The sequence below is a fragment of the Variovorax sp. CCNWLW225 genome, assembly GCF_037204045.1.
In the GTDB taxonomy this organism is placed as follows: domain Bacteria; phylum Pseudomonadota; class Gammaproteobacteria; order Burkholderiales; family Burkholderiaceae_C; genus Variovorax.
Genome location: NZ_JBBCBV010000012.1, coordinates 57,356 through 162,180 on the forward strand (window position 1 = coordinate 57,356; position 104,825 = coordinate 162,180).

At 65.3% G+C, this 104,825-nt stretch carries 107 protein-coding genes and 1 tRNA gene (1 of these 108 cut by a window edge); 67 read left to right on the forward strand and 41 right to left on the reverse strand.

What is annotated here, in order from left to right; genetic code table 11:
- From murA to V9L20_RS18950, 10 genes are all read left to right on the forward strand, one after another.
- Positions 1 to 782: the 3' portion of a UDP-N-acetylglucosamine 1-carboxyvinyltransferase gene (gene murA / locus V9L20_RS18905; RefSeq protein ID WP_258504411.1), read on the forward strand. 508 nt of this gene lie to the left of the window's left edge; 782 of the gene's 1,290 nt are visible here — the last part of the coding sequence; its start codon lies off the left edge, out of view; it ends in the stop codon at positions 780 to 782.
- Between the two features lie 60 nt (positions 783 to 842).
- Positions 843 to 1,493: an ATP phosphoribosyltransferase gene (gene hisG, locus V9L20_RS18910; RefSeq protein ID WP_337297735.1), complete on the forward strand. Its 651-nt coding sequence runs from the start codon at positions 843 to 845 to the stop codon at positions 1,491 to 1,493.
- A 20-nt stretch (positions 1,494 to 1,513) separates the two neighbouring features.
- A complete protein-coding gene (gene hisD, locus V9L20_RS18915) occupies positions 1,514 to 2,836 on the forward strand; it encodes a histidinol dehydrogenase (protein ID WP_337297736.1) in 1,323 nt (440 codons plus the stop codon).
- Positions 2,837 to 2,943: 107 nt separating this feature from the next.
- Positions 2,944 to 3,702 (forward strand): hypothetical protein, encoded by a 759-nt coding sequence (locus V9L20_RS18920; protein ID WP_337297737.1) that lies wholly within the window; start codon positions 2,944 to 2,946, stop codon positions 3,700 to 3,702.
- A 4-nt stretch (positions 3,703 to 3,706) separates the two neighbouring features.
- On the forward strand, positions 3,707 to 4,078 hold the full coding sequence (locus V9L20_RS18925) for a hypothetical protein (RefSeq protein WP_337297738.1): 372 nt from the start codon (positions 3,707 to 3,709) through the stop codon (positions 4,076 to 4,078).
- Positions 4,075 to 5,163, forward strand: a complete 1,089-nt coding sequence (gene hisC, locus V9L20_RS18930) for a histidinol-phosphate transaminase (RefSeq protein ID WP_337297739.1) — start codon at positions 4,075 to 4,077, stop codon at positions 5,161 to 5,163. The genes V9L20_RS18925 and hisC overlap by 4 nt, the downstream gene beginning before the upstream one ends.
- Positions 5,160 to 5,783: an imidazoleglycerol-phosphate dehydratase HisB gene (gene hisB, locus V9L20_RS18935; RefSeq protein ID WP_337297740.1), complete on the forward strand. Its 624-nt coding sequence runs from the start codon at positions 5,160 to 5,162 to the stop codon at positions 5,781 to 5,783. The genes hisC and hisB overlap by 4 nt, the downstream gene beginning before the upstream one ends.
- A gap of 19 nt (positions 5,784 to 5,802) precedes the next feature.
- Entirely contained in the window at positions 5,803 to 6,459 is a 657-nt protein-coding gene (hisH, locus tag V9L20_RS18940) for an imidazole glycerol phosphate synthase subunit HisH (RefSeq protein WP_337297741.1), read from the forward strand.
- A 63-nt stretch (positions 6,460 to 6,522) separates the two neighbouring features.
- Positions 6,523 to 7,266 (forward strand): 1-(5-phosphoribosyl)-5-[(5-phosphoribosylamino)methylideneamino]imidazole-4-carboxamide isomerase, encoded by a 744-nt coding sequence (gene hisA, locus V9L20_RS18945; protein WP_126745541.1) that lies wholly within the window; start codon positions 6,523 to 6,525, stop codon positions 7,264 to 7,266.
- Between the two features lie 20 nt (positions 7,267 to 7,286).
- Positions 7,287 to 8,462 (forward strand): AAA family ATPase, encoded by a 1,176-nt coding sequence (locus V9L20_RS18950; protein WP_337297742.1) that lies wholly within the window; start codon positions 7,287 to 7,289, stop codon positions 8,460 to 8,462.
- 12 nt (positions 8,463 to 8,474) lie between these two features.
- Here V9L20_RS18950 and V9L20_RS18955 read toward each other — a convergent pair whose 3' ends face one another.
- Both V9L20_RS18955 and V9L20_RS18960 read right to left on the reverse strand, forming a co-directional pair.
- On the reverse strand, positions 8,475 to 9,392 hold the full coding sequence (locus V9L20_RS18955) for an amino acid ABC transporter substrate-binding protein (RefSeq protein WP_337297743.1): 918 nt from the start codon (positions 9,390 to 9,392) through the stop codon (positions 8,475 to 8,477).
- Between the two features lie 8 nt (positions 9,393 to 9,400).
- Entirely contained in the window at positions 9,401 to 10,708 is a 1,308-nt protein-coding gene (locus V9L20_RS18960) for a dicarboxylate/amino acid:cation symporter (protein WP_258504421.1), read from the reverse strand.
- A 192-nt stretch (positions 10,709 to 10,900) separates the two neighbouring features.
- Between V9L20_RS18960 and V9L20_RS18965 the strand changes: the two genes are divergently transcribed.
- From V9L20_RS18965 to tatC, 9 genes are all read left to right on the forward strand, one after another.
- On the forward strand, positions 10,901 to 11,737 hold the full coding sequence (locus V9L20_RS18965) for a D-hexose-6-phosphate mutarotase (protein WP_337297744.1): 837 nt from the start codon (positions 10,901 to 10,903) through the stop codon (positions 11,735 to 11,737).
- 19 nt (positions 11,738 to 11,756) lie between these two features.
- On the forward strand, positions 11,757 to 12,536 hold the full coding sequence (hisF, locus tag V9L20_RS18970) for an imidazole glycerol phosphate synthase subunit HisF (protein WP_126745545.1): 780 nt from the start codon (positions 11,757 to 11,759) through the stop codon (positions 12,534 to 12,536).
- Between the two features lie 30 nt (positions 12,537 to 12,566).
- Positions 12,567 to 12,965, forward strand: a complete 399-nt coding sequence (hisI, locus tag V9L20_RS18975) for a phosphoribosyl-AMP cyclohydrolase (protein WP_207309958.1) — start codon at positions 12,567 to 12,569, stop codon at positions 12,963 to 12,965.
- Complete coding sequence (locus tag V9L20_RS18980; RefSeq protein ID WP_126745547.1) at positions 12,962 to 13,342, forward strand: phosphoribosyl-ATP diphosphatase; 381 nt, start codon at positions 12,962 to 12,964, stop codon at positions 13,340 to 13,342. The genes hisI and V9L20_RS18980 overlap by 4 nt, the downstream gene beginning before the upstream one ends.
- A gap of 13 nt (positions 13,343 to 13,355) precedes the next feature.
- A complete protein-coding gene (locus tag V9L20_RS18985) occupies positions 13,356 to 13,745 on the forward strand; it encodes a DUF4870 family protein (protein ID WP_157612535.1) in 390 nt (129 codons plus the stop codon).
- Complete coding sequence (locus tag V9L20_RS18990; protein ID WP_157612537.1) at positions 13,735 to 14,094, forward strand: histidine triad nucleotide-binding protein; 360 nt, start codon at positions 13,735 to 13,737, stop codon at positions 14,092 to 14,094. Before V9L20_RS18985 ends, V9L20_RS18990 begins: the two co-directional genes overlap by 11 nt.
- 62 nt (positions 14,095 to 14,156) lie before the next feature.
- Positions 14,157 to 14,405: a Sec-independent protein translocase subunit TatA gene (gene tatA, locus V9L20_RS18995; RefSeq protein ID WP_126745550.1), complete on the forward strand. Its 249-nt coding sequence runs from the start codon at positions 14,157 to 14,159 to the stop codon at positions 14,403 to 14,405.
- Between the two features lie 14 nt (positions 14,406 to 14,419).
- Positions 14,420 to 14,878 carry a Sec-independent protein translocase protein TatB gene (gene tatB, locus V9L20_RS19000; RefSeq protein ID WP_337297745.1) on the forward strand — a complete coding sequence of 153 codons (459 nt, stop codon included), beginning with the start codon at positions 14,420 to 14,422 and terminating at the stop codon, positions 14,876 to 14,878.
- Between the two features lie 76 nt (positions 14,879 to 14,954).
- Complete coding sequence (gene tatC / locus V9L20_RS19005; protein WP_337297746.1) at positions 14,955 to 15,770, forward strand: twin-arginine translocase subunit TatC; 816 nt, start codon at positions 14,955 to 14,957, stop codon at positions 15,768 to 15,770.
- A gap of 40 nt (positions 15,771 to 15,810) precedes the next feature.
- Here tatC and V9L20_RS19010 read toward each other — a convergent pair whose 3' ends face one another.
- Entirely contained in the window at positions 15,811 to 16,971 is a 1,161-nt protein-coding gene (locus V9L20_RS19010) for a S1C family serine protease (protein ID WP_337297747.1), read from the reverse strand.
- Positions 16,972 to 17,255: 284 nt separating this feature from the next.
- On the opposite strand from V9L20_RS19010, the gene V9L20_RS19015 reads away from it, so the two are divergent.
- From V9L20_RS19015 to pdxA, 3 genes are read left to right on the forward strand one after another with little or no spacing between them, the layout of a single operon-like run.
- On the forward strand, positions 17,256 to 18,599 hold the full coding sequence (locus V9L20_RS19015; RefSeq protein ID WP_337297748.1) for an MFS transporter: 1,344 nt from the start codon (positions 17,256 to 17,258) through the stop codon (positions 18,597 to 18,599).
- Positions 18,596 to 19,369, forward strand: a complete 774-nt coding sequence (locus V9L20_RS19020) for a Nif3-like dinuclear metal center hexameric protein (RefSeq protein WP_258504427.1) — start codon at positions 18,596 to 18,598, stop codon at positions 19,367 to 19,369. The genes V9L20_RS19015 and V9L20_RS19020 overlap by 4 nt, the downstream gene beginning before the upstream one ends.
- Positions 19,366 to 20,430: a 4-hydroxythreonine-4-phosphate dehydrogenase PdxA gene (gene pdxA / locus V9L20_RS19025; RefSeq protein ID WP_337297749.1), complete on the forward strand. Its 1,065-nt coding sequence runs from the start codon at positions 19,366 to 19,368 to the stop codon at positions 20,428 to 20,430. Before V9L20_RS19020 ends, pdxA begins: the two co-directional genes overlap by 4 nt.
- Here the strand turns inward: pdxA and mscL are convergent.
- Positions 20,427 to 20,861, reverse strand: coding sequence for a large conductance mechanosensitive channel protein MscL (mscL, locus tag V9L20_RS19030; protein ID WP_258504429.1), 435 nt, complete (start codon positions 20,859 to 20,861; stop codon positions 20,427 to 20,429). The two genes, pdxA and mscL, sit on opposite strands and share 4 nt — an antisense overlap.
- Positions 20,862 to 21,053: 192 nt before the next feature.
- Here mscL and V9L20_RS19035 point away from each other — a divergent pair, with 192 nt between their 5' ends.
- From V9L20_RS19035 to V9L20_RS19075, 9 genes are all read left to right on the forward strand, one after another.
- The gene (locus tag V9L20_RS19035) at positions 21,054 to 21,743 is read left to right on the forward strand and encodes a phosphatase PAP2 family protein (protein ID WP_337297750.1); all 690 of its coding nucleotides are present in this window, start codon (positions 21,054 to 21,056) and stop codon (positions 21,741 to 21,743) included.
- Positions 21,744 to 22,128: 385 nt separating this feature from the next.
- Positions 22,129 to 23,292, forward strand: a complete 1,164-nt coding sequence (locus V9L20_RS19040) for a polysaccharide biosynthesis/export family protein (protein ID WP_337297751.1) — start codon at positions 22,129 to 22,131, stop codon at positions 23,290 to 23,292.
- Complete coding sequence (locus tag V9L20_RS19045; RefSeq protein ID WP_258504432.1) at positions 23,289 to 23,744, forward strand: low molecular weight protein-tyrosine-phosphatase; 456 nt, start codon at positions 23,289 to 23,291, stop codon at positions 23,742 to 23,744. Before V9L20_RS19040 ends, V9L20_RS19045 begins: the two co-directional genes overlap by 4 nt.
- Entirely contained in the window at positions 23,741 to 25,993 is a 2,253-nt protein-coding gene (locus V9L20_RS19050; protein WP_337297752.1) for a polysaccharide biosynthesis tyrosine autokinase, read from the forward strand. The genes V9L20_RS19045 and V9L20_RS19050 overlap by 4 nt, the downstream gene beginning before the upstream one ends.
- 343 nt (positions 25,994 to 26,336) lie before the next feature.
- Complete coding sequence (locus V9L20_RS19055; RefSeq protein ID WP_337297753.1) at positions 26,337 to 27,047, forward strand: sugar transferase; 711 nt, start codon at positions 26,337 to 26,339, stop codon at positions 27,045 to 27,047.
- Between the two features lie 13 nt (positions 27,048 to 27,060).
- Positions 27,061 to 28,209, forward strand: a complete 1,149-nt coding sequence (locus V9L20_RS19060; protein ID WP_258504436.1) for a polysaccharide pyruvyl transferase family protein — start codon at positions 27,061 to 27,063, stop codon at positions 28,207 to 28,209.
- Between the two features lie 68 nt (positions 28,210 to 28,277).
- Entirely contained in the window at positions 28,278 to 29,291 is a 1,014-nt protein-coding gene (locus V9L20_RS19065; protein ID WP_337297808.1) for a glycosyltransferase, read from the forward strand.
- The gene (locus tag V9L20_RS19070; RefSeq protein ID WP_337297754.1) at positions 29,291 to 30,550 is read left to right on the forward strand and encodes a hypothetical protein; all 1,260 of its coding nucleotides are present in this window, start codon (positions 29,291 to 29,293) and stop codon (positions 30,548 to 30,550) included. The genes V9L20_RS19065 and V9L20_RS19070 overlap by 1 nt, the downstream gene beginning before the upstream one ends.
- A 3-nt stretch (positions 30,551 to 30,553) precedes the next feature.
- On the forward strand, positions 30,554 to 31,783 hold the full coding sequence (locus tag V9L20_RS19075) for a lipopolysaccharide biosynthesis protein (RefSeq protein ID WP_337297755.1): 1,230 nt from the start codon (positions 30,554 to 30,556) through the stop codon (positions 31,781 to 31,783).
- A gap of 43 nt (positions 31,784 to 31,826) precedes the next feature.
- Here the strand turns inward: V9L20_RS19075 and V9L20_RS19080 are convergent, their stop codons facing one another.
- The 3 genes from V9L20_RS19080 to V9L20_RS19090 form a co-directional block, all read right to left on the reverse strand.
- Positions 31,827 to 34,913: a YjbH domain-containing protein gene (locus V9L20_RS19080; protein WP_337297756.1), complete on the reverse strand. Its 3,087-nt coding sequence runs from the start codon at positions 34,911 to 34,913 to the stop codon at positions 31,827 to 31,829.
- Positions 34,910 to 35,533 (reverse strand): YjbF family lipoprotein, encoded by a 624-nt coding sequence (locus V9L20_RS19085; protein WP_337297757.1) that lies wholly within the window; start codon positions 35,531 to 35,533, stop codon positions 34,910 to 34,912. Before V9L20_RS19085 ends, V9L20_RS19080 begins: the two co-directional genes overlap by 4 nt.
- Before the next feature lie 134 nt (positions 35,534 to 35,667).
- Complete coding sequence (locus V9L20_RS19090; RefSeq protein WP_258504442.1) at positions 35,668 to 35,964, reverse strand: hypothetical protein; 297 nt, start codon at positions 35,962 to 35,964, stop codon at positions 35,668 to 35,670.
- A gap of 295 nt (positions 35,965 to 36,259) precedes the next feature.
- Between V9L20_RS19090 and petA the strand changes: the two genes are divergently transcribed.
- The 6 genes from petA to V9L20_RS19120 all read left to right on the forward strand — a co-directional run bounded on the left by petA (position 36,260) and on the right by V9L20_RS19120 (position 40,562).
- On the forward strand, positions 36,260 to 36,874 hold the full coding sequence (gene petA / locus V9L20_RS19095; protein WP_126745569.1) for a ubiquinol-cytochrome c reductase iron-sulfur subunit: 615 nt from the start codon (positions 36,260 to 36,262) through the stop codon (positions 36,872 to 36,874).
- Positions 36,875 to 36,888: 14 nt separating this feature from the next.
- Positions 36,889 to 38,325, forward strand: coding sequence for a cytochrome b (locus tag V9L20_RS19100; protein ID WP_337297758.1), 1,437 nt, complete (start codon positions 36,889 to 36,891; stop codon positions 38,323 to 38,325).
- 29 nt (positions 38,326 to 38,354) lie between these two features.
- On the forward strand, positions 38,355 to 39,128 hold the full coding sequence (locus V9L20_RS19105) for a cytochrome c1 (RefSeq protein ID WP_337297759.1): 774 nt from the start codon (positions 38,355 to 38,357) through the stop codon (positions 39,126 to 39,128).
- 95 nt (positions 39,129 to 39,223) lie between these two features.
- Positions 39,224 to 39,835 carry a glutathione S-transferase N-terminal domain-containing protein gene (locus V9L20_RS19110; protein ID WP_062473683.1) on the forward strand — a complete coding sequence of 204 codons (612 nt, stop codon included), beginning with the start codon at positions 39,224 to 39,226 and terminating at the stop codon, positions 39,833 to 39,835.
- 29 nt (positions 39,836 to 39,864) lie between these two features.
- Positions 39,865 to 40,452, forward strand: a complete 588-nt coding sequence (locus tag V9L20_RS19115; protein WP_337297760.1) for a ClpXP protease specificity-enhancing factor — start codon at positions 39,865 to 39,867, stop codon at positions 40,450 to 40,452.
- A gap of 34 nt (positions 40,453 to 40,486) precedes the next feature.
- Positions 40,487 to 40,562: transfer RNA gene (locus tag V9L20_RS19120), tRNA-Thr, on the forward strand.
- 94 nt (positions 40,563 to 40,656) lie between these two features.
- On the opposite strand, the gene V9L20_RS19125 is transcribed toward V9L20_RS19120, so the two are convergent.
- A complete protein-coding gene (locus V9L20_RS19125) occupies positions 40,657 to 41,058 on the reverse strand; it encodes a hypothetical protein (RefSeq protein ID WP_337297761.1) in 402 nt (133 codons plus the stop codon).
- Positions 41,059 to 41,210: 152 nt separating this feature from the next.
- Here V9L20_RS19125 and V9L20_RS19130 point away from each other — a divergent pair, with 152 nt between their 5' ends.
- On the forward strand, positions 41,211 to 41,999 hold the full coding sequence (locus tag V9L20_RS19130; RefSeq protein ID WP_337297762.1) for a YoaK family protein: 789 nt from the start codon (positions 41,211 to 41,213) through the stop codon (positions 41,997 to 41,999).
- Here V9L20_RS19130 and V9L20_RS19135 read toward each other — a convergent pair.
- The 3 genes from V9L20_RS19135 to V9L20_RS19145 form a co-directional block, all read right to left on the reverse strand.
- A complete protein-coding gene (locus V9L20_RS19135) occupies positions 41,974 to 42,996 on the reverse strand; it encodes an SDR family oxidoreductase (RefSeq protein WP_337297763.1) in 1,023 nt (340 codons plus the stop codon). The genes V9L20_RS19130 and V9L20_RS19135 overlap by 26 nt on opposite strands.
- 214 nt (positions 42,997 to 43,210) lie before the next feature.
- Positions 43,211 to 44,932 carry a single-stranded-DNA-specific exonuclease RecJ gene (gene recJ, locus V9L20_RS19140; protein WP_337297764.1) on the reverse strand — a complete coding sequence of 574 codons (1,722 nt, stop codon included), beginning with the start codon at positions 44,930 to 44,932 and terminating at the stop codon, positions 43,211 to 43,213.
- Positions 44,929 to 45,894 (reverse strand): hypothetical protein, encoded by a 966-nt coding sequence (locus tag V9L20_RS19145; RefSeq protein WP_337297765.1) that lies wholly within the window; start codon positions 45,892 to 45,894, stop codon positions 44,929 to 44,931. Before V9L20_RS19145 ends, recJ begins: the two co-directional genes overlap by 4 nt.
- Before the next feature lie 88 nt (positions 45,895 to 45,982).
- Here V9L20_RS19145 and V9L20_RS19150 point away from each other — a divergent pair, with 88 nt between their 5' ends.
- The 3 genes from V9L20_RS19150 (at position 45,983) to V9L20_RS19160 (ending at position 48,626) form a co-directional block, all read left to right on the forward strand.
- Complete coding sequence (locus V9L20_RS19150) at positions 45,983 to 47,239, forward strand: lipoprotein-releasing ABC transporter permease subunit (RefSeq protein ID WP_126745577.1); 1,257 nt, start codon at positions 45,983 to 45,985, stop codon at positions 47,237 to 47,239.
- Positions 47,232 to 47,939 carry a lipoprotein-releasing ABC transporter ATP-binding protein LolD gene (gene lolD / locus V9L20_RS19155; RefSeq protein ID WP_337297766.1) on the forward strand — a complete coding sequence of 236 codons (708 nt, stop codon included), beginning with the start codon at positions 47,232 to 47,234 and terminating at the stop codon, positions 47,937 to 47,939. The genes V9L20_RS19150 and lolD overlap by 8 nt, the downstream gene beginning before the upstream one ends.
- 93 nt (positions 47,940 to 48,032) lie before the next feature.
- A complete protein-coding gene (locus V9L20_RS19160; RefSeq protein WP_258504452.1) occupies positions 48,033 to 48,626 on the forward strand; it encodes an ATP-dependent Clp protease proteolytic subunit in 594 nt (197 codons plus the stop codon).
- 16 nt (positions 48,627 to 48,642) lie between these two features.
- Here the strand turns inward: V9L20_RS19160 and V9L20_RS19165 are convergent, their stop codons facing one another.
- On the reverse strand, positions 48,643 to 49,029 hold the full coding sequence (locus tag V9L20_RS19165; protein WP_337297767.1) for a RidA family protein: 387 nt from the start codon (positions 49,027 to 49,029) through the stop codon (positions 48,643 to 48,645).
- Positions 49,030 to 49,213: 184 nt separating this feature from the next.
- Between V9L20_RS19165 and V9L20_RS19170 the strand changes: the two genes are divergently transcribed.
- The 8 genes from V9L20_RS19170 (at position 49,214) to V9L20_RS19205 (ending at position 58,503) form a co-directional block, all read left to right on the forward strand.
- Positions 49,214 to 50,788: an ABC transporter substrate-binding protein gene (locus V9L20_RS19170; RefSeq protein WP_337297768.1), complete on the forward strand. Its 1,575-nt coding sequence runs from the start codon at positions 49,214 to 49,216 to the stop codon at positions 50,786 to 50,788.
- Between the two features lie 43 nt (positions 50,789 to 50,831).
- Complete coding sequence (locus V9L20_RS19175; RefSeq protein ID WP_126745582.1) at positions 50,832 to 51,773, forward strand: ABC transporter permease; 942 nt, start codon at positions 50,832 to 50,834, stop codon at positions 51,771 to 51,773.
- A gap of 8 nt (positions 51,774 to 51,781) precedes the next feature.
- Positions 51,782 to 52,621 carry an ABC transporter permease gene (locus V9L20_RS19180; RefSeq protein WP_126745583.1) on the forward strand — a complete coding sequence of 280 codons (840 nt, stop codon included), beginning with the start codon at positions 51,782 to 51,784 and terminating at the stop codon, positions 52,619 to 52,621.
- Positions 52,621 to 53,658, forward strand: coding sequence for an ABC transporter ATP-binding protein (locus V9L20_RS19185; RefSeq protein WP_126745584.1), 1,038 nt, complete (start codon positions 52,621 to 52,623; stop codon positions 53,656 to 53,658). The genes V9L20_RS19180 and V9L20_RS19185 overlap by 1 nt, the downstream gene beginning before the upstream one ends.
- 148 nt (positions 53,659 to 53,806) lie before the next feature.
- Positions 53,807 to 54,784 (forward strand): ABC transporter ATP-binding protein, encoded by a 978-nt coding sequence (locus V9L20_RS19190; RefSeq protein WP_337297769.1) that lies wholly within the window; start codon positions 53,807 to 53,809, stop codon positions 54,782 to 54,784.
- Between the two features lie 2 nt (positions 54,785 to 54,786).
- Positions 54,787 to 56,103: an amino acid deaminase gene (locus tag V9L20_RS19195; RefSeq protein ID WP_337297809.1), complete on the forward strand. Its 1,317-nt coding sequence runs from the start codon at positions 54,787 to 54,789 to the stop codon at positions 56,101 to 56,103.
- Between the two features lie 13 nt (positions 56,104 to 56,116).
- Positions 56,117 to 57,028 carry a MurR/RpiR family transcriptional regulator gene (locus V9L20_RS19200; RefSeq protein ID WP_126745587.1) on the forward strand — a complete coding sequence of 304 codons (912 nt, stop codon included), beginning with the start codon at positions 56,117 to 56,119 and terminating at the stop codon, positions 57,026 to 57,028.
- Positions 57,025 to 58,503, forward strand: coding sequence for an N-acyl-D-amino-acid deacylase family protein (locus V9L20_RS19205; protein ID WP_337297770.1), 1,479 nt, complete (start codon positions 57,025 to 57,027; stop codon positions 58,501 to 58,503). Before V9L20_RS19200 ends, V9L20_RS19205 begins: the two co-directional genes overlap by 4 nt.
- A 230-nt stretch (positions 58,504 to 58,733) precedes the next feature.
- On the opposite strand, the gene V9L20_RS19210 is transcribed toward V9L20_RS19205, so the two are convergent.
- On the reverse strand, positions 58,734 to 59,672 hold the full coding sequence (locus V9L20_RS19210; RefSeq protein WP_337297771.1) for a class I SAM-dependent methyltransferase: 939 nt from the start codon (positions 59,670 to 59,672) through the stop codon (positions 58,734 to 58,736).
- Between the two features lie 68 nt (positions 59,673 to 59,740).
- Between V9L20_RS19210 and V9L20_RS19215 the strand changes: the two genes are divergently transcribed.
- A complete protein-coding gene (locus V9L20_RS19215; RefSeq protein WP_337297772.1) occupies positions 59,741 to 60,721 on the forward strand; it encodes a LysR family transcriptional regulator in 981 nt (326 codons plus the stop codon).
- Between the two features lie 61 nt (positions 60,722 to 60,782).
- Positions 60,783 to 61,391: a flavin reductase family protein gene (locus V9L20_RS19220; protein ID WP_337297773.1), complete on the forward strand. Its 609-nt coding sequence runs from the start codon at positions 60,783 to 60,785 to the stop codon at positions 61,389 to 61,391.
- Between the two features lie 24 nt (positions 61,392 to 61,415).
- Here V9L20_RS19220 and V9L20_RS19225 read toward each other — a convergent pair whose 3' ends face one another.
- The 16 genes from V9L20_RS19225 to V9L20_RS19300 form a co-directional block, all read right to left on the reverse strand.
- Positions 61,416 to 62,210, reverse strand: a complete 795-nt coding sequence (locus V9L20_RS19225; RefSeq protein ID WP_337297774.1) for a CPBP family intramembrane glutamic endopeptidase — start codon at positions 62,208 to 62,210, stop codon at positions 61,416 to 61,418.
- Positions 62,207 to 62,767, reverse strand: coding sequence for a methyltransferase family protein (locus tag V9L20_RS19230; protein WP_337297775.1), 561 nt, complete (start codon positions 62,765 to 62,767; stop codon positions 62,207 to 62,209). Before V9L20_RS19230 ends, V9L20_RS19225 begins: the two co-directional genes overlap by 4 nt.
- 30 nt (positions 62,768 to 62,797) lie before the next feature.
- Positions 62,798 to 63,556 (reverse strand): SDR family NAD(P)-dependent oxidoreductase, encoded by a 759-nt coding sequence (locus V9L20_RS19235; protein ID WP_337297776.1) that lies wholly within the window; start codon positions 63,554 to 63,556, stop codon positions 62,798 to 62,800.
- A complete protein-coding gene (gene paaZ, locus V9L20_RS19240) occupies positions 63,556 to 65,607 on the reverse strand; it encodes a phenylacetic acid degradation bifunctional protein PaaZ (protein WP_337297777.1) in 2,052 nt (683 codons plus the stop codon). The genes V9L20_RS19235 and paaZ overlap by 1 nt, the downstream gene beginning before the upstream one ends.
- A gap of 148 nt (positions 65,608 to 65,755) precedes the next feature.
- Complete coding sequence (locus tag V9L20_RS19245) at positions 65,756 to 66,487, reverse strand: ABC transporter ATP-binding protein (protein ID WP_337297778.1); 732 nt, start codon at positions 66,485 to 66,487, stop codon at positions 65,756 to 65,758.
- On the reverse strand, positions 66,484 to 68,394 hold the full coding sequence (locus V9L20_RS19250) for a branched-chain amino acid ABC transporter ATP-binding protein/permease (protein ID WP_337297779.1): 1,911 nt from the start codon (positions 68,392 to 68,394) through the stop codon (positions 66,484 to 66,486). Before V9L20_RS19250 ends, V9L20_RS19245 begins: the two co-directional genes overlap by 4 nt.
- On the reverse strand, positions 68,391 to 69,419 hold the full coding sequence (locus tag V9L20_RS19255; protein WP_337297780.1) for a branched-chain amino acid ABC transporter permease: 1,029 nt from the start codon (positions 69,417 to 69,419) through the stop codon (positions 68,391 to 68,393). Before V9L20_RS19255 ends, V9L20_RS19250 begins: the two co-directional genes overlap by 4 nt.
- Positions 69,420 to 69,621: 202 nt before the next feature.
- The gene (locus V9L20_RS19260; protein ID WP_337297781.1) at positions 69,622 to 70,767 is read right to left on the reverse strand and encodes an ABC transporter substrate-binding protein; all 1,146 of its coding nucleotides are present in this window, start codon (positions 70,765 to 70,767) and stop codon (positions 69,622 to 69,624) included.
- Between the two features lie 39 nt (positions 70,768 to 70,806).
- On the reverse strand, positions 70,807 to 71,901 hold the full coding sequence (gene paaE, locus V9L20_RS19265) for a 1,2-phenylacetyl-CoA epoxidase subunit PaaE (protein WP_337297782.1): 1,095 nt from the start codon (positions 71,899 to 71,901) through the stop codon (positions 70,807 to 70,809).
- 7 nt (positions 71,902 to 71,908) lie between these two features.
- A complete protein-coding gene (paaD, locus tag V9L20_RS19270) occupies positions 71,909 to 72,436 on the reverse strand; it encodes a 1,2-phenylacetyl-CoA epoxidase subunit PaaD (RefSeq protein ID WP_443098605.1) in 528 nt (175 codons plus the stop codon).
- On the reverse strand, positions 72,433 to 73,212 hold the full coding sequence (paaC, locus tag V9L20_RS19275; protein WP_258504487.1) for a 1,2-phenylacetyl-CoA epoxidase subunit PaaC: 780 nt from the start codon (positions 73,210 to 73,212) through the stop codon (positions 72,433 to 72,435). Before paaC ends, paaD begins: the two co-directional genes overlap by 4 nt.
- Before the next feature lie 9 nt (positions 73,213 to 73,221).
- Positions 73,222 to 73,518, reverse strand: coding sequence for a 1,2-phenylacetyl-CoA epoxidase subunit PaaB (gene paaB / locus V9L20_RS19280; RefSeq protein ID WP_126745601.1), 297 nt, complete (start codon positions 73,516 to 73,518; stop codon positions 73,222 to 73,224).
- The gene (gene paaA / locus V9L20_RS19285; protein ID WP_337297784.1) at positions 73,515 to 74,528 is read right to left on the reverse strand and encodes a 1,2-phenylacetyl-CoA epoxidase subunit PaaA; all 1,014 of its coding nucleotides are present in this window, start codon (positions 74,526 to 74,528) and stop codon (positions 73,515 to 73,517) included. The genes paaB and paaA overlap by 4 nt, the downstream gene beginning before the upstream one ends.
- Before the next feature lie 46 nt (positions 74,529 to 74,574).
- Positions 74,575 to 75,891, reverse strand: coding sequence for a phenylacetate--CoA ligase PaaK (gene paaK, locus V9L20_RS19290; RefSeq protein WP_337297785.1), 1,317 nt, complete (start codon positions 75,889 to 75,891; stop codon positions 74,575 to 74,577).
- Between the two features lie 15 nt (positions 75,892 to 75,906).
- A complete protein-coding gene (gene paaI, locus V9L20_RS19295; RefSeq protein ID WP_337297786.1) occupies positions 75,907 to 76,350 on the reverse strand; it encodes a hydroxyphenylacetyl-CoA thioesterase PaaI in 444 nt (147 codons plus the stop codon).
- 1 nt (position 76,351) lies between these two features.
- Positions 76,352 to 77,155, reverse strand: coding sequence for an enoyl-CoA hydratase-related protein (locus tag V9L20_RS19300; RefSeq protein WP_337297787.1), 804 nt, complete (start codon positions 77,153 to 77,155; stop codon positions 76,352 to 76,354).
- A gap of 150 nt (positions 77,156 to 77,305) precedes the next feature.
- On the opposite strand from V9L20_RS19300, the gene V9L20_RS19305 reads away from it, so the two are divergent.
- Both V9L20_RS19305 and V9L20_RS19310 read left to right on the forward strand, forming a co-directional pair.
- Entirely contained in the window at positions 77,306 to 77,908 is a 603-nt protein-coding gene (locus V9L20_RS19305) for a phenylacetic acid degradation protein PaaY (protein ID WP_337297788.1), read from the forward strand.
- Between the two features lie 64 nt (positions 77,909 to 77,972).
- Complete coding sequence (locus V9L20_RS19310) at positions 77,973 to 78,617, forward strand: TetR/AcrR family transcriptional regulator (protein ID WP_126745607.1); 645 nt, start codon at positions 77,973 to 77,975, stop codon at positions 78,615 to 78,617.
- Here V9L20_RS19310 and V9L20_RS19315 read toward each other — a convergent pair.
- Positions 78,599 to 79,402: an SDR family NAD(P)-dependent oxidoreductase gene (locus tag V9L20_RS19315; protein WP_337297789.1), complete on the reverse strand. Its 804-nt coding sequence runs from the start codon at positions 79,400 to 79,402 to the stop codon at positions 78,599 to 78,601. The genes V9L20_RS19310 and V9L20_RS19315 overlap by 19 nt on opposite strands.
- Before the next feature lie 143 nt (positions 79,403 to 79,545).
- Here V9L20_RS19315 and V9L20_RS19320 point away from each other — a divergent pair, with 143 nt between their 5' ends.
- Complete coding sequence (locus tag V9L20_RS19320; RefSeq protein WP_337297790.1) at positions 79,546 to 80,142, forward strand: TetR/AcrR family transcriptional regulator; 597 nt, start codon at positions 79,546 to 79,548, stop codon at positions 80,140 to 80,142.
- Here the strand turns inward: V9L20_RS19320 and V9L20_RS19325 are convergent.
- The 4 genes from V9L20_RS19325 to V9L20_RS19340 are packed head-to-tail and all read right to left on the reverse strand — an operon-like array spanning position 80,126 to position 84,199.
- Positions 80,126 to 81,163, reverse strand: coding sequence for a VWA domain-containing protein (locus tag V9L20_RS19325; protein WP_258504502.1), 1,038 nt, complete (start codon positions 81,161 to 81,163; stop codon positions 80,126 to 80,128). The genes V9L20_RS19320 and V9L20_RS19325 overlap by 17 nt on opposite strands.
- Positions 81,160 to 82,149: a DUF58 domain-containing protein gene (locus V9L20_RS19330; RefSeq protein WP_337297791.1), complete on the reverse strand. Its 990-nt coding sequence runs from the start codon at positions 82,147 to 82,149 to the stop codon at positions 81,160 to 81,162. The genes V9L20_RS19325 and V9L20_RS19330 overlap by 4 nt, the downstream gene beginning before the upstream one ends.
- Positions 82,130 to 83,143: an AAA family ATPase gene (locus V9L20_RS19335; RefSeq protein WP_157612665.1), complete on the reverse strand. Its 1,014-nt coding sequence runs from the start codon at positions 83,141 to 83,143 to the stop codon at positions 82,130 to 82,132. Before V9L20_RS19335 ends, V9L20_RS19330 begins: the two co-directional genes overlap by 20 nt.
- 54 nt (positions 83,144 to 83,197) lie before the next feature.
- A complete protein-coding gene (locus V9L20_RS19340) occupies positions 83,198 to 84,199 on the reverse strand; it encodes a S1C family serine protease (protein WP_258504505.1) in 1,002 nt (333 codons plus the stop codon).
- Between the two features lie 88 nt (positions 84,200 to 84,287).
- Between V9L20_RS19340 and V9L20_RS19345 the strand changes: the two genes are divergently transcribed.
- The 7 genes from V9L20_RS19345 to V9L20_RS19375 all read left to right on the forward strand — a co-directional run bounded on the left by V9L20_RS19345 (position 84,288) and on the right by V9L20_RS19375 (position 91,046).
- Positions 84,288 to 85,148, forward strand: a complete 861-nt coding sequence (locus tag V9L20_RS19345) for a TatD family hydrolase (RefSeq protein WP_337297792.1) — start codon at positions 84,288 to 84,290, stop codon at positions 85,146 to 85,148.
- A gap of 131 nt (positions 85,149 to 85,279) precedes the next feature.
- On the forward strand, positions 85,280 to 85,687 hold the full coding sequence (locus V9L20_RS19350; RefSeq protein ID WP_157612668.1) for a hypothetical protein: 408 nt from the start codon (positions 85,280 to 85,282) through the stop codon (positions 85,685 to 85,687).
- A gap of 87 nt (positions 85,688 to 85,774) precedes the next feature.
- Positions 85,775 to 86,302, forward strand: coding sequence for a DNA-deoxyinosine glycosylase (locus tag V9L20_RS19355; protein WP_258504508.1), 528 nt, complete (start codon positions 85,775 to 85,777; stop codon positions 86,300 to 86,302).
- Complete coding sequence (locus V9L20_RS19360) at positions 86,302 to 87,084, forward strand: spermidine synthase (protein WP_337297793.1); 783 nt, start codon at positions 86,302 to 86,304, stop codon at positions 87,082 to 87,084. The genes V9L20_RS19355 and V9L20_RS19360 overlap by 1 nt, the downstream gene beginning before the upstream one ends.
- Positions 87,081 to 88,877, forward strand: a complete 1,797-nt coding sequence (locus tag V9L20_RS19365) for a GspE/PulE family protein (protein ID WP_337297794.1) — start codon at positions 87,081 to 87,083, stop codon at positions 88,875 to 88,877. Before V9L20_RS19360 ends, V9L20_RS19365 begins: the two co-directional genes overlap by 4 nt.
- 152 nt (positions 88,878 to 89,029) lie before the next feature.
- Positions 89,030 to 89,518, forward strand: coding sequence for a tripartite tricarboxylate transporter TctB family protein (locus V9L20_RS19370; RefSeq protein ID WP_258504512.1), 489 nt, complete (start codon positions 89,030 to 89,032; stop codon positions 89,516 to 89,518).
- A 16-nt stretch (positions 89,519 to 89,534) separates the two neighbouring features.
- Entirely contained in the window at positions 89,535 to 91,046 is a 1,512-nt protein-coding gene (locus V9L20_RS19375) for a tripartite tricarboxylate transporter permease (RefSeq protein ID WP_124957338.1), read from the forward strand.
- A 375-nt stretch (positions 91,047 to 91,421) separates the two neighbouring features.
- Here V9L20_RS19375 and V9L20_RS19380 read toward each other — a convergent pair whose 3' ends face one another.
- Positions 91,422 to 92,348, reverse strand: coding sequence for a LysR family transcriptional regulator (locus V9L20_RS19380; protein ID WP_337297795.1), 927 nt, complete (start codon positions 92,346 to 92,348; stop codon positions 91,422 to 91,424).
- A gap of 97 nt (positions 92,349 to 92,445) precedes the next feature.
- Between V9L20_RS19380 and V9L20_RS19385 the strand changes: the two genes are divergently transcribed.
- Genes V9L20_RS19385 through V9L20_RS19400 form a run of 4 tightly spaced genes read left to right on the forward strand, consistent with a single transcriptional unit; the run spans position 92,446 to position 96,841 of the window.
- A complete protein-coding gene (locus V9L20_RS19385) occupies positions 92,446 to 93,423 on the forward strand; it encodes a Bug family tripartite tricarboxylate transporter substrate binding protein (protein WP_337297796.1) in 978 nt (325 codons plus the stop codon).
- A 14-nt stretch (positions 93,424 to 93,437) separates the two neighbouring features.
- Positions 93,438 to 95,051 carry a gamma-glutamyltransferase family protein gene (locus V9L20_RS19390; RefSeq protein ID WP_337297797.1) on the forward strand — a complete coding sequence of 538 codons (1,614 nt, stop codon included), beginning with the start codon at positions 93,438 to 93,440 and terminating at the stop codon, positions 95,049 to 95,051.
- A 21-nt stretch (positions 95,052 to 95,072) separates the two neighbouring features.
- The gene (locus tag V9L20_RS19395) at positions 95,073 to 96,020 is read left to right on the forward strand and encodes a DMT family transporter (RefSeq protein WP_337297798.1); all 948 of its coding nucleotides are present in this window, start codon (positions 95,073 to 95,075) and stop codon (positions 96,018 to 96,020) included.
- Between the two features lie 26 nt (positions 96,021 to 96,046).
- Positions 96,047 to 96,841, forward strand: coding sequence for an SDR family oxidoreductase (locus V9L20_RS19400; protein ID WP_258504524.1), 795 nt, complete (start codon positions 96,047 to 96,049; stop codon positions 96,839 to 96,841).
- Between the two features lie 15 nt (positions 96,842 to 96,856).
- Here the strand turns inward: V9L20_RS19400 and V9L20_RS19405 are convergent, their stop codons facing one another.
- Positions 96,857 to 97,765 carry a DMT family transporter gene (locus V9L20_RS19405; RefSeq protein ID WP_337297799.1) on the reverse strand — a complete coding sequence of 303 codons (909 nt, stop codon included), beginning with the start codon at positions 97,763 to 97,765 and terminating at the stop codon, positions 96,857 to 96,859.
- A 102-nt stretch (positions 97,766 to 97,867) separates the two neighbouring features.
- Between V9L20_RS19405 and V9L20_RS19410 the strand changes: the two genes are divergently transcribed.
- Both V9L20_RS19410 and V9L20_RS19415 read left to right on the forward strand, forming a co-directional pair.
- A complete protein-coding gene (locus V9L20_RS19410; protein ID WP_337297810.1) occupies positions 97,868 to 98,851 on the forward strand; it encodes a quinone oxidoreductase family protein in 984 nt (327 codons plus the stop codon).
- Positions 98,852 to 98,982: 131 nt separating this feature from the next.
- Complete coding sequence (locus V9L20_RS19415; RefSeq protein WP_258504528.1) at positions 98,983 to 99,393, forward strand: response regulator; 411 nt, start codon at positions 98,983 to 98,985, stop codon at positions 99,391 to 99,393.
- Between the two features lie 47 nt (positions 99,394 to 99,440).
- Here V9L20_RS19415 and V9L20_RS19420 read toward each other — a convergent pair whose 3' ends face one another.
- The 5 genes from V9L20_RS19420 to V9L20_RS19440 form a co-directional block, all read right to left on the reverse strand.
- Entirely contained in the window at positions 99,441 to 101,102 is a 1,662-nt protein-coding gene (locus tag V9L20_RS19420; protein ID WP_337297800.1) for a Na/Pi cotransporter family protein, read from the reverse strand.
- Between the two features lie 66 nt (positions 101,103 to 101,168).
- A complete protein-coding gene (locus V9L20_RS19425; protein ID WP_337297801.1) occupies positions 101,169 to 102,029 on the reverse strand; it encodes a phosphodiesterase in 861 nt (286 codons plus the stop codon).
- Positions 102,026 to 103,087, reverse strand: a complete 1,062-nt coding sequence (locus V9L20_RS19430; RefSeq protein ID WP_337297802.1) for an ABC transporter ATP-binding protein — start codon at positions 103,085 to 103,087, stop codon at positions 102,026 to 102,028. The genes V9L20_RS19425 and V9L20_RS19430 overlap by 4 nt, the downstream gene beginning before the upstream one ends.
- Complete coding sequence (locus V9L20_RS19435) at positions 103,077 to 103,877, reverse strand: ABC transporter permease (RefSeq protein WP_337297803.1); 801 nt, start codon at positions 103,875 to 103,877, stop codon at positions 103,077 to 103,079. The genes V9L20_RS19430 and V9L20_RS19435 overlap by 11 nt, the downstream gene beginning before the upstream one ends.
- A gap of 19 nt (positions 103,878 to 103,896) precedes the next feature.
- Positions 103,897 to 104,718: an ABC transporter permease gene (locus V9L20_RS19440; RefSeq protein ID WP_337297804.1), complete on the reverse strand. Its 822-nt coding sequence runs from the start codon at positions 104,716 to 104,718 to the stop codon at positions 103,897 to 103,899.
- Positions 104,719 to 104,825: the final 107 nt, after the last annotated feature.

Below are 104,825 nucleotides of genomic sequence, written 5' to 3' on the forward strand. Positions count from 1 at the left end.
GCACCGAGAACTTCCTCATGGCCGCCGCTTTGGCCGAGGGCGAGACGCTGCTCGAAAACGCCGCGCAGGAGCCCGAAATCGTCGACCTGGCCGAAATGCTGATCCGCATGGGCGCGAAGATCCAGGGCCACGGCACCAGCCACATCCGCATCCAGGGCGTCGAAAAGCTGCACGGCTGCGAACACGCCGTGGTGGCCGACCGTATCGAAGCCGGCACTTTCCTGTGCGCCGTTGCGGCCACCGGCGGCGACGTGTTTTTGCGCCACGCCCGCGCCGACCATATGGATGCGGTGATCGACAAGCTGCGCGATGCCGGCTGCACGGTGGCCGCGGAAGAGGGCGGCGTGCGCATCAGCTCCAAGGCCCCGGCCAGCGAGCACCTCAAGGCGCAGAGCTTCAGCACCACCGAATACCCGGGCTTTCCGACGGACATGCAGGCCCAGTTCATGGCCCTGAACGTGATTGCGCGCGGCGCCTCGATGGTCACCGAGACCATTTTCGAGAACCGCTTCATGCATGTGAACGAGATGGTGCGCCTGGGCGCGACGATCCACGTGGAGGGCAAGGTCGCCATGGTCGAGGGCGTGCCCCAGCTTTCGGGCGCCACCGTGATGGCCACCGACCTGCGCGCCTCGGCCAGTCTGGTCATTGCCGGCCTGGTGGCCGACGGCGAGACACTGGTCGACCGCATTTATCACCTGGACCGCGGCTACGACCGCATGGAAGCCAAGCTGCGCGGCATCGGGGCCGACATCGAGCGCGTGGCGGGAGCCGCCGCATGATCACGCCCGAACCACAGGAGTCGCAATCGTGATCACTCTCGCATCACTGGAGTCGCAATCGTGATCACGCTTGCTCTGTCCAAAGGCCGCATCTTCGAAGAGACGATGCCCCTGCTGGCCGCCGCCGGCATCGAGGTTACCGAAGACCCGGAAAAATCGCGCAAGCTGATTCTTGCCACCACGCGGTCCGATGTGCGCGTGGTGCTGGTGCGTGCCTCCGACGTGCCGACCTACGTGCAGTACGGCGGCGCCGACCTGGGCGTGACCGGCTCCGACGTGCTGCTCGAGCACGGCAACCAGGGCCTGTACCAGCCGCTCGACCTGCGCATTGCGGCCTGCCGCCTCAGCGTGGCCGTGCGCGCCGACTACGACTACGCCTCCGCCGTGAAGCAGGGCTCGCGCCTGCGCGTGGCCACCAAGTACGTGGGCCTGGCGCGCGACTTCTTCGCCAGCAAGGGCGTGCACGTCGATCTGATCAAGCTCTACGGCAGCATGGAACTTGCGCCGCTCACGGGCCTGGCCGACGCCATCGTCGACCTGGTCTCGACCGGCAACACGCTGCGGGCCAATCACCTGGTCGAGGTCGAGCGCATCATGGACATCAGCGCGCGCCTCGTGGTCAACCAGGCCGCGCTAAAGCTCAAGCGCGAGCCGATCCGCCGCATCATCGACGCCTTTGCTTCCGCCATTCCGGCGGCAGCCACGCCCTGACAAGTTTCATACCCAGCCTCATGACACTGAAAGCAGCCCCCGCCAGTCTCTCCACGACTTCAGCCAGCTTCGACGCTGAATTCAAGGCGCGGCTGCATTGGTCCGCCGACGCGGACGCGGCCATCGAGAAGGTGGTGGCCGACATCCTGGCCGACGTGCAGAAGCGGGGCGACGATGCGGTGCTGGAGTACACCAACCGCTTCGACAAGCTCGGTGCCAAGACACTGCCCGAACTGGAGTTGACGCAAGCTGAGCTGAAGGCCGCCTTCGAATCGCTGCCCGCCGCGCAGCGGAACGCGCTTGAAGCCGCCGCGCGCCGTGTGCGCAGCTACCACGAGGCCCAGAAGAAGGCGAGCGGCGAAAGCTGGAGCTACCGCGACGCGGACGGCACGCTGCTCGGCCAGAAGGTCACGCCGCTCGATCGCGTCGGCATCTATGTGCCGGGCGGCAAGGCAGCCTATCCGTCGAGCGTGCTGATGAACGCGATTCCGGCGCACGTGGCCGGCGTGGCCGAAATCATCATGGTGGTTCCGACGCCGCGTGGCGAGAAGAACCCGCTCGTGCTTGCCGCCGCCTACGTGGCCGGCGTGACGCGCGGCTTCACCATCGGCGGTGCGCAAGCCGTGGCTGCGCTGGCCTACGGCACTGCCACCATTCCCGCGGTCGACAAGATCACCGGCCCCGGCAATGCCTACGTCGCGGCCGCCAAGCGTCGCGTGTTCGGCACCGTGGGCATCGACATGATCGCCGGCCCGAGCGAAATTCTCGTCTTGGCCGACGGCACCACGCCGCCCGAATGGGTGGCCATGGACCTGTTCAGCCAGGCCGAGCACGACGAACTCGCACAGAGCATCTTGCTGTGCCCCGATGCGGCATATATCGACCGCGTGCAGGCCGAAATCGATCGCCTGCTGCCCGCCATGCCGCGCGCCGAAATCATTGCCGCCTCGCTCAATGGCCGCGGGGCGCTCATCCATACGAAGAGCATGGAAGAGGCCTGCGAGATCAGCAACCGCATCGCCCCCGAACACCTGGAAGTCAGCAGCAGCGAGCCGAACCGCTGGGAGCCGCTGCTGCGCCATGCCGGCGCGATCTTCCTTGGCGCCTTCACCAGCGAAAGCCTCGGCGACTACTGCGCCGGCCCGAACCACGTGCTGCCGACCAGCGGCACGGCGCGCTTTTCGAGCCCGCTCGGCGTCTACGATTTCCAGAAGCGTTCGAGCCTCATCGAAGTGAGCGAAGCCGGCGCCCAGGTGCTCGGCCCTATTGCGGTGACGCTGGCCGAGGGCGAGGGTCTGCAGGCGCACGCCGAAGCTGCGCGGATGCGCCTGCGCAAGATTTGAAGGTTTCATAAATAGAAAACCGCTCGGGAGGAGCAAGCCAGATGATTCATCGTCTTCATAGGTCGCGTTTTTTCAGATTTACCGCAGGCCTAGTGGCAGGCGCGGCTTTGCTCGTCGCCTGCAGCCAGATCCCGCAGGCGCCGCGAAACGAGTCGGCCGCCCTGTCCGCAACGCCCAGCGCCGCCGCCGCTGCCGCACCCGCACAGCTTGGCACCCAGTGGGGCGAGGGCATCGAATCGAAGACGCGCACGGTCAATGCGAAGCGGCTGTCGGCACAGCCTGACGAAGTGGCCTTGCTGGGCTACAACGAGGCCTCCACCGTGCGGCGCGAGGCCGGCAACAACCCCGAGCGCCGGCTCAACTTGCAATTGGCCCAGGGCGATGTCGAATGGTCGGTGCTGGATGAGAACGGCCGGCCCTTGCCGATGCAGCGCGCACGCCGCAGCAGCGACACGTTCCGACTCGCGGGCATCGAAGGTGCGCGCTATACGCTGCGCTTTCGCAACCTCAGCGACCGAAGCTACGAAGTGATCGCCACTGTCGACGGCCTCGATGTGCTGAACGGCAAGCCCGGCAGCCTGCGCAACGGCGGCTATGTGCTGGGCCCGCAGCAGGTGCTCGACATCGAGGGCTTCCGCAAGAGCCAGAGCGAGGTCGCCGCCTTCCGTTTTGCCGCTCCGGGCCGCGCCTATGCGGCGAACACCGAAGCAGGCGACGTGCGCAACATCGGCGTGATCGGTGCTGCGCTGTTCGAGCTCGAACTGCCCGAGGCACAACGCCGTCCGCGTCGCAATGCCACGCCAGTTCAGCCTAGCGCCTTCCCGGCCGACGAGGCGTTTGCGCCGCCGCCGCGCTACCGCAAGTAACGACATGAGCCGTGCCGCCGTCCTGCTGCTGCCGCGCCTTTCGGTGCTGTTGCTCGCACTGGCGGCCGGTGCCGGCGCGCAGGCCATGAGCATTCGCGAGCTGCGCACGCTGGAAGCCAACGAGAAGGACGGCAAGGCCTACGCGAGTTACTACCTCGTCGGCGTGCTCGAAGGCCTGCGCGAAGGCGTGGAGGCATCGCAGCGCAACGGGCAAAAGCCCATCTTCTGCGTTGAAGGCCGCCGCCTCGAGCCGTCGATGGCGCGCTCTCTCTATCAAACCGAGCTGACCCGCAACGCCGACAGCTATGAAGCCGACATGCCCGTGCAACTGGTCATGTCCGGCGCCCTTAGAAACAGCTACCGCTGCACCCGATGACCACTTCTCCTACCGCCCGCCCGATCGACCGCATCCGCTCCGACGTGCAGTCCATGCATGCCTACGCGGTCCAGGACGCGCGCGGCTTCGTCAAGCTCGACGCCATGGAGAACCCGTTCGGCCTGCCGCCGGCATTGCAGGCCGAGCTCGGCGCACGGCTGGGCGCGCTGGCGCTCAACCGCTACCCGGGCGAGCGGGGAGGCGACCTGCAGCGCGCGCTGGCCGCGCATGCGCACATGCCCGAAGGTTTTGCGCTGATGCTGGGCAACGGCTCCGACGAACTGATTTCGCTCCTGGCCATCGCCTGCGATGTGCCGGGCGCCACGTTGCTCGCGCCCGTGCCCGGCTTCGTGATGTACGCCATGAGCGCCCAGTTGCAGGGCCTGCGCTTCGCCGGCGTTCCGCTCACGGCCGATTTCGAACTCGACGAGGCGGCAATGCTCGCTGCCATTGCGCGCGAGAAGCCGGCCATCGTGTACCTGGCCTATCCGAACAACCCCACCGCCAACCTCTGGGACGACGCCGTCATCGAGAAGATCGTCGAGGCCCAGGGCGCGCAGGGCGGCCTGGTGGTGATGGACGAGGCCTACCAGCCCTTTGCCGCCAGGAGCTACATCGACCGCATCGCGCGGCACGGCCATGTGCTGCTGATGCGCACGCTCAGCAAGTTCGGCCTGGCCGGCATCCGCCTCGGCTATCTCATGGGGCCGGCCGAACTGATCGCGCAGATCGACAAGGTGCGCCCGCCCTACAACATCAGCGTGCTCAACTGCGAATGCGCGCTGTTCGCGCTCGAGCATGCCGAAGTGTTCGAGGCGCAGGCCCGGCAAATCCGCGAGGAGCGCCACCGCCTCATGATGGGGCTGGGCCGGCTTGCGGGCGTGAAGACGTGGCCGAGCGACGCCAACATGATCCTCGTGCGGGTGCCCGATGCCGCCAAGACCTTCGAGGGCATGAAGGCACACGGGATTCTGGTGAAGAACGTTTCTAAAATGCACGAACTGCTCGCAAATTGCCTGCGCCTCACCGTCGGAACGTCCGACGAGAATGCGCGGATGCTCGCGGCACTCGAAGCCTCACTATGACCACCCCCCAAACAGCCGACACGGGCACCGCCGCGCGCACCGCATCGGTCACCCGCAACACCGCCGAAACCAAGATCACCGTCAGCGTCAACCTGGACGGCACGGGCAAGGCCAAGCTCTCCACCGGCATCGGCTTTTTCGACCACATGCTCGACCAGATCGCCCGCCACGGCCTGATCGACCTCGACATCGACTGCCTGGGCGACCTGCACATCGACGGCCATCACACGGTGGAAGACGTCGGCATTACCCTCGGCCAGGCGGTTGCCAAGGCCGTGGGCGACAAGAAAGGTATCCGCCGCTACGGGCATGCCTATGTGCCGCTCGACGAGGCGCTGAGCCGCGTCGTCATCGACTTCTCGGGCCGACCGGGCTTGGTGATGCACGTGCCCTTCACGAGCGGCATGATCGGCACTTTCGACAGCCAGTTGACGTACGAGTTCTTCCAGGGCTTCGTCAATCATGCGTTCGTCACGCTGCACATCGACAACCTGAAGGGCGTGAACGCGCACCACCAGTGCGAAACGGTGTTCAAGGCCTTTGCACGCGCAATGCGCGGCGCGCTGGAGCTCGATCCGCGCTCCGTGGGCGTCATTCCCTCGACCAAGGGTTCGCTCTGAAAATCTCCAGCGAACAGCTATGAAATCTGTAGCAAATACCGTCGCGGTCGTCGACTACGGCATGGGCAACCTGCATTCGGTGTCCCAGGCCGTGCGGCATGCGGCCGACCAGGTGGGTGTCGAGGTTTTCGTCACCTCCGACCCTGAGGTGGTGCGCAAGGCCACCCGCGTGGTGCTGCCGGGCCAAGGCGCCATGCCCGACTGCATGCGCGAGCTGCGCGATTCCGGCCTGCAGGAATCGGTGCTCGAAGCCGCGGCAAACAAGCCGCTTTTCGGCGTGTGCGTGGGCATGCAAATGCTGCTGTCGCGCAGCGACGAGGGGCCGACCGAGGGCTTGGGCCTGATTCCCGGCGAGGTCGTCAAGTTCGACCTGGCCGGCCGGCTACAGCCCGACGGCAGCCGTTTCAAGGTGCCCCAGATGGGCTGGAACCAGGTGCGCCAAGCCCAGCCGCATGCCGTGTGGGCGGGCATTCCCGACCAGAGCTACTTCTACTTCGTGCACAGCTTCTACGCACGGCCGGCGGACGCGCGGCACAGCGTTGGCGAGGCGGATTACGGGGCATGCTTTACCGCGGCCATCGCACGCGATAACATTTTTGCCACCCAGTTCCACCCGGAGAAGAGTGCGGACCACGGGTTGCAGCTCTACCGAAATTTCCTCCACTGGAATCCCTGACCTTATATTTCCGACCGGGCCGAACCTTCCTCAGCCCGGATTCCGCACACTCGCGTCACTTCCATGCTCCTCATTCCCGCCATTGATCTCAAAGACGGCCACTGCGTTCGCCTCAAACAGGGCGACATGGACCAGTCCACCATCTTCAGTGAAGACCCCGCCGCCATGGCGCGCAAGTGGGTCGAGGCCGGCGCGCGGCGGCTGCACCTGGTCGATCTGAATGGCGCCTTCGCCGGAAAGCCGCAGAACCACGCGGCCATCAAGGCGATCCTGCGCGAAGTGGGCGACGACATTCCAGTGCAGCTGGGCGGCGGCATCCGCGACCTGGACACCATTGAGCGCTACATCGACGACGGCCTGCGCTACGTGATCATCGGCACCGCCGCGGTCAAGAACCCCGGCTTCCTGAAGGACGCCTGCGTGGCCTTCGGCGGCCACATCATCGTGGGGCTCGACGCCAAGGACGGCAAGGTGGCCACCGACGGCTGGAGCAAGCTCACGGGCCACGAGGTGGCCGACCTGGGCAAGAAGTTCGAGGACTATGGCGTCGAATCGATCATCTACACCGACATCGGCCGCGACGGCATGCTGTCGGGCATCAACATCGATGCGACCGTGAAGCTCGCGCAGGCGCTGACCATTCCGGTGATCGCCTCGGGCGGCCTGTCGAACATGGCCGACATCGACCAGCTTTGCGCGGTCGAGTCCGAAGGCGTCGAAGGCGTGATCTGCGGCCGCGCCATCTATTCGGGCGACCTCGACTTCGCCGCCGCGCAAGCCCGCGCGGACGAACTCGCCGGCGTCTGACGCCTCTTGTGTAGCGCGGCGTGCTCTCCGCGCTTGCCATTGCCAACTACCGGTCGCTGCGCCAGCTGACGGTGCCGCTCGGCCGGCTCACGGTGGTGACAGGGCCCAACGGCAGCGGCAAATCCAGCGTGTACCGCGCGATGCGGCTCCTGGCCGACATCGCCAATGGCGGCGTGATCCGCTCGCTGGTGCGCGAAGGCGGGCTTGCTTCCACCCTCTGGGCCGGCCCCGAGCGCTTTTCAGCCGCCATGCTGCGCGGCGATACCCCGGTGCAGGGCACCGTGCGCACCGAGCCCGTGAACCTGCGGCTTGGGTTCTCCGGCGTCGAGACGACTGACTTTGGCTACGCCATCGACATCGGCCTGCCGGTGCCGCGCGAAACAGCCTTCGGCGGAGATCCCGAAATCAAGCGCGAAGCCATCTGGAGCGGCCCGGTGCTGCGGCCCGCCACGCAACTGGTAGACCGCAAGGGCGCATCGCTGCGGCTGCGCGGCGAGCGCAGCGGAAGCTGGGAGCCCGTGGGCCGGCCCATCGCCCAGTTCGCCAGCATGATGACCGAGTACGCCGATCCGCAGGCCGCGCCCGAGATGCTCACGCTGCGCGAGCAAATGCGCTCCTGGCGCTTCTACGACCACTTCCGCTCCGACGCCGATGCGCCCGCACGCCAGCCGCAGCTCGGCACCTACACGCCGGTGCTCGCCAACGATGGCGCCGATTTGGCCGCCGCGCTGCAGACCATTCGCGAGATTGGCGACAGCAGTGCGCTCGACCGCGCCGTGGACGATGCGTTTCCCGGTGCTCGCATCCAGGTGCGGGTGAACGAAGACCGCTTCGAAACGCTGATGCACCAGCACGGCCTGCTGCGGCCGTTGACGGCGGCGGAGCTTTCGGACGGCACCCTGCGCTACCTGCTCTGGATTGCCGCGCTGCTCACGCCCCGGCCGCCGGCGCTGCTGGTGCTCAACGAGCCCGAGACCAGCCTGCACCCCGACCTGTTGCCCGCGCTCGGGCGGTTGATCGCGCAGGCCGCGCGCGGGTCGCAGATCATCGTCGTGTCGCATGCCCCGCGGCTGATTGCCGCGCTCGAGGACAGCGACGACCTGCAATCGGTGGTGCTCGAGAAGCGCTTCGGCGAAACCCGCATCGCCAACCTCGACATGAGCGAGATACCGCACTGGGCCTGGCCGGCGCGCTAACCGCCGGCCCGCCTATTCGGCCTTGACCGCCATCGTCTGGATGATCGCCTGCAGCTGCGCGCTCATCGGCAGGTCGATGCTTTCTCCGGTGGGCAGCTTGCGCAGGAACCAGCGCTTGTACTGGCGCTCGATCTCGCCGTCCTGCGCCAGCACCTGGAAGGCGTCGTTGATCACCTTGGCCAATTGCGCATCGCCCTTGCGGTACATGATGCCGTAGGGGTCGTAGGAGAGATAGTCGCCGACCACCTCGTACTGGGCCTTGGCGGCTTCGCGCGCGATCAGGCCATGGAGCAGCACGTCGTCGGTGGCAAAGGCATCGGCCTGGCCGCTTTTCACGAGCCCGAACGAATCGGCGTGGTCGCGTGCCACCAGCAGGTCGATGCCGAGCCTGAACTTCTGCGAGAGCTCGCGCAGCGTCTTCTCGTTGGTGGTGCCCGCGGTAACGGCCACCCGCTTGCCGGCCAGGTCGCGGAACGACTTGATCGGCGACCCCTTCTTCACCAGCACCTTGGTGCCCGAGACGAAGATCGTGGGCGAGAAGCTCACGCGCTTCTGCCGCTCGAGGTTGCTGGTGGTCGAACCGCATTCGAGATCGACCGTACCGCGTTCGACCGCATCCATGCGCGAATCGGAGGTCACCGGCACCCACTTGATTACGAGGCTCTTGTTCACTGCCTCCTCGATGGCCGTGACCAGTTCGCGGCAGAGCTCGATCGAATAGCCGATGGGTTCGTTGCGTGCATTGAGAAAGGAAAACGGCACCGACGATTCGCGGTAGCCGATGGAGACGGCGCCGCTCTCTCGCACCTTGGCCAGCGTGCCGGTGAGCGCAGGGGGCGCTTCCTGCGCCTGTGCGGAGGCTCCCATGGCAAGGGTGGCCGCCGCCAGCAGGCCGGCAAGGAAAACCGGCAGCGTGGGCCTGGGCTTCATGGCGAGCCTCACGCGTGGGCCGGATGGGCGAGGGTGGCGGCGGCCTCCTCGTCCAGCGCCTTGGCGTTCACCTCTGCGTCGCTCTCGGAGAGCAACTGGCCCTCCCACTTGGCAACCACCGCGGTGGCAATGGAATTGCCCACCGCATTGGTGGCGGAGCGCCCCATGTCCAGGAAGGTGTCGACGCCCAGGATCAGCAGCAGGCCGGCTTCCGGAATGTCGAAGTGGTTGAGCGTGGCGGCAATCACCACCAGCGAGGCGCGCGGCACGCCGGCCATGCCCTTGGAGGTGAGCATCAGGATGAGCAGCATGGTGATCTGCGTGCTCAGCGGCATGTGGATGTTGTAGGCCTGCGCGATGAAGAGCACGGCAAAGGTGCAGTACATCATCGAGCCATCGAGGTTGAACGAGTAGCCCATCGGCATCACGAAGCTCGAGATCTTGCGCTTCACGCCAAAACGGTCGAGCGCCTGCAGGATCTTCGGGTAGGCCGCTTCCGAACTGGCCGTGGCGAACGACAGCAGAAAGGCTTCCTTGATGAGCGCCATCAGCTTGAACACCCGGCGTCCCAGGAACGACACGCCCGCAAGAATCAGCACGCCCCACAGCACAAAGAGGCCCAGGTAGAAGTCGCCCATGAAAACGGCGAACTTCAGCAGGATACCCAGCCCGTTCGTCGCCACGGTGGCGGCCATGGCGGCGAGCACCGCAAGGGGCGCCAGCTTCATCACGTAGCCGGTGATCTTGAGCATCGCGTGGGAGAGCTCGTCGATGGCGGCCACCAGCGTCTTGGCCTTGTCGCCGAGCGAAGCGAGCGCCACGCCGAAGAACATCGAGAACACCACGATCTGCAGGATCTCGTTATTGGCCATGGCCTCTGCAAAAGACTTGGGCACCAGGTGGCTCACGAAATCCTTGAGGGTGAACTTCGCGGTGGCCAGGTTGGCCGAGGCGCCGATGTCCGGCAGCGGCAGCCCCAGGTTCTCGCCCGGCTTCAGAAGGTTGGCCATCACCAGGCCGATGAGCAGCGAAATGAGCGAGGCGGTAAAGAACCAGCCGAGCGACTTGCCGAACACGCGGCCCACCGACTTGGCGTCGCCCATGTGCGCAATGCCCACCACGAGCGTGGAGAACACGAGCGGGCCGATCAGCATCTTGATGAGGCGCAGAAATACGTCCGACACGATCGACACGTACCCTGCAATCTGCGCAGCCGCCTTCTTGTCCGGAAAGCTCGTGAAGATCATGTAGCCGACAAAAATGCCGAGCACCATGGCAATGAGGATCCAGATGGCGGCCGGCAGTTTTTTCTTCATGCGTTTCTCTTCGATGTGTAGGTATGGTTTTAGGTTGCGCGCGGACCTGCCGGCGGCTCTTCTTTGTGCGGCGGCAAAAGGGTATCCAAGAAGGCCCCCTGCGTGCAACCAGCAGCACCACGGCTTCGATGAAGTCTTAAGTGTCCATTGCCGCTTTCGGCTGCGGGAATTTCCGCTGCCTACAATTCCCGCATGGACATCAATCCGATCGAGTTTCGCGGCCAGCCGGCGCTTCGCGCCGTCGGTGCCGACGGCAGCGCTTTCACCGTGTCTCTACACGGGGCGCAGCTGCTTTCCTGGACCACGGCGGATGGCGTCGAACGGCTCTACCTGAGCCCGCGCGCCGTGTTCGACGGAGCGGCCGCAATCCGCGGCGGGGTACCCATTTGCTGCCCCCAGTTCAACCAGCGCGGCATGTTGCCCAAGCATGGTTTCATGCGCAATCTGCCTTGGGAAAACCGTGGCATCGACGCCGCATCCGGCGAGCTGACCTTGCGGCTGCGCGACAGCGAGGCCACGCGCAAGCTCTGGCCGCACGCTTTCGAGGCACGCCTGCAGATCGGCATGGGCTCGGGCCGGCTGCGCGCCGCGTTGACGCTGCTCAATGTAGACCATGCGCCGTTCAGCTTTGCGGCGGCGCTGCACACCTACCTGCGCGTCGACGACATTGCCGATGTGCGGCTGGAGGGGCTGGAAGGCGCCAACCGCTGGGATTCGCTGCGCGACGACCGCCATGTGGAAACCGCGCCCGCGCTGCGTTTCGATGCGGAGTTCGACAGCGTCTATGCCGCGCCCGCCAAGCCGCTGCGCCTGGTGCAGCCCAGCGGCACGCTCGAAATCACGCAAAGCGCGAGTTGCAGCGAAACCGTGGTGTGGAACCCGGGCGCGGTGCTTGGTGCGAAACTCGCCGACATGCCTGAAGACGGCTACCGGCACATGCTGTGCGTGGAAGCCGCGCGCATCGACGAGCAGGTGCTGCTCTTGCCCGGTGCCCAGTGGCAGGGCTGGCAGCAGCTTCGCGTTCTCTGACTTTTCCTCTCGACCCACCATGCTCGCAAAACGCATCATTCCCTGTCTCGACGTTACCGGCGGCCGCGTGGTCAAGGGCGTCAACTTTCTCGAACTGCGCGATGCGGGCGATCCGGTCGAGATTGCCGCGCGCTACAACGCGCAGGGCGCCGACGAACTCACTTTTCTCGACATCACCGCCACCAGCGACGGCCGCGACCTGATCCTGCCGATCATCGAGGCGGTCGCCTCGCAGGTCTTCATTCCGCTGACGGTGGGCGGCGGAGTGCGCACCGTGGCCGACGTGCGCCGGCTGCTCAACGCCGGTGCCGACAAGACCAGCTTCAACTCGGCGGCCATTGCCGATCCGCAGGTGATCAACGACGCCTCGCAGAAATACGGTTCGCAGTGCATCGTGGTGGCCATCGACGCCAAGCGCCGCAGCCCCGAGGAAGCCGCCACCCGCGGCGCAGGCTGGGACGTGTACAGCCATGGCGGCCGCAAGAACACCGGCCTCGACGCTGTGGAATGGGCGACCGAGATGGTGCGCCGGGGCGCCGGCGAAATCCTGCTCACGAGCATGGACCGCGACGGCACCAAGAGCGGCTTTGACCTTGAACTCACCCGCGCGGTGAGCGACGCCGTGAACGTGCCGGTCATTGCATCGGGCGGCGTGGGCAACCTCGACGACCTGGCCGACGGCATCCAGACGGGCGGCGCCGACGCGGTGCTGGCCGCCAGCATCTTTCACTACGGCGAGCACACCGTGGGCGAGGCGAAAGCCCGCATGGCCGCGCGGGGCATTCCCGTACGCACGTGATCCGCTTCGCAGCCGCGCGGCGATGGGACAATACCCTTCATGAATTGGCTTGACGAAGTGAAGTGGGACGCGAACGGCCTGGTGCCCGTGATCGCGCAGGAACAGGGCAGCAACGACGTGCTGATGTTCGCCTGGATGAACCGCGAGGCGCTCGAAAAGACCGCCGAGCTGGGCCGCGCCGTGTATTTCAGCCGCTCGCGCAACAAGCTGTGGTTCAAGGGCGAGGAATCGGGCCATGTGCAGACGGTGCATGAAATCCGCCTCGACTGCGACAACGACGTGGTGCTGCTCAAGGTCACCCAGCTCGGCCACGAGCCCGGCATTGCCTGCCATACCGGGCGCCACAGCTGCTTCTTCAGCAAATACGAGAACGGCCAATGGACCGCGGTCGAACCGGTCTTGAAAGACCCGGAGTCGATCTACAAATGACAGCCACAGTGAACACTTCCGACGCCCTTGCGCGCCTTGCCGCCGTCATCGAAAGCCGCCTGCCCGCGCACGGCGGCGACCCGGAGAAGAGCTACGTGGCGCGCCTGCTGCACAAGGGCCCCGACGCGTTTCTCAAGAAGATCGGCGAGGAAGCCACCGAGGTCGTCATGGCGGCCAAGGACGCCGACCATGGCGGCGACCGCACGAAAATAGTGAACGAAGTGGCCGATTTGTGGTTCCACACCATGGTGGCGCTGGCGCACTACGGTTTCTCGCCCGGCGAGGTCATTGCGGAGCTCGAGCGCCGCGAGGGCACCAGCGGCATCGAGGAAAAAGCCCTGCGCAAGGCGCAGGCCCGCGAGGCATCCAACGATTGAAAGGACATCTCCAATGGCCAACGACATCGTGAACGTGGAACCCGACGACTCCCTCAAGACCTGGGGCTGGGTCAGCTACATCCTGCACCTGATCGTGGCCATCTGCGCTGTATTGCCCGGCGCCCAGGCTTCGGTGGTGCTCCTGCTGGTGGCCCTGGTGATCGACTTCGTCAAGCGCGACAACGCGGCGGGCACCTGGCAGGCGTCGCATTTCAGCTGGCGCATCCGGTCGGTGGTGTGGGCCGGCCTGCTGTACGTGGTCACGTCGTGGCTCTGGCTGCTGTTTCTGGTGCCGGGCTGGATTGCCTGGAGCCTGATCTCGCTGTGGTTCCTCTACCGGATCGTGAAAGGCATGATCCGCATGAACGACAACCGTCCCATGGAACCCAAAGATGTCATCTGATCCGAACTGCGTCTTCTGCAAAATCATCGAAGGCAAGATCCCCTCGCGCAAGGTCTACGAAGACGACGAACTGTTCGGTTTTCACGACATCGCGCCCTGGGCGCCGGTGCATTTCATGCTGGTGCCCAAGAAGCACATCGCCTCGATGGCGCAACTCACGCCCGACGACGCCGCGCTCATGGGCAAGATCATGACGCTGGCCCCCAAGCTGGCGGTGGAGCAGGGCTGCAGGCCCTATCCGGAGGGCGGCTGGCGCGTCGTCATCAATACGGGCGCCGAGGGCGGGCAGGAGGTGCACCATCTCCATGTCCATGTCATGGGCGGTCCCCGCCCATGGCTTCGCGGCTGAACATTAGGCCAAACTGTCACATTTCGCCCGATTAAAATCGGACACATTCTTAGGAGTCTTCCATGGGTTCATTTTCAATCTGGCACTGGCTGATCGTGCTGCTCGTCGTGGTCATGATCTTCGGCACCAAGAAGCTGCGGAACATGGGTTCCGACCTGGGCGGCGCCGTCAAGGGTTTCAAGGACGGCATGAAAGACGGCGGCACCACTGCCGACGCACCCGCTTCGTCGGCCCCTGCCGCCCAAGTGACCGGCCAGCCGGCCAACAGCGACAAGTCGGCGATCGACGTCGAAGCGCGTCAGAAGTCCTGAGCGCGGGTTTTTAAGTGCTCGACCTCGGTATTGAGAAGCTGGCGCTGATCGGCGTCGTGGCGCTGATCGTCATCGGGCCCGAAAAGCTGCCCAAGGTGGCGCGCACGGTCGGCACCCTGCTGGGCAAGGCGCAGCGCTATGTGAACGACGTCAAGGCCGAGGTCAATCGCTCGATGGAACTCGAAGAGCTGCGCAAGATGAAAACCACCGTGGAGGATGCTGCGCGCGACGTCGAGCACAGCATCCAGACGGGCGCGACCGATCTTGAAAAGCAGTTCTCCGGCTCGGGCGAAACCCTTTCGGCGCTGGCCGAACCGGAGCCTTCGGTGCCCGAGTACAGGCATCCGCGCAAGAACTGGCGCCTGAAGCAGGGCGCCACGCCGCAGTGGTACAAGGCCCGCAACGGCGTGCGCACCAAGGCGCTCTCGGGTGCCGCCCGCGTTGCCCGTTTCCGTCCCCACAAGATCAACTAGCGGCTTTTACAACCGCGTTCCTCGTGCGCCGCACGCCGGCCGAAGCCACGCTTTCTCCTGCTCTTTTCTCCTTCCAATGGCCGATTTCGACAACAAGAACAAAGACGCAGAAGACGAATTGGCGGGCACCGAACAGCCGTTCGTGCAGCACCTGGTCGAACTCCGCGACCGCCTGCTCTATTGCGTCTACGGCCTGGTGGTCGCGGGCGTGCTGCTGGCCATCTGGCCCGGGCCGGCCGGGCTGATCGACCTTATTGCCATGCCGATCCAGGCCCACATGCCGCCGGGCGCCAAGCTCATCGCGGTGGGCGTGTTCTCGCCTTTCTTCGTGCCGCTCAAGGTGCTGATGATGACGGCCGTGCTGCTGGCGCTGCCTTGGCTCATGTACCAGGCCTGGATGTTCGTGGCGCCGGGGCTCTATAGCCATGAAAAGAAATTCGCGCTGCCGCTGATCTTGTTCGGCAGCCTGCTGGCCTATGTCGGCATCGCCTTTGTGCAGTTCTTCGTGCTGGACAAGATGTTCGGCTTCATTCAGCAATTCACGCCGCCGAGCGTGAATGCCACGCCTGACATCTCGTCATACGTGGAGGCCATCTTGTCGCTCTACATCGCGTTCGGCGTCGCGTTCCAGGTGCCGATCGTCGTGATGCTGCTGGTGAAGTTCGAGATGGTGACCATCGAAAAGCTGCGCTCGTTCCGCGGCTACTTCATCGTGGTGGCCTTCGTCATCGCCGCGGTGCTCACACCGCCCGACGTGGTGTCGCAGCTCGCGCTGGCGGTGCCGATGTGCCTGCTGTACGAGGTCGGCATCATCGGTGCGCGCTACTTCGCAATGGGCACCAAGAAGCCGTCCGAAGAGGAAGAAAGCGCCGATTCCTCGGCCTCTTCCTGATCGATCGCTATTCGGTTCCGGCGCCTCAGCGCCTCGGCGGCTACTCGGGCTGGTTGGGCATTTGCCGAACGGGGCTCTTGGGCCGCAGGCCCGGCGTCACGTCCAGTTCCATCTTGTCAGTGCCGCGCTGCAGCGCAAAGCGTGCGGTGCTGCCCGGCTTCAGGCCGGCCACGGCGGTCAGCAGGGCCTGCACGTTGTCGGTCTTCTTTTCCCCGACCGAAGTGATCACGTCGCCGGGGCGGATGCCGGCCTTGGCCGCGGGCCCGTTCTGGAGCACGCCGGTGATGATGACGCCGGTATCGGCCTTCACGCCGAAGGTCTCGGCCAGTTCGGGCGAAAGCTCGTTCGGCTCGACGCCGATCCAGCCGCGGCGCACCTGGCCTTCCTTCACGATGCCTTCGAGCACGATCTTCGCCATGGCCACCGGAATGGCGAAGCCGATGCCCATGCTGCCGCCCGAGCGCGAATAGATGGCGGTGTTGACGCCCTGCAGGTTGCCGTTGACGTCGATCAGCGCACCGCCCGAATTGCCGGGGTTGATGGCCGCGTCGGTCTGGATGAAGTTCTCGAAGTTGTTGATGCCGAGCTGGTTGCGCCCCAGCGCCGAGACGATGCCGCTGGTGACCGTCTGGCCCACGCCGAAGGGATTGCCGATGGCCAGCACCTGGTCGCCCACCTGCAGGTCGTCCGAGTTGCCCAGCACGATGGCGGGCAGCTTGTCCATTTCGATCTTGAGCACGGCAAGGTCGGTGTCGGGGTCGGTGCCGATCACCTTGGCGCGTGTGTGGCGGCTGTCGTTGAGCGTGATCTCGATCTCGTCCGCGCCCTCGACCACGTGGTTGTTGGTGAGGATGTAGCCCTCGGAGCTCACGATGACGCCGCTGCCCAGCCCCACCTGGGGCTGGTCGCCCTGGTCACCGAAGAAAAACCGGAACCACGGGTCGTTGCTGCGCGGATGGCGTTGCGCCGCCTTGCTGGTGTTGATGCTCACCACCGCCGGAGAAGCCTTCTTGGCCGCCGCGCTCAGGCTGCCCGCCGGCGCCACCGCCGGCGCACCGGCCGGTGCCTCGACGATCGAGACCACGCCGCCGAGCGAGGTGGAGCGCCGGTTGATCCACTCGGGCTTGAGGGTCGCAACAACAAAATAGGCCGCCAGGAGGACGGTCACGGCTTGGGCAAAGAGCAGCCAGGTGCGTTTCATGAAATTTGTTAGCGGGTAAGCACGCCGTCCGGTGCGGCGCTACAGCTCGATTGTCCCTCAACCCCCGGCCGCCGGAAAACCGCGCCGGCCGGTCGAGATTGGCGCAGGCCTCAGGCGCCAATACGGGATAACCCTTAGCATCGCGAAGCGAGCCCACACGGCTCCGGATTCCGGCCTTCCGCAACGCCCACCCAGCGCACGCGGCCAGGTGTTTCGCCGGCGCGCTGCCTTTCCGCTTTCAATCCCTGGCGGTCCTGCGTGCGGCAACGACTTCCCTGCCAGCCATGACCTCTCAAGCCCTTTCTCCGGACGGCACCCGGCCGGTTCCGGCCCGCACGCTCGACTCCCGCGACTACAAGACCCTTGCCCTGTCCGCTCTTGGCGGAACGCTGGAGTTCTACGACTTCGTCATCTACGTTTTCTTTGCCACCGTGCTGGGGGCGCTTTTCTTTCCGGCCGACATGCCCGACTGGCTGCGGCAGCTGCAAACCTTCGGCATCTTTGCCGCCGGCTACCTGGCCCGGCCAGTGGGCGGCATCGTCATTGCGCACTTCGGCGACCTGCTCGGCCGCAAGCGCATGTTCACGCTGTCGATCTTCCTGATGGCGGCGCCCACGCTGGTCATCGGCCTGTTGCCCACCTATGCCAGCATCGGCATTGCCGCACCCTTGCTGCTGCTGGCCATGCGTGTCCTGCAGGGCGCGGCCATCGGCGGCGAAATGCCCGGCGCATGGGTGTTCGTCGGCGAGCACGTGCCGGCGCAGCGCTATGGCTTCGGCATCGGCACGCTGACCTCGGGCATCACCGGCGGCATCCTGCTCGGCTCGCTCGTTGCGGTGGGCATCAACCGCTACTACCTGCCCGCGGAGGTGAGCGACTTTGCGTGGCGCATTCCCTTTGTGCTGGGCGGCGTGTTCGGGCTCGTCTCGGTGTACCTGCGCCGTTTCCTGCACGAGACACCGGTCTTCAAGGAACTGGCGGACCGCAAGACCGTTGCGCGCGAGTTGCCGCTGCGCACGGTGCTGCGCGAGCACCGCGCGGCAAGCATCTATGTGGGCCTGCTGACCTGGGTGCTGTCGGCCGCCATCGTCGTGGTGGTGCTGTACACGCCCACCTACCTGCAGAAGGTGCATCACATTCCGGCCGCGCTGGCACTCGAAGCCAACGCGCTGGCCACGCTGACCCTGACCATCGGCTGCGTGCTGGTCGGCTGGGCCTGCGACCGCATCGGCACGCGCGCGGTCATGCTCGTCGGCTGGGGCGGATTGTTCGCGACCGCGTACCTGTTCTACACGGGGCTGCCGGGTACGCCGGCCACGCTCTTCTGGCACTACGGCCTGGTGGGCCTGTTCGTGGGCACCATTGCCACGGTGCCGATTGCCGGCGTGCGCGCGTTTCCGGCGCAGGTGCGCTTCACCGGCCTTTCGTTTGCCTACAACATGTCGTATGCCGTGTTCGGCGGTCTGACGCCGGTGATCCTGACCGTCTGGCTCCAGCACGACGCCATGGCCCCGGCGCACTATGTTGCAGTGCTCGCCGGGCTGGGTTTCCTGCTGGCGCTGTGGCCCCTGGCGGCACGCGGCCATGCCATGCGCGATGGAGGCGGGAGCGCGACAATGTCGCGATGAGCACCACCCGCCACGAACTGCTGCACGCCTTCGACCTGCTTCTTGCGCCTTCGCGCTTCAAGGACTACGGACCGAACGGCCTGCAGGTCGAAGGCCGCACCGTGGTGCGGAAAATCGTCTCCGGCGTCACGGCGAGCCGCGCGCTGATCGAAGCCGCCATTCATGCCGAGGCCGATGCCATCTTCGTTCACCACGGCCTGTTCTGGCGCGGCCAGGACAGCTGCGTGACCGGCTGGATGAAGCAGCGCCTCGGCCTCTTGCTCGGCGATGACGTCAACCTCTTTGCGTACCACCTCCCGCTCGACGCGCACCCCGAGCTCGGCAACAACGCCCAGCTCGGCCTGCAGCTCGGCCTGCTTGCGCATGCCGGCTCCACCGGGCGCTTTGGCGAGCAGGAACTCGGTTTTCTTGGCGCGCGCGAAAACGGCGAGAGCTTTGCCAGCGCCAAGGAACTCGCGGCGCACGCAGAAAAGGTTCTGAAGCGGCCGGTCACGCTGGTGGACACCGCCCACAAAGCCATCAAGAACATCGCGTGGTGCACGGGCGGCGCGCAAGGCTACTTCGAGGCCGCCATTGCCGCGGGGGCCGATGCTTTCATCACCGGCGAGATCTCCGAACCCCAGGCCCACTATGCACGCGAGATGGGCGTCGCCTTCCTGGCTTGCGGGCACCATGCCACCGAGCGCTACGGTGCGCAGGCCGTGGCGGCCCATGTGGCGGCCCAGCTCGGGCTGAAGCACGAGTTCATCGACATCGACAACCCCGCATGAACGGCAAGGCTCCTGCTGCTGCCGGCGCACCCTTGGCGGTCACGCTCGGCGACCCCGCGGGCATTGGCCCGGAAATCATCGTCAAGGCATTCCGCCAGGCGCCCGACGCCGCGCGCGGCGCCTTCGTGGCCGGCGACGTGGGGACCATGCGCCGTGCGTCCCAGGCCCTGGCGCTGCCGGGACAGTCGGCATGGCCGGTGGCGGAAATCGAGCACCCGGCCGAGGCGGCCGCCGTGCCACCGGGCTGCATTCCCGTGCTGCAGGTGGTAGCGCAGCCCGCGCACATCGTGCCTGGGCAAATCAGCGCCGAAGCCGGGCGCGTGGCGGGCGAGTGCGTGGTCTGGGCCGCGCGCGCGGCATTGCGGGGCGACATCGCGGCCATGGTGACAGCACCGCTGCACAAGGAAGCGCTGGCCGCGGCCGGCTTTCCTTACCCGGGCCATACCGAGCTGCTGCAGGCCGAGGCCGCCGCGTATGCGGGCGTTGCCGTGGACGGCATGCCGGTGCGCATGATGCTGGCCAACGACGACCTTCGCACCGTGCTCGTCAGCATTCACATGTCGCTGCGCGACGCCATCACTGCGGTGAGCTTCGGCAATGTGCTGGAAACGCTGCGCATCACCCACGGTGCCTTGCACCGCATGCTCGGGCGGGTGCCGCGCATCGGCGTGGCCGGCCTCAATCCGCATGCGGGTGAGGGCGGCCTCTTCGGCAGCGAAGAGCGCGACATCATTGCGCCCGCCATTGCGGCCGCGCGTGCCGAGGGCATCGACGCCGGCGGTCCGCATGCGCCCGACACCGTCTTCATGCGTGCGCGAGCCAAGGCCGGCGTGTCCGGGAGCGGCGAGTTCGATGTGGTGGTGGCGATGTACCACGACCAGGGGCTGATTCCGGTCAAGTACCTGGGCGTGGAAAAGGGCGTGAACGTGACGCTGGGCCTGCCGCTGGTGCGCACCAGTCCGGACCATGGCACCGCGTTCGACATTGCGGGCAAGGGCCTGGCCGACGCCTCGAGCCTCGTCGAGGCGTTGCGCATGGCCAGGACGCTGACGGGCGTCTAGGGGCGATTCTTCAGACTGTCGCGAATCTCGCGCAGCAGGGCAATGTCTTCCGGCGGCGCCACCGGGGCCGCGGGCGCCTCGGCATGGTGCTTGCGCAGCTTGTTGATCTGCTTGACCATCATGAAGATGATGAAGGCAAGGATGACGAAATTGACCGCAATGGTGATGAAGTTGCCATAGGCCAGCACCGGCACGCCGGCCTTCTTCAGGTCGGCCAGGTTGTTGGCCACGCCCGCAGGGACGGAACCCAGCACCAGGTACAGATTGGAGAAATCGAGCTTGCCGAACACCAGCCCGACCACCGGCATGATGATGTCGCTGACCAGCGAGTCGACGATCTTGCCGAACGCCGCGCCGATGATCACGCCCACCGCGAGATCGACGACATTGCCCTTGACGGCAAATTCCTTGAATTCACTGAGGATGCTCATGATTTCGATGTGCTGGGGCGCACCGGTGTTGAAGATGCCGCGAGTATGCCTGTGGAACAATCGGCCCGCCTGGAACTCGATCGACACATGGCTGTAGTTCGAAAGAGTTCCCCGGCGGATGGCTGGCTTTAATGATAACGAATCAAATCACCGAGCCACCACACCGACAGGGCGCAATTCCATTTCAAATCGATGAATAGTTTTTGGTTAATGGTCACCGGACTGGGTGACAGCGGCTTTCTATTGCCCGCCGCATTGTGGATTGCAATTTGGTTGGCGGTCGACCGCAGCACGCGTCCCGCAGCGGTGCATTGGGCGCTCCTATTTGGGGGATGCGGCTTGGCCGTGATGTTGTCCAAGCTGGCTTTTCTGGGCTGGGGCATTGGCAGCGCACGTTTCGATTTCACAGGCTTTAGCGGCCATACCGCACTGGCAACGAGCGTGTGGACAGTTGTCTTTTGGCTCGCGGCGCTGCGGTTTGCACCGTTCTTGCGCATTGCAGCGGCCATTGCGGGGTGGGCGTGGGGCGTCGCTGTCGGAGTGTCGCGGCTGGCCCTTGAAGTGCACTCCACCGCAGAAGTGGTAACAGGCGTTGTGCTCGGCACGGTTGTGAGCGCAAGCTTTCTCTGGTTGCAGCGCGACAGGCTGACCATCGTCTCGTTGCGAACGCCTGGCTGGCTCGCAGCGGGTGTCGTGGTGCCGCTGTTGCTTTTCGTCATCGTGGGGCGGCCCGCGCCCACTCAGTACGCGCTGGAATCCGTTGCCGCCTGGATGGCGGGCATCGAGCGCCCCTACAGGCGCAGCGATCTTCTGCATGGCCGCCAACCCGCTCGCGCCCCCGTGGGGAATTCACAGGTGCTTACAAAAGAGCAAACCTTTTAGACGATCGGCCAATACGCATCAATTGTCGCTTGAATGCCACAATTGATGCCGTCAATGGGTTAATTGATAGTTCACATTTGCAAACCGTGCGCAGCGGCTTTGCATGTCCCACGAAGGTCTTCATTCCCCAATGAAACACGGCCCTTCGGCATTGCGGTCGAACATTCCCCTGCGCAGCCTCGGGATATTCCACAGATAGACACAGTTTTTTCGTCTATTCAACGGAAAACAGGGGATGCGCGGGCAGCGACAATTCGGCCGGCGCGCCTGACGACAACGCGAAGGCTCGCTTTCACGAACCGTGACAAAAAGGTCGAGGCCAAATGCGGATTGGGCTCGGGCCTTGCATGTGAATCACGGAATGTCGAAAAAACCAATTTGTGCAATGGGGATCAATTTGACACGCTACGTGCACCCGTCAGGGTGGGGTTTAGCCCTAGTCGGCGCGTTATTGCTGCAGGGTTGCGCACCGGGCTTCAGTTCTGTGTCCGCCTACGAGGCCGACCAGAGCCTGCCCCCGGAATTCCAGTACCTGCCGGCCGACGGCGCACCGGATGGGGTCATCACCTCGATTTCACCCGCGCTCATCCGCGCGATGGCCGAGGCGCAGCCTACGGCCGTACCGTCCGAGGTGAAGGCGCTTTTCGGCGAGGCGCCGGTCTACACCATCGGGCCCGGCGACGTCGTGGGCGTGATCGTGTACGACCATCCGGAGTTGCTGCCCAACGCGGGCGCGGTGATCACGCAGCAGGCCGACCCCACGGGCATCAGCGTGGCGCCCGGCTTCATCGTCGGCGCGGACGGGCAGATCACCTTTCCCTACATCGGGCGCGTCAAGCTCCAGGGGCTGACCGAAATCGAGGCTTCCGATCTCATTGCCAAGCGCATTGCGGCCTACATCCGCGATCCGCAGGTGACGGTGCGCATCCAGTCCTTCAGAAGCCGCCGCGCCTTCGTTGAAGGCGAGGTGCGGACCCCGGGGCTGCAGATCTTCACCGACGTGCCGATGACGCTGGCCGAGGCCATCAGCCGCGCCGGCGGCATCACCGCGAACGGCGACCGTTCGCTCGTTACGCTGCAGCGCGGCGGCAAGTCCACGCTCATCAACCTCACGAACCTCCAGGACCTGGGCGCCGACGCAAGCCAGATTCCGCTGCAGAGCGGCGACGTGATCCAGGTGCGGCACCGCGACGAGAGCAAGGTGTTCGTGATGGGCGAAATCTCGCGTCCCTCGGCCCTGCTCATGCACAACGGGCGGCTCAGCCTGAACGAAGCGCTGGGCGAGGCCGGCGGCCCCAACCTGGCTTCCGCCAACACCGGGCAGGTCTACGTCATTCGCAACAACGCCAGGGGCTTGCCGGCCATCTTCCACCTGAATGCGAAGAACCCGGCCGCGCTGGCACTGGCCGAGCGCTTCCCGCTGCAGCCGCGCGACGTGGTCTACATCGATTCCGTGCCGCTCGTGACCTGGAACCGCCTGGCCAGCCTGATCCTGCCCGCGGCGCAAGTCATCAACGCCGGCGACGAGGTCTGGAGCCGCCACAGATGAAATCCATCCTGACCGTCTGCATCGGCAACATCTGCCGAAGTCCCATGGCGGAGGGCCTCCTGGCCGCCGGGCTGCCGCACCTCCGGGTGGTGTCGGCCGGTACGGGCGCGCTGGTCGGCAAGCCGGCCGATGCCATGGCGCAAAGGCTCATGCAGGCGCGCGGCATCGACATCTCGGCCCACGTCGCGCAACAGGTGAGCCAGTTGCTGTGCCGCCAGGCCGACCTGATCCTCGTGATGGACATGGAGCAGCGCCGCTATCTCGAGGCGACCTACCCCTTCGTGCGGGGCAAGGTCTTTCGCATTGCAGAGGCCGCGAAGCAGGACGTGCCCGACCCCTACCGGAAAGACGAGGCGGCCTTCGAGCATGCCCTGGCCCTCATCGACGTGGGCGCCAGGACCTGGATCGATCGCATTCTGAAAATTACAAAACCCGAGCAGCAACCGACATGAACGCACCCCAGCAAGCCGCCCTGCCGATGCCAGCGCTGGAAGAAGAGGGCGAAGGAATCAACCTCGTCGAGTACCTCGACATCCTCGTGGACAACCGCTGGCTCATCGCCGTCGTGACCGCGGCGGCCCTGTTCCTCGGCTTTGCCTATGCCTTCTTCGGCAAGCCCATGTACGAAGCCAATGTGGCGGTGCAGGTGGAAGACTCCGGCAACTCGGCGGGCAGCTTCCTGGGCGACGCAGCGTCTTCGCTGCTGAGCGTGAAGACCCCCGCCGCGGGCGAAATCGAGATCATCAAGTCGCGCGCCATCCTGGCGCAGGCGGTGGAAAACACCAAGCTCTACATCAGCGCGCAGCCCCGCTATGCGCCCGTGGTGGGCAGCTGGCTTTCGCGGCGCGCCACCGATCTTTCGAACCCCGGCTTCATGGGCCTGTCGGGCTACGTGACCGGCACCGAGAAGATCGTCGTTCCCCAGTTCGACGTGCCGGCCGATCTCGAAGAGCAACAGTTCTCTCTGACTGTACGAGCCGACAACCGCTACGAGCTGGCCCACCCCGGCATCGAAACCCCGCTCCAGGGCGCCATCGGAACCCCGCTGGTTGCGAATCTTCCAGGCGGCAGCTTGCGGCTCCTGGTCAGCTCCGTCAGCGCGAAGCCCGGGGCCCAGTTCCGGCTGGTCCGGTTCTCGAAGCAGCTGACGCTGCTGTCGCTGCAAGACGGCCTCAAGGTCGTTGAAAAGGGCAAGCAGTCGGGCGTGATCGACGTCAGCTGGAAGCACCCGAGCCCTGAGAAGCTGACGCAGCTGCTCAACGAGATCGGCCGCCTCTATGTGCGCCAGAACATCGAGCGCAAGGCTGCCGAAGCTGAAAAGACATTGGGCTTTCTCGATACCGCGCTGCCCCAGTTCAAGAAGCAGCTCGAGCAATCCGAAGACCTCTACAACCGCTACAGGAACGAGAACGGCACCGTCAGCCTGGACGACGAGGCAAAGAATGCCCTGACGCAGACGGTCGATCTGCAATCCAGGTTGCTCGAAGCGCAGCAGAAGCGGCGCGAGCTCTCCGCGCGCTTCACGGACAAGCATCCGAGCATCCAGACACTGGACACGCAAATCTCGGCGTGGAAGGGCGAAATCGCCTCGGTCGATTCGCGCATCCGCAAGATGCCGCTGCTGCAGCAGAACACCGTGCAGATGCAGCGCGACATCAAGGTCAACACCGATCTCTATGTGTCGCTGCTCAACAGCTCGCTGCAGATGCGGCTGGCCAAGGAAGGCAAGGTCGGCAACGTGCGCCTGCTGGACGACGCCATCATTCCGGAAGAGCCCGTCTGGCCCAAGAGGCCGTTGATCCTCGCCCTGGCATTGCTCTTGGGGCTGATGGCCGGCGTCGCGGCCGCCATCGCAAGGAACTCGTTCTTCGGCGGCATCCGCAATCCGAGCGAGATCGAAATGCACACGGGGCTCAGCGTCTACAGCAGCATTCCCCTGAGCGGCGCCCAGCGGATGATCGACCGGAGCATCGAGAACAAGGCGCCCGGCTTGCACATCCTGGCGCTGCAGCATTCGGAAGACCCCGCGGTGGAGAGCCTGCGCAGCCTGCGAACCGCCCTGCAGTTCGCCATGCTGGAGGCGCCCAACAACCGCCTGCTCATCTCGGGTGCGACCCCCGGGGTCGGAAAGACTTTTGTTTCCGTCAATTTCGCGGCGATTACCGCCGCGTCGGGCAAAAAGGTTCTCCTGGTCGATGCCGATTTGCGCAAGGGCCGGGTTAATCAATTCTTCTCAATGTCTCGATCTTCCGGTTTATCCGAATTGATCGCGGGCACATTGAGCCTCGAAAAAGCGGTTCGTCCGTCGGTTCTGCCGAATCTGGACGTGATAACGACCGGGGTGCTTCCGCCCAACCCTGCCGAATTGCTCCTGAGCGACTCTTTTTCGCAACTTTTGGAAAAACTGTCGCCAAGCTATGACTTGGTGATCATCGATACGGCGCCGGTGTTGGTGGCTGCCGACACGGCTTCGGTGGCACCGCTCGCAGGCTCGCTGCTGCTGGTGGCCCGCGCCGAGAAAACCCAGTTGGGCGAATTGAACGAGAGTGTCCGGAGATTGGCGCACGCGGGCTGTACAGCCAATGGCGTTATTTTGAATGCTATGGACTTATCGCGGCGTCACGCCGGTAGCAGCAGCTACAAATATGGCGGTTACCGTTACATACACTATAAATATAAAAACAACAGGGATACCACCTAGTTGGCCACGCTATATCTGTGAAAATTAGGCCAGAGTGTGGAATTTATCACTCGAAGCACTAAATTGGTGCCTTTGCCCAAAACCTAATAACAAAGGCCTAGGGCTAAGTACTTCGTTCTTTTGTATTACGTGGTTGAGTCGCTTGGATTGCGCAATGGTATTTGTTGCGCAGCGTCCTTCAAGGCTCCCGGGCCGGACCGTATCGGGTCTGAAGCCCGAGCCGCAACTTATCACCGACCCGCTAGGGGCAAGCATTTGCTTGTAAGACGAAAGGTGCTCCAGAAATGAGAGTTCTTAAGCTAAAAACTTGCCTCCGCTGCAAATGTGAGAACGGGGCATTCCTATGACCAATTTTCGTTCAGAGGAATTGACCGCGCCCAGCAGCGAAGAAATGCATTCCGAATTTTCGGACGCGGCGTGGGAAAGGGTCAATCACCCGGCCATGCTGCGCATTGCCAAAAGAGCGGTGGATATTGCCGCATCTCTTTTCTTTTTTACCGCTTTCGGCTGGCTTTACGTCTTGCTCGCCATTGGGGTTTTTCTGAGTTCCGGAGCTCCCGTTCTTTATTCGCAGCCGCGTTATGGACGGGGAGGGCGCGTGTTCAAGTTCTACAAGTTCCGCTCCATGCTGCCCAACTCCGCCCAGATCCTCGAGGAGCACCTCAAGAACGATCCCGTGGCACGCCAGCAATGGGACGACTATCAAAAGCTCGAGAACGATCCCCGCATTACCCGCTTCGGCAAGTTCATCCGCAAGACCAGCCTGGACGAATTGCCGCAGTTCTGGAATGTGCTGGTTGGAGACATGAGCCTGGTCGGCCCCCGGCCCTGCATGCTCGATCAAAAGGGCCTCTATGGCGCCGACTGGTCGTTCTATTGCGCCGTGCGGCCCGGAATCACGGGCCTGTGGCAAGTGAGCGGCCGCAATCAGCTGAGCTACAAAAAACGCGTGGCGCTGGACGTCACCTATGTCGAGACGCTCTCCGTGGGCAGGGATATCGGCATTTTCATCAGGACCATCTGGGTGGTGGCTGTAGGCCACGGTTCTCGGTGACGCTCATTCAAAGATGAAAAAGATCCTGATTTGTGCGGTGCCGTTCAGCGACAACCTGGGAGACGGGGTGATCGCGGCATCGTTGGCCCACATCGCGGGAATGAAGTACCCGCGGGCGAGCGTCGAGTTTCTGGACATTGCCGGCCGGGTGGGCTTCGAGGAAGAAAACCTGCGGGGTGGGGGCGCTTTCCGGCTTTTTGCAAAGCTGCCTTCCCTGCTTCGGTCGCTGATCGTTTTTCTTTACTGCCTCAAGGGCTACTTTCTGGTCTGGCGAAAGAACTGGAAAGCCGCCATCAGCGATGCGGACCTGATCGTCATTGGAGGCGGTCAGCTGTTTTGCGACGTGGCGCTCAATTTTCCGGCGAAGCTTTTTCTCCTGAGCCGGCTTCTGCGCGGAAAACGGGTGGTGGTGGTGTCGGTCGGGGTCACGGCCCGGTGGTCGTTTCTGGGCCGCTTCCTCGTCAAGCGTTTCATCAGCAATGCGAGACCGGTTTTCTACGCTACGCGCGACAAGGAATCGGCAAACAACCTGCATACCCATTTCGGAATTCCGAGGGGAAGCATCAGGGTGGTTCCCGATCCCGCGCTGGTTTGCGCCGATGCGTTCTCCGAAGAACTTTCGCCGGAGAAGAACTGGGACATCGGCATTTGCGTGAGCAGCCTCGACGCGCTGGTCATGAACTCCGAATACGCGAACGCCAACTCGACGGAGTCGGCCAGGTTCTTTTCAACGCTTGCCGAATCGCTGCGGGCGGAGGGAAAGCGGGTGCTGTATTTCACCAATGGCGCGTCTGAAGACAACAAGATCCTGAACGAGATTTCTGCGGAATCGAACGCGCCGAAATCCAGCTTCCTGGTTCCGCGGCATCCAGATGAACTCGTTTCATTGATCAGCGCTTGCTCGTGCATCGTGGCGCACCGGCTGCACGCAAACATCGTGGCCTACAGCCTGAACATTCCGTCGATTGGAATGAATTGGGACAAGAAGGTCGAATCCTTCTTCGAGTTGACGAAGCGAAAACGCTATCTCTTCGACCTGTCGCCTCGCGTGGAAAAACTCGAAGCCTCGGTGCTGGGCGTGCTGAACGAAAAGACTCCGGACCGGCAAACACTCGATCTGCTCAGGGGCGAAGTGGTGGCCGGAATTCATGCCTTGATCTGACTGCGCAGGCCATGAAAATATTGCACATTGCCGAAACCCTCAAGGGCGGGCTGGAAACCTATTTGCGGATGGTTTCCGGCTTTCAGCAGAACTCCCCCGTGATCACCCAGGCGAAGTTCGTTTTGCCCGGACCGGTGGAGTGGCTCAGTTCACAAGACACCCACGTGGTGCCCACGGCGCGCAGCCCCTTGGCGCTTGCGAGCTACGCCGCGGAAGTCAGGAAGATCATCCGGACCGAGCGGCCCTCGGTTCTTCATCTCCACAGTTCGATTGCCGGCGGGGTGGTGCGCGCCATGGCGCTGCTCGGCCAGGTGCCGCAAGAGACAAAGATCGTCTATTGCTCGCACGGTTGGGCATTCGACCAGATCGGCCCTTCGTACAAGAAGTCGATCTATCGCTGGGCCGAATGGCTGCTTTCGTATTGGACCGACGCAATCATCTGCATCAGCGACCATGAGCTGCGCATCGCCGAAAAATTCGGCATCAAGCGATGCAGGTGCATTCCGAACGGAATCACACCCGCGGCGCTGGGTCATGAACAGGTTGCTGCCCCGGAAGAAGTTTCGCCGCGGCAAAGACAAATCTTGTTCGTGGGTCGGCTCGACCGGCAGAAGGGCATCGACCTGCTGCTCGATTCCTATGCCCGCGTGCGGCCGAGATTCAAGCTGACCATCGTCGGCGGCGCTGTTCGAAACGATCTTTCGCTGGCCCATTCCGATGAGATCGAGTTCAAGGGTTGGCTCGAAAAGGACGAACTCGACGCCGCATACCGGTCTTGCGACGCGGTCATCGTGCCCTCGAGATGGGAAGGCTTCGGCTTTGTCGCTGTGGAGGCAATGGCACGAGGCAAGCCGGTTTTTGCCTCCGCCGTCGGCGGGCTGGTCGACATTGTCGAAGACACGAAAAACGGACGGCTGTTTCCGCTCGATCGCCTAGACGAAATGCTGCGCGAAATCGATCAGATCCCGAATGAAGACCTGGTGCGAATGGGGCAGAACGGGCGAAAGATCTTCGAAGAAAAATACACCGCCGACCGAATGAACTCGGCCATCGTCGATCTCTACAAGGAGTCGGTACTTTGATGAGATCTTCATCCCTGGTTGGAATCGTCAGGCTCTTCTGTGCGGTGATGATGCTTGCCGCAATCTCGCTCCCGGCACAGGCGCGGGGCGTCAGCGAGCTGAGCACCGAATATCCGACCGCGCTGAGCGTGCAGATCGATCCGGGCGACATATCGGACGAAGACCTGAACGAAATCAGGGCGGCGGGATTCGAGTTCGTCCGGTTCGGCGTGCGGCCGCCGCTGAAAAGCGTCAACCCCGCAATGATCGATTACTCGAAGCTGATCCGGCGCGTACGCAATGCCAGGCTCGAAGCCATCGTGACGCTGTTCGGCGGCAGGGAGATCTGGGGGCACGATTCGTCGGACCAGCAGGCCGGTGGGCAGAAGGAAAAGCTGTTCGCGAACTTTGCGGCCGAATTCATGAACGCACACGCCGCCGACGTGGCGGTGTGGGAGCTGTGGAACGAGCCCGACCACAAGACCTTTCTGAATCCGGCGCTTTTCTCGAACTTTGAAACTGCCACGGCCGAGTTTTGCCGCAGCATCGCGCAGTTGAAGAACCCGCCGAAGATCGTCATGGGCTTCGGTTTTGCGAAGCTTCCCTTCAACCAGGGGCAGGTTCCGCCTCAACTCGAAAACGCTTTCGTCTCGGGAGCCAAGGCCAACTGCCTGACGGACGTATCGATCCATCCGTACCGCTCGGTGCCTGAAACGGCGGTTGCCGACTACGGAAAGCTGCGCGCAAAGCTCGACCAGATGCAACTCGGCAAGGTCGGCATCGTTGCTTCGGAGTGGGGTTATGCGTCCTACCTGCCGGTGCGTGACCGCAATGCACAGGCCTCGCTGATCTTGCGCGAGTACCTCACCAATGTGGCCGCCGGCATCAAGCTCTTGAATCTCTATGCATGGAAGGACCGCGGAACCTCCGTGGTTTCGAGAGAAGACAACTTCGGGCTCAAGTCCAAAGGGGGCGAGAAAAAGGAAGCCTTCTCCAGTCTTTCTGAATTCCTCAAGATCGCCAGAAACTCCAGGAAGGTTTCTTACGACAACGCCTCCGGCCTGAACAAGCTGGTGCTGAGCCGCGGAAATTCATTGCTGCATGTGGTGTGGACGCAAAGCTCGGACCAGAACGTTCTGGTGGCGGCCGACAAGGGAAAGAAGTGCACGCGCGTCGACTTCTTTCCGCAGGTGCGCCACGGGAGCTGCGGCAGTCCGGTCGAAGGGGGCTTTGCCGTGAAGGCAACCACTTATCCGGTTCTGTTCTCGCTGTCGGACTAGTGAATGGCGTCGTTCGCGGGAATCCGAAAACGCCTGGGAGGTCCGATCTATGCAGTTGCAGACCAGTGCATCTATAGCGCGAGCCAACTGCTGCTGAGCTTTGCGTTGGCGCGGGCGTTGTCGCCTTCGGACTTCGGCATTGCTTCGGCTTTTCTTGCAATCGTCAGTTTCCAGTACATCCTGCATACGGCGGTGGTGCATGAGCCGCTGTTGATCAAGCGCTACTACGCAAGTCGCTCGGCCGCCTGGTGGAGTTGGGCGCTGGTTGCCGCGGTGTCCATTGCCGGCTTTCTGGTGTGGCAGTTCACCGGGTTTCCGGGGCCGCTGAACTGGGCCGGCGTGGCATTGATCATCGGCTACGAGATCTTCTGGATTTCTCGCAGCATTCTGCTCGTCGGGCGCCGGTTCGCGGTGCTCTGCATATCGGGCGTCCTGATCAGCATCGGCTATGTGGCGGTGCTGATCGGCCTGAAGCCCGCTTCCTGGACGCAGGCCCTTCTATGGATTGCCGTCATCCAGCTGCCGTTCTCGCTCCTGATCGCAGGCAGCCTGAAAAACGTGATTGCGCCCCTGCCGGCGCCGGCCAATGCGCAGACGCTGACCCTGAAGGAGGCGTCGGCCTATGGCTGGAAGGCGAGCCTGTCGCAGCTCATGAGCTGGATCATGACGGGCGGCGCCATCTTGCTGCTGGGTTCTTCGGCCGATTCGGCGCAGGGCGGTTTGCTGAAGATCTACATCACGTTCTTGCTGCCCATGCAGTATGTGCTGCTCGCGCTGGGTTACTACATCCTGCCCAAGCTGGCGGCCAACTGGAAATCCGAGCGCCGGAAAGACGCCTTTCGCCTGTTCATCAAGTTCGTCGTCTTCGGATTCGTGGTGGCGGAAATCGGTGGGGTCTTGCTGGGCCTGCTGGGGCCTCATCTGGTGGTGCTGGCCTTCGGCAAGAACTACGGTGGAATGGATTTCTCGCCGTTTTTCTACGCGCCCGCAATCTTCGGCCTCACGATGTGTCTGCGAACAGGGTTCAGGGCCGCTGGCCGGCCGGGGGCTCTCTTGTGGTGCTCGATCTTCGGTGCGCTCGTGTTCGCGGCCTGCATGCTCATGGCCAGGGGCCCGATCTCCTACATCCAGACCATCAACGCCATGACGCTGGGCTTTGCCTGCATGGCGGTCGCAATGATGGCCTGGCTGTTCTTCATCATGCGCGCCCCCGCTGCGCCGCAGGCTCGCTGAACCTGGCGACGAACGGTGCGGAAAGGGCGGAAGGGCGGGAGCCCTAGCGCCGTTCGAACTTCAGGATGTTGTCGCCAGTGCCCGGGGCACCGCTGTCCGGCGGGCCGAACTTGAAGGCGCTCGGGTCGCGCGCGGACGTCATTTCGTACAGCGGGTGGATGCGGCCCAGGCGCGCACCGCCGTCGCGCACCAGCGGTGCCCATGCGAAGTTGGCGGTGAACTTGTTCGAGCGCGGCAGCAGCGCATCGAAGGGCACCGAGATGTAGATGCCCTTGTCGAAGCTGCCTTCGCCGAACTGCCTTGCCGAGATGTTGGTCTTGGTAGCGTAGGCGCCGAGCACCACGCCGTTGTCGAAGCGGCGGCTGATGTCGATGGTGACCCCGCGATCGCCCGCCAGGTACTGGCCCGCGCTGATCTTGGCCAGGACGCCGTTCCAGCCGGTGTCCCAGTAGAGGGTGGCGTGGCCGGTGTTGACCTTGTAGTCGCGCAGGCCGAAGTCCTGGTCGAAGTCGCGTTGCCGCACATGGTTGAAGTCGATGCCGATGGCCATGCGGCTGCGCCATGGCCGATAGAGCCATTCCGCGCCGACGCCCGCGTACATGCTTTCCAGCGCACCGCCGTACACGCTGTAGTACTGGTTGTCCGTAAGCCTGCCGACGTGCGTCAGCTGCAGCACCGGCATCGTCAGGCGCTTGGCCGTGACGAACTCGCGCTGCAGGGTTCGCACGCGGGGCAGGTTGCTGGGCGCCGTGTAGGTGAACTTGTCGAAGTTGTCGAGCAGGCGCAGGTTCAGCGCACCGTTCACCCACGTGCTTGGCGTGAAGCGGTATTCGGCAACCGCCTGCACGCCGATCTGGTAAAGCACGAACGCATTGGGGCCGCCCAGGATCTGGCCGAGGCTGGGTGTCAGGCCGATGCTGAACTTGGGGGTGCGGCGCTCCCACGGCGCGAGCGCCTTGTTGTCGTCCGCAATGCCGGGCGCGTCCCGCGATGCGATGGCCGCATTGGCATTCGAAATGTTGGCCGGCTGGAAGTCAGCGCCGATGGGCGGGGGCGCATAGTCGCGCTGGCTGGCCGCACGCGCTTCGCTCGGCGTTTGCGCCTGGTAGTGCGCCGTGACCCATTCGTTCCGGTCGACCACTTGCGCATGCATGGGCAAGCCGCGTTCCGAGTAGTGCAGGACGAAGTTCTTGATGGTGCCCGGCGCGTCGCGGTGCAGCACGGCAATGATCTGCTCGACGCGCGCGTTGCGGTACACGGTGGCGCTTTCTGTGATCCACACGTGCAGCATCTGGCCCTGCGGCGCAATGCGCTGAACCGTCCACTCGGTGCGGCTTTCGATATCGGCCGCGGTGGCCGCCCAGCCTGGCGACGTGGCGGGCGGTGTCGGCGAAAAGCGCGGCGCCGGCGGGTCCGCCGTCTTGGGCATCTGCATGTTCGCCAGGTTGGTTTGCAGCGTGAGGCCCACCATCACCTTGTTGCCGCGCTCCAGGCCGGCCGAGAAGGTCACGCCGGGGGCGTAGCGGTATTCCAGGCCGATATTGATCGGCGAGCGCCGCGGCTGGTCGTTGTTGAGCGGCTCGTTCTTGTAGTTGTTGCCTTCGAACTCGAGCTTGAGCGTCAGCGGGTCCCAGGGCGTGCGCCACTGCACGCCACCGAAGAGCGCGGTAGGGCCGCGAAAGAGCCGGCCGAAGTTGGCGCCGCCCCATGTGGTCTCGCTCACGCGGGTCTTGAAGCGGCTGCTCAGCAAGCCGAAGGGATTGCTGATGTTGCCGCTGCTCCCCATGTAGCCCCAGCCGATGCCGAGGCTGAAATCCAGGTCGCCGTGGCGCTTGCTCGCCACCAGGTACTCGGACGAAAAGAGACCGGTACCGCCGATGTCGCGAAAGCCCAGCGCCACCTCGGGGAGGTAGGCCGACTCTTTCCACAGCCGCGCCTTGAAGTCGATGCTCTTGTCCTTGTAGTCCTGATTGCTCAGGCCGATGCCGTAGATGCGGTTGCCGATGGACGTGTAGCGGAAGCCGGCTTCCAGCCAGTCGAGCGGCTGGAACATCACGTTCAATCGCGTATAGGGCGAGACATGCGTGATGGAGGTGCGCATGTCGCCCGTCTGGCCCATGCGGGCCGAGGGCGTCTGCAGCAAGCCGGTTTCGCCCCAGTCATTGCCGCTGGGCTGCAGCGGGCGGTACTGCGGTGCCGCCTCGGGGCGCACCGAAACCGTGGTGGGCTGGAAGGGGGTGGCCGGGGGAGAGGGCTCTGCCGCCAATGGAATGGGAATGGCCGCAGGTGCCGCCACATCAGATGCGGCAACCGCCGGTGGCGTAGCCGTTGCCGGAGCTCTCGCCACGGCAGATCCTTGTGGCGATGGCCCCTGCGTGGCCAAGAACTTGATCATCCCCTCGGAAACTGCCTCCAGGTCGTCCTTGCCGCGGGGCGCCGCCCATACCCAGGCGCCGGGCGCTGGCTCGTCCGACGGATGCGCATTCCACTTTGCCATGCCGACACGCGCGGTGCGGCCGTCGGGCTGCGCCACCCAGGCCCAGTCGTGCTTGCCTTCGGGATCGCAGGCCGCCACGTAGTCCCATGCCGTGCGGCCGGGCTCGTGCGCTACCTGGCAGAGCCGCCCGTCGGGCTGCACCACCGAAATGATGTTCAGGACCGGCGGAGGCGCAATGAGCTGCTGGCCGGCCGTGAGCACCGGGTCTTCTTCGGGGTGCGCCTCGAGCCAGCGCGGGTCCACGATGCCGAGCGCAACCCGGCCCGTGACGGGAAGGTTCTGCAGCCATGCGATCAGCTGCTGGCGCTGGGCGTGTTCGGCCCGGGGGGCGCGCCGCCTGGCGGCCTCAAGCCGCAGCAGCACCTGGTTCTTCAGGAACTGCTGCGCCAGCCGCTCCTGTGGAACGCGCCATGACAAGCCAGGGGCGGCCGATTCCGTCGGCTGCCGCAGCAGCCACGCACTCAGCCGCTCGCCCGGGCGAATGTCGGCGTCGTTGGCCGGCGTCTTGTTGTCGACGGGGCCGCTGCCCAGGGGCTGGGCCGCCGCGGCGCAACTGGCCGCGAGCGCGCAGGCCACCACCGCGCGAAGAGGCCAGGGTTTTCTGCCGGAGCCACGAAGAAGCAAACGGCTCATGTACCAGCGCTCGCCGCTGCGACGGGTGCTGGGGAAGAAGGCGTCCACTGCTCGAAGCTCATACACAGATCATTGGAAATACATTGCTCGGAATAAACGACCCGAGGGGTGCCGCCCGCTTGCGAAACGCCGAAGCGCGCGGGGGGCAGCGAGGCGCTTGCCGGCCGGGAAACGCTGCGCTCCTCGTACCAGCGCAGGGAAGCAGCGGGCGTGCCAGCCAAGGCGACTTGCTGCGGTGCGGCAATCGGCGCCAGCACGATCTCGTCCCGAATACCGAAACGGTAGCCCGGCATCATGTCGCGCTGGCGTTGGTAGGCTTTCGCGGAAGGCGGGCTGTTCGCATCGGCAGTCCAGGCGGGCAGGCCCGAAAACCGCACCTCCCGCCAATCGGTGGAAAGACCGGTGGTTCCCACCAGGCGTCCATCGAGCAGCCTGACGACCTCGCCGCTGCCGCTGTACCAGACTTCGACCGCGCCCTCAGGGCGCTTGTCTATATAGCCGAGCACCATGAACACCGTCTGGTCGCCGGTGGCTACGCGCAAATAGCGGTAATTGGGATTAAAGGCGGGCGGGGGCGCCGAAGGCGCGCCGCTATATATATGCCGTGCCGTTGCCAGCATGGCAGAAGATCCGGAAGAACAGCCGCCAACGCCCAAAAGAAATGCCGCCAAAAGACAGCATTCAACAAGTCGCGTGGCGTGGCCAACGCGCGGACTTTTCAGCGAATGCCCTCCCGTCAGGAGGGCCCGCACGATCAATTCGTGCCGGTGGTACCTGTGCCGGTGCCGCCCGTACCGCCGGTGCCGCTGCCGCCACCGCTGTTGCCGCCGTTGCCGCTGGCCACGGCAGCTGCCAGGCCGACGCTGGCTGCGATGCCGCCAGCCTGTCCGGCGGTAATGCGGCCGAATGCGGAATTGGTTGCGCCGGTAGCGCTGGCCGGCTGCGGGCCGGGCGTTTGAACGGGAGGCGTCGGGGTCGGGGCTTGCGCCAGAGCCGAAGAAATGCTCAAGGCTGCAATGGCGGTTGCGAACACCAATGGCTTAATTCTCATGGCAAACATCCTCTCAATTGACGATTAACAGTTGAGAGAAGATTAGCAGCTAGCGAAGTGTGCCGCAACTAATTTAGCCTTTTGCAACCATTTGCCGGTGCAAATCGTTGTGACGAAATGTCGTCTAAATAAGTTGCAAATAAATACTAATTAATTGTTCTTAGTCGATCTTCCAGAGCGCCCGCCGGCGACGCATTCGCACGTGCTCGGGCCTGGCGGCGTTGAATATGCCCGCAACAGCCCGCTACAATCGCCGGTTGACCCTGCTCCAGCGAAGAAGACTTAGAGGATCCCCATGAGTGACATGACCTCCGGCTCCCCCCGGATCGACACAAGCAAGCGGACGTGGTTAATCGCATCCAGCTGTGCCGGCGTAGCGGGAGGCGTGGCCACCGCGATTCCCTTCGTGAGTACTTTCCAGCCCTCCGAAAAGGCCAAGGCCGCGGGCGCTGCGGTCGAGGTGGACATTGCGGGCCTCAAGGTCGGCGAGAAGATCACCGTCGAATGGCGCGGCAAGCCCGTCTGGATTCTCAAGCGCTCGCCCGAGCAGGTTGCCGAGCTTGCCAAGCTCGACGGCCAGCTGGCCGATCCGCTCTCCAAGCGGCACCCCGACGAGTTCACCCCCGAATACGCGCAAAACCAGCACCGCTCCATCAAGCCCGACGTGCTGGTGGTCGTGGGCATCTGCACCCACCTCGGCTGTTCGCCGGTCGACCGGCTCCAGGCCGGTCCGCAGCCTTCGCTGCCGAACGACTGGGAAGGCGGGTTCCTGTGCCCTTGCCATGGCTCGACCTTCGACCTGGCCGGCCGCGTCTTCAAGAACAAGCCCGCGCCTGACAACCTGCCGGTGCCCCCGCACATGTACGTGTCGGACACCAAGTTGCTCATCGGCGAAGACAAGAAGGCCTGAGGCAGAAGAAGAACATGGCTGAATTCCACGAAATTTCCCCCAACGCGCCCGCCGGCGAGAAGCTGCTCAACTGGGTCGACAACCGCTTCCCGCTGACCAAGCTCTGGAACGACCAGTGGGGCAAGTACTACGCGCCGAAGAACTTCAACTTCTGGTACATCTTCGGCTCGCTCGCGATGCTGGTCCTCGTGATCCAGATCGTGACCGGCATCTTCCTGGTGATGCACTACAAGCCCGACGCGAACCAGGCGTTCGCATCGGTCGAGTACATCATGCGCGACGTGCCCTGGGGCTGGCTCATCCGCTACATCCACTCGACGGGCGCCTCGGCGTTCTTCATCGTGGTGTACCTGCACATGTTCCGCGGCCTCATGTACGGCAGCTACCGCAAGCCGCGCGAGCTGATCTGGGTGTTCGGCTGCGCGATCTTCCTGTGCCTGATGGCCGAAGCCTTCATGGGCTACCTGCTGCCGTGGGGCCAGATGAGCTACTGGGGCGCCCAGGTGATCGTGAACCTGTTCGCCGCCATCCCGTTCATCGGTCCTGACCTGGCTCTGCTGATCCGCGGCGACTACGTGGTGAGCGATGCCACGCTCAACCGCTTCTTCAGCTTCCACGTGATCGCCGTGCCGCTGGTGCTGCTCGGCCTTGTGGTGGCTCACCTGATCGCGCTGCACGAAGTGGGTTCCAACAACCCGGACGGCATCGAGATCAAGGCCAAGCGCGGCCCTGATGGCCATCCGCTCGACGGCATCCCGTCGCACCCGTACTACACGGTGCACGACATCTTCGGCGTGGTGGTGTTCCTCACGATCTTCTCGGCCGTGGTGTTCTTCGCGCCCGAAGCAGGTGGGTACTTCCTGGAGTACAACAACTTCATTCCGGCCGATTCGCTCAAGACGCCCAACCACATTGCGCCGGTCTGGTACTTCACGCCGTTCTATTCGATGCTGCGTGCAACCACCGACGACATGGTCAACGTTTTCGCGCTGATCATCGGCCTGGCCGCCATCCTGAACTTCGTCAAGGGCAAGTCGGGCACCACGCTGAAAATCGCGGTCGTCGTCGTGGCGGCCGTGGCGATCTTCCTGCTCAAGGCGTTCGACGCCAAGTTCTGGGGCGTGGTCGTGATGGGCGGCTCGGTCATCATCCTGTTCTTCCTGCCCTGGCTGGACAAGAGCGAAGTCAAGTCGATCCGCTATCGTCCGGGCTGGCACAAGTATGTCTACGGCGTCTTCGTGTTCCTCTTCCTGATCCTGGGCTACCTGGGCATCCAGGCGCCCGGCGTCTGGGGCAACCTGGTCATCGGTTCGTTCGCGCTCGACATCGCGCAGACCATCTCGCAGATCGGCACGCTTTTCTACTTCGGTTTCTTCCTGCTCATGCCCTGGTGGAGCAGCAAGGGCGAGTTCAAGCCCGTGCCCGACCGCGTGACCTTCGCCGCCCATTGAGAAGCCCAAGAGAGCTCGAGAGAAACACGATGAAGAAAAGCATTTCTGGCTGGCTCGCGGTTGTGGGCCTGGCACTGGGCCTGACCTTTTCCGCAGCCGCCTCGGCCGAATCCGGCGGTATTGCATGGGACAAGGCGCCCAACAAGACCACCGACGTGGCCTCCCTCCAGAACGGCGCCAAGCTGTTTGTCAACTACTGCCTGAACTGCCACTCCGCGGCCTTCATGCGCTACAACCGCCTGCAGGACATCGGCATTTCCGAGCAGCAGATCAAGGACAACCTGCTGTTCTCGACCGACAAGGTCGGCGAGACCATGAAGGCCAACATCGACGCACGCCAGGCCAAGGACTGGTTCGGCACCACGCCGCCCGACCTGACCCTGGTCGCGCGCTCGCGCGCCGGCCACGGCGGCACCGGTGCCGACTACCTGTACACCTACCTGCGCACCTACTACCGCGACGACACCAAGGCCACCGGCTGGAACAACCTCGTGTTCCCGAGCGTTGCCATGCCCAACCCGCTGTGGGAGCTGCAAGGCGAGCGCCGCCCGGTCTACACCAAGGTCGAGCAGCATGGCCACGCAACTGAAGTGTTCAAGGGCTGGGAGCAAGTCACCCCCGGCACCATGACGCCGCTGCAGTTCGACAATGCCGTGGGCGACCTGGTGGGCTACCTGCAATGGATGGCCGAGCCGGCACAGAACACGCGCATCCGCATCGGCGTGTGGGTGCTGCTGTTCCTGGCCATGTCGTTGGTTTTCGTGTGGCGACTGAACGCCTCGTACTGGAAAGACGTCAAGTAGTTCCGTCCACGCCGACCGGGCGCCCCGTGCGTCCGGTCCCACAGAGTGGGTTGCCAACGCGACCCACTCTTTTTGATTTTTAGGAGTCTCTCGCCATGATGGTCTTGTATTCAGGAACGACCTGCCCCTTTTCCCACCGCTGCCGGTTCGTGTTGTTCGAAAAGGGCATGGATTTCGAAATCCGCGACGTCGACCTCTACAACAAGCCCGAAGACATCAGTGTGATGAACCCGTACGGCCAGGTGCCGATCCTGGTCGAGCGCGACCTGATCCTGTACGAGTCGAACATCATCAACGAGTACATCGACGAGCGCTTTCCGCATCCCCAGCTGATGCCCGGCGACCCGGTCGACCGCGCCCGCGTGCGCCTGTTCCTGCTCAACTTCGAGAAGGAACTCTTCGTGCACGTGGCCACGCTCGAGAACCGCACCGCCAAGGGCAACGAGAAGGCGCTCGAAAAGGCCCGCTCGCACATTCGCGACCGCCTTACGCAGCTCGCACCCGTGTTCCTCAAGAACAAATACATGCTGGGCGACAACTTCTCGATGCTCGACGTGGCCATTGCGCCGCTGCTCTGGCGCCTGGACTACTACGGCATTGACCTCAGCAAGAACGCAGCGCCGCTTCTGAAGTACGCTGAGCGCATCTTCTCGCGCCCGGCCTACATCGAAGCGCTCACCCCGTCCGAAAAGGTCATGCGCAAGTAAAACTGCGTCAACCGTTCTCCGCTGTCTTCATGATCAACGCGCTCGAGTCGTCCTCCACCCGCCCGTACCTCATCCGGGCGCTGTACGAATGGTGCACCGACAACGGGTTTACGCCCTATGTCGCGGTGCAGGTCGACGACACCGTCCAGGTGCCGCGCGAATACGTGAAGAACGGCGAGATCGTGCTGAACATCAGCTTCGACGCGACCAGTTCGCTCAAGCTCGGCAACGACTTCATCGAGTTCAAGGCCCGTTTTGCCGGCAGCGCGCGCGAAATCATCGTGCCCGTGGGCCGTGTGATCGCGATCTATGCGCGCGAAAACGGGCAGGGCATGGCCTTTCCGGCTCCCGTGCCGGCAGGCAGCGGCGCAGAGGGCGGTGCTTCCACGGGCGCCGCGGCGCCTTCGCCCCAGGGGCCCGCGCGCATGCCGCTGCGCGATGCGTCTCGCGGTACCGAAGGCGATGCCGGCAAGATCGTGCACCTGGTAACAGGTGAAGACGCGGATGAAATGGTCGATGTCGGCGACGATTCCGGCTCATCCTCCGAGCCGCACGACGAGCCGCCGCGCCCTCCAGCCGGTGGCGGCAGCCGCCCCTCGCTCAAGCGCGTGAAGTAGGCACGTTTCGCACCGCTAAAATCCCAGGATTCGTGCCGCTTTAGCTCAGTTGGTAGAGCACCCGCCTTGTAAGCGGAAGGTCGTCAGTTCGATTCCGACAAGCGGCACCATATATCGAAGATCCCGGAAAAGGCATCTGCCTTGGCCGGTAAGCAAAAAGGGGCGATTTCTCGCCCCTTTTCATTTTTCGGCGGCCGACAGAAATCAGCAACGGCCTTTCTTGGCTTGTCCCGGTGGGCAATGCGCGTGCCCGCCGCCGCCGTGGTCACCGCCATGATCCGCGTGGCGAGGCCGCTCCGCCCGGCGCCAGTTGCCTTCCATCCACCGCCATCCGCCGTCCGCCTGAACCCAGCGGCCGGGCGCATAGGCGTAGTCCGGCCGTGCAGCCTGCCAGAAGCCGGCGCGCCAGACATAGGCGCGCTGGTTCCATTGCCAGTGTCCCGGCACCCACACCTGGCCGGACCTGGGGCCCGGCATCGGCTCATAGCGAGGCGTGGGAGGCGCAACCTGGACCAGGGGCAGGTTGATGTTGACCGAAACCTGTGCCACGGCCGGCACGGCAGACGCGGCGAGCGCGGCGGCGATCAGAAGAGCAGAGACTTTCATCGGAACCTTTGAATATGTGAACACGTATGCACAACGCAGACCGGTGCAAAGTGTAGTCAGCGCATTCCCAGGTGGCGCCGCATCGAAAGCGTGATAGCCCGGGGCCGTTGCTCCTGCCGGGTGCTAGAGTCGAAAGCGCAAGTTGCACGCCGATGCGCAGACTCCGCTTTCTTACCCACCGCCACCGCGCCCCTTCGACGAATCGGGTGCTCGGGCTTCTGCTGGCCTTCAATGCCGGCGCGGTCAATGCGGGAGGCTTTCTTGTGCTGCACATGTATACGTCGCACATGACGGGTTTCGCGTCGCAGTTCGCCGACAGCCTGGTGCTGGGCAACACGAAGCTGCTGCTGAATGCGCTGGGAGCCATCCTGGCGTTTCTTTCGGGGGCAGCCGTCTGCGCGATTCTCGTGAACTGGGGCCGCCAGCATCGCTTGCGCAGCGTCTATGCGGTACCGCTGCTGCTCGAGGCGGCGCTCATGTTTCCGTTCGGCCTGATCGGGGCCATCACCCTGACATGGCCCACGCCGTTTGCGGTGCCGCTCACGGTGCTGTTGCTCTCATTCATCATGGGCTTGCAGAACGCGGTCGGCTCCAAGACCTCCGGCGGCAGCATTCGAACGACCCACATGACGGGCAACATCACCGATGTGGGCATGGAACTGGGCAAGCTGCTCTACTGGAACCGCCATGTAACGCCCGAGCGGGCGATGGTGCGCCACAACCGCCGCAAGATGCAGGCGGCGGGCGGGCTGATCGGCATGTTCATGCTGGGCGGGATCGTCGGCGCACTCGGCTTCAGCTATCTCGGCTTCGTATGCGTGGTGCCGCTCGCGGCATTGCTGTTGGCCGTCTCGGTGCCGCCTCTGGTGCAGGACGTGCCGCGGTCCAGAACACTGCAGAAACTATTGGCGGCACTCAAACCGCGCCCACGCTGCCCGTGATCGGCAGCACGATGCCGGTGATGTAGCTGGCGCAACTCGGCGCGGCCAGGAACACATAGGCGGGGGAGAGCTCCTCGGGCTGTGCCGGCCTTTGCATGTCGGTGTTCTTGCCGAAGTCCTTGACCTTTTCGGGCGGGCTGTCCGCCGGGTTCAAGGGCGTCCACACCGGGCCCGGCGCCACCGCATTCACGCGGATGCCCTTGGGCAGCAGGTTGCTGGCAAGTGATTTGGTGAACGCGTGTATCGCGCCCTTGGTCGTCGAGTAGTCGAGCAGGTGCGCGCTTCCCTCGAGACCCGTGACCGAGCCGGTGTTGATGATCGACGAGCCCTGGCCCAGGTGCGGCACCGCGGCGCGCGCCATCTGGAAGTAGCCGAACACGTTGGTCCTGAGCGTCAGGTCGAAGCGCTCATCGGTAATGTCCTCGATCGATGCCGCATGCAGCTGGAAGGCCGCGTTGTTCACCAGGATGTCGAGCTTGCCGAAGGCTTCGACCGTCTTGTCGACCGCTTCCCGGCAGAACGCCGGATCGCAGACGTCGCCCTTGATCACGATGCAGCGCGTGCCTTCGTCCTCCACGTGCCGCCGGGTTTCCTCCGCGTCCTTGTCTTCGTCGAGGTGCACGATGGCCACGTCGGCGCCTTCGCGTGCATACAGCAGCGCCACGGCGCGCCCAATGCCCGAGTCGCCGCCGGTGATCAGTGCCGTCATGCCTTCGAGCTTGCCGCTGCCCTGGTAGTCCGGCGCCTCGAACCGGGGGCGCAGCGCCATGTCCGCTTCCTGGCCGGGCTTGCTCAGGTGCTGGGCCGGCATCGGGTTGGCCGGCTGCGGGCGCGAGCCTGCCTGTGCGGGCTGGCTGGACTTCTTGGCAGCGGGTTTCGCGCTGTCCTTTTCATCTTGCGCGCGCTGAACTTCCCGATGCTTGGCCGCCGTCTGGGCGGGTCCCGCGGACTTGGATGACTTGGCGGATTTGGGAGGTGATGCGGTGGTCGATTTCATGGTGCCTGGGCTCCTGCATGTGAAAGACAACCGTAGAACCCCGTCGCGCGGTCCGCGTAGGAATCCGTCTCGAATGCGCGCGCACCGATGCCGACCAAGGGGAGTTTCGTGCCTGTTTCAGAAACACCGCGGAACCGGCTTTGCCGGGCCGCTGGTGTTGCCCCCGGTAGGGGGAGGGAGTAGCGACACGAAGTGCGCGAAGCCTGGGGGCGAGCTAAATTTCAGCGCCCTCGACCAGAAAGCGCACGCGGCGCACGCCCTGCCACTCATCGGCATCGAGCCTGAAGGCGAGCTTCACGCGTGCGGGCAGCGGGTCGGTATGGCCGAACCAGATGCCGTCGACCGGGTGGCCCTGGTGCCGCAGCTTGAGCGCCAGGTGCTTTTCGCCGACGAGGCGTTGCGACACCACCTCCACTTCCTCGCTGAAGGTGGGCGGCGCAAAGCCCTGGCCCCACACCTCGCGGTGCAGCGTGTCGACGAGGTCGATGCGCATGTACTCGCGCTCCAGCGGTCCGTCGGTGTCCAGGCGCCGGGTCAGCGTGGCTGCGTCGAGCCACTCGTGGGCCACCTCGGCCAGCGCGCGCTCGAACACCTCGAACTTCTCGCGCGCCACGGTGCAGCCCGCCGCCATTGCATGGCCACCGAAGCGCAGCAGCACGCCCGGATGCCGCTTGGCCACCAGGTCGAGCGCATCCCGCAGGTGAAAGCCCGGAATCGACCGGCCCGAGCCCTTGAGCTCGTGCTCCTTGCCCGGTGCGCCGCTCGCGGCAAACACGAAGGTCGGGCGATGGAAACGGTCTTTCAGGCGCGAGGCCACGATGCCGACCACGCCTTCGTGAAATTCCGCATCGAACACGCTGATGGCGGCCGGCGGCGCTTCGCCGCCCTTCGCATCGGGGCCGAAGAGCGATTCGGCCAGCATCAGTGCCTGGTCGCGCATGCCGCCTTCGATGTCGCGCCGCTCGCGGTTGATGCCGTCGAGCATGCGCGCGAGTTCGTCGGCTCGGCCCGCGTCATCCGTTAGCAGGCACTCGATGCCCAGCGTCATGTCGGCGAGGCGTCCGGCCGCATTGATGCGTGGACCGAGCGCAAAGCCGAAGTCGAAAGTGGTGGCCACCGAAGCGTTGCGCCCCGCCGCCTTGAAGAGTGCCGCAATGCCCGCTGGCAGTGCGCCAGCGCGAATGCGCCTGAGTCCCTGCGCAACCAGGCGGCGGTTGTTGGCGTCGAGCTTCACCACGTCGGCGACGGTGCCGAGCGCAACCAGCGGAAGAAGCACATCCAGCTTGGGCTGCGTGGCTGCCGTGAAGGTGCCGCGCGTGCGCAACTCGGAGCGCAGCGCCAGCAGCACATAGAACATCACGCCCACGCCGGCAATGCTCTTGCTCTCGAAGCCGCAGCAGGGCTGGTTGGGGTTCACCAGCACATCGGCGGCCGGCAGTTCGGGGCCGGGCAAGTGGTGGTCGGTCACCAGCACCTGCAGGCCGCGCGCCTTGGCGGCGGCCACGCCTTCGACGCTGGCAATGCCGTTGTCCACGGTAATCAGCATGTCGGCGCCGCTGTTTGCGACGCGCTCGGCAATGGGCGGCGTGAGGCCGTAGCCGTCGACCACGCGGTCGGGCACCAGGTAGCTCACGTTCTTTGCGCCGAGCAGGCGCAGGCCGCGCACGGCAACCGCGCAGGCAGTGGCGCCGTCGCAGTCGTAGTCGGCCACGATGCACAGGCGCTTGTCCTGCGCCATGGCATCGGCGAGCAGCACTGCCGCCTCGCGCGTGCCGTGCAGCGTATCGGGCGGCAGCAGGCGCGCCAGGCCGTCGTCGAGCTCGTCCTTGGCCAGCACGCCGCGCGCTGCGAAAAGGCGGGCCAGCAAGGGGTGCACGCCGGCCTGCTCCAGCGCCCAGACCGTGCGGGGCGGTATGTCTCTGGCGATGATTTTCATAGGCCCTCGAGCACGTTGGCGGCGCGTGGCCGGTCGAACAGGCTCTTGGCCCAACCCGCCAGGCCGCGCTGCTGCACCGCATAGCGCTGCGCCGCACGGTCGCCGCACAGCGTGAGCGTGATGTCGGCGCCCGCGGTGTAGTCGGCCAGCAGGCCGGCGACGGGGCCCGCATCCAGCGCTTGCCACGCCTGTGCCCATCCTGGCCCGTCGTCGCGCAATGCGGCCACGCGCAGCGCGTCGCTCACGGTGGGCGCGGGCTTGGCGGGAGCAGGGTCCGCCTGCAGCGCGCCGGTGCCGCTGAGCCAGAAGGAGTTGATCGGCGGCACGCCGCGGGCGGCGCGCTCGTCGTTCACGCGCTGGGTGTAGAGCAGCATCTGCATTTCATTCTGGAGGCGGCGCAGCGGCCGCGCGGCTTCGGCGAGCGGCGACCACTGCGAAATCGGATGGCCCACCGCACGGTCGATAGATGCCGTTGCCAGGCCGTTGAAGATGCGTGCGCGCGCCAGCCAGCGGCCGGGGGTGGAAGAGGGGTGCAGCGCAATGCCGTCTTCCTCGAAGAAAGGATGGGCGGCAGCCAGCAGCGCGGCCGATTCGGCGGCGTCGATCTCGATGGCGGCGGGGTCGCCCAGCACCACGTCGTCGATGCCCACCTGCCAGTTGCACAGCGACACCAGGCCCCAGCCTTCGCGGTCGCCGGGCTCGGCAATGCCGATTTGCCTGGCCTCGAGCGCGGCCCAGGGAATGCAGCCGTCGGCTGCGGAAATACCCAGCGCCGCGGCCAGCGCCCTTTCATGGGGCGGTGAGCGCGTGCTTTCGTCCTGCGTATCGGTCTCCACCAGCGAGAGCCGGGAGAGCAGGGACTCGAGGTTGGGCAGCCGAAGCGATGGCAGCGCGGCGCGGCATGCAGGGGAACCGCGGCCGGCAAAGGGAATCAACAGATGACGTGGGAGAGGTTCGGCCATTCCCCTATTGTCCGGGAATGCCACAATCCCGGGGATGCAACGCCCCGAAGCGCCCTTGGCGCCGGAAGCGCGTCAAAGAACTGGAAATATGCGACTTCCTTATGAACTGCAACTCGGCTGGCGCTACACGCGCGCAGGCCGGGCGACACGGCGCAACGGCTTCATCTCCTTCATCTCGGGCGTATCGATGCTCGGCATTGCGCTGGGGGTGGCGGCGCTGATCATTGTGCTCAGCGTGATGAACGGCTTCCAGAAGGAAGTGCGCGACCGCATGCTGGGCGTCGTGTCGCACATCGAAATACTTTCGCGCGACGGCCAGGCCCTGCCCGACATCGACGCCATCATGGCCGCGGCGCGCAAGAATCCCGAGGTGGTCGGCGCGGCTCCCTTCATTGCCACGCAGGCGCTCATTGCACGCGGCGAGGACATGAAGGGCACGCTGGTGCGCGGCATCGTGCCCAAGCTCGAACCCGAGGTCACCGACATTGCCACCACCGCCCAAAAGGGCACGCTCGACAAGCTGGTGCCGGGTGAATTCGGCATCGTGCTCGGCGGCGAGCTCGCGCGGTCGCTCTTCGTGCAACCCGGCGACCAGGTCACGCTGGTGGCGCCCGGCGGGCAGGTCACGCCCGCGGGCGTGGTGCCGCGACTCAAGCAGTTCACCGTGGTGGGCACCTTCGACTCGGGCCACTACGAATACGACTCGGCCCTGGCCATGATTCACGCGGAAGACGCCCAGCGCGTGTTCAGGCTCGACGGGCCCACCGGCATCCGCATCAAGCTCAAGGACCTGAACGAGGCACGCGACGTGGCCGACCAGATGGCCGTCACGCTGCCGGGCCAGTTCCTCATTCGAGACTGGACGCGCCAGAACAAGACATGGTTTGCGGCCGTGCAGGTCGAGAAGCGCATGATGTTCATCATCCTCACGCTCATCGTGGCGGTGGCGGCCTTCAACCTGGTGTCCACGCTGGTGATGACCGTGACCGACAAGCGGGCGGACATTGCCATCTTGCGCACGCTGGGCAGTTCGCCGCGCAGCATCATGGGCATCTTCGTGGTGCAGGGCGCCATGGTCGGCGTCATCGGCACCGTGGCCGGGCTGCTGCTGGGGCTGGGCATTGCCTACAACATCGACGTGATCGTGCCCGCGCTCGAGCAGCTCTTTCATGCGAGCTTCCTGCCGAAGGACATCTACCTGATCAGCAAGATGCCGAGCGATCCGCAGCGCAGCGACATCATGCCGATTGCGATCATTTCCCTTGTCCTGGCCTTCCTGGCCACGCTGTATCCGAGCTGGCGCGCGAGCCGCGTCAACCCCGCCGAGGCCCTGCGCTATGAGTGAACAACAAGCTACCGCCACGCCCGGCAACGGCGTGGTGCTGAAGGCGCGCGGCCTCACCAAGCGCTTTCACGAAGGGCGTATCGACCTCACCGTCCTGCACGGCGTCGACCTGGACGTGCGCGCCGGCGAAACGCTGGCCATCGTCGGCGCCTCGGGCTCCGGCAAGAGCACGCTGCTGCACCTGATGGGCGGGCTCGATGCACCCACCTCCGGCAAAGTCGAGCTGCTCGGCAAGGACATCGCCCATGCCGACGCGGCCGAGCAAGGGCGCCTGCGCAACCAGCACCTGGGCTTCGTCTACCAGTTTCACCACTTGCTGCCCGAATTCAGCGCGCTCGACAACGTGGCGATGCCGCTAAAAATCCGCCGCACCGAGCCCGCGCAAGCGGTGGCTGCGGCCACCAAGATTCTCGAAAGCGTGGGCCTTGGCGGCCGCCTGCATCATCGGCCGGCCGAGCTTTCCGGCGGCGAGCGCCAGCGCGTGGCCATTGCGCGCGCACTCGTCACGCAGCCAGCCTGCGTGCTGGCCGACGAGCCCACGGGCAACCTCGACCGCAACACGGCCGACACCGTGTTCGCGCTGATGATCGAACTCGCGCACAAGCACCGCACCGCCTTCGTGATGGTCACGCACGACCAGGAGCTTGCAAAGCGCTGCGACCGCGTGCTGCAACTTGTGGCGGGACGTCTGGCGGGTTGAGTTGATGCCGCTTGCCACGCGTCCACGCAATGTCGGCGAAACTGTCTGTCTGTTCGGCAAGATGCCGTTCAACTACAGGAGTGCTTCTTGATCATGGAAACCGACGACGACACCACGCCCGCTGCCACTGCCGAGCCGCGCAACTCCTATCTGGAAGAAAAAGCCTTCAAGTCGCGCACGCTGCTGATCTTCGGCAGCATCACCGATTCGGTGGCCGCCGACGTGACGCGCAGGCTCATCGCGCTGGACGCCGACAGCAGCGAAAAACCCATCGACATTCTCGTGAGCTCGCCCGGCGGCCACCTGGAATCGGGCGATGCGATCCACGACATCGTGCGTTTCATTTCTGCGCCAGTGAACATGATCGGCACCGGTTGGGTCGGCAGCGCCGCCACGCACTTGTACCTGGCCGCGCCGAAGGAACGGCGCGTGTGCCTGCCCAACACCCGCTTCCTGATCCACCAGCCTAGCGGCGGCGCGGGCGGTCAGGCGACCGACATCGCCATCCAGGCGCAAGAGATCATCAAGGCCCGCCACCGCATCGCGCATGAGATTGCGCGCGAAACCGGCAAGCCGATCGACGTGGTGCTGGCCGACATCGAGCGCGACCGCTGGCTCTCGGCCGAAGAAGCGGTTGCCTACGGGCTGGTCTCGCGCATCATCCAGCGCAAGACCGAGCTGCTGTAGGGCTGACCGGCGCCGCTTACTTCGGCTTGTAGGCCACCACGTCGATCTCGACCTTGGCGTCGACCATCAGGCGCGCCTCGGTGGTCGAGCGCGCCGGCTTGTTTTCACCGAAATAGCTCATGTAGATGCGGTTGAAGGCACCAAAGTCGCGCGCGTCCTGCAGCCACACGGTGCTCTTGCACACGTCGTCGAGCGTGGCGCCGGCCAGCGCGAGCACCTTCTTCAGGTTTTCCATTACCTGGCGCGTCTGCGCCTCGATGCCGCCCACCACGATCTCGCCTTCTGCATTGGCAGGCACCTGGCCCGACACGTAGATGAAATCGCCCGCGCGTACGGCCGGCGAGAAGGGGCGGACCTGGCGGTCCGAGGCGACGGGCGGGGCGCCGAGGTATTCGAGCGGCATGGGAAAACTCCTGAAGTGAGAAAGAAGAAAAGAGGATCGCAAGTATCGATCCAATCTGAAAATTAGTTTCAGAAAACCCCTTAAACAAGGGTTAACACGGATGATTTGGCATGAATACTGCTTCAAAGTCCGGGCCGAAAAGAAAATTTCTTTCAAACCTGCCCGCCCCATGAAGGAGTTCCCCATGCCTCACGCCGGTCTTGTCCAGCGCCTGCCGCACCTGTCCAAGCGCAGCCTGCTGGGCGCTTCCCTGCTTGCGCTGCTGTGCGCCGCGTTGCCCCAACAGCCGGCCCAGGCCCAGGGCCCGCGCAACTTTGCCACGCTGGCCATGGTGGCCGAGCCGCAGACGCTCGACCCGATGGCCTCGACCGCAGACCTGGTCGGAACCATCATGCAGCACGTGTATGAAACGCTCTACACATTCGACGCCAAGTGGAACGTGGTGCCGATGCTGGCCGAGAGCAGCCCCAAGATCTCCACCGACGGCAAGACCTACGCCATCACCCTCCGCAAGGGCGTGATGCTGCACAACGGCCGCGAACTCACGGCCGACGACGTGGTGGCCAGCCTGCAGCGCTGGATGGACCAGTCGCCGCGCGGCAAGGCCGTGGGCAAGGAAGTCGAGAGCCTCAAGGCCAAGGGCCCGCTGGGCGTGGAGATCGTTTTGAAGGCGCCGTATGCGCCGCTGCTGTCGCAGCTTGCGCTGCCGAGCGGCATGGCCGCCATCATGGCCAAGGACTCCATCGCCTCGCCGCTGAAGGATTTCGTCGGCACCGGCCCCTACAAGTTCAAGGAGCGCCGGCCCGACCAGTTCGTGCTGCTCACGCGCTTCGACAAATACACAGCGCGCAAGGAGCCCGCAAGCGGCTACGGCGGCAAGCGCGAAGCAGCGATTGAAGAACTGCGCTTCGTGCCCGTGCCCAATGCGAGCACGCGCGTCGAAGGCGCCCTGGCCGGCCAGTACGACTTTGCCGACCTGCTGCCCGTCGAGGCGCTGCCTCGGCTCGAAAAAGCCGGTGGCAAGACCGTGCCGATCATGACGCCGTCGTTCGGCTTTCCGTACCTGGTGCTCAACACCAAGGAAGGCGTTGCCTCCAACCAAGCCATCCGCCAGGCCATTCAAACGGCGCTCGGCGAGGGCGAGATGCTCGCAGCCGGCTTTGGCGACACGCGCTTCTTCGTGGCCGAGGGCAACCACTTTCCGAAAGGCTCGCCGTTCTATTCGGCGGCCGGCGCCACGCTGTACAACGAACGCAACGCGCCCAAGGCCAAGGAGGCCGCGGCCAAGGCCGGCTACAAGGGCGAGCCGATCCGCGTGCTCACCAGCCGCCAGTACGACTTTCACTACAACATGTCGCTCCTGATGGCCGAGCAGCTCAAGCGCGCCGGGTTCAAGGTCGACCTCAACGTGGTCGACTGGGCCACGCTGGTGCAGCGCCGCAACGATCCCAAGCTCTGGGACATCTACGTCACCCACTCGGGCCAGTTCCCAGAGCCGATGCTCTCGCCTCCGCAACTCGGCGACGGTGCGCCCGGCTGGTGGGACACGCCTGCTAAGAAGGCGGCGCTGCAGGCCTTCAATGTCGAAAGCGACCCGGCCAAGCGCGGCGCGCTGTGGGGCAAGGTGCAGCAGGTGGTCTACGAAGAGGTGCCGTACATCAACGTCGGCAAGTTCAACGGCCTCTCGGCCAAGAGCCCGGCGCTGGACAACTACCAGCCGGCCACCTGGCCGTTCTTCTGGAACGCCCGGATCAAGTAATGGCGCCGTCCGCTCTCGCATCGGCTCGACAAGACCGCACCCCATGATCCGCTACATCGCTTCGCGCGCCGCCGGCATGCTGGTGGTGCTCGCCATCGTGGCGGTGCTCGTCTTCGTGCTCACGCGCGCGGCCTCGGGCGATCCGGTGTCGGTGCTGCTGGGCGACCAGGCCACCGCCGCCGACATTGCCCGCGTGCAGAAGGAATACGGCCTGGACAAGCCGTTGCCCGTGCAGTTCGGCTATTGGCTGCGCGAGGTGCTGCAGGGCAACCTTGGCACCTCCATCTTCCTGCAGCGGCCGGTCACGCAGGCGCTGTGGGAGCGGGCCGAACCGACCACGCTGCTCGCGCTCATGGCCGTGGCCATTGCGGCGCTGATCGGCGTGCCCTGCGGCATTGTCTCGGCCGTGTTCCGCGGCCGCGTCGTCGACCAGCTGTTCACAGGCATTGCGATGCTCGGCGCCAGCATTCCGAGCTTCTGGCTCGGCATCGTGCTGATCCAGATCTTCGCAGTGTCGTTCGGCTGGTTTCCGGTGTCCGGCTACGGCGCGCCCGATGCGCCGTTCGCCGAGCGGCTGCATGCGCTGGTATTGCCGGCCACGGTGCTCGGCCTCTTGAACTCGGCGCTCATCATCCGCTTCACGCGCGCCTCGATGCTCGACGTGCTCGGCGAGGACTATGTGCGCACCGCGCGCTCCAAGGGCCTGAGCGAGAGCGTGGTCGTGCTCAAGCATGCGCTGCGCAATGCATTGGTGCCCATCGTCACGGTGATCGGCCTCACGGTCGCGCTGATGATCGGCGGCGCCGTCATTACCGAAACCGTATTCGGCCTGCCGGGTGTCGGCAACCTGGTGGTGAGCGCGGTGCTGCGACGCGACTACCCGGTGATCCAGGGCGCGTTGCTCGTGATCGCGGCGATCTACGTGCTGATCAATTTCTCCATCGACCTGCTGTATGCGGTGGTCGATCCGCGCGTGAAGGTTTGAGAGAAAAAATGCAAATGCCCCGAATGCTCCGCCAGCTGATGCACCGACGCATCGTGATGGTCTCCGCGCTGGTGCTGCTGGTCATCGCGGTCATGGCCATCGGCGCCCCGCTGTTCGCCTCCATCGATCCCAACGACACCGCCGTGCTGCAACGCCTGAAGGGGCCGAGCGCCGAGCACCTGCTTGGCACCGACGAGTTGGGCCGTGACATGTACTCGCGCATCGTGCATGGTGCCCGCTACTCGCTGGCGATTGCGGCGCTCACCGCGCTCGGCGCGGTCGTCGCCGGCACCGTGCTGGGTCTCATGGCCGGTTTCTTTCGCCGCCTCGACGCGCCGCTGATGCGCGTGGTCGACGCGATGATGTCGTTCCCAGACATCCTCCTGGCCATCGCGCTCGTCGCGATACTCGGCCCTTCGCTCATCAACACGGTGCTGGCGCTGGTGCTGGTCTACACCCCACGCGTGGCGCGGGTGGTGCGGGCCTCGACGCTGGTGGTGCGCGAGCTGCTGTTCGTCGAAGCGGTGCGTGCATTGGGCGTACGCACCTCGCGCATCCTGTGGCGGCACATCCTGCCCAACCTGATGTCGCCGATCCTCGTGCAGGTGTCGTTCATCTTTGCCTACGCCATCCTGGCCGAGGCGGGGCTCTCGTTTCTCGGCGTCGGCGTGCCGCCCGAAATTCCGACCTGGGGCACCATGGTCGCGGGCAGCCAGCAGTACGCGCACCAGGCCTTCTGGGTGGTGCTGTTTCCGGGGCTCGCCATCATCTTTACCGCGCTCTCGCTGCAGCTGCTGGGTGACGGCGTGCGCGACCTGCTCGACCCCAAACTGAAGAAGACGCTGTGATGACGACCCCCACGAACACACCGCGTCTCCAGGTCAGCAACCTGAGCACCAGCTTTCCCACCGAAGACGGCCTCATCCGCTCGGTGGCCGACGTGAGCTTCTCGATCCAGCCCGGCAAGACGACGGCGCTGGTGGGCGAATCGGGCTCGGGCAAGTCGGTCACCAGCCTCACGCTGATGCGCCTCTTGCCAAAGACTGCGAATGCGCAGGTCAGCGGTTCGGCTTCTTTCGTCACCCGCGAAGGCAAGTCGCTCGACCTGCTGCAGATCGGCGAGCGCGAAATGCGCAGCCTGCGCGGCAACCAGCTGTCGATGATCTTCCAGGAGCCGATGACCAGCCTGAACCCGGTCTTCACCATCGGCGAGCAGATTGCCGAGAGCGTGCGGCTGCACAAGGGCCTCGACCGCAAGGCGGCCATGGCCCATGCGCTGCGCATGCTGGAGCTGGTCGAGATTCCGGCCGCGGCGCAGCGCATTCACGAGTACCCGCATCAGCTGTCAGGCGGCATGCGCCAGCGCGTGATGATTGCGCTGGCCATGGCCTGCGACCCGACGCTGCTGATTGCCGACGAGCCCACCACCGCGCTCGACGTGACCATCCAGGCGCAGATCCTCGAACTCATGCGCCGGCTGCAGGCCGAGACGGGCATGAGCATCCTCTTCATCACCCACAACCTCGGCGTGGTCGCGCACCATGCGGATGATGTGGTGGTGCTGTACGCAGGTCGCGTGGTCGAGAGCGCACCCGTGCGGCCGCTGTTCGCGCAGCCTGAGCATCCATACACCCAAGGGCTCCTGGCCTGCCTTCCGGGCAAGGCGCGCCTGCCGGGGCAGCCCAAGCCGAAGCGGCTGTTCGCGATTCGCGGGCAGGTGTCGAGCCCGCTCGCGCCGCCGCCGGGCTGTGCATTCGAGCCGCGCTGCGACCATGCGGTGGCAGGGTGCAAGGAGGCGATGCCTCCGCTCATCGATATCCGGCAAGACCGCCAGGTGCGCTGCACTCGGGTGCAGCCGGATGCGCAACTTGCGAGGGTTGCATGAGCCGCCCGCCGCTGACCCCGTCTTGCTCCCTCCCCTTCCGGGGGAGGGTTGGGGTGGGGGCTCTGGGCGGTGGAGACCGTCGCAACAATAAAACGCCCGCGTGCCCCCACCCCAGCCCTCCCCCGGAAGGGGAGGGAGAAAGTCCACAATGACCACCGCCGCTCCCCTCATCGAAGTCCGCAGCCTCAAGAAATACTTCGGCAGCAGCGACCGCCCGGTGCGCGCGGTCGACGATGTGTCGTTCGCCATCCGCCCCGGCGAAACACTGGGCCTCGTCGGCGAATCGGGCTCGGGCAAGAGCACCATCGGCCGCACCGTGCTGCGGCTCGTAGAGCGCACCGATGGCCAGGTGCTCTACCGCGGCGACGACATCGGCGCACTCTCGGGCGAGCGCATGCGCAAACTGCGCAGCAAGCTGCAAATCATTTTTCAGGACCCGTATGCAAGCCTGAACCCGAAGATGCGCATCAGCGCCATCCTCGGCGAGGCGCTGTCCACGCACGGCTTGCACAAGGGCGCCGCCGCGCGCGACAAGCGCATTGCCGAGCTGCTTGAAACCGTGGGCCTGCGCGCCGAGCATGCGAGCCGCTTTCCGCACGAGTTCTCGGGCGGCCAGCGACAGCGCATCGGCGTGGCACGCGCGCTTGCGGTCGAGCCCGAGTTCATCGTGGCCGACGAGCCGCTGTCGGCGCTCGACGTGTCGATCCAGTCGCAGGTCATCAACCTGCTGGCCGACCTGCGCGAGCGGCTTGGGCTGACCATGCTCTTCATCTCGCACGACCTCGACGTGGTCGAGTACCTGTGCGACCGCGTGGTGGTGCTCTACCTCGGCAAGGTGATGGAAGTGGCCGAGACCGACGAGCTGTTCGCGCGTCCCTCGCATCCCTACACCCAGGCGCTGCTGGCCGCGAGGCCGAAGCCCGACCCGACGCTGGCCACCGAACGCATCGCCCTCAAGGGCGACATTCCCAGCCCCATCTCGCCGCCATCGGGCTGCGTGTTCCGCACCCGCTGCCCCCACGCCATCGAGGCCTGCGCTCAGACCGTGCCGCCGCTCGAAGAGATTTCCGTCGGACACTACAGCGCCTGCATCCGCAAAGAGCTGCTCTCCAACAATGCCGCATGACCATGACCGACATCACCGCCGCCACCGACAACATCAACGATTTCAACGACCCCCTGCTGGGCAGCAGCTTCAAGGGCTACCCGCGCACCCAGCCGCCGCGCCGCCGCAGCGAAGTAGGCGCCGCGGGCTGGAACGTGCTCGCGGGCGACCTGCCGCTGCCGCTGGCCGTGCTCAAGCGCGAGGCGCTCGAGCACAACCTGGCCTGGATGCAGTCGCGCGTGCGCGAGTGGGGCATCGACCTGGCGCCGCACGGCAAGACCACCATGTCGCCGCAGCTCTTCCAGCGCCAGCTCGACGCCGGCGCCTGGGGCCTGACCTTTGCCACGGTCACGCAGCTTGCCGTGGGCGTGGCGGCCGGCGCACGCCGCACGCTCATCGCCAACCAGGTGGTCAGCGACGAAGACCTGGCCGGAATCCAGCTGCTGCTGCAGGCGCATGTCGACCTGCGCATCGTGTTCCTGGTCGATTCGCTCGCGCAGCTTGCGCTGATCGAAGACTGGGCGAAACGCCATCCGGCGAGCGTGCCTTTCGAGGTCATGATCGAGATCGGTGTCGAAGGCGCGCGCACCGGTTGCCGCACGCATGAGGAAGCCGTGGCCCTTGCCACGCGGCTTCGCGCGAGCGATGCGGTCAAGCTCGTGGGCATCGAAACCTACGAAGGGCAGGGCGCCACCGGCGCCAGCGACGCCGACACGGCCTACGCCACCACGCTGATGGACCGCGTGGAAGCCATCGCACGCCATTGCGACACCAAGCAGCTGTTCGAAACCCCCGAGGTGCTGGTCTCCGCCGGCGGCTCGGCCATCTTCGACCTGGTGGCCGGCCGTTTGAAGCCCGCGCTGGGTTCGCCCGTGCGTGGCCTGCTGCGTTCGGGTTGCTATGTCACGCACGACCACGGCTTTTACAAGCGCATGGTGAGCGCGGTGGACGAGCGGCTGGGCTGCGATTGCGGCGAGAGCCTGCGCCCCGCCATGGAGGTGTGGGCCACCGTGCAATCGCGGCCCGAACCTGGCCTGGCGATTCTTGCAGTCGGCAAGCGCGACATTTCCTTCGATCTCTCGATGCCGGTGCCGATCGCACGCGCGCCCCGCGGCATGCTTGAGGCGGAGCCCGTTCCCGCCGGCTGGAAGATCACCGCGCTGAACGACCAGCACGCCTACCTGCGCTGGGACGCCTCCGAAGAAGCGCAGGCACCCGTGGTGGGCGACCGCGTCGGCCTGGGCATTTCGCACCCCTGCACCACCTTCGACAAATGGCACTGGATGCCGGTGGTCGAAGAGAACTACCGCGTGAGCGACGCCGTCGCCATGCACTTCTGAGCCACGCCAACCGATGACTCCTTCATTGCTTCAGAAGATCGGCGAGATCCGCAGCAGCGCGCCTGCCACGCGCCGCGCGATTCTCGACCTGATCCTCGAAGACCCCGACCGCGCGCTCGAGGAAAGCTTCGAGCAGCTGGCCGAGCGCTCGGGCAGCTCCGTGCCCACCATCATGCGCACTTGCCGCGACCTGGGCTTTGCGGGACTGCGCGAGTTCAAGCTCGCTCTCGCGCAAGAGCTCGCGCTGGGCGGCTCGCCGCTGCACCGGCGCGTGAACATCGAGGACGCGGCCGACGAAGTCGTCAGCAAGATCGCGCGCAGCGCGGCGGCGTCGGTCTCGGGTGTGCGCGGGCAGCTCGACATGCAGGTGCTCGAAGGAGCCGTAGCCGCCATTGCGGCCGCACCGCACGTCGACTTGTACGGTGCGGGCGCCACCTCGTGGTTCATGGCCAACGACCTGCAGGCGCGGCTCTTCAGGCTCGGTCTTTCAGCCAATGCCTGGGCCGACTACCACCTGCAGCAGGTGGCGGGTGCGGCGCAGCGTCCGGGTGGCGTGGTCATTGCCATCTCGCACGTGGGCGGCATGCCTTCGCTGCTCGACGCAGTGGACATCGCGCGCGGGCAGGGCGCCAAGGTGGTCGCGCTCACGCGGCCGGACACAGCGCTGGCGGCGAAGGCCGACTTCCTGCTGGGCCTGTCCGTGCCCGATGACGCCGTGATGCACGTGGGCATCGATGCCTACCTGACACACCTCACCGCCATCGAGATTCTCACGGTGCTGGTGGCGCAGCGGCGCGGCGAGCCCGCGGTGCAACGGCTGCAGCGTGCGCGCGAGGCCTTCCAGCGCCACGGCATCGACGCCGCGACGCATCCGCTGCAAAGCTGGGACGGCGGCGGCATCAATACAGGGGGCCGTGCATCGTGAGCGGAGAAGCCAAAGCCATATTGCTCGAGGCCGGCCTCGTGGTCGACGGCTCGGGCGGGCCTTCATGGACTGGCGACGTGCTGCTGCAGGGCGATCGAATCGTTGCGCTTGGCGAAGGCCTGCGTGAGCGGCTGCCCGAAGGCCTTGCGCTGGCCGATATCGAGATCGTCGACTGCCGCAAGAAGGTGATAGCCCCCGGCTTCATCGACGCGCACACGCACGACGACGCCATCGTGCTGCGCGACCCGCTCTGCCTGCCCAAGGTATCGCAGGGCATCACCACCGTGGTGACAGGCAACTGCGGCATTTCGCTTGCGCCCTACCGCACGCCGCAATCCAAGCCGCCGCTCACGCTGCTGGGCGCCGAGTCGTTCAAGCACGCCACCATGGCCGAGTACCGCGCGGCTGTCGATGCGACGCAGCCCGCGCTCAACGTCGCGGCGTTGGTGGGCCACACCACGTTGCGCTTCGCGGCGATGGAAGCGCTCGACCGCCCCGCGAGCGCCGACGAACTGGCGCGGATGGCGGCGCTGCTCGACAGCAGCATGGCCGAGGGTGCGCATGGCATGTCGTCGGGTCTGTTCTACGAAGAAGCGTTTGCCGCTCCCGCCGAGGAAGTGACTGCGCTCGCACGCGTCGTCGCAAGGCACGGCGGCGTCTACGCGACGCATCTGCGCAGCGAAATGCAGCAGATCATCGAGGCACTGCATGAAGCGGGCGACACGGCTTTCAGCGCCGGCGTGCCGCTCGTCATTTCGCACCACAAATGCGCCGGCCCCGCCAACTGGGGCCGCACGAAGGAAACGCTGCCGCTGATCGAGGCGCTGGCGGAGCGGCAGAAAATTTCGATGGACGTGTACCCCTATGTGGCCGGCTCCACCGTGCTGCGCGAAGACCTGGTCGACGGCGTCATCGACGTGCTGCTGACCTGGTCCGACCCGCACCCCGAGATGACCGGCCGCCTCATCTCCGACATTGCGCGCGAATGGGGCACCACCGAACAGGAGGCGTGCCTGCGCCTGAAGCCCGGCGGCGCCTGCTACTTCCAGATGCAGGAAGAAGACGTGGAGCGCGTCATCGCGCATCCGCTCACCATGATCGGCAGCGACGGCCTCCCGCACGACCGCCACCCGCATCCGCGGCTGTGGGGCGCATTCCCACGTGTGTTCGCGCGCTACTGGCGCCAGCGCCGCCTGTTCACGCTGGAGCAGGCCGTGCACAAGATGACGGGCATGACGGCGCGCAACCTGCGCATCGCCGACCGCGGGTTGCTGCGCGTGGGTGCCATGGCCGACGTGGTGGTGTTCGACCCGGAGACCATTGCCGACACCGCAACCTATGACAAGCCGCATGGTGTGAGCCTGGGCGTGGAGCGGGTGTTCGTGAATGGGGTGCTGGCGTATCGCGGCGGCGGCGCCGAGGCGAAGGTGCTGGCTCGGGCGGGGCGGATGCTTAGCCGGGGGCTGAGGGCGTAATTCATCCGGGGCGCGTGCAAAGGCCACCGGGTACTCCCCTCCGCGAATGTCCCCCGGGCTTCGCCCTCCTCCTTTATTTCGCTGCGTGGAGCACCCGATGGCCTGTGCACTGGGGCACGCTCTCAATTTGTCGCAGGGCAATCGGTACTCTGAACAAATGTTTTCTCCGTCGGCGGGATCGGTCCGGAGCGCCCCGCGCCGCGGTGCGCCTGATAGGGCCTCGTGCGGATTCAGAGGGCGGACATCGCACCGCTGACAAGGCGGGCGTGCGCGATGTGCGCGGCCCGGGCCGGCTGCAAGCCGCTAGTCCCTGCCGCGTCATAGCGTGCGAGCGCATGGTCGCCATCGAAGTCCTCCACCAGCAGCAAACCAGCATCAAGCAGCACTGCCTTCAAGGTAGCCGGGTCAAAACCCGAGAGGAACGCTTCGCCGACGGAGGCCACCTTGCTTCTCAATCTGCGGAAGCTTTCGACTTCCTCGTGATCGGCGTCACACAAGATAGCCTCGTCCACATAGGTGAAAACCAGTTCGCTTCCGGCGGGGGCATATGAAGCGATCGCGCGGAGAGTGGCGAGGTTAGCCTCCCGCGTCAGATACATGGTGACCCCGAGCCACGAGAAGAAAGTCGGCTGCATGGTTTGGAAAGAGGATCGCCCCAGGGCCGATCCCAGCGTTTCGACGGCCAGGTCGGCCTCGACGAAATGTACGTCGGCGGATTCGGGAACCCCGCATCTCTGCAAGCACTGTCGCTTCATGCGCTGGGTCGCGGGGTGGTCGACCTCATAGATCGTCAGCCCTTCGGCCCAAGCTGGACGGCGGCAGATGAAGCTGTCGAAACCCGCACCGATGATCACGTACTGTGCGACGCCCTGCGCAACGGCGGCCTTCAGTGCATCCTCGGTGTAGCGGCTTCGTAAGATTACGTCCGCATATGCAGGGTTGGCGCGCAGCGCGGCGTCGAGAATCTTGTCGGGCGCTTCTGCGACTTCGAAGCGCCTGGATGCATCCACGCTCTGCAATGCCCGCTCGCGCAGGGCTATTCGCACCGCGTCAGGAATCAGGCGGTCGCCCCATGGATCGTTCAACAGCGGAACTGGGTCGCCCCGCGTATGAAGTGCTCGCATCAGCGAGGTGGCAACGGCGGTGCGGCTGGCATCTGAAGGGTTCACAAGGGTCTCCGTGCTTTGGGGCGCGAAGTGTCAGCCAGGGTCTCGAATCTGTACAGTGCATTGTTCTCATGCTTCAGCTGCACAAAATGAACTCATTGGATCTCAATCTACTTGCCGCACTCGACGCACTGCTGGGCGCAGGAAGTGTGGCAGGGGCCGCGCAGCGCATGCATCTGAGCGCTCCCGCCATGAGCCATACGCTGGCGCGCATCCGGGACGCACTCGGCGATCCGATTCTTGTGAGAGCCGGCCGCAAGCTGATTCCGACGCCAAGGGCGGATGCCTTGCGCGAGCCGGTGCGCCGCCTGATCGCCGAAGCGAGAATGTTGATGCAACCGGATGGCGGCGTACCGCTGGCGCGTGTGGAGCGCGAGTTCACGGTGCGGGCGCCCGAGGGGATGGGAATTGTCTATGGCGCCACATTGCTTGCTGCACTTCGGAAAGACATTCCTTTGGCGCGGCTGCGCTTCGTTCCCGAAAGCAATAGCGATGCGATGGCGCTGCGCGAAGGCAGGATCGATCTGGACGTAGGGACCTTGTTCGACAAGGGCCCCGAAGTCCTGAGTTCTCTGCTCTATGAACAGCGGATTGTCGGCGTGGTCCGGGCCGAACATGAACTGCTGAAGGCACGCATTACGCCAAAGCGTTTCGCCGCCCAGCAACACGTGGCTGTCATCCAACGTGGCATGGCGAAGGAGACTGTCGACCGACTTCTGGCCGAGATAGGCGTTGCGAGACAAATTGCATTGACTGTGCCCAGTGGCTACGGTGCATTGATGGCGGTCGCACGTTCGGCATTGGTCGCCTGTGTGCCGGAATCGTTGGCTCGAACCGTGGCGGATGGGCTCGGCTTGGAGATTTTCAAGCTGCCTGTTGCGGTTCCTGCCGAGCGAGTGCTGCAGGCTTGGCACCCGCGGGACGACGCCGACCCGGCGCATCGGATCTTGCGGACTTGCGTTGCTTCTGTGTCGAAAGATGCGAGCTTTGGCCCACTTGCAGCACGCGGCGGTGAAATGGTGTCGCACCGCGCACTTCTGGCACGAAGATGACGAATGTCCGTCTTCGTGGGTCGCTTGCCGCGACTCGACCTTCCTTTCTTCGACAATCTTCATGAACGCTATTCACCGTCGACCAGTCCCCCTGGCCAAGGCCTACCGCCTGATCAACCACGGCCCCACCGTCCTCGTGAGCGCGGCGCACGGCGGACAGCGCAACATCATGGCGGCGGCTTGGGCCATGCCGCTGGACTTCAATCCGCCCAAGGTGGCCGTGGTGCTCGACAAGAGCACGTGGACGCGAACGCTGATCGAAGGCGCGGGCACCTTTGCGCTGCAGGTGCCCGCGCGCGCCCAGCTCGACCTGACGGAAGCCCTGGGCAACAGCTCGGGCCGCGAGATCGTCGAGCGCGACGGGCGGGACAAGTTCGCGGCCTACGGGCTGCAGACTTTTGCCGGCACCGCCGGTACGGCGCCCTTGCTGGAAGGCTGCGTGGCCTGGCTCGAATGCCGGCTGCTGCCGGAGCCGCACATTCAGCAAAGCTACGACCTGTTCCTGGGCGAGGTGATCGCCGCAGAGGCCGACTCGCGCGTGTTTGCCGAAGGGCGCTGGAACTTCACCGGGCATGATGACCTCCGGACGCTGCACCATGTGGCGGGCGGTCACTTCATTGTCGATGGCGACGCGGTGGATGCGCGGCCTTTCGCGCCCGTACAGACTTAGTTTCTTGAACGGCGGCAGCCCGGATCAGGGCGCCGGCCGGCGCGCAATGGGCGCCACCAGCATGTGCCGCAAAGCCAGTACGCCGCACACCGTTGCAAGCAAGATTGCCAGCAGGGCCAGCGCGGTGTCCGCGAGCGAAATGGTTTCGGGCAGGTCGCTCAGGAAAATCGTGCCGGTGTTGTAGGCCGCATGCAGCGCGATGCACGGAATGAGCGAGCGTGTGCGCTCATAGAGCCATCCGAGCACCGTTCCCATGACCAGACCCACGACAAACTGGTAGATGTTCATGTGTGCCACGCCGAAGAGCAACGCCGAGCCCAGGATGGCCTGCCACCTCGAATAGCGCTGCAGGAAACCCCGCAGCACGATGCCGCGGAACAGCATTTCCTCGAGCAGGGGCGCCATCACGCAAACGGCCAGCGTGGCGGCTACGCTGCCGTCGGCCATGCGGCTGAACATCGATTCCTCCCAGGCCGAAAGCGGCGCGACCAGCACCAGCAGGTTCATCGCGGTCACTATCACCACCATCAGCCCGGGCACCAGCAGCAGCACTGGCGGCACGATCAGCACCAGCGTGGCCCTGGCGGAGGCCGGAGACTGGTGAAACAACTCGCGATAGGTGAGCTGCTGGAAGTGCATGACGCCGGCAAAGACGCAGCCGTTGCCCAGCACGGCGGCAAGCACGCCAAGCTGCATGTCGTTCAGTCCGAGCCAGCGGTTGGCGTCGCGCAGTGCAACGGCAATGACGAACTCGCAGAGGAACAGTGCCAGGAACAGGAGGGCGGCTTGCGGCCCGCTGGGAAAGCCCTGGCTCTTCACAGCAGGAAAGGAATGAAGCGCCTCGTGCGGCGCATGTAGTCGCGGTAGGCATCGCCGAAATGCGCGATGCATTCCTTTTCATCGCTGCGCGCCGTCAGAAACAGCAGCACCGTGGCCGCCAGCACCAGCGCAAGGGTGAGCCAGGTGAACTGCTTGAGGAAGGCGCCCCAGGCCAGCAGCATCAGCGCCGTGTACATGGGGTGGCGAATGTAGCGGAAGGCGCCGGTACTGACGATGGACGAGGTTTTCTCGAAACCGTAGAGCGCCGGATCGTCGTTGCGCGCCTCGGTCGGCTTGCCATGGACCTTGAGCAGCCTCACCGCATGGATCGGCAGCCAGATCGAGAGGGCCAGCAGCACGCAGGAGAGCAGCTGCGTGAACGACAGCGGGTCGACATGCCACACCGGCAGGTTCACGATGATGAGCACCAGCATGCACTCCCACGCGAAGAAGCGGTAGAAGCCGTGCGAGCCCGGCTGGCGCAGCGGCCCGCGCGAAACGTAGAGCAGCGCGGCCGTGCCGGCGACAAAAAGAAAGATCTGAAACCAGAGGAGCATGGCGGCCGAATTTACACGGCCCGCCCGACTTCAGCCAGAGATGGAGAAGCCTCCGTCCACAGGAATGGCCGTCCCGGTCACGTAATCGGAGGCTTGGCTCGCAAGAAACACCGCCGTGCCCGCAATATCGGCCGGCTTGCCCCAGCGGCCGGCGGCGGCGCGGGCCACCACCCGGTCGTACAGGCCCGGAATCTGGCTGCGGGCGCCGTCGGTCAGTTCGGTCTCGAACCAGCCCGGGAGAATCGCGTTGACCTGGATGTTGTCCGCCGCCCATGAAAGCGCGGTCGACTTGGTGAGCTGCACGATGCCCGCCTTGCTCGCGGCATAGGCCGGGGCGTAGGGTGCGCCGAAGATCGACATCATCGAGCCGATGTTGATGATCTTGCCGCCGCCCGCCTTCTTCAGGTGGGGATGTGCGGCCCGGCTGCACAGGAAGGCGCTGGTCAGGTTGGTGTCCATCACCTTGTGCCACTCGTCCAGAGCCAGTTGGTCGACCGGCTTGCGCACCGTGGTGCCGGCGTTGTTGATGAGGATGTCGAGCCTGCCGCAGCGCGCAGCCGCTTCGTCGAAGGCCTTCTGCACCGAGGCTTCATTGGCCACATCGACTTCGAGCGCAAAGCTGTCGCTGCCCAGCGCCTTGAGCGCTTCGACCGCGGCGGCCGATTTCTGGGCATTGCGCGCGGCAACGATGACGCGGGCGCCGGCTTGGGCAAGGCCCTGGGCCATGCCCAGGCCGATGCCGCCATTGCCGCCGGTGACGAGTGCTGTTTTTCCTGTGAGATCGAACATCAGGTGGATTCTGGTTTCTTGGAGACGAGGGTCAGGATATCGTAGCTCGCGACCAGCTCGCCGTCCTGGTTGGTCACCTCCACATCCCAGGCCACCACGCCCTGGCCCTGGCCGCTCGCGTCCTTCTTGTTGCGGTCGATCTTGCGCTTGCAGGTCAGTCGCGCGCGGATGGTGTCGCCAATGCCCACCGGCTTGACGAAGCGCAGCGTGTCGAGCCCATAGTTGGCGAGCACCGGGCCCGGCGCGGGCGATACGAAAAGGCCCGCCGCCGCCGACAGCACGAAGTAGCCGTGCGCAATGCGCTTGCCGAAGGGCGACTCCTTCGCCGCCACTTCGTCGAAGTGCATGTAGAAATAGTCGCCCGAGATGCCGCCGAAGGCCACGATGTCGGCCTCGCCGACCGTGCGGCGGTGCGTGAGCAATGAGTCGCCGATGCGCAGGTCTTCGAAATGGCGGCGGAAGGGGTGCACCTCGCTTTCGCGCACCGCCGCGCCGCGCACGTGCTCGCAGGTGATCGCGGCCAGCATGGTGGGCGAGCCCTGCACCGCGGCGCGCTGCAGGTAGTGCTTCACGGCGCGCAGGCCGCCGAGCTCTTCACCGCCGCCCGCGCGGCCGGGGCCGCCGTGCTTGAGCTGCGGCAGCGGAGAGCCGTGGCCGGTCGATTCGGCGGCCGCTTCGCGGTCGAGCACCAGCAGGCGGCCGTGCCATGCGGCAGCCACCGGAATGGCCTTGGCCGCAATGGCCGCGTCGCGCGTGACCAGCGTGCCCACCAGGCTGCCGCGGCCTCGCGCGGCCAAAGCGAGCGCTTCGTCGATGCCGTCATAGGACATGAGCGTGCTGACGGGGCCGAAGGCTTCGACATCGTGCGCGGCATCATGTTCGAGCGGCTTGCGGCTCAAGAGCAGCGTGGGCGCGAAGAAGGCGCCGTCGTTCACGCCGTCGCCTACCGGCGAGAAGCCGTCGCGCTCGCCGTAGACCAGTTCGGCGCCTTGCAGCAGCGTGGCGACGCGTTCGGCCACGTCGGTTTTTTGCGCATGCGAGGCGAGCGCGCCCATGCGCACCTCTTCGCGTGACGGATCGCCGATGACTGTCTTTGCGAGCCGCGCGCGCAGCCGTTCGGCCACCGCATCCAGGTGCTGGCGCGGCACGATCGCGCGGCGGATGGCGGTGCACTTCTGGCCGGCCTTGATGGTCATCTCGCGCGCCACCTCTTTCACGAAGAGGTCGAACTCCTCGTCGTCCGGCGTCACGTCGGGCGCGAGGATTGCGCAGTTGAGTGAATCGGCCTCGGCGTTGAACGGTATCGAATGGCGAACCAAGTTCGGGTGCACGCGCAGCTTGGCGGCGGTGTCGGCCGATCCGGTGAAGGTGACCACATCGGCACTCCCGAGCCGGTCGAGCAGGTCGCCCGTGCCGCCGACCACGAGTTGCAGGCTGCCTTCCGGCAGGATGCCCGACTGCACGATGAGCCGCACCAGCGCCTCGGTCAGGTAGCTGGTCGCCGTGGCCGGCTTGCCGATGCACGGCATGCCCGCGAGAAAGCTGGGGGCGAACTTTTCGAGCAGGCCCCACACCGGAAAGTTGAACGCATTGATGTGCACCGCCACGCCGCCGCGCGGCACCAGGATGTGCGTGCCCGCAAACCCGCCCTTCTTGCCGAGCGGAAAGGCCGGGCCTTCATGCACCAGGTTGCCGGAGGGCAGCTCATTGGTGCCGATGCCCGCGTAGGCGCTGAGCGTGCCGGCGCCGCCTTCGATGTCGATCCAGCTGTCGGCGCGGGTCGCGCCTGTGTGGGCGGAGATGGCGTAGAGCGTTTCCTTGTGCGTGGCCAGGTACTTGGCCAGTGCCTTCAGGCGCTCGGAGCGTTGCTGGAAGTCGAGAGCCATCAGCGCGGGGAGGCCGACTTTGCGTGCGTGGTTCAACGCCTCGGCGAAGTCGATGGCCTCGGCATGCGTGCTGGCCACGGGCTGGCCGTTGACGGCGCTGCGCAGCTGCTGCGCGCTTTCCTTGCCGATCCAGCGGCCGGCGATGTAGCTTTGAAGGGTGGTCATGGTGATGTCCTTTGGCTTTGTATTGCTCCTTCCCCTTCCGGGGGAAGGCTGGGATGGGGGCAGGCGGCGTTGGTTCGGCGCAGTGCTTTATCAAGTGCCGTCGTGCCCCCACCCAACCCTCCCCCGGAAGGGGAGGGAGGAAGACGGTTCAATGTTTGTTGCCGATGCCCAGATAGGTATCGATGATTCGCTGGTCGTGCAGCAGGTCGCCTGCATTGCCTTCAAGCGCCACTGCGCCTATCTCGAGCACATAGGCCCGGTCGGCCACTTGCAGCGCGGCGCGTGCGTTCTGCTCCACCAGCAGCACCGAGACCCCATGGCTGCGCAGTTGCGACACCACGCGCAGCACTTCGCGCACCACAAGCGGCGCCAGGCCCAGCGAGGGTTCATCGAGCATCAGCAGTCGCGGGCGCGCCATCAATGCGCGGCCGATGGCCAGCATCTGCCGCTCGCCGCCCGAGAGCGTCGAAGCCAGCTGCGGCTTGCGCTCGCGCAGGCGCGGAAAGATCTCGAACACTTCTTCCATGCGTGCACGCTGGTCGCGCTTGCCCTTGCGCCACTGGTAGAAGCCGCCGAGCAGAAGGTTGTCTTCGACCGACATGTCGCCGAACAGCTCGCGCCGCTCGGGCACCAGCGCCACGCCGCGCGCCACCATGGTCTCGACGCCGGGGCGCGCGATGCGTTCGCCATGCAGCGAGAGGCTTCCGGTGGAAGGAAGCAGTCCCATCGCCGCGCACAGCAGCGTGGTCTTGCCCGCGCCGTTGGGCCCGATGACGGTGACGATCTCGCCTTCGTTCACATGCAGGCGCACGCTGTGCACCGCCTCCACGGTACGGTAGGCAACGCAGAAGCCGTCGAGCTGAAGGAGCGGATGGCTCATCGCGCGTCCTCCAGCAGCTGGTCGTCGGCACCACCCAGGTAAGCCTCGAGCACGCGCGGGTTGGCCTGCACTTCAGCCGGCGTGCCAGTCGCGATGACGGTGCCGAACTCCAGCACGGTGATGCGGTCGGCGAGGTTCATCACAAATTCCATGTCATGTTCCACCACGAGAATGCCGAGGCCTTCGGCGCGCAACTGGCTCAGCAGCACGGAAAGCGCGCGCTTCTCCAGGTGACGCAGGCCCGCGGCGGGTTCGTCGAGCAGCAGCACCGAGGGTTGGCCGGCCAGCGCGCGCGCAATCTCGACCACGCGCTGCTGTCCGAGCGAAAGTGATGCGGCCGGCGTATCGGCATGCTCGCCAAGGCCGCAGCGCTCGATCTGGCGGCGGGCTTCGGTCATCAGCGCGGCTTCTTCCGCGCGGTCCAGCCGAAGCATGGCGGCGAGCCATCCGCGCCGGGCACGCAGGTGCGCGCCCAGCGCCACGTTCTCGACCACGCTGCGCTGGCCGAGCAGGCGCACATGCTGGAAGGTGCGGCCGAGGCCGAGCGCGGCAAACACGCGCGAGGGCCTGGCGGCCATCGGCTGGCCGGCGAGCCGCACTTCGCCCGAGCTCGGATCGTCCACGCCCGAGATCATGTTGAAGAAGGTGCTCTTGCCCGCGCCGTTCGGCCCGATCAGTGCATGGATCTCGCCCGCCTTCAGCGTCATCGAGATGTCGTTGTTGGCCACCAGGCCGCCGAAGCGCTTGCTGACGTTGGTGGCCTGCAGCATGACCTCGCCCTTGGCGGGCAGGTTGCGCTGTACCAATTGCACCGCACTCGCCGAGGGCTGCGAAGCATCGATTCCAGCACCGGCATGCGGGCGCACCCAGCGCCTTGCAATGCGCGCCAGCGTCGGCCACAGGCCATCCGCAAAGCGCTGCAGCACAAAGAGCATGAGCAGGCCGAACACGATCACCTCGAAATTCCCGCTGCTGCCGAGCAGCGAGGGCAGCACGTCCTGCAGCTTTTCCTTGAGCAGCGTGATGAGCGCAGCGCCCAGAACCGCGCCCCACAGGTGCCCCGCGCCGCCGACCACCGCCATGAACAGCAGCTCGATGCCGATGTTCAGGTTGAAAGGCGTGGGGTTCACAAAACGCTGCAGGTGCGCATAGAGCCAGCCCGACACGGCCGCCAGCAGGGCCGCAAGCACGAAGAGCTTCACGCGGTGGCGGGCGGTGTCCACCCCCATCGACTCGGCCATGAGCCGCCCGCCCTTGAGCGCGCGAATCGCGCGGCCTTCGCGCGAATCGAGCAGGTTGTGCATGGCCCACAGCGCCAGCAGCAGCACGGCCCAGATCACCACGCCAAGCGCGCGCGGCGTGGCCAGCGAGAAGCCGGCAATCACCAGCGGCGGCACGCCGGTGATGCCTGTTTGCCCACCGAGGAAATCCATGTTGCCGAACAGGTAGTAAAGGCTGAGGCCCCAGGCAATGGTGCACAGCGGCAGGTAGTGCCCCTGCAGCTTGAGCGTGACCGCGCCAAGGGCCCATGCCAGCGCGAATGTCAGCAGCAGGCCCAGCAGCAGCCCGGCCCATGGCAGCAAGGCAGGGCCGACGATGCCGCCCATCCACGCCGCCGCGGTGGGCGAGGTGCAGACCCACGCGGTCGCGTACGAGCCCACGCCCACGAATGCGGCCTGGCCGAAGGAGGTCATGCCGCCTACGCCCGTCAGCATGACCAGCCCGACCGCAACCAGTGCATAGAGCCCGATGTTGCTGAGCACCGATACCGTGAACTCCGGCAGGAAGCCCCAGGCCGCTGCAAGCAGCACGACAAAGCCGAGCGTGAGCTGCTGCGGCGTGACCAGCGCTCGGCCGGTGGACGGCGGCGCGGCGCCAGCGGTGTTGTTGGCGGAGGTGTCGTTCATTCCTCGTCCTCCACATGATGGCTGTGCAGCGACCGCCACCACAGCACCGGGATGATCAGCGTGAAGACCAGCACTTCCTTGAACGGGCTGGCCCAGAACGAAGCAAAGGCTTCGAGCTGGCCGACCAGCAGCGCGCCCGCCAGCGCCAGCGGATAGCTTGCGAGCCCTCCCACGATCGCGGCGACAAAGCCCTTGAGGCCGATCAGGAAGCCGGTGTCGTAATACACCGTGGTGAGCGGCGCAATCAGCAGGCCCGAGATCGCGCCGATGAGCGCTGCGAGCGCAAAGCTCAAGTCACCCGAAAGCCCCGTCGGAATGCCCGACAGGCGAGCGCCCACGCGGTTGATGGCGGTGGCGCGCAGCGCCTTGCCGATCATCGAGCGGCCGAAGAAAAGGAACATTGCAATCACCAGCAGCAGCGTGACGCCCACCACCACCAGCGACTGCCCGCTGACGGGAATGCCGCCCATGTCAAAGCGCTCTTCGGAAAACGGCGCGGTGCGATAGCCCTCGGCGCCGAAGAAGAGCAGGCCCAGCCCCACCAGCACGCCATGCAGCGCCACCGAGACGATCAGCAGCATCAGCACGCTGGCATCGGCCAATGGCCGGTAGGCAAGGCGATAGAGCAGCGGCCCGAGCGGCGCGATCAACACCAGCGTGGTAACGGCTTGAGCCGCCATCGAGGTGGGCTTGAGCAGCAATACCAGCGCGGCGGCGGCCAGCGGCAGCACGACGCACCACGCAAGCGCGGAAGCCCAGTCGACCACTGCGCCGCGCTTCCAGCGCCAGAACTCGACCACCAGCACCATGGCCGCGAGCGCAATCAGCAGCCACAGCGTGGCCGGCACCCGGCCCGTTTGCAGCATTGCCATCGAGAGCGCCCCGAAGGCGACGAACTCACCCTGGGGAATGAAGATGACGCGCGTGACCGAGAACACCAGCACAAGAGCAAGCGCCATCAATCCATAGACGGCACCGTTCACGATGCCGTCCTGCCCCAGCAAAAGGGCGATCTGCAGATCCATAGAAAACCTTTGGGCTCAGCCCTTGTATCGAATCAGTGTCCGGCGCCTGTCTCTTCAGCTGGGACTTGTATTGCTCCTTCCCCTTCCGGGGGAAGGCTGGGATGGGGGCAAGCGCTTGCCTTCACAGCCGCGCGGATGTCGATGCCGTCGTGCCCCCACCCCGACCCTCCCCCGGGAGGGGAGGGAGCAAGGCGAAGACGTGTCAGGGCTGGTATTTCCAGGCGCCGTTTTCGATCTTGACCATGACGCGGGCACGCTGGTCTAGGCCCAGGTGGTCGTTGGCGGTCATGTTGAATACGCCGTGAGCGCCTGCCACGTCCTTCACCTGCTCGAGTGCGTCGCGCAGTGCGGCGCGGAATTCGGGTGTGCCCGGCTGCGCCTTCTTCAATGCAACAGGCACTGCGGACGTCATCAACAGGCCTGCGTCCCACGCGTGCGCGCCGAAGGTCGACACGGTGTTCTTGCCGTTAGCGCCCTCATAGGCGGTCACATAGGCCATGGCCGATTTCTTCACCGGGTGGCTGGCCGGCAGCTGCTCGGCCACCAGCACCGGGCCGGCTGGCAGGAAGGTGCCTTCCACGTCCTTGCCGCCGACGCGCAGGAAGTCGGCATTCGCCACGCCGTGCGTCTGGTACATCTTGCCGGTGTAGCCGCGCTCCTTGAGCGTTTTCTGCGGCAGTGCGGCCGGCGTGCCGGAGCCCGCCACCAGAACCGCGTCGGCCTTGGCGGCCATGATCTTCAGGGCTTGGCCGGTCACGGAGGTGTCGGTGCGCGCATAGCGCTCGTTGGCCACGATCTTGAGCTTCTTCAGCTCGGCCGCCTTCGCGAATTCTTGCGACCAGCCTTCGCCGTACGCGTCGGAGAAACCGATGAAGGCCACCGTCTTCACGCCGCTGGTGGCCATGTGCTCGGCAATGGCCAGCGACATCATGATGTCGTTCTGCGGCGTCTTGAACACCCACTGCTTCTTGGCATCCATCGGCTCGACGATGCGGGCCGAGGCGGCAATGGAAATCATCGGTGTCCTGGCTTCGCTCACCACGTCGATCATTGCGAGCGAGTTGGGCGTGGTGGTGGAGCCCAGCACGATGTCGACCTTGTTCTCTGCAATGAGCTTGCGCGTGTTGGCCACGGCGGCCGTGGTGTCGGAGGCGTCGTCCAGCACGATGTAGTTGATCTTCTGGCCGCCGATGGTCTTGGGCATCAGCGCGATGGTGTTCTTCTCGGGAATGCCGAGCGAGGCGGCCGGGCCGGTGGCCGAGAGCGTCACGCCGACGTTCACATCGGCCCATGCCGCGGCGGCTGTGGCGCACAGCGCGGCAATCACCAGGGGCTTGAAGAATTTCATTTTGGTTTGTCTCCGGGTTGAAAAATCGTTGTTGTGGTGTCAGCGCTCGTCGAACGACAGGGTGACGCGTTCGGTGAGGGGGTGCGCCTGGCAGGTCAGCACGAATCCTGCGGCCACTTCATTCTTGTCGAGCGCAAAATTTCTTTCCATGCGGACTTCCCCCTCCACCAGCTTGGCGCGGCAGGTGCCGCACACGCCGGAGGTGCATGAGAAGGGCACTTCGAGGCCCGCCGCCGAGGCCGCATCGAGAATGCTCGGCTGGCCTTCGGTAAAGGCGATCTCGCGCTGCAGGCCGTCGCGCACGATGGTGATGCGCGCCTGCTTGGCATCGCCGGGCAAGGCCTCGTGCACCACTGCGCCCACCTGGCCTGCCGACGTGGCAGAGGGCAGCGCAACGCCAAAGCGCTCGATGTGGATGCGCTCCTCGGGCACGCCCGCGGCAAGCATCGCAGCCTCGGCCTCGTCGTTCATCTGGAACGGCCCGCAAACGTAGGCATGGTCGATGCCCGCGGCGGGAACCACGGTCTGCAGAAACTCGCCGATCTTTTCGCGGTTCATCACGCCGTGGCCCAGCGGCGAATCGGTGTGCTCGTCGGAGAACACGTGGTGCAGCACCAGCCGCGTCATGTAGCGGTTCTTCAGGTCCTCGATTTCTTCCTTGAACATCGTGGACTGCAGCTGCCGGTTGCCGTAGATCAGCGTGAAGCGGCTGAGCGGCTCGCGCGCCAGCACGGTTTTCATGATGGAGAGAATCGGCGTGATGCCGCTGCCGCCCGCAATGCCGACATGGTGGCGCGCCGCACCGGGTTCGATGGGCACGAAGAAGCGGCCCTGCGGCGCCATCACCTGCACCGTGTCGCCGGGCTGCAGGTGCGCGTTGATCCAGTTGGAGAAAACGCCGCCGCGCACCTTGCGCACACCGACGCGCAGCTCACCGTCGTCCAGGCCGGCGCAGATCGAATACGAACGGCGCAGGTCCTGCCCGTCGATGTCGCGGCGCAGCGTGAGGTACTGGCCCTGGGTAAAGCCGAAGGTTTCCCGCAGGTCGGCCGGTACTTCGAACGACACGATGACTGCCTCGGCCGTGTCGGGCTCGATGGCCTTCACGCGCAGCGGGTGGAAGAGGGTGCTCATCGCTTTGTCAGATCGGCTTGAAATGTTCGAAGGGCTCGCGGCAGGCCATGCAGCGGTAGAGCGCCTTGCATGCGGTGGAGCCGAAGGCGGAAAGGCGTTCGGTGCGTTCGCTCGCGCAGCGGGGGCAGGCGATGCGCTCGCCGCCGGCCATGCGGCCGAAGAGGCGGATGGGCATTGCGGTATTGGCTGCCGCCTCTGGCGTGAGATGCGCGGGCGGTGCGATGCCGTAGGCCTTGAGCTTGGCGCGGCCTTCGCCGCTGATCCAGTCGCTGCTCCAGGCGGGGGCGCGGCGCAGCGTGGCGCGTGCGCGGCCGAGGCCTGCCTGTTCGATGGCGGCGAGCACGTCGTGCTCGATGGCTTCGGTGGCGGGGCAGCCGGAGTAGGTGGGCGTGAGCACGATCTCCAGACCGTCGTCATGCTCGATCACCTCGCGCACGATGCCGAGGTCGCAGACGGACACGGCCGGCACTTCGGGGTCGAGCACCGTATGGAGCACGGCCCACGCCGCATCGACGCGCGATGCGACGGCGTTCACCACACGCCTCCCGGGTAGGAGCGCTGCAGGTGCTGCATCTCGGCGAGGATGTAGCCCATGTGCTCGCTGTGCACGCCCTGCTTGCCGGTGCTCCGAAAGGCAGCTTCCTGCGGCATTGCGAGACCGGCGGCGTCGAGCACCTGCTGCATCTCGGCGAGCCACGGTTCGCGCAATTCGCTCCATGCCGGGCCTAGGCCGGTAGCACTGGCTGCTTCATCCACCGCGTCGCTTTCGAACAGCTCGGGCATGTAGAGCCAGAGCTGCTTAAGCGCCTTTTCCGTACGGCGGCGCGATTCATCGGTGCCATCGCCGAGACGAACCACCCAGTCGCCCGAATGCTGCTGGTGATAGCGCGCCTCCTTCACGGCCTTGCCGGCGATGGCGGCCACCTCGGCATCGCTCGAAGCGGCAAGGCGTTGCCACAGCAGCTTGAGCAGCGTGGCCACCATGGTGTTGCGCACCACGGCAAAGGCGAAGTCGCCGCGCGGAAGCTCGACCAGCGTGAGGTTGAAGTAGTCGCGTTCGTCGCGCAGGTAGGCAAGCTGGTCTTCGTCGTGTTCTCGGCCTTGGCCTTCGAGCTTGCCGGCATGGGTAAGCAGTGCGCGCGCCTGGCCGACCAAGTCGAGCGCAATGTTGGCCATGGCAATGTCTTCTTCCAGCACCGGCGCATGGCCGCACCATTCGCCCAGGCGCTGCGCGAGCACCAGGCAGGTGTCGCCGATGCGCAGCAGGTATTGCACCGTGGGGGTGCGGTTCAGTTCTATGGATGCTTGCATGCCGGCCGCCTACATGTGGTCCACGGACTTGGGCAACGCATAGAAGGTCGGGTGCCGATACACCTTGTCCTCCGCCGGATCGAAGAACATGTCCTTGTCCCCCGGGTCGCTCGCCACGATCTGGTCCGAGCGCACCACCCAGATGCTGCTGCCTTCCTGCCGGCGCGTGTACACGTCGCGTGCCAGCTGGATCGCCATCTTCGGATCGGCCGCGTGCAGGCTGCCGCAATGCTTGTGGTCGAGCCCGGCCTTGCTGCGCACGAACACTTCCCACAGGGGCCACTCTTGTTTCTGTTCGGCGCTCATGCGGCCTCCTTCATGGGTTGCTTGTTGGCGTGGGCCATGGCGGCTTCGCGCACCCATTCGCCTTCTTCCCAGGCATCGACACGGGCCTGCAGGCGCTCACGGTTGCAGGGGCCGTCGCCACCCACCACGCGCCAGAACTCGCTCCAGTCGATCGTGCCGAAGTCGTGCGCCTGGCGCTCTTCGTTCCACTTCAGGTCGGGGTCGGGCAAGGTCACGCCGAGGATGCGCGCCTGCTCCACGGTGGCGTCGATGAACTTCTGGCGGAGTTCGTCGTTGCTGAAGCGCTTGATGCCCCAGCGCATCGATTGCGCGGAGTTGGGCGACTGGTCGTCCGGCGGGCCGAACATCATGATCGAGGGCCACCACCAGCGGTTGACCGCGTCCTGCACCATCGCCTTCTGCGCATCGGTGCCGTGCGTCATCATCGTGAGCAACGCTTCATAGCCCTGGCGCTGGTGAAAGCTCTCCTCGCGGCAGATGCGCACCATGGCGCGCGCATACGGCGCATACGAGCAGCGGCAGATCGGCACCTGGTTCATGATGGCCGCGCCATCGACCAGCCAGCCGATGGTGCCCATGTCGGCCCAGGTGAGCGTGGGGTAGTTGAAGATCGAGCTGTACTTGGCCTTGCCGCTGTGCAGCGCATCGAACATCTGGTCGCGCGAGGTGCCCAGCGTTTCGGCGGCGGCGTACAGGTAGAGGCCGTGGCCGCCTTCGTCCTGCACCTTGGCCAGCAGGATGGCCTTGCGCTTGAGCGTGGGCGCGCGGCCGATCCAGTTGCCTTCGGGCAGCATGCCTACGATTTCGGAGTGCGCGTGCTGGCTGATCTGCCGTACCAGCGTCTTGCGGTAGTGCTCGGGCATCCAGTCTTTTGCCTCGATGAAGTCGCCGGCATCGATGCGCTCATCGAAGCGTTCTTCGAGCCGCATTTCGTCGGCAGAGCGCACGGCCTTTTTCTTGCCGTCGTCGCCTGAGTCCTTGCCCATGGTGTCCATTGCCTGGGTGTACATGTGCGTGTCCTTTTGTCTGCAAAGAGAATGGAAACGGTGCGCGCGTTCAGCGCGGCCGTGTGTCGATCACGCGGCGGGCCTTGCCGGTCTGCGTGCGTTCGATGGAATCGGGGTCGAACACGCGCACCGTGGTCGAAATGCCGACCAGCGTCTTCACGCGGTCCTGCACCCAGCCGGCGATGGCCTTGCGTTCGGCTTCGTCGACGGCTGCGTTGCGGTGGTCGAGTTCGCAATGCACCTCGACCTCGTCGAGCAGGCCTTCGCGGCGCACGTGCACCTGGTAAAGGCCCGAGAGGCGCTCATGCGCGAGCACGACTTCTTCCACCTGCGTGGGAAACACGTTCACGCCGCGGATGATCATCATGTCGTCGCTGCGCCCGACGATCTTGCCCATGCGGCGGAACGATCGCGAGGTGGGCGGCAGCAGGCGCGTGAGGTCGCGCGTGCGGTAGCGCACGATGGGCATGGCCTCCTTGCTGAGCGAGGTGAAGACCAGCTCGCCTTCCTCGCCGTCGGCCTTGAGCTCGCCGGTGTCGGGGTCGATGATCTCGGGGTAGAAGTGGTCTTCCCAGATCACGGGGCCGTCCTTGCTCTCGACGCATTCGCTGGCCACGCCGGGGCCCATCACTTCGGAAAGGCCGTAGATGTCGACCGCGTCCAGGCCGGCCTTGCCTTCGATGTCGCGGCGCATGGCCTCGGTCCAGGGCTCGGCGCCGAAGATGCCGATCTTGAGCGAGCTGTTCTTTGCATCCAGGCCCTGGCGCTCGAACTGCTCGATGATCACCTGCATGTAGCTGGGCGTGACCATGATGATGTCGGGCTTGAAGTCTTGAATGAGCTGCACCTGCTTTTCGGTTTGCCCGCCCGACATCGGGATGACGGTGCAGCCCGCGCGTTCGGCGCCGTAGTGGGCGCCGAGCCCGCCGGTGAAGAGGCCGTAGCCGTAGGACACATGCACCATGTCGCCCGGCCGTCCGCCCGCCGCGCGGATCGAGCGCGCAACGAGGTCGGCCCAGGTGTCGATGTCTTTGAGCGTGTAGCCCACCACGGTCGGCTTGCCGGTGGTGCCCGACGACGCATGGATGCGCGCCACCTGCGTGCGCGGCACGGCGAACATGCCGAAGGGATAGTTGTCGCGCAGGTCGCTCTTTACGGTGAACGGAAATCTCGACAGGTCGGCGAGGGACTTCAAATCATCCGGATGCACGCCCTTGGCATCGAAGGCCTTGCGGTAGTGCGGCACGTTGTCGTACGCGCGCTGCAGCGTGGCGCGCAGGCGGCTGAGCTGCAGGGCGGCAATTTCGTCGCGGCTCGCGGTTTCGATGGGCTCGAGCTCGCCGGGGGCGGGGTGTCTGGCGGTCATGGTGCGTGTGTCTCCTCAGGCCGCAACGGCGGGGCGGCCCTTGGCGGTGTATGAGCGGCCGCGAAAAATGGCAACGCGCTCGCCGCGCTGGTTGGTGATTTCGGTGTCGTACACGCCGGTGCGCCCGGCCTTCGAAACTTCGAAGCAGCGCGCGGTGAGCACATCGCCTTCGTGTGCCGGTGCAATGAAGTCGATGGAAAAGCCCGAGGCCACCGTAAGTTCGTTGTACGAATTGCAGGCGAAGGCAAAGGTGGAATCGGCCAAGGTGGCCATGAAGCCGCCGTGGCAGATGGCGTGGCCGTTGAGCATGTCTTGGCGCACCTGCATCTGCAGGGTGGCCTGGCCGGGGGCGACTTCGACGATGCGCATGCCGAGGCCCTTGCTGGCGTTGTCGTTGGCGAACATGCCGTCTCGGACGTGTTCGGCTGTCTGTTGTGGAGTGCGGGAGGTGTCGGTCATCTCAGCGATCCTTGAACACCGGTGCACGCTTGGCACGAAAGGCTTCGACGCCTTCGCGGTAGTCGTGGGCGTTGCCCAGCTCGCGCTGGATGCGTGCTTCTTCGGCGAGTGCCGTGTCCAGGTTCATGTCCTGCGCCGAAGCCATGGCTTGCCGCGTGGCGACCAGGGCGCGGGTCGGCATTGCGGCGAGTTTCGATGCGAGCGAGGCCACTGTGTCGGTCAGTGCCGCGTCGTCCACGCATTGCCATATCAGTCCGATGCGCGCCGCTTCCTCGGCGGGGAGCTTGTCGCCCAGCATCGCGATGCCGAGTGCGCGCGCCGAGCCCACGAGGCGGGGCAGCAGCCACGTGCCGCCCGTGTCGGGCACGAGGCCGATCTTGGTGAAGGCCTGGATGAAGCTGGCCGAGCGTGCGGCCACGACGAGGTCGCAGCACAGCGCGAGGTTGGCGCCCGCGCCGGCGGCCACGCCGTTGACGGCGGCCACCACCGGCACCGGCATCGAACGCAGGCGCGCGACGAGTGGCGCGTAGTAAGTGGAGATGACGTGGCCCAAATCCTTGGGAGCGGCGCCGGGCGTGGGGTCGGGCGCGACGGAGGGGTCGGCCAGGTCCTGCCCGGCGCAGAAGGCGCGGCCGGTGCCCGTGAGCACCACGCAGCGCACGCTGTCGTCCGTGGCGGCGAGCTCAAGCGCTGCCATCAACTCGGCATGCATTTCCGTCGTGAAGCTGTTGAGCGCGGCGGGGCGGTTGAGGCTCAACGTGCGCACGGCGCCGGCATCACCGGTGAGAACTAAAGGTTCTGTCATGGGCTTGTCTCTCATCCTTGTTTTGGCGGAATCGGCATGCAAACACTATTGACCGACCGGACGGTAGATTTTAGGATCGACCTTGAATCCGGCACAAGCGGGGTTGATTCAGGGCAAACCCTGAGCCCCTGAAAAAAGGAGACAGACCGAATGCCCAGCTATTCCATCGACGGCGTCATACCCGTCGTCGACCCCACCGCCTATGTGCATCCCAGTGCCGTATTGATCGGCGACGTGATCGTCGGCGCCAACTGCTATGTGGGCCCGTGCGCGAGCCTGCGCGGCGACTTCGGGCGCATCGTGCTGCAGCAGGGCTCGAACGTGCAGGACCATTGCTGCATCCATGGCTTTCCGGACCAGGACACGGTGGTCGAGGTCAACGGCCACATCGGCCACGGGGCGATCCTCCACAGCTGCATCGTGCGGCGCGATGCGCTCGTGGGCATGAACGCGGTCGTGATGGACGAGGCCGAGATCGGCGAGCAGGCGATCGTGGCGGCCTGCGCCTTTGTGCCGGCCGGCATGAAGGTGCCCGCGCGGTCGCTGGTGGCCGGCATTCCCGCCAAGGTGAAGAAGATGCTGAGCGAGGAGGAAATTGCCTGGAAGCTCGAGGGCACCCAGACCTACCAGGCGTTGACGGTTCGCAGCCTTGCCAGCCTGCACGAGGTGGCGCCGCTGCGGCAGATGGAGCCCGATCGCCCGCGCCTGCCTGTCACTGACGTGCGTTCGCTGATTGCGACCCGGCGCGGGTAGCCGACGCGCTTCATGCAAGATTGCGGGTTGCCCGCAACTCCAATCAAGGAAGAAAGAAGACCCGATGCCGCGTGGAAGATCCGCCACCTATGACGACCAGCGCGAGTTCATCCTTGCGCAGGCCGCCCAACTGTTCGCGCGCCGCGGCTATCCCGCCACCTCGATGAACCAGGTGGCCGAAGCCTGCAACCTCTCCAAGGCCACGCTCTATCACTACTACAAGGACAAGAGCAGCCTCTTGATCAGCATCGCCGAGACGCACGTGTCGAAGCTGGCCGCGCTCGTGGCGGAGGAAGAAGCGTCGACGCACACCGATGAAGAGCGGCTGCGCCGCTTCATCTACCGCATCGTCGAGGAATATGCCGGCGCGCAGGACGCGCACCGTGTGCTGACCGACGACGTGCGCTTTCTCGAAGAGGAAGACCGCGAGCGCGTGCTCGACAAGGAGCGCGAGGTGGTCGCGGGCTTTGCGCGCGCCGTCTCGGCGCTCCGGCCCGGCGCGCCGAGCGACGACCTTGCCAAGCCGCTGACCATGCTGCTGTTCGGCATGATCAACTGGATGTTCACCTGGATGAAACCCGGCGGAAAGCTCGACCACGCAGCGATTGCGCCAATCGTGGCCGACCTGTTCCTGGGGGGTATCGGCGCGGTGAAGTCACCAGACCAGTCAGCGATGGCCGCGCAGGCCGATCAGGCCGTCGCCAGGTAGCGTGCGGCCGGCTTGCTGGTCTGCGAAGCGCCGAACAGCTTGGCGCTCGCATCGGTAAAGCCGGTGAGCAGGGCGGCGTCGTTCACCGACGGCAACGTGATCGCCTCGCCCAGGTCGAGACCGGCCAACGCGGCGTCCACGCATTCTTCGGCCTGCATGACGGTGCCCTCGGCCAGCGCCGACACCGGCACGCCCGAAAGCTCCCAGATGTCGGTGGCCGTTGCTGCCGGCAGCACCAACTGCACCTTCACGCCGGTGCCCGCCACTTCTTCCTGCAGCCCGCGCGTGAACGCGACCACAAAAGCCTTGGTGCCGCTGTAGATGCTGCTGATCGGCAGCGTGTAGAAGCCGAGCACTGAGCCGATGTTCACCAGCGTGCCGCGGTTGCGCGCCTTGAAGGCGGTCAATGCGGCATGGCTCAGGTGAGCGAGGGCGTTGATGTTCACGTCGAGCATGCTCTGCAGTTGCGCGCTCGTGGTCAGCGCGACGGGTGCGAGCGTGGAGAGGCCGGCATTGTTGATCAGCAGCGTGACCGACTGGTCGGCGGCAACGGCCTTGGACACGCGCTCGAGGTCGCCGGCGGCGGCCAGGTCGGCTGCGAGCGTTTGCACCTTCACACCATATTTGGCTCGCAGGCCGGCTGCGACTTCTTCCAGCAGGTCGGCGCGGCGCGCCACCAGCAGCAGGTCGTGGCCACGACGGGCCAGGCGGTCTGCATAGATCTTGCCGAGGCCGGCCGAGGCGCCGGTGACGACGGCGGTGCCGAGGGTTGCTTGTTCGCTCATTTCGAATCCGTTCAAAAGGTAGGTTGGAAGATCTGTCTTGCTACAAGCATGATGACCATCATGTTTGAGGTGTCGAAGCATGATGGTTATCATGCTTAGCGTCAAGCCATGCCTTGAAGTACCCCGGAACAGAAAGAGGTCACATGCGATACCCCGCAGCGGAAACCGCCGAAAAGCACCAGAAGATCCTTGCCGAGGCCTCGCGCCTCTTCAAGGAACGCGGCTTCGACGGCGTGAGCGTGAGCGAAATCATGAAAGCCACCGGGCTCACGCACGGCCCGTTTTACAACCACTTCGACTCGAAGGAGGCGCTGATGGCGGAGTGCATCGTCCATGCGGGGGATGCCGCGCTTGCCCATCTGGATGAGGCCGCTCAAACGCCCGAAGGCATGCGCGGCTATGTGCGGAGCTACCTGAGCCGCGAGCACCGCGACAGCCGCGCCGGCGGCTGCCTCGTGGCGGCATTTGCCGCGCACGCCGGCCAGCCGGGGAGCGAGCTAGCCATCGGTGCGCCGCTGACGGCCTACTTCAAGGTGCTGATCGAGCGGTTCGCCAGCAAGTTTCCATGGCGGTCGAAGAAGAACGCCCGCGGCGACGCGATCCGCATCCTGGCGTCGATGTACGGCGGCGTGGTGCTGGCCCGCGCCATGGACGACGAGGCCTTGTCCGAAGAAATTCTGCGAGAAGTGCTCGCCGGCCTGCCGGCCGCCGCCAAGGCCGGAGCTAAAGAATCCGGTTGAACCAGAGCAGCGAGAGCCCCGCCGACAGCAGCGTGAGAATGGCCGCGCCCAACGCGAAGAGCGCCGAGATCTCGGTTTCCTTCTTCTCCACGGTGAGCTTGGAGCTCAGCGTTTCATACACCTTCTTCAGGTCGGCGGCGGTGCCCGCGTAGAAGTACTCGGCATTGGTCTTGTTAGCCACTGCCTTGAGCGTTTCTTCGTCGAGCCGCACGCGCATCGACCAGCCTTCGAAGCCGATGGTTTCGCCGTCGACCGTACCCACGCCCACCGTGTAGATGCGCACACCGCGGTCGGCCGCGGCCTTGGCGGCATCGAGCGGATCGACGCCGGTGGTGCGCTGCCCATCGGTCAGCATGATCACCGCGGCAGAGGTGTAGGAACCCGGCGCCACGGGCGTGAACTCCTTGGCCTGCTTTTCGGTCTGGTCGATGGGCGTGCCGCGCTGGCGGCTGGGCGCGCTGAACTGCGAAACGTCGATGCCCGCATCAGGAAACAGCGTGGCGAGCGACACCACGATGGCATTGCCGGTGGCCGTGGCGCGCTGCAGCTGGAAGCTGTCGATGGCGGTGATCAGGTCGTCGTGGTTGGTGGTGGGCAACTGCGCTACCTGCGCACTGCCTGCAAAGGCCACGATGCCCACCTTCACATGGCGCGGCAGGTCCTTGATGAAGCTCTTGGCGGCTTCCTGCGCGGCCACCAGCCGGTTGGGCAGCACGTCGGCCGCGCGCATGCTGCCGGACACGTCCATCGCAAGGATGATGGTCTGCTGGTTCGAAGGCAGCAGCACCACCGCCATCGGCCTTGCAGCGGCCACCAGCATCGCGGCCATGGCCAGCAGAAAGAGGAGCGGCGGAATATGCCGCCTGACGCTCTGGCCGGCGCCCATGGCCTCGCGCACGATCGAGAGGCTGGCATAGCGCACCGCCAGCTTCTTCTTGCGGCGAATGAGCCAGATGTAGAGCAACACCAGCAGCGGCAAGGCCGCCAGCAACCAGAGGAATTGAGGCCAGAGAAATGTCATGCTGCCACCGCCTTCATGCTGCCCGAGCCGATGCGCGTGCGGCGCTTGCGCATGTCGGCAAAACGAACGATGGCTTCCACCAGGTCGTCGCTGGTCGAAAGCTCGAGTGCATCGACGCCGGCCTTTGCGAGCGAGGCGCGCAGCGTGGCTTCGCGCTCGGCTGCCAGGCGGGCGAAGCGCTTGCGAAAACCGGCATCATGGGTGTCGACCCATAGCTGCTCGCCGGTTTCGGCATCGCGCAGCGGCACCAGGCCCAGGTCGGGCAGCTCGAGCTCGAGCGGGTCGAACAGGCGCACGGCAATCACTTCATGCCGCTGCACGAGTTGGCCGGGCGGGCGCTCCCAGCCGGGCTCGCTCAAGAAGTCGGACACCACGAACACGGTGGAGCGGCGCGGCATCAGCGTAGCGGCCGACTTCAGCAGGTCGGCGAGGCGCGTCATGCCTTTTTGCGTGGGCGCCTTCTCGATCTTGTCGGCGCGGCGTTCCATGGCGTGCAGCAGGTGCAGCACGTGCCGGCGGCCGCTGCGCGGCGGAATCACCGCTTCGAGGTCGCTCCCGTAGACCAGCGCGCCCACCCGGTTGCCGTGGCGCGTGAGCAGGCGCGCGAGCACGCCGACAAAGCCGGCCGAGATCTCGCGCTTGGCCTTGAGGCCGGAACCGAAGTCGACCGAGCGGCTCAGGTCGAGCACGAACCACGCGGACATCTCGCGGTCTTCGGTGAACACGCGCACGTGCGGTACCTGCAGCCGCGCTGTGACGTTCCAGTCGATATGGCGCACGTCGTCATGGTGCTGATATTCGCGCAGGTCGGCCAGGTCGAGCCCGGTGCCGCGCATCAGCGTGCGGTAGTCGCCCTGCAGCAAGCCGTCGAGGCGACGGATGACGGTCCATTCGAGCCGGCGCAGCGCGCGTTCCGCTCCGCCGGCCTGTGCATTGAGCCGTTCGTCGTTGGCGGCCGCGGGGGCCTTACGCCACCAGCTTTTCATGTTCAAGAGGTTTGGGAGGAGCGGGAACGGCCTTCATGATCTTCTCGATCAGGCCGTCGGGTGTGAGGCCTTCGGACAGGCCTTCGTAGGAAAGCGTCACGCGGTGGCGCAGCACGTCGGGCACCAGCGCGGTCATGTCTTCAGGCAGGGCGTAGCTGCGGCCGCGCAGGAGCGCAAGCGCGCGTGCGCCTTCGGTGAGGCTGATGCTCGCGCGCGGGCTGGCGCCGAAGGTGATGAAGCGGTGCATGTCCTTCAGGCCGTGCTTGTCGGGCGTGCGCGTGGCCGAAACCAGCTTTACCGCGTACTGGATGAGCGAAGGGTCGACATACACGCGCCGCGCCTCCGCCTGCAGGGCCGCGAGCTGCTCGGTGGTGGCCACCGGATTGACCTCGACCATCGTGCCGATCACGCGCTGCACGATGACGAACTCTTCCTCGTCGCTCGGGTAGTCGACCAGCACCTTCATCATGAAGCGGTCGACCTGCGCCTCGGGCAGCGGATAGGTGCCTTCGGTCTCGATGGGGTTCTGCGTGGCCATGACGAGGAACGGGCGCGGCACCCTGTGCGTTTCGCCCGCAATGGTGACCTGGCGCTCCTGCATCACTTCGAGCAGCGCGCTCTGCACCTTGGCCGGGGCGCGGTTGATTTCGTCGGCCAGGAGCAGGTTGGCGAACACCGGGCCGAGCGAGGTGCTGAATTCGCCCGTCTTCTGGTTGTAGATGCGCGTGCCCACCAGGTCGGCCGGCACAAGGTCGGGCGTGAACTGGATGCGCTTGAACTGGCCGCGCACCGTGTCGGCCAGCGTCTTGATGGTGAGGGTTTTCGCAAGACCCGGCACCCCTTCGACCAGCAGGTGGCCGCCCGCGAGCATGGCGACCATCACGCGCTCCAGGAAGCGGTCCTGGCCCACCACGACGCGCTTGACCTCGTAGAGGATCTGCTCCATCAGCTCGGCCGTGGCGGAAGACGTGGAAAAGGGGGTCTCGGTGCTCATGCAATGGCCTCTCTGTAATCAATCGAAAGCATGGGGCGGTCCTCCGTCAGGCTGCTAGAACGGCGGCGAGCCGGCGGCGGAGGCTGCGTTCTCAATGGGCACGGCAAACCCGATGCCTATGAAAGTGCGCTGCTGCGTGGGATTGAGGATGGCGGTGACGATGCCGAGCACCTCGCCGTCCATGTTGATCAGCGGTCCGCCCGAATTGCCGGGGTTGGCCGCCGCGTCGAACTGGATCAGGTTGCCGAGCTCCTGCTTGCCCTCGGGCGAGCGGAACGAGCGCTTCAGGCCCGAAACCACGCCCGCAGATACCGAAGGACCGATGCCGAACGGAAAGCCGACCGCGGCCACCTGGTCGCCGGATTGCAGGTCGGCCGTCGAGCGCATCACGGCGGGAATCAGGTCGTCGGGAATCTTCTGCGCCTGCAGCACCGCAAGATCGTTCTCGGGCTGCACGCCGGTGATGGTGGCCACGGCTTCGAGGCCATCGGAGAAAGTGACCTTGATGGTCTCGGCGCCGGCCACGACGTGCAGGTTGGTGAGGATGACGCCCTTGTCGACGATGACCACGCCGGTGCCCACGCCGCGTTCAGTTTCGCCCGGCGGCGGGTCGGCTTCGGGCGGCTTGCCCTTCGCAAGATTGCGCCCGCGCTTCTGGGTCTTGGCCTCGGGAGTGGCTTTTTCGGGGCCGTAGCCGACCACGCGAACCACCGAAGGCCGCACGATCTCGGCCGCCTTGGCGGCGGGCGAGGGCAGCGTGTTGGTCTGCAGCGTGCGCAGCACGGCCGAATCGATGTCTTTTTGCGTGAGTGCTCTGGCGCCCTGGCGCGGCCACCATGCACTGCCGACCGCAATGGCGCACAGCACCACCAAGAACGCAAAACTGCGTCGGCCGGGCTGCCAGCGCGGCTTGCCTTGCGGCGGAGAAACGGGTGAATCCGGCGGCGCGCCATTGCCTCCGCCTTCGGGCGATGGCACGGCCTGATCGGCGGCCGCGGAATCGGCCGCCTGAGGCAGCGTGCGGGGCGAACGGCTGTAGAAGGCGGGCCTGCGCATCGAAACACCTCCGGCAAGGGATGACGGGTGAGGGGTTCACAGTAGCACGCTTTCTTCTGCCTTGCATCCCTTCGGGCATCATCTCGCCATGGCTGTATTCATCGACACCCACTGCCATCTGGATGCGCCCGAATTCGGTGCGGAAATGCCGCTCATCCGGGCCCGCGCTGCGGAACGGGGCGTGGCGCTGTGCGTCATTCCGGCCGTTGCCGCCTTCAACTTTGCAACCGTGCGTGAGCTGGCGCACGTGCAGAGCGACGCTTATGCGCTCGGGATCCACCCGCTGTGCACCGGCAATGCGCAAGAGGCCGACCTGGAGGCGCTCGATGCCGAGCTCTCAACGCGCCGAGGCGACCCGCGCCTGGTTGCGGTCGGCGAGATCGGCCTCGACTACTTCGTGGACGGGCTGGACAGCGACAAGCAGCAGCACTTTTTTCACACTCAGTTGCAACTCGCGCGCAAACACGACCTGCCGGTGCTCATTCATGTGCGCCGCTCGGTCGACAAGGTGCTCAAGCATTTGCGGCAGACAGCGGGCGGCAAGCCGTGGCGGGGCATTGCCCATGCGTTCAACGGCAGCGAGCAGCAGGCCAAGGCCTGCATCGACATCGGCCTGAAGCTGGGCTTCGGCGGCGCCGTGACCTTCGATCGCGCGCTGCAGCTGCGGCGCCTCGCAGCCACCTTGCCGCTCGAATCGATGGTGATGGAAACCGACGCACCCGACATCCAGCCGCACTGGATCTACCGCACCCAGGCCCAGCGCGCGGCCGGTGAAGCACAGGGGCGCAACGAGCCCGGCGAACTGCCGCGCATCGCCGAAGTGGTGGCGCAATTGCGCGGCATCGGCGTCGATGAACTGGCCGAGGCCACGACCCGGAATGCGCTGGAAGCCATGCCGCGGCTCGAAAGCCTTCTTTCCTTGTCGGAGCGCAGGCCGCAGCGCACGTAGGCCGATGTCCCGAGTTGCGTTTGCGCGAGCGGAGGCTCCTTTTTTACTGTCATCCTCGGTGTTCGAAGTGGCGTTGTTTGTTCAGTGGCAAGTTCGTCACTCCGACACTTCATCCAAAAAGGAGTCTTTACATGACCACATCTTTCGTTCGCACCGTGCCCGTCGTGCTGGCCCTCGCGCTTGCTTCCATCGGCGTGTCCGCCGTGGCTCAAACCGCGACAACCGCCGCGCCCGCAACGACCACCGCCGAGCCCACCACCACCGAGAAGGTGAAGGAAGCCGGCAGGGACGCAGTCGATGCGACCAAGACCACCACCAAGAAGGCCGTGAACGCCACCGAACGCGGCACCAAGAAGGCATGGGACGCCACCAAGCGCACCACCAAGAAGGCCACCAACGCCACCAAGAACGTGGCCGCCAAGACGGGCGATGCGGTTGAAACCGCCGGCCACAAGACAGCCGACGGCATGCGCAGCACCGGCAAGGCCATCGGCGAAAAGGTGCCCGGCACCGCCGAACACGAAGCCGCCAAGAAGTAACCGGCGCTCGCCTTGCGCACAACCCGCTTCGGCGGGTTTTTTCATGGGCGATCGAAAGCGCCGACAGTGCCAAGATAGAGGCTGTTCATGAAACCACCGACCCCTCCCGATACATCGAGCGCAGTGCTCACAGGCCTGGCGCCCGTCGTCTCGCCGGACACCGTGGTGCTGATCCTCGGAAGCTTCCCGGGCGTTCGATCGCTCGAGCAGCAGCAGTACTATGCGCATCCGCAAAATCAGTTCTGGAAAATCTTGCAAGCCGTTTGGCCCCAACACCCGCTCCCGATGGGCGCAGACAGCTATCCCGAAAAGAAGAAGTGGCTGCTCGCGCGCGGGCTGGGCGTGTGGGACGTGTATGCGGCCTGCGAGCGCGAGGGCAGCCTTGATTCGGCCATTCGCGCACCCGTTGCCAACGACATAGCCGGCCTGCATCTGCCGAAGCTTGCCGCCATTGCCCACAACGGCGGCGAAAGCTTCAAGCATGCGCGCCACACGCGCACCCTGGGCGTGCCGGTCTACCAGCTGCCTTCCACCAGCCCCGCCAATGCGTCGTGGAGCTTCGAGCGCAAGCTCGCGGCCTGGCGCGACGTCTTCGACGCCCACAAACTTATCTGATGGCCACGAGCAAAACCCCCGTCCTTCCTGAAGTCAATTTTTCCGACTGGGGCGATATCCGCTACCTGCACCTTGGCACCGAATGGGTGCAGGGCTCGATGAAGCTCGATGCGCCGTTCGAGATCGAGCTCGAATACGTGCAGCGCATGATGGCCTGGCTGCTGTTCGCCGACGCGAAAAGCGTGGCAAGCCGCCACGCGATGCAGCTCGGCCTCGGCGCGGCCACGCTCACGAAGTTCTGCCGCAAGACCTTGCGCATGCGCACCACGGCCATCGAGCTGAACCCGCAGGTGGTGTCGGCTTGCCGCGGCTGGTTCAAGCTGCCGGCGGACGACCCGAAGCTGCGCGTGGTCATTGCCGATGCCGCGCTCGAAATCCGCAAGGCCGAATGGCAGGGCACGGTGGACGCATTGCAGGTCGACCTGTACGACCATGAGGCCGCGGCGCCGGTGCTCGACAGCGAAGACTTCTATGCCGATTGCCGCGCATTGCTCACCGAAGACGGCTGCATGACGGTCAATCTCTTTGGCCGCTCGTCCAGCTACGAGCGCAGCCTGGAAAAAATCGCCGGGGCATTCGGTGCCGATGCGGTGTGGGCCTTCAAGCCGACGCGCGAAGGCAACACGGTGGTGCTGGCGCAGCGCACGCCAAGCCGCCCGAAGCGCGAAGCCCTTGCCGAGCGCGCCCAAACGATCCAGACTCGCTGGGGCCTGCCCGCGCCTAAATGGCTGCGTGTGTTCAAACCGCTGAATCCCACTCTCACCCGACCTTCCGGCTCATGAGCGCTGTTCCCGCTGCTTCCGCATCCAAACCTTCGCCTGCCCGCCACGAGGGCCCGCTCGACCTGCGCCGTTTGATCGAATGGCTTGCCGCCGACGGCGTGATCTCGCCGGTGGAGGCCAAGCGCACCATTGCGCGCTGCGCCCAGGCCGAGAGCCGGCAGGCGCCGCTGGTGCGCCTTGCCAATGTGGCCATGACGCGCGAAAGCGACGGCAAGCCGCTCGACCTTGAAATGCTCACGCAATGGCTTGCCGGCCGTGCGGGGCTCAGCTACCTGCGCATCGATCCGCTCAAGGTCGACGTGGGCAAGGTGGCCGACACCATGAGCGCGGCCTATGCCGAGCGCCACAAGGTGCTGCCGGTGCAGGTGCTGCCCAACGAAGTGGTGGTGGCCACGGCCGAGCCGTTTCTCACCGACTGGATTGCCGAGGTGGAGCGCCAGGCGCGCCGCACCGTGCGCCGCGTGGTGGCCAACCCGACGGACATCCAGCGCTACACGGCCGAATTCTTTGCGCTCGCCAAGTCGGTGCGCGCGGCGCAGAAGGCCGGCGGCAACACCGGCGGCGCGAGCTTCGAGCAGCTGGTGGAGTTGGGCAAGAGCACCAAGCAGCTCGACGCCAACGACCAGAGTGTGGTGCAGGTGGTCGACTGGCTCTGGCAATACGCCTTCGACCAGCGCGCGAGCGACATCCATCTGGAGCCGCGCCGCGAGCAGGGCGTGATCCGCTTCCGCATCGACGGCATCCTGCATCCGGCCTACCAGATGCCCATGGGCGTGATGAACGCGATGGTGTCGCGCATCAAGCTGCTGGGCCGCATGGACGTGGTCGAAAAGCGCCGCCCGCTCGACGGCCGCATCAAGACCCGCAACATGCGCGGCGACGAAGTCGAAATGCGGCTTTCCACCTTGCCGACCGCTTTCGGCGAGAAGATGGTGATGCGGATCTTCGACCCCGACACGGCCGTGAAGGATCTCGACGCGCTCGGCTTCTCGCAGCATGACGCGCACCGCTGGGAGCAACTCGTCACGCGGCCCAACGGCATCATCCTAGTGACCGGGCCCACGGGCTCGGGCAAGACCACCACGCTGTACTCCACGCTCAAGCGCGTGGCGACCGAAGAGGTCAACGTGAGCACGGTCGAAGACCCGATTGAAATGATCGAGCCTTCGTTCAACCAGACGCAGGTGCAGCCGCAACTGGACTTCGGTTTTACCGAAGGCCTGCGCGCGCTGATGCGGCAGGACCCGGACATCATCATGGTCGGCGAAATCCGCGACCTGGCCACGGCCGAGATGGCGGTGCAGGCCGCGCTCACGGGCCACCTGGTGTTCAGCACGCTGCACACGAACGACGCGCCGAGCGCCATCACGCGCTTGATGGAACTCGGCGTGCCTTCGTACCTCATCAACGCCGTGATGCTCGGCGTGCTGGCGCAACGGCTGGTTCGCACGCTGTGCCCCAACTGCAAGCAGCCCGACGACACGATCACGCGCGAGAAGCTCGAAGCCATCGTCAAGCCATGGCAGATCACCGGTTCGGTGCGCGCCTACAAGCCCGTGGGCTGCGTCGATTGCCGCATGACGGGCTACATGGGCCGGATGGGCCTGTACGAACTGCTGAGCATCAGCGAAGACTTCAAGAGCCAAGTCAACAAGGAGCCCAACCTGGCCGGGCTCCGCCGGCAGGCGGTGATCGACGGCATGCGGCCGCTGCGCCTGGCGGGTGCGCTGCGCGTGGCCGAGGGCGTGACGACGGTCGAAGAAGTACTGAGCGCGACGCCGCCCCTGGAATGAGCCCCGGCGGAGCCGGTTTTCCGGCGTTCCGCGATTTTGCGCGGTGAAGTCTTTCGGGTTATCCCTAGGCCTTTCGTTAGTGGAATCCACATCGGCCTGACCACTGGCTGACTCGACAATCCGGCATCGAAATTTGTTCGAGGAGACTGTTCGTGAAAATCAAGAGTCAGAAAGACTTTTTCTCGGGCCTGATGTTTACGGTAGTGGGCGCGGCGTTCGCATGGGGCGCCACCACCTACAGCGTAGGCACCGGCGCCCGCATGGGTCCGGGTTACTTCCCGTTGATGCTGGGCATCCTGATGGCCGTCATCGGCCTGGGGATCATGTTCAGCGGCCTGACCGTTGAAACCACCGACGGCGAAAAGATCGGCAAGTGGGCCTGGAAGCAGGTGATCTTCATCCTGGGCGCCAACGTCGCCTTCGGCATCTTGCTCGGCGGCCTGCCGAGCCTCGGCGTGCCGGCCATGGGAATGATCATCGCGATCTACGCGCTCGTGCTCATCGCCAGCCTTGCGGGCCACGAGTTCAAGCTGCCTACCGTGCTGATCCTGGCCACCGTGCTGGCCGTCGGCAGCTACGTTGCATTCATCTGGGCGCTCAAGCTGCAGATCCAGGTCTGGCCGACCTTCATCACCGGTTGAGAAGAAAGCTGCTCACATGGAATTGATTGACCACCTCTCGATGGGTTTTGGCGTTGCCTTTACCTTCACGAACCTGCTGTACTGCCTTGGCGGCTGTATCCTGGGCACGCTGATCGGCGTGCTGCCGGGCATCGGCCCGGTTGCGACCATCGCAATGCTGCTGCCCGCCACGTACGCGCTGCCGCCCGTGTCGGCGCTGATCATGTTGGCCGGTATCTACTACGGCGCGCAATACGGCGGCTCCACCACCGCAATTCTGGTGAACCTGCCGGGCGAATCTTCGTCGGTGGTAACCGTGATCGACGGCTACCAGATGGCGCGCAAGGGCCGTGCAGGTCCAGCGCTCGCCGCGGCGGGCCTGGGTTCGTTCTTTGCCGGTTGCGTCGGCACGCTGATCCTGGCTGCCTTTGCGCCGCCGCTCACCGAGCTGGCCTTCAAGTTCGGCCCGGCCGAATACTTCTCGCTGATGATCCTGGGCCTGATCGGCGCCGTGGTGCTGGCTTCGGGCTCGCTGCTCAAGGCCATCGGCATGATCGTGCTGGGCCTGCTGCTGGGCCTGGTGGGCACCGACGTGAACTCGGGCGTGGCACGCTACAGCTTCGACGTTCCGGAACTGACCGACGGCATCGGCTTCGTGGCCATTGCCATGGGCGTGTTCGGCTACGGCGAAATCATTGCCAACCTTTCGCGCCCCGACGACGAGCGCGAGGTGTTCACCGCCAAGGTTTCGGGCCTGTTCCCGACCAAGGAAGACTTCAAGCGCATGATCCCGGCCGTGCTGCGCGGCACGGCACTGGGTTCGTCGCTCGGCATCCTGCCGGGTGGCGGTGCGTTGCTGTCGGCCTTCGCGGCCTACACGATCGAGAAGAAGACCAAGCTGCATCCGGGCGAAGTACCGTTCGGCAAGGGCAACATCCGCGGCGTGGCAGCACCCGAGGCAGCCAACAACGCAGGTGCGCAAACCTCGTTCATTCCGCTGCTGACGCTGGGTATTCCGCCCAACGCGGTGATGGCGCTGATGGTGGGCGCAATGACGATCCACAACATCCAGCCGGGCCCGCAGGTGATGACCAGCAACCCCGAGCTGTTCTGGGGCCTGATCGCCTCGATGTGGCTCGGCAATGCAATGCTCGTGATCCTGAACCTGCCGCTGATCGGCATGTGGATCAAGCTGCTGACGGTGCCCTACAAGTTCCTGTTCCCCGCAATCGTGCTGTTCTGCGCCATTGGCGTGTACTCCACGAACAACAACACGTGGGACATCTGGATGGTCGGTATCTTCGGCTTCGTGGGCTACACCTTCTTCAAGCTGGGATGCGAGCCTGCGCCGTTGCTGCTGGGCTTCATCCTGGGGCCGATGATGGAAGAAAACCTGCGCCGTTCGCTGCTGCTCTCGCGCGGTGACTGGAGCGTTTTCGTCACGCGTCCGATCTCGCTCGGGCTGCTGCTCGCTGCTGCATTGCTGCTGGTGATCGTGCTGTTGCCGGCGGTGAAGGCGAAACGCGAAGAGGCTTTCGTCGAAGACTGATTTCCGTCTTCTGGCTTTATTCAAACGGCGCCTTTTGGGCGCCGTTTTTCATTTCGACGACTCCGTTGGGTGGAGGCCTTTGTTCAGGGCGCGTGCAAAGGCCACCGGGTACTCCCCTCCGCGAATGTCCCCCGCCTTCGGCTCCTCCTTTATTTCGCTGCGGGGAGCACCCGATGCCCTGTGCACACCGGGCGCTGCGCTTGTTCCGTTCGATCAACGACCGCTCTGGATAACGCACCCGTCGATGGGGTGCCTTGCGCAGCGAAATAAAGGAGGAGGCCGCAGGCCGGGGGACATTCGCGGAGCAAGGTACCCCGTCGGCGGGTGCGCACCACGAACAAAACACCAACGCACAACGCGCTGAATCAAACGAGCCTACGGCTTGCCAGCTCTCGGTGGTTTCATGTGCTGCCGAGCCATGGCCAAGAAGGCCAGCGCGGCAGGGCTGAGCGGGTGCTTGGCCAGCCGAACGGCTACTACCGGGTACTCCAGAGTCGGGCGCGTGACCGCCACAGCGCGCAGGTTGCCCGGCATCAACACTTCGACATAGCGTGGCAGCAGCGCCAATCCGGCACCTGCCTGGATCAGGCCGAATGCCGTCGACAACATCGACACGTGATGAACCACGTGCGGGTACACATTCGCCATGCTGGATAGTTGGCGGCTGACCGAGCGCCATACATTGGCGTCCGGGTTGACGTGGATGAAAGGCAGAGCTTCCAGGTGCCTGGCGTCGACCACCACGCGCTGCGCCAGCGGATGGTCCTCGCGTACGAAAAGAGCCATGCGCTCCGTGAACAACGGCTCGGTGGCCAGCTCCGAGTGCTTCTGGCCGATGTCCGAGCCGAAGCCCAGGTCGGCCTCCTGCGAGAGCAGGCGCGAAATCATCTGCTCGGCGGTGCTGTCGAGCAGCGTGGTGGCCAGCGTGGGGTGCTTCTGCGAAAAGCGGCCGAGCATCGGCGGCAGCAGGGCGCCGGCCGTGAGGTGGCCCACCGCCAGCACCACGCGGCCTTCGCGCAGTTGCGACTGCGAACGGCAGGCGTCTACCGACTCATCAATGAGGCGCAGCGCGCGCACGGCGGTTTCGACCATCACCTGGCCCGCGCTCGTCAGCTGGATGCGGCGGCCGCGCACCACCAGCGGCTGCCCGATCTCTTCTTCCATGCGCTTGATCAGGTGGCTGATCGCGGGCTGGGTCAGCTGCAGGGTTTCCGCGGCCAGCGTGAAGCTGCCGGTTTCAGCGACGGCTGCCAGTGCCCGCAACTGCTGCAGCGAGACCTCTTCGGTGGCGTTCTTTGCCATAAACCAGGTTCATAGTTGAATAAGGTGGATTATCTGGCTTGATGCCCAGCGGCTGCATAGCATGCAAGGTTTCTCTACCGGGCCAGAATCCAGCACCATGAAACGAATCCAGTTCCTTCAAGGGGTTGCCGCAGCGCTCTGCCTGGCTGCATCGAGCACAGCCAGCTTCGCCCAGGGCTATCCCAACAAGCCGGTGCGGCTCGTCGTGCCGTTCCCCGCGGGCGGCGCCACCGATCTCTTTGCCCGCACGCTCGGGCAGAAGATGGGCGACAAGCTCGGCACCACGCTGATCATCGACAACAAGCCGGGGGCCGGCGGTGCCATCGGTTCCGACCTGGTGGCCAAGGCGCAGGCCGACGGCTACACGCTGCTGCTGGCCACTACCAGCACGCATTCGATCGGCCCGGCCATCACCAGCAAGCTGCCTTACGACACGGTGCGCGATTTTTCGCCCATCGCGCATGTGGGCGATGCGCCCAGCATCATGCTGGTGCCGGTCAATTCGCCCGCGAAAACGGTGCGCGAATGGATCGACCATGCAAAGAAGAACCCCGGCAAGCTCAACTACGCCTCCAGCGGCAACGGCACCATCGTGCAGCTCACGGCGGAGCTCTTCAAGGCGCAGGCCGGCGTGTTCGTCACGCACATTCCCTACAAGGGCACGGCGCTTGCCATTCCCGACCTGATCAGCGGCAAGATCGACGTACTGTTCGACTCGCTGCCTACGGGCATGCCGCACGTGCGCGACGGACGCCTGCGTGCGCTCGGCGTTACCACGCTCAAGCGCAGCCCGCTCGCGCCGGAGCTGCCGCCCATTGCCGACACGCTGCCGGGCTATGAATCGAATACCTGGTTCGGCTTCTATGGACCGAAGGGTTTATCGGCGGACATCGTGGCGCGCGTCAATAAGGCGGCCAACGAAGCGCTGGCCGACCCCGAGGTGAAGGACAAGCTTTCGCGCTTGGGCATCGAACCCGCCACTGCCGGAACGCCCGAGCAGTTCGCGAAGATGGTGGCCACCGATGCGGCCAAGTGGAAAAAGATCGTGGTCGAACGCAAGATCACCAACGAGTAACGAGACAAACCGACATGAACTTCGATTTCAACAATCCCTATCTCTCCACCCGCATTCCGATCTTCGCGCGCAACGTGGTGTCGACCTCGCACCCGCTGGCGTCGCAAGCCGGGCTGCGCATGCTCCAGCAGGGCGGCAACGCCGTCGATGCGGCCGTTGCCACGGCGGCCGTGATGACGCTGGTCGAGCCGGTGAGCAACGGCCTTGGCAGCGATGCGTTCTGCATCCTGTGGGACGGCAAGGAACTGCATGGCCTCAACGGCTCCGGTCCCGCACCCAAGGCCTGGACGCCCGAGTACTTCAAGGCCAAGTACGGCGCCGATGCCGCAACGCCGCCCATGCGCGGCATCGATTCGGTCACGGTGCCGGGCGCCGTGCGCAGCTGGGTGGCGCTGAGCGACCGCTTCGGCAAGCTGCCCTTCGCCGACCTGATGGCGCCGGCCATCGACATTGCCGAGCGCGGCTACCTCGTGCCGCCGGTGGTGCAAGGCAAGTGGCTGGCGGCCACCTCGCTGCTCGAGTCGCAGCCGGGCTTCGCGCAGAGCTTTCTGCCTTGGGGCCGTGCACCCGAGATCGGCGAGCTGTTTCGTTTTCCCGCGGCTGCGCGCGCTCTCAAGGCCATTGCCCGCACCAAGGGCGAGGCCTACTACAGCGGCGAAATCGCTGAAGCGCTCGCCAGGTTTTCGAAAGAGCAGGGCGGCGCGCTCACCGTGTCCGACCTCTCGGCCTATCAGCCTGAGTGGGTCAAGCCGATTTCGCGCGACTACCGCGGCCACACGCTGCACGAGATTCCGCCCAACGGCCAGGGCATTGCGGCGCTGATCGCGCTCGGCATTCTCGAGAAGTTCGACATCGCTTCGCTGCCGGTCGACTCGGTCGCGTCGCAGCACTTGCAGATCGAGGCCATGAAGCTGGCCTTTGCCGACGTGTACCGCTACGTGTCGGAGCCATCGTCGATGACGGTGACCCCCGCGCAAATGCTCGATGACGCCTACCTGGCATCGCGTGCGAGACTCATCGACGTGAAAAAGGCGCAGGACTTCAAGGCCGGCAACCCCGTGAAGGGCGGCACCATCTACCTCACGGCCGCTGACGAGAGCGGCATGATGGTGAGCTTCATCCAAAGCAACTACATGGGCTTCGGCTCGGGTTGCGTGGAGCCCGAGTTCGGCATCAGCCTGCAGAACCGCGGCCACGGCTTCAGCCTCAAGGCCGAAAGCCCCAACGTGGTGGCGCCGGGCAAGCGGCCCTTCCACACGATCATTCCGGCCTTCCTTACCAAGGACGGCCAACCGGTGATGAGCTTTGGCGTCATGGGCGGCAACATGCAGCCGCAAGGCCACATGCAAACGCTGGTGCGCATGCTCGACTACAAGCAGAACCCGCAGGCCGCCTGCGACGCGCCGCGCTGGCGCTTCAATGCGGGGCTCGAAATCAACGTCGAGGCCGCGATGAACCGCAACACCGTTCAGGGCCTGCGCGACCTTGGCCACCACCTCGACGTGATCAACGACTCGTACCAGGACTTCGGCGCCGGCCAGTTCATCTGGCGCGCGGGCGATCCGTCGGTCGAAGGCTACGTGGCCGCCAGCGATCCGCGCCGCGACGGCGTGGCTGCAGGCTATTGAAGACCGCGCGATGATCGAGGGATGACCAAGTCCGCCGTACAGACCGGCATTCCCTCCGCGCACAGCGGCGCAAAGAGCATTGCGCCCGGCCTCATCCTCGCTTCGCTGGGCGCCATCGCGTTCAGCGGCAAGGCCATCATCGTCAAGCTGGCTTACCGGTATGGCGTGGATGCCATCACGCTGATCATGCTGCGCATGCTGTTCGCGCTGCCGCTCTTCGCGGTCATGGCGTGGTGGGCAGGGCGCGGCAAGCCCGCGCTCACGTTTCGCGACTGGCTCGGCGTGATCGGGCTCGGCTTCTCAGGCTACTACCTCGCGAGCTTTCTCGACTTTGCGGGGCTCGCCTATATCTCGGCCAGCTTCGAACGGCTGATTCTCTATCTCAACCCCACGCTGGTGCTGCTGTTCGGCTGGCTCCTGTATCGGCGGCGCGCAACGCGGCCGCAAGTGATGGGCATGATCGTGAGCTATGCAGGCGTGCTGCTCGTGTTCGGGCACGAGCTCTGGACCGGCGGCGGAGGAAAGGGCGGCGGGGCGGCGGCCTGGGGCGCCTTCTTGGTGTTCCTGAGCGCGGTGAGCTATGCGGGCTACCTCGTCTACAGCGGCGAGTTCGTCAAGCGCCTCGGGTCGCTCCGGCTCGTGGGCCTGGCCACCACCGTGGCTTGCGTGCTGTGCATCCTGCAGTTCGTGCTCACGCGGCCGATGAGCGTTGCGATGCAGGTGGCGCCCGAGGTCATCTGGCTCTCGGTGCTGAATGCCACGGTTTGCACGGCGGTACCTGTCCTGATGGTCATGATGGCCATCGAGCGCATCGGTCCGGCCATGGCTGCGCAAACCGGCATGATCGGGCCTCTTTCGACCATCCTCATGGGGGTGGTCATACTTGGCGAGCCGTTCACCGCGTGGATCGCGGCCGGCACGGTGCTCGTGATTGCGGGCATCTTCGTTTTCACACGCACGGGGCGCTAGCGCCCCTGCAGTACAGGAGAAAAAACATGGATCTGGGCATTGCAGGCAAGACCGCGCTGGTTTGCGGCGCGAGCAAGGGGCTTGGCTACGGCTGCGCCGAAGCGCTGGTGCGCGAAGGCGTGAACGTGGTGATCGTGGCGCGCGGCGCCGAGGCGCTCGAAGCCGCGGCTGCCAAGCTGGCCGCGGCGGCAGCAGGCTCGCCGGCACCCTTCGTCAAGCACGTGGCGGCCGACATCACGACCGAGGCGGGCCGCGCTGCCGTGTTCGCGCTCGGCCACGACTTCGACATCGTCGTGACCAACGCCGGTGGCCCGCCCCCCGGCGACTTCCGCAACTGGGACCGCGAAGCCTGGATCAAGGCGGTCGATGCCAACATGCTCACCCCTATCGAGCTCATCAAGGCCACGGTCGACGGCATGGCCAAGCGCGGCTTCGGGCGCATCGTCAACATCACCTCCAGCTCGGTGAAGTCGCCCATCGACATCCTGGGCCTTTCGAACGGCGCGCGCAGCGGCCTCACGGGCTTTGTGGCCGGCGTGGCGCGCACGGCCATTGCGGCGCAGGGCGTGACCATCAACAACCTGCTGCCCGGCTCGTTCGACACAGACCGCCTCAAGGGCACGATGGCCGGCACGGCCCAGAAGACGGGCCAGGACTTCGACACCGTGTGGGAAGCCCGCAAGAAGAACATCCCGGCCAAGCGCTTCGGCACGCCGGCCGAGTTCGGCGCCATCTGCGCCTTTCTCTGCAGCATGCAGGCCGGCTACATGACGGGACAGAACGTGCTGGCCGACGGCGGCGCCTACCCCGGCACTTACTGAGCCCGCCTCGTGGTCTCAACGTTTGGACGATGAGACCACGATGCCGCCCACGATTAGCAAGAAGGCCGCACCGTGGTACCAGTGCGGCGGTTCGCCGAGGAACGCCGCGGACAACAGCGCGGCGAACAGCGGCGTGAGGTTCATGAAGAAGCTCGCCGCCTGCGGCCCGGCATGCTGCACGCCGCTGCCCCAGCAGCGGTAGGCCAGTACGGCGGGCCCGATACCGATGAAGGCGAGGGCGGCGAACAGGGGCCAGCCCGGCACGATGCGCGCGTCCGCCAGCGTCCACTCGCCGGCCGCGAACGCGCCCGACCATGCAAGGCCGAACACCATTTGTGCCATGAGAAACGCGGCCCAGTCTTGCCGCACGGCTTGCGGCTCCCGCGTGCGGGCCAGTATCCAGCTGTAGAACGCCCAGGCAATGGTGCCCAGGATCATGTACAGGTCGCCCGGCACCAGGCGCAGCGCAAGCAACTGCCGCCATTCACCCCGGCTCAGCACCAGCAGCACGCCAAGCATCGAAAGCACCGATCCGCCGATCTCGCGGCCGCTGACGCGGGCGCCGAAGAAAACAGCGCCGGTCGCGAGCATCCACAGCGGCAGGCTGGAGCCGACCAGCGTGACGTTGATTGGCGTAGAGGTCTGCAGCGCCAGGTACTGAAAGGCGTTGTAGCAGCCGATGCCGAGCAGCCCCAGCACCGCGTAGCGCTTCCAGTGCGCCCACAGCGGGCTGCCGGGGCGCAGCACGGGCCATGCAAGCGGCAGCAACAGCACGAAGGCGATGACCCAGCGCACGAAGTTCAGCGTGAGCGGCGACACCAGCTCGCGCACCATGCGGCCGACCACCGCATTGCCGGCCCACAGCAGCGGCGGCACGGTGAGCAGGAAGACGGTGAAGGGCGTGAGGCGCTGCTGAATCTGCATGGCCGCCGACTCTACCGGGCATTGCCCGCCGCCGCCGCGGAAAGGCCAAACGTGGCACGATGCGCGTCTTCTTTTTCGCGAGCCTTGGAGACTGCAAAGATGATGAGCAAAGCCGTTCGTATCGACCGCCACGGCGGTCCCGAAGAACTGAAGATCGTCGACGTGGAGGTCGGCGAGCCGGGGCCCGGCGAAATACGCATCCGCCACAAGGCCGTGGGCCTGAACTTCATCGACACCTATCAGCGCAGCGGCCTCTATCCCTTCCAGATGCCCTTGCAGCTGGGCATGGAAGCCTCGGGCGTGGTCGAGGCGGTGGGCGAGGGCGTCACGCACCTCAAGGCGGGCGACCGCGCCGCCTATGCGAGCCAGCCCCCCGGGGCCTACAGCGAACTGCGCGTGATGCCGGCCAAGTGCGTCTGCAAGCTGCCCGACGCCATTTCGTTCGAAACCGGCGCGGCCATGATGCTCAAGGGCCTCACGGCGCAATACCTGCTGAAGAAGACGCTGCCCGCGGAAGGCTTGCAGCCGGGCGACTTCGTGCTGTTCCATGCCGCGGCCGGCGGGGTCGGGCTTATCGCCTGCCAATGGGCCAAGGCACTGGGCCTGCAGCTGATCGGCACGGCCGGCAGCGACGCCAAGTGCAAGCTCGCGCTCGAACATGGTGCGGCGCATGCCATCAACTACAGCACCGAGAACTTCGCGGCCCGGGTGAAGGAGATCACCGGCGGCAAAGGCGTGAAGGTGGTGTACGACTCGGTCGGCAAGGACACCTGGGAAGCCTCGATCGAGTGCCTGCGCCCGTTCGGCCTGTTGGCGATATTCGGCAATGGCTCGGGCCCCGTGCCGCCGATCAGCCTTGGCACGCTGGCCTCGAAGGGCTCGCTCTACGTGACGCGCCCGACGCTGTTCACGCACATTTCCACGCGCGAGAGCACACAGGCCATGGCGGACGACCTGTTCGCGGTGGTGCAGAGCGGTGCGGTGAAGATCCCGATCGACCAGCGCTACGCTTTGGCCGACGTGCAGCAGGCGCACCGCGACCTCGAAGCGCGCAAGACCACGGGCTGCACGATCCTCACGCTCTGATGCGCTGATAGTGGGCCACGGCCGGCCCGGCGACGGGCCAGCCTTGTCCTACCCGCGATGGGGTGTCATGCCTTCGTCTTGTGCCGGGCGCAATTTGTAGCCTGCTACAAAGCTCGAGGAACGCCGCCACCATGGACACCGTTAGAACCTTTGTTGTCGAGGACAACCCCACCATCCGCGAAAACCTGTTGGGCACCTTGCGCGAAGTGGCCAGGGTCGACCCGGTGGGCCAGGCGGAATCGGAGCGGGAGGGTACGCGTTGGCTGACGAGCAACCTCGCGCAATGGGACCTTGCCATCGTCGACCTGTTCCTGAAGGACGGCACCGGCTTCAGCGTACTCGAGGCCTGCCGCAACCGTGAGCCGGCGCAGAAAATGGTTGTGCTCAGCAACCATCTCACCCCCGAAATGCGCCGCAAGTGCACCCAGCTCGGCGCCGATGCGGTGTTCGACAAGGCCACGGAGATCGACGACCTGATCGACTTCTGCCTGCGCCGCCGCCAGGAGCAGTTCATGCGCTCGCCGTTCCCGGTCGCGCACTGACGTTTGCCTGCCGGCCTGCGCTTGCAGGCCCCCCCTCAAAAAAAAACTCAGCCCTCGATCTTCCCCAGCCGCGATTCACGCAGCCGGCTCGGTGCCAGTGCGCCCGCCGACTCGAGGATCGGGTAGGCGATGGAGCAGATGTGCGAGTTGATGCGCTTCAGGTCGCTGATCAGGTCGATGTGCAGCGAGCTGGTCTCGATGCTCAGCGTGGTGCGGTCGGACAGCCGGTCGAGGTGGGTGGTGGCATAGGCCCGTTCAAGGTCGCGGAAGCGTGCTTTTTCTTCGAGCAGCTTTTGCGCGTCGCGCACATTGCCGTTCAAAAACACGCTCATGCTCAGCCGCAGGTTGGCCACCAGCCGGCCGTGCAGTTCCACGATTTCCGCCATGCCGGCGGCCGAGAAGTTGCGCTGCGGCTTGATCTTCTTGTCCTCGATGTCGATGATCACGCGCTCGATGATGTCGCCGATCTGCTCCATGTTGATGGTGAAGCTGATGATGTCGGTCCAGCGCCGGCTTTCTTCTTCGCCCAGTGCCTCGCGCGAGATGCGCGTCATGTAGTACTTGATGGCCGAGTAAAGCTCGTCCACCGTGTCGTCGAGCTGCCGCAGTTCCTGCGACAGGCGCAGGTCGTTGTGGCGGATCACGTCGAGCGTGCCGATGAGCATGGTCTCCACGATGTCGGCCTGGTGCAGCGCCTCGCGCGCCGCGTTCGAAATGGCTAGCGAAGGCGTTGAAAGCGCCGAAGGGTCGAGGTGGTGCGGCCGCGTGGAAGTGGCCGGCTGCTGCGGCACCGGCAGCATCTTGGTGACCAGCGTTGCCACCCACTGCGTGAGGCCGATGAACCCCACGCTGATGATCACGTTGAATGCCAGGTGAAACAACACCACGCCGTGGGTCGCGTTGGGCACTTGTGGCTGCACGTAGCGCAGCCAGAGCCCGACGAAGGGCGCGACGATCGCCACGCCGAGCGCCTTGAACAGCAGGTTGCCCACCGTGACCTGCCGCACCGGTATGGCTGACTTGGCGGTGGTCAGCACGGCCAGCAAGCCGCTGCCGAGGTTGGCGCCGAGCACCAGCCCCAGCGCCACGTCGAGCGGAACCACGTTGGAGCTTGCCATGGCCGCCACCAGCAGCACCACGGCCAGGCTGGAATACGCCACGATGGCGAGCGCGGCGCCAATGGTGATTTCGAGCAGCACGTCGCTGCTGAGCGAGGCCAGCAGCGCCCGCACGGCCGGGGCCGAGAAGAGCGGCTCGGTGGCTTCCACCACCAGCTGCAGCGCCAGCAGCATCAGCCCCAGGCCGATGAGCACCCGGCCCACGCGGCCCGCCACGCTGGCCGAGCGCGAAATGAACAGCACCACGCCCACGAAGATGAACATCGGCGACAGCCACGAAAGGTCTGCCGAGAACAGCACCGAGATGAGCGCCGTGCCGACGTCCGCCCCGCGCATCACAGCCAGCGCCGCCGGCAGCGTGACCAGGCCCTGCCCCACGAAGGACGAAGTCATCAGCGACGTGGCCGTGCTCGATTGCACCAGCGCGGTCACACCGATGCCCGACAGCGCGGCGGTGAAGCGGTTGCGCATGCTCTGCACGAGGATCTTGCGCAGGTTGGCCCCGAACACGCGCAGCACGCCCGTTCGAACGAGGTGCGTGCCCCACACCAGCAGTGCGACGGCGGCGAGCAGGTTCAGAAGATGCTTCATGGGTGCCGGTTTCTATCCTTTTCGTTTTGGTTCGTTTTCTTCAGCCCCATTTTCCACACTATGGGCTCAATCGATCAGTGCTCCGTTGTCGTGGAAAGGAAAAGGGCCCTCGAATGTGCCGGAAGCCGCCAAATGGGTGACCAGCCGCCTGCTGCGCGCAGACCAGGCGTGAATCCGGAAACCCGGCGGCTCCAGCGTCCACGCAGAGGCCGCGTCGGGTGCCAGGTCCAGGCAGACCTGGTGGGCCGGTGCGGGCGAAGTGGATGCAATGGTGCCGCCGAAGCGCGCGTCGATGGCGCGGTGCAGATGCCCGCAGATCACGCGTTCGACGTTGGGGTACCGCGCGACCAGCGCTTCCAGTGCCTCGGCGCCCTGCAGCAGGCCAATCTCGTCCATGTGGCCGATCAACGTCTGGAAGGGGGGGTGGTGCATGGCAATGACCACGGGCTCGCCCCGGCAGGCTTCGAGCTGTTGCTCCAGCCACGCCAGCCGTTCGTTGCAGAGGGCGCCATGGCTCTCGCCCGGCACGCAGGTGTCGAGCGTCAGCAGGCGCAGCGCGCCCACCCGCACCGAGTATTGGACAAAACCGGCGGAGCCCACGCCCGCCGCCAGGTAGCCGTGGCCCGGAAAGCTGCGGCGCAGCTGGTCGCGGTCGTCATGGTTTCCGGGCATCAGATACACCGGCATGGTCAGCGGTGCCAGAAGACGCGTTAGGTGCTCGTATTCGGCCGCGCGGCCGAAGTCGCTCAGGTCGCCCGTAATCACCACCGCGTCGGGCAATTGCGGCAGGCGCAGCACCGATTGCACCGCGCGCTCCAGGTAGGGCGCGGTGTCGATGCGGCCGTACGCCAGGCGGCCGGGCTCGCGGATGTGCAGGTCCGTCAGCTGCGCCAGGAAGGTGGTGTCTTGTGTCGTTGCCGTGTTCATGCGCTGGTTTCCTGCGACGTCATCAGGCGATCGGGCTGGATGCGAAGGCCGACCGGATCACCCGGGCCGAAAGGCGTGTCGCGGCCTACATCGGCTACCAGCAAGGACTGGTCCTGCGTGCGCAGCTGCAGCTGCACGCGGTCGCCGAGAAAGGTGCGGCGTTCGACTGCGGCAAGCCCCCAGCCGGGCTGCGGCGCGCTCACCTCCACGTCTTCGGGTCGCACCAGGAGCATCGCATGGTCGCGCCAGGCGGGCGGGCAAGGCAGTGTGCTTCCGCCGAGTCGGACAACGCCTTGCGCAATGGCGTCGGGCTTGCGCTCCAGCCGGTTCACCCGGCCGAGGAATTCCGCCACGAAGGGGTGTGACGGCGCGCGGTACAGCTCTTCGCCGCGGCCGATCTGCACGATGCGTCCGGCGCTCATCACCGCCAGGCGGTCGGCAATGGCCATCGCCTCCTGCTGGTCGTGAGTGACGTGGATGGCCGTGATGTGCAGGCGGCGCAGCAGCTCGGCGAGCTCGTCGCGCAGCGACTCCTTGAGCTTGGCGTCGAGCGCGGCCAGCGGTTCGTCGAGCAGCAGCACGCGCGGGCGCACGGCAACCGCGCGCGCCAGTGCCACGCGTTGGCGCTGGCCGCCCGAGAGCTCGGCAGGGCGCTTGTTCTCAAGCCCGCCGAGCCGCGTCAGGTCGACCAGTTCGCCCACGGCGCGCTTTTCTTCTTCGGGCGCCACGCCGCGGATGCGAAGGCCGTAGCCAATGTTGGCGGCCACCGTCATCTGCGGAAAGAGCGCGTAGCTCTGGAACACCATGCCCACGCCGCGATGTTCCACCGGGCGCTGCGTGACGTCTTGCCCACCGAACACGATGCGGCTGCCTTCGTCGGGTGCCTCGAGCCCTGCAATCAGCCGCAATAGTGTGGTCTTGCCGCAGCCGGAGGGGCCGAGCAGCGCAAGCACTTCGCCCGCTTCCACGTGCAGGTCGGTCGGCAGCAGGCCGCGCGTGCCGTCCGCGTAGGTCTTCGCGCAGCGCGAAATGTCGATGGGAATGCGTTCAAGTTCCATGGCGTTTCTGCATCAGGTTGGCAAGGTACTGCAGTCCCCACAGCACCGGAAGAATGACGGCGAAGAAGACCAGCGTGTAGGCCGACCCGATCTCGATGCGCATCGAGGCATAGCTGTCGGCCAGCCCCACAGGCAGGGTGCGCGTGAGCGGCGTGTGCAGCATCCAGGTTAGGTTGAACTCGCCCACCGAGAGCGTGAACACCATGAGGCTGCCGGCCACGATGGCGGGGAACACGGCGGGTACGAGGATGCCCATGAAGCGCTGGCGGAAGTTCGCGCCCAGCGAACGGGCGGCTTCCTCGAGCGCGAGCAGGTCGTCGCGCTGGAAGGCCGAGCTCACGGTGCGCACCATGAACGGCAGAGTGAACACCATGTGGCCCACGAGAATGAAGGCGAAGCTCTGGCGGAAGGCCGTGAGTTGGCCGTAGGCGAGTATCAGCGCCAGCGCGGTCGCGAGGCCCGGCACCGCGACGGGCAGCGTCAGCAGCTCTTCGAAGATGTGCGCAGCGCGTGAACGGCTGCGCGCCAGCGCATAGGCGCAGGGCACGCCCAGCAGCACGGTGCCGACCACGCAGGCCAGCGCCAGTGCGAGTGACCAACCCACGGTGCCGCCGTAGTTCTCCCATACCTCGCCGAGCCAACGCAGCGTGAGGCCGCTCTTCAGGCCCGTGCTGTAGTTGTTGACCAAGCCAGCCATAACGGACAGCAGCATCGGCGCGATCATGAAGATGCTCACCAGCACTGTGATGGCCAGCAGGAAAGGCGCCTTGAGTTGGGTGTTCTTTCGCATGAAGCGTTTCCCTCTTGATTCAGTGCGCGACCGGGTTGGCTCCGAAGCGCCGCGCCACGAACAGCACCAGCCAGGTCACGAGGCCCAGCGCAATCGAGAGCGATGCGGCGAGTGCAAAGTTGGCGTAGTTGGTGAACTCGTTGTAGATGGTGATGGGGATCACCTCGAACTTGCTGGCGAGCGTGAAGGCGGTGCCGAAGGCGCCCATCGAAGTGGCGAAAAGAATGGCGCCGCAGGCCAGCGTGGTGGGGGCAAGCTCGGGCATCCACACATCGCGCGCCACGCGCAGGCGCGAGGCACCGAGCGAGCGCGCGGCTTCTTCGAGTTGCAAGTTCATGGCCTCTGCCGCTGCGGCGTAGGTGGCAATGGCGCGTGGAAGCGAAAAATACAGGTAGGCCAGGAACAGGCCGAGCAGGCCATATGCAAAGGTGATGCGTTCACCGAAGAGGCTGTCGCCGATGTCGGCCACCAAGCCTTGCCGCCCACCGAGCAGGATGACGAAGAAGCCGATGATCACGCCCGGAAAGGAGAGAGGCAGCGTGAGCAGCGACAGCAGCATGCGTTTGCCGGTGAAGGAATGGCGCGCGAGGTAGATGCCCACGGCTGCGCCGAGCACCAGGGTCGCAAGTGTCACGGCCACCGACAACGCCACAGTGTTGACCATGCTCTGCAGGTAGCGCGAATCTGTCAGCACCGCGAAGTAGGTGGACCAGCCCTTGGTCGCGGGCAGCGTGAGCAGGCGGACCACCGGCAGCAGCCAGAAGGCAGCGAAGAACACGGCTGCGGGGGCTGCGCAGGCCAGCAGGCGCCAGCGTGGGTTCCAGGCGTTGGGTTGCTTCATCTCAGTTTTTTTCGCGCTGTGTTGCGGGGTGCTGTTGTTCAGGGCGCGTGCAAAGGCCACCGGGTACTCCCCTCCGCGAATGTCCCCCGCCTTCGGCTCCTCCTTTA

Coding starts and splice junctions, on each gene's coding strand:
- hisD (WP_337297736.1), top strand. CDS start 1,514: ATGACACTGAAAGCAGCCCCCGCCAGTCTCTCCACGACTTCAGCCAGC.
- V9L20_RS18925 (WP_337297738.1), top strand. CDS start 3,707: ATGAGCCGTGCCGCCGTCCTGCTGCTGCCGCGCCTTTCGGTGCTGTTG.
- hisC (WP_337297739.1), top strand. CDS start 4,075: ATGACCACTTCTCCTACCGCCCGCCCGATCGACCGCATCCGCTCCGAC.
- hisB (WP_337297740.1), top strand. CDS start 5,160: ATGACCACCCCCCAAACAGCCGACACGGGCACCGCCGCGCGCACCGCA.
- hisH (WP_337297741.1), top strand. CDS start 5,803: ATGAAATCTGTAGCAAATACCGTCGCGGTCGTCGACTACGGCATGGGC.
- hisA (WP_126745541.1), top strand. CDS start 6,523: ATGCTCCTCATTCCCGCCATTGATCTCAAAGACGGCCACTGCGTTCGC.
- V9L20_RS18955 (WP_337297743.1), bottom strand. CDS start 9,392: ATGAAGCCCAGGCCCACGCTGCCGGTTTTCCTTGCCGGCCTGCTGGCG.
- V9L20_RS18960 (WP_258504421.1), bottom strand. CDS start 10,708: ATGAAGAAAAAACTGCCGGCCGCCATCTGGATCCTCATTGCCATGGTG.
- V9L20_RS18965 (WP_337297744.1), top strand. CDS start 10,901: ATGGACATCAATCCGATCGAGTTTCGCGGCCAGCCGGCGCTTCGCGCC.
- hisF (WP_126745545.1), top strand. CDS start 11,757: ATGCTCGCAAAACGCATCATTCCCTGTCTCGACGTTACCGGCGGCCGC.
- V9L20_RS18980 (WP_126745547.1), top strand. CDS start 12,962: ATGACAGCCACAGTGAACACTTCCGACGCCCTTGCGCGCCTTGCCGCC.
- V9L20_RS18985 (WP_157612535.1), top strand. CDS start 13,356: ATGGCCAACGACATCGTGAACGTGGAACCCGACGACTCCCTCAAGACC.
- V9L20_RS18990 (WP_157612537.1), top strand. CDS start 13,735: ATGTCATCTGATCCGAACTGCGTCTTCTGCAAAATCATCGAAGGCAAG.
- tatA (WP_126745550.1), top strand. CDS start 14,157: ATGGGTTCATTTTCAATCTGGCACTGGCTGATCGTGCTGCTCGTCGTG.
- tatC (WP_337297746.1), top strand. CDS start 14,955: ATGGCCGATTTCGACAACAAGAACAAAGACGCAGAAGACGAATTGGCG.
- V9L20_RS19010 (WP_337297747.1), bottom strand. CDS start 16,971: ATGAAACGCACCTGGCTGCTCTTTGCCCAAGCCGTGACCGTCCTCCTG.
- V9L20_RS19015 (WP_337297748.1), top strand. CDS start 17,256: ATGACCTCTCAAGCCCTTTCTCCGGACGGCACCCGGCCGGTTCCGGCC.
- V9L20_RS19020 (WP_258504427.1), top strand. CDS start 18,596: ATGAGCACCACCCGCCACGAACTGCTGCACGCCTTCGACCTGCTTCTT.
- pdxA (WP_337297749.1), top strand. CDS start 19,366: ATGAACGGCAAGGCTCCTGCTGCTGCCGGCGCACCCTTGGCGGTCACG.
- mscL (WP_258504429.1), bottom strand. CDS start 20,861: ATGAGCATCCTCAGTGAATTCAAGGAATTTGCCGTCAAGGGCAATGTC.
- V9L20_RS19035 (WP_337297750.1), top strand. CDS start 21,054: ATGAATAGTTTTTGGTTAATGGTCACCGGACTGGGTGACAGCGGCTTT.
- V9L20_RS19040 (WP_337297751.1), top strand. CDS start 22,129: ATGGGGATCAATTTGACACGCTACGTGCACCCGTCAGGGTGGGGTTTA.
- V9L20_RS19045 (WP_258504432.1), top strand. CDS start 23,289: ATGAAATCCATCCTGACCGTCTGCATCGGCAACATCTGCCGAAGTCCC.
- V9L20_RS19050 (WP_337297752.1), top strand. CDS start 23,741: ATGAACGCACCCCAGCAAGCCGCCCTGCCGATGCCAGCGCTGGAAGAA.
- V9L20_RS19055 (WP_337297753.1), top strand. CDS start 26,337: ATGACCAATTTTCGTTCAGAGGAATTGACCGCGCCCAGCAGCGAAGAA.
- V9L20_RS19060 (WP_258504436.1), top strand. CDS start 27,061: ATGAAAAAGATCCTGATTTGTGCGGTGCCGTTCAGCGACAACCTGGGA.
- V9L20_RS19065 (WP_337297808.1), top strand. CDS start 28,278: ATGGTTTCCGGCTTTCAGCAGAACTCCCCCGTGATCACCCAGGCGAAG.
- V9L20_RS19070 (WP_337297754.1), top strand. CDS start 29,291: ATGAGATCTTCATCCCTGGTTGGAATCGTCAGGCTCTTCTGTGCGGTG.
- V9L20_RS19075 (WP_337297755.1), top strand. CDS start 30,554: ATGGCGTCGTTCGCGGGAATCCGAAAACGCCTGGGAGGTCCGATCTAT.
- V9L20_RS19080 (WP_337297756.1), bottom strand. CDS start 34,913: ATGAGCCGTTTGCTTCTTCGTGGCTCCGGCAGAAAACCCTGGCCTCTT.
- V9L20_RS19085 (WP_337297757.1), bottom strand. CDS start 35,533: ATGCTGGCAACGGCACGGCATATATATAGCGGCGCGCCTTCGGCGCCC.
- V9L20_RS19090 (WP_258504442.1), bottom strand. CDS start 35,964: ATGAGAATTAAGCCATTGGTGTTCGCAACCGCCATTGCAGCCTTGAGC.
- petA (WP_126745569.1), top strand. CDS start 36,260: ATGAGTGACATGACCTCCGGCTCCCCCCGGATCGACACAAGCAAGCGG.
- V9L20_RS19100 (WP_337297758.1), top strand. CDS start 36,889: ATGGCTGAATTCCACGAAATTTCCCCCAACGCGCCCGCCGGCGAGAAG.
- V9L20_RS19105 (WP_337297759.1), top strand. CDS start 38,355: ATGAAGAAAAGCATTTCTGGCTGGCTCGCGGTTGTGGGCCTGGCACTG.
- V9L20_RS19110 (WP_062473683.1), top strand. CDS start 39,224: ATGATGGTCTTGTATTCAGGAACGACCTGCCCCTTTTCCCACCGCTGC.
- V9L20_RS19115 (WP_337297760.1), top strand. CDS start 39,865: ATGATCAACGCGCTCGAGTCGTCCTCCACCCGCCCGTACCTCATCCGG.
- V9L20_RS19125 (WP_337297761.1), bottom strand. CDS start 41,058: ATGAAAGTCTCTGCTCTTCTGATCGCCGCCGCGCTCGCCGCGTCTGCC.
- V9L20_RS19130 (WP_337297762.1), top strand. CDS start 41,211: ATGCGCAGACTCCGCTTTCTTACCCACCGCCACCGCGCCCCTTCGACG.
- V9L20_RS19135 (WP_337297763.1), bottom strand. CDS start 42,996: ATGAAATCGACCACCGCATCACCTCCCAAATCCGCCAAGTCATCCAAG.
- recJ (WP_337297764.1), bottom strand. CDS start 44,932: ATGAAAATCATCGCCAGAGACATACCGCCCCGCACGGTCTGGGCGCTG.
- V9L20_RS19145 (WP_337297765.1), bottom strand. CDS start 45,894: ATGGCCGAACCTCTCCCACGTCATCTGTTGATTCCCTTTGCCGGCCGC.
- V9L20_RS19150 (WP_126745577.1), top strand. CDS start 45,983: ATGCGACTTCCTTATGAACTGCAACTCGGCTGGCGCTACACGCGCGCA.
- lolD (WP_337297766.1), top strand. CDS start 47,232: ATGAGTGAACAACAAGCTACCGCCACGCCCGGCAACGGCGTGGTGCTG.
- V9L20_RS19160 (WP_258504452.1), top strand. CDS start 48,033: ATGGAAACCGACGACGACACCACGCCCGCTGCCACTGCCGAGCCGCGC.
- V9L20_RS19165 (WP_337297767.1), bottom strand. CDS start 49,029: ATGCCGCTCGAATACCTCGGCGCCCCGCCCGTCGCCTCGGACCGCCAG.
- V9L20_RS19170 (WP_337297768.1), top strand. CDS start 49,214: ATGCCTCACGCCGGTCTTGTCCAGCGCCTGCCGCACCTGTCCAAGCGC.
- V9L20_RS19175 (WP_126745582.1), top strand. CDS start 50,832: ATGATCCGCTACATCGCTTCGCGCGCCGCCGGCATGCTGGTGGTGCTC.
- V9L20_RS19180 (WP_126745583.1), top strand. CDS start 51,782: ATGCAAATGCCCCGAATGCTCCGCCAGCTGATGCACCGACGCATCGTG.
- V9L20_RS19185 (WP_126745584.1), top strand. CDS start 52,621: ATGACGACCCCCACGAACACACCGCGTCTCCAGGTCAGCAACCTGAGC.
- V9L20_RS19190 (WP_337297769.1), top strand. CDS start 53,807: ATGACCACCGCCGCTCCCCTCATCGAAGTCCGCAGCCTCAAGAAATAC.
- V9L20_RS19195 (WP_337297809.1), top strand. CDS start 54,787: ATGACCGACATCACCGCCGCCACCGACAACATCAACGATTTCAACGAC.
- V9L20_RS19200 (WP_126745587.1), top strand. CDS start 56,117: ATGACTCCTTCATTGCTTCAGAAGATCGGCGAGATCCGCAGCAGCGCG.
- V9L20_RS19215 (WP_337297772.1), top strand. CDS start 59,741: ATGCTTCAGCTGCACAAAATGAACTCATTGGATCTCAATCTACTTGCC.
- V9L20_RS19220 (WP_337297773.1), top strand. CDS start 60,783: ATGAACGCTATTCACCGTCGACCAGTCCCCCTGGCCAAGGCCTACCGC.
- V9L20_RS19230 (WP_337297775.1), bottom strand. CDS start 62,767: ATGCTCCTCTGGTTTCAGATCTTTCTTTTTGTCGCCGGCACGGCCGCG.
- V9L20_RS19235 (WP_337297776.1), bottom strand. CDS start 63,556: ATGTTCGATCTCACAGGAAAAACAGCACTCGTCACCGGCGGCAATGGC.
- paaZ (WP_337297777.1), bottom strand. CDS start 65,607: ATGACCACCCTTCAAAGCTACATCGCCGGCCGCTGGATCGGCAAGGAA.
- V9L20_RS19245 (WP_337297778.1), bottom strand. CDS start 66,487: ATGAGCCATCCGCTCCTTCAGCTCGACGGCTTCTGCGTTGCCTACCGT.
- V9L20_RS19250 (WP_337297779.1), bottom strand. CDS start 68,394: ATGAACGACACCTCCGCCAACAACACCGCTGGCGCCGCGCCGCCGTCC.
- V9L20_RS19255 (WP_337297780.1), bottom strand. CDS start 69,419: ATGGATCTGCAGATCGCCCTTTTGCTGGGGCAGGACGGCATCGTGAAC.
- V9L20_RS19260 (WP_337297781.1), bottom strand. CDS start 70,767: ATGAAATTCTTCAAGCCCCTGGTGATTGCCGCGCTGTGCGCCACAGCC.
- paaE (WP_337297782.1), bottom strand. CDS start 71,901: ATGAGCACCCTCTTCCACCCGCTGCGCGTGAAGGCCATCGAGCCCGAC.
- paaC (WP_258504487.1), bottom strand. CDS start 73,212: ATGCAAGCATCCATAGAACTGAACCGCACCCCCACGGTGCAATACCTG.
- paaB (WP_126745601.1), bottom strand. CDS start 73,518: ATGAGCGCCGAACAGAAACAAGAGTGGCCCCTGTGGGAAGTGTTCGTG.
- paaA (WP_337297784.1), bottom strand. CDS start 74,528: ATGTACACCCAGGCAATGGACACCATGGGCAAGGACTCAGGCGACGAC.
- paaK (WP_337297785.1), bottom strand. CDS start 75,891: ATGACCGCCAGACACCCCGCCCCCGGCGAGCTCGAGCCCATCGAAACC.
- paaI (WP_337297786.1), bottom strand. CDS start 76,350: ATGACCGACACCTCCCGCACTCCACAACAGACAGCCGAACACGTCCGA.
- V9L20_RS19300 (WP_337297787.1), bottom strand. CDS start 77,155: ATGACAGAACCTTTAGTTCTCACCGGTGATGCCGGCGCCGTGCGCACG.
- V9L20_RS19305 (WP_337297788.1), top strand. CDS start 77,306: ATGCCCAGCTATTCCATCGACGGCGTCATACCCGTCGTCGACCCCACC.
- V9L20_RS19310 (WP_126745607.1), top strand. CDS start 77,973: ATGCCGCGTGGAAGATCCGCCACCTATGACGACCAGCGCGAGTTCATC.
- V9L20_RS19315 (WP_337297789.1), bottom strand. CDS start 79,402: ATGAGCGAACAAGCAACCCTCGGCACCGCCGTCGTCACCGGCGCCTCG.
- V9L20_RS19320 (WP_337297790.1), top strand. CDS start 79,546: ATGCGATACCCCGCAGCGGAAACCGCCGAAAAGCACCAGAAGATCCTT.
- V9L20_RS19325 (WP_258504502.1), bottom strand. CDS start 81,163: ATGACATTTCTCTGGCCTCAATTCCTCTGGTTGCTGGCGGCCTTGCCG.
- V9L20_RS19330 (WP_337297791.1), bottom strand. CDS start 82,149: ATGAAAAGCTGGTGGCGTAAGGCCCCCGCGGCCGCCAACGACGAACGG.
- V9L20_RS19335 (WP_157612665.1), bottom strand. CDS start 83,143: ATGAGCACCGAGACCCCCTTTTCCACGTCTTCCGCCACGGCCGAGCTG.
- V9L20_RS19340 (WP_258504505.1), bottom strand. CDS start 84,199: ATGCGCAGGCCCGCCTTCTACAGCCGTTCGCCCCGCACGCTGCCTCAG.
- V9L20_RS19345 (WP_337297792.1), top strand. CDS start 84,288: ATGGCTGTATTCATCGACACCCACTGCCATCTGGATGCGCCCGAATTC.
- V9L20_RS19350 (WP_157612668.1), top strand. CDS start 85,280: ATGACCACATCTTTCGTTCGCACCGTGCCCGTCGTGCTGGCCCTCGCG.
- V9L20_RS19355 (WP_258504508.1), top strand. CDS start 85,775: ATGAAACCACCGACCCCTCCCGATACATCGAGCGCAGTGCTCACAGGC.
- V9L20_RS19360 (WP_337297793.1), top strand. CDS start 86,302: ATGGCCACGAGCAAAACCCCCGTCCTTCCTGAAGTCAATTTTTCCGAC.
- V9L20_RS19365 (WP_337297794.1), top strand. CDS start 87,081: ATGAGCGCTGTTCCCGCTGCTTCCGCATCCAAACCTTCGCCTGCCCGC.
- V9L20_RS19375 (WP_124957338.1), top strand. CDS start 89,535: ATGGAATTGATTGACCACCTCTCGATGGGTTTTGGCGTTGCCTTTACC.
- V9L20_RS19380 (WP_337297795.1), bottom strand. CDS start 92,348: ATGGCAAAGAACGCCACCGAAGAGGTCTCGCTGCAGCAGTTGCGGGCA.
- V9L20_RS19385 (WP_337297796.1), top strand. CDS start 92,446: ATGAAACGAATCCAGTTCCTTCAAGGGGTTGCCGCAGCGCTCTGCCTG.
- V9L20_RS19390 (WP_337297797.1), top strand. CDS start 93,438: ATGAACTTCGATTTCAACAATCCCTATCTCTCCACCCGCATTCCGATC.
- V9L20_RS19395 (WP_337297798.1), top strand. CDS start 95,073: ATGACCAAGTCCGCCGTACAGACCGGCATTCCCTCCGCGCACAGCGGC.
- V9L20_RS19400 (WP_258504524.1), top strand. CDS start 96,047: ATGGATCTGGGCATTGCAGGCAAGACCGCGCTGGTTTGCGGCGCGAGC.
- V9L20_RS19405 (WP_337297799.1), bottom strand. CDS start 97,765: ATGCAGATTCAGCAGCGCCTCACGCCCTTCACCGTCTTCCTGCTCACC.
- V9L20_RS19410 (WP_337297810.1), top strand. CDS start 97,868: ATGAGCAAAGCCGTTCGTATCGACCGCCACGGCGGTCCCGAAGAACTG.
- V9L20_RS19415 (WP_258504528.1), top strand. CDS start 98,983: ATGGACACCGTTAGAACCTTTGTTGTCGAGGACAACCCCACCATCCGC.
- V9L20_RS19420 (WP_337297800.1), bottom strand. CDS start 101,102: ATGAAGCATCTTCTGAACCTGCTCGCCGCCGTCGCACTGCTGGTGTGG.
- V9L20_RS19425 (WP_337297801.1), bottom strand. CDS start 102,029: ATGAACACGGCAACGACACAAGACACCACCTTCCTGGCGCAGCTGACG.
- V9L20_RS19430 (WP_337297802.1), bottom strand. CDS start 103,087: ATGGAACTTGAACGCATTCCCATCGACATTTCGCGCTGCGCGAAGACC.
- V9L20_RS19435 (WP_337297803.1), bottom strand. CDS start 103,877: ATGCGAAAGAACACCCAACTCAAGGCGCCTTTCCTGCTGGCCATCACA.
- V9L20_RS19440 (WP_337297804.1), bottom strand. CDS start 104,718: ATGAAGCAACCCAACGCCTGGAACCCACGCTGGCGCCTGCTGGCCTGC.